Annotated in this window: 94 protein-coding genes, 2 tRNA genes, 1 other RNA gene and 1 pseudogene (1 of these 98 running past the window's edge); 34 read left to right on the forward strand and 64 right to left on the reverse strand. The window is 61.2% G+C overall.

The features are described 5' to 3' along the window. From D886_RS28475 to mrcB, 10 genes are all read right to left on the reverse strand, one after another. Positions 1-270: hypothetical protein (locus D886_RS28475; protein ID WP_218186930.1), on the reverse strand; the 270-nt coding region annotated here is incomplete at its 3' end. 85 nt (positions 271-355) lie between these two features. Next, positions 356-967, reverse strand: coding sequence for a protein-methionine-sulfoxide reductase heme-binding subunit MsrQ (gene msrQ / locus D886_RS0116675; protein WP_027594989.1), 612 nt, complete (start codon positions 965-967; stop codon positions 356-358). Next, positions 967-1,980 (reverse strand): protein-methionine-sulfoxide reductase catalytic subunit MsrP, encoded by a 1,014-nt coding sequence (gene msrP, locus D886_RS0116680; protein WP_027594990.1) that lies wholly within the window; start codon positions 1,978-1,980, stop codon positions 967-969. The genes msrQ and msrP overlap by 1 nt, the downstream gene beginning before the upstream one ends. A 79-nt stretch (positions 1,981-2,059) precedes the next feature. Further along, positions 2,060-2,911, reverse strand: a complete 852-nt coding sequence (pssA, locus tag D886_RS0116685) for a CDP-diacylglycerol--serine O-phosphatidyltransferase (protein ID WP_027594991.1) — start codon at positions 2,909-2,911, stop codon at positions 2,060-2,062. A gap of 149 nt (positions 2,912-3,060) precedes the next feature. After that, positions 3,061-4,077, reverse strand: coding sequence for a ketol-acid reductoisomerase (ilvC, locus tag D886_RS0116690; RefSeq protein WP_027594992.1), 1,017 nt, complete (start codon positions 4,075-4,077; stop codon positions 3,061-3,063). A 55-nt stretch (positions 4,078-4,132) separates the two neighbouring features. Further along, positions 4,133-4,624 carry an acetolactate synthase small subunit gene (ilvN, locus tag D886_RS0116695; RefSeq protein WP_003250040.1) on the reverse strand — a complete coding sequence of 164 codons (492 nt, stop codon included), beginning with the start codon at positions 4,622-4,624 and terminating at the stop codon, positions 4,133-4,135. A gap of 1 nt (position 4,625) precedes the next feature. After that, positions 4,626-6,350 carry an acetolactate synthase 3 large subunit gene (locus tag D886_RS0116700; protein WP_027594993.1) on the reverse strand — a complete coding sequence of 575 codons (1,725 nt, stop codon included), beginning with the start codon at positions 6,348-6,350 and terminating at the stop codon, positions 4,626-4,628. 408 nt (positions 6,351-6,758) lie between these two features. Further along, positions 6,759-7,091, reverse strand: a complete 333-nt coding sequence (locus D886_RS0116705; RefSeq protein ID WP_027594994.1) for a YqcC family protein — start codon at positions 7,089-7,091, stop codon at positions 6,759-6,761. Then, the gene (locus tag D886_RS0116710) at positions 7,091-7,879 is read right to left on the reverse strand and encodes a M48 family metallopeptidase (RefSeq protein WP_033694231.1); all 789 of its coding nucleotides are present in this window, start codon (positions 7,877-7,879) and stop codon (positions 7,091-7,093) included. The genes D886_RS0116705 and D886_RS0116710 overlap by 1 nt, the downstream gene beginning before the upstream one ends. Positions 7,880-7,894: 15 nt before the next feature. Then, entirely contained in the window at positions 7,895-10,216 is a 2,322-nt protein-coding gene (gene mrcB, locus D886_RS0116715) for a penicillin-binding protein 1B (protein ID WP_027594996.1), read from the reverse strand. Positions 10,217-10,332: 116 nt separating this feature from the next. Here mrcB and D886_RS0116720 point away from each other — a divergent pair, with 116 nt between their 5' ends. Both D886_RS0116720 and D886_RS0116725 read left to right on the forward strand, forming a co-directional pair. Beyond that, positions 10,333-11,895 (forward strand): bifunctional aminoglycoside phosphotransferase/ATP-binding protein, encoded by a 1,563-nt coding sequence (locus D886_RS0116720; RefSeq protein WP_027594997.1) that lies wholly within the window; start codon positions 10,333-10,335, stop codon positions 11,893-11,895. Positions 11,896-12,136: 241 nt separating this feature from the next. Then, positions 12,137-12,415, forward strand: a complete 279-nt coding sequence (locus D886_RS0116725; protein WP_027594998.1) for a TfoX/Sxy family protein — start codon at positions 12,137-12,139, stop codon at positions 12,413-12,415. 210 nt (positions 12,416-12,625) lie between these two features. Here D886_RS0116725 and D886_RS0116730 read toward each other — a convergent pair whose 3' ends face one another. Genes D886_RS0116730 through D886_RS0116745 form a run of 4 tightly spaced genes read right to left on the reverse strand, consistent with a single transcriptional unit; the run spans position 12,626 to position 16,211 of the window. Next, positions 12,626-13,513, reverse strand: a complete 888-nt coding sequence (locus D886_RS0116730; protein WP_027594999.1) for a ChaN family lipoprotein — start codon at positions 13,511-13,513, stop codon at positions 12,626-12,628. Positions 13,514-13,525: 12 nt separating this feature from the next. After that, the gene (locus tag D886_RS0116735) at positions 13,526-14,293 is read right to left on the reverse strand and encodes a heme ABC transporter ATP-binding protein (protein ID WP_027595000.1); all 768 of its coding nucleotides are present in this window, start codon (positions 14,291-14,293) and stop codon (positions 13,526-13,528) included. Continuing rightward, on the reverse strand, positions 14,293-15,276 hold the full coding sequence (locus tag D886_RS0116740) for an iron ABC transporter permease (protein ID WP_177323901.1): 984 nt from the start codon (positions 15,274-15,276) through the stop codon (positions 14,293-14,295). The genes D886_RS0116735 and D886_RS0116740 overlap by 1 nt, the downstream gene beginning before the upstream one ends. Before the next feature lie 50 nt (positions 15,277-15,326). After that, positions 15,327-16,211 carry a hemin ABC transporter substrate-binding protein gene (locus tag D886_RS0116745; protein ID WP_027595002.1) on the reverse strand — a complete coding sequence of 295 codons (885 nt, stop codon included), beginning with the start codon at positions 16,209-16,211 and terminating at the stop codon, positions 15,327-15,329. Positions 16,212-16,360: 149 nt separating this feature from the next. On the opposite strand from D886_RS0116745, the gene D886_RS0116750 reads away from it, so the two are divergent. Then, entirely contained in the window at positions 16,361-16,678 is a 318-nt protein-coding gene (locus D886_RS0116750) for a Rieske (2Fe-2S) protein (protein WP_027595003.1), read from the forward strand. On the opposite strand, the gene sfsA is transcribed toward D886_RS0116750, so the two are convergent. Together sfsA and D886_RS0116760 are read right to left on the reverse strand one after the other, a co-directional pair. Continuing rightward, positions 16,668-17,381, reverse strand: coding sequence for a DNA/RNA nuclease SfsA (gene sfsA, locus D886_RS0116755; RefSeq protein ID WP_027595004.1), 714 nt, complete (start codon positions 17,379-17,381; stop codon positions 16,668-16,670). The genes D886_RS0116750 and sfsA overlap by 11 nt on opposite strands. After that, the gene (locus D886_RS0116760) at positions 17,381-18,553 is read right to left on the reverse strand and encodes a pyridoxal phosphate-dependent aminotransferase (RefSeq protein ID WP_027595005.1); all 1,173 of its coding nucleotides are present in this window, start codon (positions 18,551-18,553) and stop codon (positions 17,381-17,383) included. The genes sfsA and D886_RS0116760 overlap by 1 nt, the downstream gene beginning before the upstream one ends. 210 nt (positions 18,554-18,763) lie before the next feature. Here D886_RS0116760 and dksA point away from each other — a divergent pair, with 210 nt between their 5' ends. The 13 genes from dksA (at position 18,764) to D886_RS0116825 (ending at position 37,350) form a co-directional block, all read left to right on the forward strand. Then, positions 18,764-19,210 carry an RNA polymerase-binding protein DksA gene (dksA, locus tag D886_RS0116765; RefSeq protein WP_027595006.1) on the forward strand — a complete coding sequence of 149 codons (447 nt, stop codon included), beginning with the start codon at positions 18,764-18,766 and terminating at the stop codon, positions 19,208-19,210. Between the two features lie 63 nt (positions 19,211-19,273). Further along, the gene (gluQRS, locus tag D886_RS0116770; protein WP_027595007.1) at positions 19,274-20,161 is read left to right on the forward strand and encodes a tRNA glutamyl-Q(34) synthetase GluQRS; all 888 of its coding nucleotides are present in this window, start codon (positions 19,274-19,276) and stop codon (positions 20,159-20,161) included. A 226-nt stretch (positions 20,162-20,387) separates the two neighbouring features. Next, the gene (locus D886_RS28225; RefSeq protein ID WP_003250005.1) at positions 20,388-20,564 is read left to right on the forward strand and encodes a hypothetical protein; all 177 of its coding nucleotides are present in this window, start codon (positions 20,388-20,390) and stop codon (positions 20,562-20,564) included. Continuing rightward, positions 20,548-23,523, forward strand: a complete 2,976-nt coding sequence (locus D886_RS0116780; protein ID WP_027595008.1) for a sensor histidine kinase — start codon at positions 20,548-20,550, stop codon at positions 23,521-23,523. Before D886_RS28225 ends, D886_RS0116780 begins: the two co-directional genes overlap by 17 nt. Positions 23,524-23,527: 4 nt before the next feature. Further along, a complete protein-coding gene (locus D886_RS0116785) occupies positions 23,528-24,967 on the forward strand; it encodes a sigma-54 dependent transcriptional regulator (RefSeq protein WP_027595009.1) in 1,440 nt (479 codons plus the stop codon). Positions 24,968-25,774: 807 nt separating this feature from the next. Next, complete coding sequence (locus tag D886_RS0116790) at positions 25,775-27,163, forward strand: polynucleotide adenylyltransferase PcnB (protein ID WP_027595010.1); 1,389 nt, start codon at positions 25,775-25,777, stop codon at positions 27,161-27,163. Then, the gene (folK, locus tag D886_RS0116795; protein WP_027595011.1) at positions 27,160-27,639 is read left to right on the forward strand and encodes a 2-amino-4-hydroxy-6-hydroxymethyldihydropteridine diphosphokinase; all 480 of its coding nucleotides are present in this window, start codon (positions 27,160-27,162) and stop codon (positions 27,637-27,639) included. The genes D886_RS0116790 and folK overlap by 4 nt, the downstream gene beginning before the upstream one ends. A 250-nt stretch (positions 27,640-27,889) precedes the next feature. Continuing rightward, positions 27,890-28,690, forward strand: coding sequence for a 3-methyl-2-oxobutanoate hydroxymethyltransferase (panB, locus tag D886_RS0116800; RefSeq protein ID WP_027595012.1), 801 nt, complete (start codon positions 27,890-27,892; stop codon positions 28,688-28,690). Then, entirely contained in the window at positions 28,687-29,550 is an 864-nt protein-coding gene (panC, locus tag D886_RS0116805) for a pantoate--beta-alanine ligase (protein ID WP_027595013.1), read from the forward strand. Before panB ends, panC begins: the two co-directional genes overlap by 4 nt. A gap of 143 nt (positions 29,551-29,693) precedes the next feature. Beyond that, positions 29,694-31,358 carry a glucose-6-phosphate isomerase gene (gene pgi, locus D886_RS0116810; RefSeq protein ID WP_027595014.1) on the forward strand — a complete coding sequence of 555 codons (1,665 nt, stop codon included), beginning with the start codon at positions 29,694-29,696 and terminating at the stop codon, positions 31,356-31,358. A gap of 137 nt (positions 31,359-31,495) precedes the next feature. Then, positions 31,496-33,430 (forward strand): acetate--CoA ligase, encoded by a 1,935-nt coding sequence (gene acs, locus D886_RS0116815; RefSeq protein WP_027595015.1) that lies wholly within the window; start codon positions 31,496-31,498, stop codon positions 33,428-33,430. A 41-nt stretch (positions 33,431-33,471) separates the two neighbouring features. Next, positions 33,472-34,341: an oxygenase MpaB family protein gene (locus D886_RS0116820; protein WP_027595016.1), complete on the forward strand. Its 870-nt coding sequence runs from the start codon at positions 33,472-33,474 to the stop codon at positions 34,339-34,341. A 78-nt stretch (positions 34,342-34,419) separates the two neighbouring features. After that, entirely contained in the window at positions 34,420-37,350 is a 2,931-nt protein-coding gene (locus D886_RS0116825; RefSeq protein ID WP_027595017.1) for a DUF748 domain-containing protein, read from the forward strand. Between the two features lie 129 nt (positions 37,351-37,479). Here the strand turns inward: D886_RS0116825 and D886_RS0116830 are convergent, their stop codons facing one another. Further along, positions 37,480-37,893, reverse strand: a complete 414-nt coding sequence (locus D886_RS0116830) for a VOC family protein (RefSeq protein WP_027595018.1) — start codon at positions 37,891-37,893, stop codon at positions 37,480-37,482. A gap of 60 nt (positions 37,894-37,953) precedes the next feature. Between D886_RS0116830 and D886_RS0116835 the strand changes: the two genes are divergently transcribed. Continuing rightward, positions 37,954-38,256, forward strand: coding sequence for a putative quinol monooxygenase (locus D886_RS0116835; protein WP_027595019.1), 303 nt, complete (start codon positions 37,954-37,956; stop codon positions 38,254-38,256). 80 nt (positions 38,257-38,336) lie between these two features. On the opposite strand, the gene D886_RS0116840 is transcribed toward D886_RS0116835, so the two are convergent. From D886_RS0116840 to rlmE, 16 genes are all read right to left on the reverse strand, one after another. Then, a complete protein-coding gene (locus D886_RS0116840) occupies positions 38,337-38,687 on the reverse strand; it encodes a BON domain-containing protein (protein WP_012274238.1) in 351 nt (116 codons plus the stop codon). A gap of 263 nt (positions 38,688-38,950) precedes the next feature. Then, positions 38,951-41,056: a polyribonucleotide nucleotidyltransferase gene (pnp, locus tag D886_RS0116845; protein WP_027595020.1), complete on the reverse strand. Its 2,106-nt coding sequence runs from the start codon at positions 41,054-41,056 to the stop codon at positions 38,951-38,953. A gap of 247 nt (positions 41,057-41,303) precedes the next feature. Continuing rightward, the gene (rpsO, locus tag D886_RS0116850) at positions 41,304-41,573 is read right to left on the reverse strand and encodes a 30S ribosomal protein S15 (RefSeq protein WP_012274241.1); all 270 of its coding nucleotides are present in this window, start codon (positions 41,571-41,573) and stop codon (positions 41,304-41,306) included. A 147-nt stretch (positions 41,574-41,720) separates the two neighbouring features. Continuing rightward, positions 41,721-42,638, reverse strand: coding sequence for a tRNA pseudouridine(55) synthase TruB (gene truB, locus D886_RS0116855; RefSeq protein WP_027595021.1), 918 nt, complete (start codon positions 42,636-42,638; stop codon positions 41,721-41,723). Positions 42,639-42,641: 3 nt separating this feature from the next. Continuing rightward, a complete protein-coding gene (rbfA, locus tag D886_RS0116860; RefSeq protein ID WP_027595022.1) occupies positions 42,642-43,040 on the reverse strand; it encodes a 30S ribosome-binding factor RbfA in 399 nt (132 codons plus the stop codon). Between the two features lie 116 nt (positions 43,041-43,156). Next, entirely contained in the window at positions 43,157-45,685 is a 2,529-nt protein-coding gene (gene infB / locus D886_RS0116865; protein WP_027595023.1) for a translation initiation factor IF-2, read from the reverse strand. Between the two features lie 27 nt (positions 45,686-45,712). Then, positions 45,713-47,194: a transcription termination factor NusA gene (nusA, locus tag D886_RS0116870; protein WP_027595024.1), complete on the reverse strand. Its 1,482-nt coding sequence runs from the start codon at positions 47,192-47,194 to the stop codon at positions 45,713-45,715. Positions 47,195-47,253: 59 nt separating this feature from the next. After that, entirely contained in the window at positions 47,254-47,712 is a 459-nt protein-coding gene (gene rimP, locus D886_RS0116875) for a ribosome maturation factor RimP (RefSeq protein ID WP_033694237.1), read from the reverse strand. A 130-nt stretch (positions 47,713-47,842) separates the two neighbouring features. After that, positions 47,843-47,919: transfer RNA gene (locus D886_RS0116880), tRNA-Met, on the reverse strand. Positions 47,920-48,018: 99 nt separating this feature from the next. Next, a tRNA-Leu gene (locus D886_RS0116885) sits at positions 48,019-48,104 on the reverse strand. A 20-nt stretch (positions 48,105-48,124) separates the two neighbouring features. Beyond that, complete coding sequence (gene secG, locus D886_RS0116890; RefSeq protein ID WP_027595026.1) at positions 48,125-48,520, reverse strand: preprotein translocase subunit SecG; 396 nt, start codon at positions 48,518-48,520, stop codon at positions 48,125-48,127. A gap of 4 nt (positions 48,521-48,524) precedes the next feature. Continuing rightward, on the reverse strand, positions 48,525-49,280 hold the full coding sequence (gene tpiA, locus D886_RS0116895) for a triose-phosphate isomerase (protein ID WP_027595027.1): 756 nt from the start codon (positions 49,278-49,280) through the stop codon (positions 48,525-48,527). 65 nt (positions 49,281-49,345) lie between these two features. After that, on the reverse strand, positions 49,346-50,686 hold the full coding sequence (gene glmM / locus D886_RS0116900; RefSeq protein ID WP_027595028.1) for a phosphoglucosamine mutase: 1,341 nt from the start codon (positions 50,684-50,686) through the stop codon (positions 49,346-49,348). 16 nt (positions 50,687-50,702) lie between these two features. Further along, positions 50,703-51,554: a dihydropteroate synthase gene (folP, locus tag D886_RS0116905; protein WP_027595029.1), complete on the reverse strand. Its 852-nt coding sequence runs from the start codon at positions 51,552-51,554 to the stop codon at positions 50,703-50,705. Positions 51,555-51,562: 8 nt separating this feature from the next. Next, the gene (ftsH, locus tag D886_RS0116910; RefSeq protein WP_027595030.1) at positions 51,563-53,467 is read right to left on the reverse strand and encodes an ATP-dependent zinc metalloprotease FtsH; all 1,905 of its coding nucleotides are present in this window, start codon (positions 53,465-53,467) and stop codon (positions 51,563-51,565) included. 203 nt (positions 53,468-53,670) lie between these two features. Further along, positions 53,671-54,297, reverse strand: a complete 627-nt coding sequence (rlmE, locus tag D886_RS0116915) for a 23S rRNA (uridine(2552)-2'-O)-methyltransferase RlmE (protein ID WP_027595031.1) — start codon at positions 54,295-54,297, stop codon at positions 53,671-53,673. A 102-nt stretch (positions 54,298-54,399) separates the two neighbouring features. Here rlmE and D886_RS0116920 point away from each other — a divergent pair, with 102 nt between their 5' ends. Then, a complete protein-coding gene (locus D886_RS0116920; RefSeq protein WP_027595032.1) occupies positions 54,400-54,708 on the forward strand; it encodes a YhbY family RNA-binding protein in 309 nt (102 codons plus the stop codon). A 12-nt stretch (positions 54,709-54,720) separates the two neighbouring features. On the opposite strand, the gene D886_RS0116925 is transcribed toward D886_RS0116920, so the two are convergent. From D886_RS0116925 to grpE, 8 genes are all read right to left on the reverse strand, one after another. Continuing rightward, a complete protein-coding gene (locus D886_RS0116925) occupies positions 54,721-55,170 on the reverse strand; it encodes an MFS transporter (protein ID WP_081717511.1) in 450 nt (149 codons plus the stop codon). Then, a complete protein-coding gene (gene greA / locus D886_RS0116930) occupies positions 55,148-55,630 on the reverse strand; it encodes a transcription elongation factor GreA (RefSeq protein ID WP_008098898.1) in 483 nt (160 codons plus the stop codon). Before greA ends, D886_RS0116925 begins: the two co-directional genes overlap by 23 nt. Next, positions 55,627-58,848, reverse strand: a complete 3,222-nt coding sequence (gene carB, locus D886_RS0116935; RefSeq protein ID WP_027595035.1) for a carbamoyl-phosphate synthase large subunit — start codon at positions 58,846-58,848, stop codon at positions 55,627-55,629. The genes greA and carB overlap by 4 nt, the downstream gene beginning before the upstream one ends. Positions 58,849-58,954: 106 nt before the next feature. Further along, entirely contained in the window at positions 58,955-60,091 is a 1,137-nt protein-coding gene (carA, locus tag D886_RS0116940) for a glutamine-hydrolyzing carbamoyl-phosphate synthase small subunit (RefSeq protein ID WP_027595036.1), read from the reverse strand. 323 nt (positions 60,092-60,414) lie between these two features. Beyond that, a complete protein-coding gene (gene dapB, locus D886_RS0116945; protein WP_027595037.1) occupies positions 60,415-61,218 on the reverse strand; it encodes a 4-hydroxy-tetrahydrodipicolinate reductase in 804 nt (267 codons plus the stop codon). 13 nt (positions 61,219-61,231) lie between these two features. Next, the gene (dnaJ, locus tag D886_RS0116950) at positions 61,232-62,362 is read right to left on the reverse strand and encodes a molecular chaperone DnaJ (protein WP_027595038.1); all 1,131 of its coding nucleotides are present in this window, start codon (positions 62,360-62,362) and stop codon (positions 61,232-61,234) included. Positions 62,363-62,559: 197 nt separating this feature from the next. Continuing rightward, positions 62,560-64,485, reverse strand: coding sequence for a molecular chaperone DnaK (gene dnaK, locus D886_RS0116955; RefSeq protein ID WP_027595039.1), 1,926 nt, complete (start codon positions 64,483-64,485; stop codon positions 62,560-62,562). 101 nt (positions 64,486-64,586) lie between these two features. Next, positions 64,587-65,141: a nucleotide exchange factor GrpE gene (grpE, locus tag D886_RS0116960; protein ID WP_027595040.1), complete on the reverse strand. Its 555-nt coding sequence runs from the start codon at positions 65,139-65,141 to the stop codon at positions 64,587-64,589. A gap of 192 nt (positions 65,142-65,333) precedes the next feature. On the opposite strand from grpE, the gene recN reads away from it, so the two are divergent. After that, positions 65,334-67,007 carry a DNA repair protein RecN gene (gene recN, locus D886_RS0116965; RefSeq protein ID WP_027595041.1) on the forward strand — a complete coding sequence of 558 codons (1,674 nt, stop codon included), beginning with the start codon at positions 65,334-65,336 and terminating at the stop codon, positions 67,005-67,007. Positions 67,008-67,234: 227 nt separating this feature from the next. Here recN and fur read toward each other — a convergent pair whose 3' ends face one another. Further along, positions 67,235-67,639, reverse strand: a complete 405-nt coding sequence (fur, locus tag D886_RS0116970) for a ferric iron uptake transcriptional regulator (protein WP_027595042.1) — start codon at positions 67,637-67,639, stop codon at positions 67,235-67,237. A gap of 97 nt (positions 67,640-67,736) precedes the next feature. On the opposite strand from fur, the gene bamE reads away from it, so the two are divergent. Continuing rightward, complete coding sequence (bamE, locus tag D886_RS0116975; protein WP_027595043.1) at positions 67,737-68,270, forward strand: outer membrane protein assembly factor BamE; 534 nt, start codon at positions 67,737-67,739, stop codon at positions 68,268-68,270. Between the two features lie 57 nt (positions 68,271-68,327). Here the strand turns inward: bamE and D886_RS0116980 are convergent, their stop codons facing one another. Beyond that, the gene (locus tag D886_RS0116980; protein ID WP_027595044.1) at positions 68,328-68,762 is read right to left on the reverse strand and encodes a type II toxin-antitoxin system RatA family toxin; all 435 of its coding nucleotides are present in this window, start codon (positions 68,760-68,762) and stop codon (positions 68,328-68,330) included. Between the two features lie 163 nt (positions 68,763-68,925). Here D886_RS0116980 and smpB point away from each other — a divergent pair, with 163 nt between their 5' ends. Beyond that, the gene (gene smpB / locus D886_RS0116985) at positions 68,926-69,408 is read left to right on the forward strand and encodes an SsrA-binding protein SmpB (RefSeq protein WP_012312633.1); all 483 of its coding nucleotides are present in this window, start codon (positions 68,926-68,928) and stop codon (positions 69,406-69,408) included. A gap of 116 nt (positions 69,409-69,524) precedes the next feature. On the opposite strand, the gene D886_RS0116990 is transcribed toward smpB, so the two are convergent. Further along, a complete protein-coding gene (locus tag D886_RS0116990) occupies positions 69,525-70,292 on the reverse strand; it encodes an FCD domain-containing protein (protein ID WP_027595045.1) in 768 nt (255 codons plus the stop codon). 254 nt (positions 70,293-70,546) lie between these two features. On the opposite strand from D886_RS0116990, the gene D886_RS0116995 reads away from it, so the two are divergent. From D886_RS0116995 to D886_RS0117005, 3 genes are all read left to right on the forward strand, one after another. Continuing rightward, positions 70,547-72,217: a lactate permease LctP family transporter gene (locus D886_RS0116995; RefSeq protein WP_027595046.1), complete on the forward strand. Its 1,671-nt coding sequence runs from the start codon at positions 70,547-70,549 to the stop codon at positions 72,215-72,217. Between the two features lie 63 nt (positions 72,218-72,280). Next, positions 72,281-73,426, forward strand: a complete 1,146-nt coding sequence (gene lldD / locus D886_RS0117000) for an FMN-dependent L-lactate dehydrogenase LldD (protein WP_027595047.1) — start codon at positions 72,281-72,283, stop codon at positions 73,424-73,426. A 77-nt stretch (positions 73,427-73,503) separates the two neighbouring features. Then, on the forward strand, positions 73,504-76,314 hold the full coding sequence (locus D886_RS0117005) for an FAD-binding and (Fe-S)-binding domain-containing protein (RefSeq protein WP_027595048.1): 2,811 nt from the start codon (positions 73,504-73,506) through the stop codon (positions 76,312-76,314). 416 nt (positions 76,315-76,730) lie between these two features. On the opposite strand, the gene D886_RS0117010 is transcribed toward D886_RS0117005, so the two are convergent. Further along, on the reverse strand, positions 76,731-76,985 hold the full coding sequence (locus D886_RS0117010) for a hypothetical protein (protein WP_027595049.1): 255 nt from the start codon (positions 76,983-76,985) through the stop codon (positions 76,731-76,733). A 421-nt stretch (positions 76,986-77,406) separates the two neighbouring features. On the opposite strand from D886_RS0117010, the gene D886_RS0117015 reads away from it, so the two are divergent. The 7 genes from D886_RS0117015 (at position 77,407) to D886_RS0117040 (ending at position 83,557) form a co-directional block, all read left to right on the forward strand. Then, positions 77,407-77,688 carry a hypothetical protein gene (locus D886_RS0117015; protein ID WP_027595050.1) on the forward strand — a complete coding sequence of 94 codons (282 nt, stop codon included), beginning with the start codon at positions 77,407-77,409 and terminating at the stop codon, positions 77,686-77,688. A 97-nt stretch (positions 77,689-77,785) separates the two neighbouring features. Further along, positions 77,786-78,177, forward strand: a transfer-messenger RNA (tmRNA) gene (gene ssrA / locus D886_RS27910). 188 nt (positions 78,178-78,365) lie between these two features. After that, positions 78,366-79,622, forward strand: coding sequence for an integrase domain-containing protein (locus D886_RS0117020; RefSeq protein WP_027595051.1), 1,257 nt, complete (start codon positions 78,366-78,368; stop codon positions 79,620-79,622). Between the two features lie 964 nt (positions 79,623-80,586). Continuing rightward, positions 80,587-81,984, forward strand: a complete 1,398-nt coding sequence (locus tag D886_RS0117025) for a YfjI family protein (protein ID WP_027595052.1) — start codon at positions 80,587-80,589, stop codon at positions 81,982-81,984. Next, a complete protein-coding gene (locus D886_RS27915) occupies positions 81,968-82,327 on the forward strand; it encodes a hypothetical protein (protein ID WP_081717512.1) in 360 nt (119 codons plus the stop codon). The genes D886_RS0117025 and D886_RS27915 overlap by 17 nt, the downstream gene beginning before the upstream one ends. Continuing rightward, entirely contained in the window at positions 82,305-83,285 is a 981-nt protein-coding gene (locus D886_RS0117035; protein ID WP_027595053.1) for an integrase domain-containing protein, read from the forward strand. The genes D886_RS27915 and D886_RS0117035 overlap by 23 nt, the downstream gene beginning before the upstream one ends. Beyond that, the gene (locus tag D886_RS0117040) at positions 83,282-83,557 is read left to right on the forward strand and encodes a hypothetical protein (protein WP_027595054.1); all 276 of its coding nucleotides are present in this window, start codon (positions 83,282-83,284) and stop codon (positions 83,555-83,557) included. The genes D886_RS0117035 and D886_RS0117040 overlap by 4 nt, the downstream gene beginning before the upstream one ends. Positions 83,558-83,626: 69 nt before the next feature. Here the strand turns inward: D886_RS0117040 and D886_RS0117045 are convergent, their stop codons facing one another. The 9 genes and pseudogenes from D886_RS0117045 to hsdR all read right to left on the reverse strand — a co-directional run bounded on the left by D886_RS0117045 (position 83,627) and on the right by hsdR (position 99,386). Continuing rightward, positions 83,627-86,665 (reverse strand): DEAD/DEAH box helicase, encoded by a 3,039-nt coding sequence (locus tag D886_RS0117045; RefSeq protein WP_027595055.1) that lies wholly within the window; start codon positions 86,663-86,665, stop codon positions 83,627-83,629. Continuing rightward, positions 86,666-88,714 (reverse strand): EH signature domain-containing protein, encoded by a 2,049-nt coding sequence (locus tag D886_RS0117050; RefSeq protein ID WP_027595056.1) that lies wholly within the window; start codon positions 88,712-88,714, stop codon positions 86,666-86,668. Continuing rightward, the gene (locus D886_RS0117055; protein ID WP_003249891.1) at positions 88,711-89,475 is read right to left on the reverse strand and encodes an OmpA family protein; all 765 of its coding nucleotides are present in this window, start codon (positions 89,473-89,475) and stop codon (positions 88,711-88,713) included. The genes D886_RS0117050 and D886_RS0117055 overlap by 4 nt, the downstream gene beginning before the upstream one ends. After that, the gene (gene zorA, locus D886_RS0117060; RefSeq protein ID WP_027595057.1) at positions 89,475-91,820 is read right to left on the reverse strand and encodes an anti-phage ZorAB system protein ZorA; all 2,346 of its coding nucleotides are present in this window, start codon (positions 91,818-91,820) and stop codon (positions 89,475-89,477) included. The genes D886_RS0117055 and zorA overlap by 1 nt, the downstream gene beginning before the upstream one ends. A gap of 57 nt (positions 91,821-91,877) precedes the next feature. Further along, the gene (locus tag D886_RS0117065) at positions 91,878-92,954 is read right to left on the reverse strand and encodes an endonuclease NucS domain-containing protein (RefSeq protein WP_027595058.1); all 1,077 of its coding nucleotides are present in this window, start codon (positions 92,952-92,954) and stop codon (positions 91,878-91,880) included. Positions 92,955-92,971: 17 nt separating this feature from the next. Then, positions 92,972-94,693, reverse strand: coding sequence for a restriction endonuclease subunit S (locus tag D886_RS0117070; protein WP_027595059.1), 1,722 nt, complete (start codon positions 94,691-94,693; stop codon positions 92,972-92,974). Then, on the reverse strand, positions 94,690-96,174 hold the full coding sequence (locus tag D886_RS0117075; RefSeq protein WP_027595060.1) for a class I SAM-dependent DNA methyltransferase: 1,485 nt from the start codon (positions 96,172-96,174) through the stop codon (positions 94,690-94,692). Before D886_RS0117075 ends, D886_RS0117070 begins: the two co-directional genes overlap by 4 nt. 2 nt (positions 96,175-96,176) lie before the next feature. After that, a pseudogene (locus D886_RS28885) lies at positions 96,177-96,578 on the reverse strand (HNH endonuclease); the annotation flags it as partial. Between the two features lie 435 nt (positions 96,579-97,013). Continuing rightward, entirely contained in the window at positions 97,014-99,386 is a 2,373-nt protein-coding gene (hsdR, locus tag D886_RS0117085) for an EcoAI/FtnUII family type I restriction enzme subunit R (protein ID WP_027595062.1), read from the reverse strand. Positions 99,387-100,157: 771 nt separating this feature from the next. Between hsdR and D886_RS0117090 the strand changes: the two genes are divergently transcribed. Continuing rightward, on the forward strand, positions 100,158-100,928 hold the full coding sequence (locus tag D886_RS0117090; protein WP_027595063.1) for a nuclease-related domain-containing protein: 771 nt from the start codon (positions 100,158-100,160) through the stop codon (positions 100,926-100,928). A 61-nt stretch (positions 100,929-100,989) separates the two neighbouring features. On the opposite strand, the gene D886_RS0117095 is transcribed toward D886_RS0117090, so the two are convergent. The 3 genes from D886_RS0117095 to D886_RS0117105 form a co-directional block, all read right to left on the reverse strand. Continuing rightward, on the reverse strand, positions 100,990-103,383 hold the full coding sequence (locus tag D886_RS0117095; protein ID WP_027595064.1) for a TonB-dependent siderophore receptor: 2,394 nt from the start codon (positions 103,381-103,383) through the stop codon (positions 100,990-100,992). 164 nt (positions 103,384-103,547) lie between these two features. Further along, positions 103,548-104,015, reverse strand: a complete 468-nt coding sequence (locus D886_RS0117100) for a hypothetical protein (RefSeq protein ID WP_027595065.1) — start codon at positions 104,013-104,015, stop codon at positions 103,548-103,550. A gap of 107 nt (positions 104,016-104,122) precedes the next feature. Continuing rightward, positions 104,123-105,664, reverse strand: coding sequence for an MFS transporter (locus tag D886_RS0117105; RefSeq protein WP_027595066.1), 1,542 nt, complete (start codon positions 105,662-105,664; stop codon positions 104,123-104,125). A gap of 288 nt (positions 105,665-105,952) precedes the next feature. Between D886_RS0117105 and D886_RS0117110 the strand changes: the two genes are divergently transcribed. After that, entirely contained in the window at positions 105,953-106,813 is an 861-nt protein-coding gene (locus tag D886_RS0117110) for a LysR family transcriptional regulator (RefSeq protein ID WP_027595067.1), read from the forward strand. Positions 106,814-106,862: 49 nt separating this feature from the next. Here D886_RS0117110 and gabP read toward each other — a convergent pair whose 3' ends face one another. The 3 genes from gabP to D886_RS0117125 form a co-directional block, all read right to left on the reverse strand. Beyond that, entirely contained in the window at positions 106,863-108,263 is a 1,401-nt protein-coding gene (gene gabP / locus D886_RS0117115) for a GABA permease (RefSeq protein ID WP_027595068.1), read from the reverse strand. 494 nt (positions 108,264-108,757) lie between these two features. Further along, positions 108,758-110,113 carry a glucarate dehydratase gene (gudD, locus tag D886_RS0117120; protein WP_027595069.1) on the reverse strand — a complete coding sequence of 452 codons (1,356 nt, stop codon included), beginning with the start codon at positions 110,111-110,113 and terminating at the stop codon, positions 108,758-108,760. Between the two features lie 18 nt (positions 110,114-110,131). Continuing rightward, entirely contained in the window at positions 110,132-111,484 is a 1,353-nt protein-coding gene (locus D886_RS0117125; RefSeq protein WP_027595070.1) for an MFS transporter, read from the reverse strand. A gap of 255 nt (positions 111,485-111,739) precedes the next feature. Between D886_RS0117125 and D886_RS0117130 the strand changes: the two genes are divergently transcribed. Continuing rightward, positions 111,740-112,441, forward strand: a complete 702-nt coding sequence (locus D886_RS0117130; protein ID WP_027595071.1) for a FadR/GntR family transcriptional regulator — start codon at positions 111,740-111,742, stop codon at positions 112,439-112,441. A gap of 14 nt (positions 112,442-112,455) precedes the next feature. On the opposite strand, the gene D886_RS0117135 is transcribed toward D886_RS0117130, so the two are convergent. From D886_RS0117135 to D886_RS0117150, 4 genes are all read right to left on the reverse strand, one after another. Beyond that, positions 112,456-113,466: an NAD(P)-dependent alcohol dehydrogenase gene (locus D886_RS0117135; protein ID WP_027595072.1), complete on the reverse strand. Its 1,011-nt coding sequence runs from the start codon at positions 113,464-113,466 to the stop codon at positions 112,456-112,458. Between the two features lie 112 nt (positions 113,467-113,578). Then, entirely contained in the window at positions 113,579-114,169 is a 591-nt protein-coding gene (locus D886_RS0117140) for an HAD family hydrolase (protein ID WP_027595073.1), read from the reverse strand. Next, positions 114,166-115,035 (reverse strand): acyl-CoA thioesterase II, encoded by an 870-nt coding sequence (tesB, locus tag D886_RS0117145; protein WP_027595074.1) that lies wholly within the window; start codon positions 115,033-115,035, stop codon positions 114,166-114,168. Before tesB ends, D886_RS0117140 begins: the two co-directional genes overlap by 4 nt. Before the next feature lie 95 nt (positions 115,036-115,130). Then, on the reverse strand, positions 115,131-115,343 hold the end of the coding sequence (locus tag D886_RS0117150; protein WP_027595075.1) for a GNAT family N-acetyltransferase. It continues 357 nt past the right edge of the window; 213 of the gene's 570 nt are visible here — the last part of the coding sequence; the start codon falls outside the window, past its right edge; it ends in the stop codon at positions 115,131-115,133.

A 115,343-nucleotide genomic window follows, 5' to 3' on the forward strand; every position in this document is an offset into this window, starting at 1 on the left:
CAATTTGTTAAAGAGCGTTTGGTTAAGAGCTTTTCGTCTCAACCGAGGCGCGCATTCTACGCTTTCCTCAGAGCCTGTCAAGCGTTTATTTTGAAGTTTTTCGCGAGAAACTCGTTTAGCTTCAAACACTTGGCTCGCTGCGATCTCTCGTAGCGGGAGGCGAATCATACAGCGTTTAGAAGCGCTGTCAACCACCTTTTCAACCGCCGACGATCTTTCGATCGAAGCCCTTACAACACTACCTGAATCGATTAACTCGTTGATACTCAAGGAGTTTCTCGTTCCAATCACGCTGGAAGTGGGGCGCATTATAAGGGGATTCGAAATCCCGTCAACCCTTTATTTCAACAATGTTTCAAACCACCCTCCCCCGCTTGCTGATCACCCGAGGAACACGCCGTGCAACTGCAGGAATACGCAGCGCCATCAACACGGCACCAATGCCGGCATAGATCGCCCACTCGCGCAGATCTGAGCGCACGATCCACAAGAAATGCAGCAGCCCCAAGCCGAGAATCACATACACCAGCTTATGCAGCTTCTTCCACCGCGCACCCAGCCGGCGCTGGCTATACCGATTCGAGGTTACCGCCAGCGCCAACAACCCGAGGAAGCCAAGCGCCCCCACAATAATGTAGGGCCGCTTACGCAGCTCGACAGCGAACTGCCCCCAGTCCAGCCCCAGAATGAAGAAGAGATAACAAAGGATGTGCAGCACGATGTAGGCAAAACACCACAACCCTAGTTGGCGGCGCACGACGATCCAGCCCGACCACCCTGTCAGCCGCTGCAGCGGCGTCATGCTCAAGGTCACCAGCAGGTACGTCAGCGCGCCCAACCCCAGCCGGTCCATCAGGATCTTCCCTGGGTCTGGCCCCAGCAGGTTCATCGCAGCCTCATACAACCACCAGAGTGGCAGCACACACCCCACTATAAAGATGGCCAGGCGCAACCAGGGATAGCGCATCAATAGTTCTTCCGCAGGTCGAGGCCGGCATACAGCGAAGCCACTTCGTCGGCATAGCCGTTGAACATTTGCGTTGGGCGTACGTTGGGGCTGAACAGGCCACTTGGCAGGCGCCGCTCACGCGCTTGGGTCCAGCGCGGGTGATCGACCTCGGGGTTCACGTTGGCATAGAAGCCATACTCATCTGGCGCCAGCCCCTCCCAGGTTGTTTGCGGGCGCTCGGCCACCAGGCTGATCCGCACGATCGACTTGATGCTCTTGAACCCGTACTTCCATGGCACCACCAAGCGCAACGGCGCGCCATTCTGGTTGGCCAGCTCGCGGCCATACATACCCACCGCCAGAATCGCCAACGGGTGCATGGCCTCATCTAAGCGAAGCCCTTCTCTATAGGGCCAGTCGATCAAGGCGAAGCCTGAGCGTTGCCCTGGCATATGCTGTGGGTCTTTCAATGTTTCGAAGCGCACGTAGCGCGCGTTGGATGTCGGCTCCACTTGCTTGAGTACTTGCGCCAGCGGGAAGCCAAGCCAGGGGATGACCATCGACCACGCCTCGACACAGCGCAGCCGGTAGATGCGCTCTTCGAGCTGATAAGGTTTAACGAAGTCTTCCAGGGCATAGCGCCCGGGTTTGCCGACCTCGCCATCGATCACTACAGACCAAGGCTCAGTCTGCAAGCTGCCGCCATTGGCAGCCGGGTCCCCCTTGTCGGGCCCGAACTCATAGAAGTTGTTGTAGTGGGTCGCGTCCTTGAAGGGCGTAATCGCCTCATCCTTGACCGTAACCGCCTGCCATTGCGTCGCCGCAAGCTTGTCACTGAACCAGGCGGGTGCAGCGCCCGCCTCGACATCGGCGTAGCGGCTGACCTCGGCGGCATGCCCCAGGCTCGGTAGCGCGCCCAGGGCAAGGCCCGCCAGCGAGCCACCGAGCACGGTGCGACGAGAAAGATAGAGACCTTCGGGCGTGATCTCCGACGCCTTGCACTCGGATGACCTGGGAAGCTTGATGAGCATGGACGGCTCCATAGCACTGGATAACGGATGTACCAGTAAGACTATGGAGCCGGAGGGTTATTCCATCATTAAATCATTGTCACGACTTGCGACGGCGAGACCGCAGCAAGAACTGGATCGGCCCCGAAGCCGCGTAGGCAAGGAAGATCAGCAGCAGGATGCGGGGCGGGTCGCTGAATACCACCGCGAACACCAGGACTACCGCCAGGATGGCCACGAACGGCACACGCCCTTTGAGGTCGAGTTCCTTGAAGCTGTTGTACTTGATGTTGCTGACCATCAACATGCCAGCCGCCGCTACCAGCAGCGCCACCAGGAACGACAGCTTGGAGCCCTGGATACCGTAGTCACTGAAGGCCCACACGGTGCCCGCGACCACACCTGCAGCCGCCGGGCTGGCCAGGCCGATGAAGTAACGCTTGTCGGCGGTGCCCACCTGGGTATTGAAACGCGCCAGGCGCAAAGCAGCGCCAGCCACATAGATGAAGGCAACCATCCAGCCGACCTTGCCCATGTCACCCAACGCCCAGCCGAAGGCCAGCAACGCCGGGGCAACACCAAAGGCGACCATGTCCGACAGCGAGTCGTACTCGGCCCCGAAGGCGCTTTGGGTATTGGTCATGCGAGCCACGCGGCCATCCAGGCCATCGAGCACCATGGCGACGAAGATGGCGATGGCGGCAAAGGCGAAGTACTTGCTTGCCTCGCGCGGGTCGCCAGCACTCAACGCGCTCTGCGCGCTCATCGAGTTGATGATGGAGTAGAAGCCGGCGAACAGGTTGGCGGTGGTGAACAGATTAGGAAGCAGATAGATGCCGCGATGCCGGACCTTGCGCCCTTCGGCGTCATGGCCCTCTTCAATGTGCTCATCGACAGGTAGCAGGCTTTCGGCGTCGGAGGGCTTGTTCGGCTCTTCGGGACGTTCGCTCATGTAGGGTACCTTGCAACAGGGTGGAATATGTTCGACACGGGCCTGCGAAACAGGTTCTGACGGCAGGCCACTGGTCTGCTTTATACCAGATGCCGGCTGCCTAAACGAAAAAACGCGGCCGAAGCCGCGTTTTTCATGTTGCAAGAAACTTAGTTCTTGGCTTTGTCGACGATCTTGTTCGCCGAGATCCAAGGCATCATCGAACGCAGTTGCTCGCCGATGATTTCGATGCCGTGGGCAGCGTTGTTACGACGCTTGGCGGTCATCGATGGGTAGTTGGTAGCACCTTCGGAGATGAACATCTTCGCGTACTCGCCGTCCTGGATGCGCTTCAGAGCGTTGCGCATGGCCTTGCGGGATTCTTCGTTGATGACTTCTGGGCCGGTGACGTACTCACCATACTCGGCGTTGTTGGAGATCGAGTAGTTCATGTTGGCGATACCGCCTTCGTACATGAGGTCAACGATCAACTTCAGCTCGTGCAGGCACTCGAAGTAGGCCATTTCTGGCGCGTAGCCCGCTTCAACCAGGGTTTCGAAACCGGCTTTGACCAGCTCGACGGTACCGCCGCACAGAACAGCCTGCTCGCCGAACAGGTCGGTTTCAGTCTCGTCCTTGAAGGTGGTTTCGATGATGCCGGTACGGCCGCCACCCACGCCTGCGGCGTAGGACAGCGCAACGTTCTTGGCGTTGCCCGAAGCGTCCTGGTAGATAGCGATCAGGTCAGGGATGCCGCCGCCTTTGACGAACTCGGAGCGCACGGTGTGGCCCGGGGCTTTCGGCGCGATCATGATCACGTCGAGGTCGGCACGTGGCACGACTTGGTTGTAGTGGATCGAGAAGCCGTGGGAGAAGGCCAGGGTTGCGCCTTTCTTGATGTTCGGCTCGATCTCGTTCTTGTACAGAGCGCCTTGGAACTCGTCCGGAGTCAGGATCATGACCAGGTCGGCAGCAGCGACAGCGGTAGCCACGTCGGCCACTTTCAGGCCGTGGGCTTCTGCCTTGGCAACGGTGGCCGAGCCTTTACGCAGACCGACGGTAACGTCTACACCGGAGTCTTTCAGGTTGCACGCCTGGGCGTGGCCTTGGGAACCGTAACCGATGATGGCGACTTTCTTACCCTGGATGATGGAAAGGTCGCAGTCTTTATCGTAGAAAACTTTCATGAAAATACCCCTGGTTATATCTCGGCCCCTGCGGAGCCATCGCTAATTTTTGAATTTAGATGCTGAGCACTTTGTCGCCACGGGCAATGCCGGTGACGCCACTGCGCACGGTTTCGAGAATCGATGCGGTGCCGATGGCTTGGATGAAGCTGTCCAGTTTGTCGCTGGTGCCGCTCAGTTGCACGGTGTACACACTGGCGGTCACATCGACGATCTGGCCACGGAAAATGTCCGTGGTGCGCTTGATCTCGGCCCGCTGGGCTCCGGTGGCCTTGACCTTGACCAGCATCAGTTCACGCTCGATGTGAGCACTTTCCGACAGGTCGACAAGCTTTACCACTTCGACAAGCTTGTTCAGGTTCTTGGTGATCTGTTCGATCACTTCGTCATGGCCAACGGTGGTCAGCGTCAGACGCGACAAGGTCGGGTCTTCGGTCGGCGCCACGGTCAGGCTTTCAATGTTGTAGTTACGCTGGGAGAACAGGCCAACGACGCGAGACAAGGCACCGGGTTCGTTTTCCAGCAGCAAGGAAATGATGTGCCGCATATCAGGTACGCTCCGTCTTGCTCAGCCACATGTCACGCATCGAGCCATCCTTGATCTGCATCGGATAGACGTGCTCGGTACGGTCAACCGCGATGTCGATGAACACCAGACGGTCTTTCATCGCGAATGCCTCTTCCAGCTTCGGCTTGAGGTCTTTCAGGCTGGTGATGCGGATACCCACATGACCATAGGCCTCGGCCAGCTTGATGAAGTCAGGCAGCGACTCGACATAAGAGTGCGAGTGACGGCCGTTGTACGCCATGTCCTGCCACTGGCGGACCATGCCCAGCACACCGTTGTTCAGGTTGACGATTTTCACCGGCAGGCCGTACTGCATGCAGGTGGACAGTTCCTGGATGTTCATCTGGATACTGCCTTCGCCGGTCACGCACGCCACGTCCTGGTCCGGGAAGTTGAGCTTGACGCCCATCGCCGCCGGGAAACCGAAGCCCATGGTGCCCAGGCCACCGGAGTTGATCCAGCGGTTTGGCTTGTTGAAGCGGTAGTACTGCGCCGCGAACATCTGGTGCTGGCCCACGTCGGAGGTAACAAAGGCATCGCCTTTGGTCACTTCGCACAGGGTTTCGATCACGGTCTGCGGCTTGATGACGCTGCCATCACCCTTGTTGTAAGGGAACAGGTCGCCGTCGCCACGCCATTCATCGATCTGCTTCCACCAGGCTTCTGCGGCGGCCTTGTCAGGCTGCTCGCCGATTTCCTTGAGGATGCCGAGCATCTCGGTCAAGACGCTGTCGACTGGGCCAACGATAGGCACGTCGGCTTTGATCATCTTGGAAATCGACGCCGGGTCGATGTCGATGTGGATGATCTTGGCATTCGGGCAGAACTTGGCCGGGCCGTTGACCACACGGTCATCGAAACGCGCACCGACGGCAAAGATGACGTCAGCGTTGTGCATGGCCATGTTGGCCGTGAAGCTGCCGTGCATGCCGAGCATGCCGAGGAACTGACGGTCAGTACCCGGGAAGCCACCCAGACCCATGAGGGTGTTGGTAACCGGCAGGTTCAGCGACTTGGCGATTTCGGTCAGGGCTTCGGAGCCGCCACCCAGAATCACGCCGCCGCCGGCGTAAACGATCGGGCGCTTGGCAGCCAGCAGCATCTCGGCGGCCTTGCGGATCTGGCCGGAGTGGCCACGGACCGCCGGGCTATAGGAGCGCAGCTTGACCTTCTTCGGGTAGACGTATTCGAACTTCTCGGCCGGGTTGGTCATATCTTTTGGAATGTCGACCACGACCGGGCCAGGACGGCCGGATTGCGCCAGGTAGAAGGCTTTTTTCAGAACTTCTGGGATCTCGGTGGCGTTTTTGATCATGAAGCTGTGCTTCACGATCGGCCGCGAGATGCCAATCATGTCGGTTTCCTGGAAGGCATCGGTACCCACCATGGTGCTAGGCACCTGGCCGGACAGAATGACCATCGGAATCGAATCCATGTAGGCGGTGGCAATGCCGGTAATGGCATTGGTCGCACCCGGGCCGGAGGTTACCAGCACCACACCGGCCTTGCCGGTGGCACGGGCGTAGCCGTCCGCCATATGGGTTGCAGCCTGTTCGTGACGAACCAGGATGTGTTCGACTTCCGGTTCCTTGAACAGGGCATCGTAAACATGAAGGAGAGCACCGCCAGGGTACCCGTAGATGTGCTTAACGCCTTCGTCACGCAAGAAGCGGACGACCATCTCAGCGCCAGATAAAAGCTCCACGTTGTTCACCTCTAAAACGCCAGAATACCGTCCCTAGTGGACGGGTCTTAATAGGTTTACTGCCAAGCAGAGCATGAGCGAACGTCAGCACTGACTGAGCAAGTATTGGGAGCGCCCCAGAGTGTTGCGGGGTTTTCCCACCCAGCGCGAGGTAACGCGTTGCGGGGTGTAACAGGTCGGCGCGGGTGTGCGCCTCATGATCTGCTTAGCGGGTCTGCTTCTGGCAGTCCCTCTACAGCGGAAGTTGGATTCTTGTGATTTGGCGGCTACAAGTCAAGAAAAATTATTGCCAATTTTTCCTCAAGATGAATTCCTGCCACCACTAAAAAGGATAGCAGCAGCAGAATTAAGAAGATTTCCATAAAAAAGGGCCACAATCTGCGGCCCTTGAAGGAAAAAGAGAAGAAATCAGGCTCCAGAAGCGATCAATTGATCGAACTCTGCTAGCAGGCGCCGTAGCTCGCGACTCTGCTCCGGGCGATCGGTGAACACCGTTTCAGCCATCACCAGGATGCCCGAGGCACTGGGCAGCGGGTGGCCGAGTTCGATGATGATCTTCATGCGGGGCAGGAAGATCCATTGCAGCCACTGCTCCAGGGTCATCGTATCGACCGCGAAGGGCACGGTGCTTTCCAGCGCTTCATCGCTGGGCGGCTCATCGTCCCACCAGCCTTGCACCTTCAACTCACGCTCGATCAGCAGCAGGTGGTCGGCGATGTCCAGAATGCGTTGCTCGATCATCAGGAATTCACTCGGGCCTTCTGCCGCGCCAGCGCCGCACCGGCACTGTCACCTTGTTTTTCACGGCACTGGGCAATGGTGTTCCACAGTTCGGCCTGCAGGTCGGGGCGGCCATTGGCGTAGGTCAGGGCGCGGCGAGCCAACTGCTCGGCCTGCGCTGCATCGCCCTGGGACAAACGCACCTGCGCCAGGCGGAACAGCACCTGCGGCTCGCGCGGGGCGATACGCTGGGCACGCTCCAGGCTAGACGAGGCACCGTTGAAATCACCACTGACCTGCTGTTGCTGGGCAGTCGTCAACAGCGCCAGTACAGGCCCATCCAGCTGCTCGTCGGCCGACAGGCCGCCAGATGCACCACCGCTGCGCGGAATGCCGGTCGGCGCACTGCTGGCTTTCGGCGTGCTGTTCATCGAGGCGATATCGAACGGCTCGTCGGCGATCGGGTTCGGGTTGGTGGTCATCGGCCCGGTCGAGATTGGCCCCGGGGTAATCGGCGCGGTGCTGATCGGCACCGCCCCATTACCGGCCGGGAACGTCTGGATGCTCGAGGCACCGGCGCCCTGCGGGATCATCACCGTCACGCCCGAATCCTCAGGCAGCGACTGCGCTTGTGAGGTGCCGCTGTTCATGCCAGCCGCCGAGCGGTTGGCCGTTACGCGTTCACTGTTGGACACGCGGGTGCTCGAATCGACCACCGGGATATTGCCACGCTGGACGCTGGAGCAACCCTGGAGCACAACCAACGCCGTCAAGGCAGGAAACAGCCACTTATTCACTTCACACCTCATCAATGCAGCTCGTGCTTAATTCATCCAGCCTTTGACCCAGTCCATGACCGATTCTGCCGGATTCTGCTCACCGCCACAGGCTGCGCCGGCGGGCGGTTCGCTTCCGCGAATATACGGCATCTGCACGGCTCCCGGACAGCTACCGTCAGAGCCTTGGCCGCTGTACGGGTCGATCCAGGCTTGCACGACGTTGTCCGGTTGCGGCATGTCCAGCGGCAGCGGGTCGGCCTTCTTCATGAAGCTGGTCCAGACCTGCAAGGCGCCGGTGGCACCGGTGAACGGCGTCTTGCCGTTATCGTCGCGGCCCATCCACACCACGGCCAGCAGGTCCTGGCTAAAGCCGGAGAACCAGCTGTCGCGCGAGTCGTTACTGGTACCGGTCTTGCCGGCCAGGGTCAGCGAACGCGGCAACACGTTGTACACCGAACGGCCGGTACCTTCGCGCATCACCCGCTGCATGGCGTTCTGCACCAGGTAGATGGACCCTGGGTCGAAGGTCTGCTGGATCTGGAACGGGTAGCGCTTGAGCGGCTCACCCTCGGCCGTCAACACGCTGCGGATACCGCGCATCGGCGTGTTGAAGCCACCATTGGCAATGGTCTGGTACATGGTCGCGACCTGCATCGGCGACATGCCACCTGCCCCCAGCAGCATCGCCGGGAAGGCTGGCCAGTCGACATTCACCCCCAGCCGACCGATGGTCTTGATCACGTTGGGCACGCCTACTTCCAGGCCGAGCTTGGCGGTCGACAGGTTGTAGGAGTTGGCCAGGCCTTGATACAGGTAAATGGTGCCATGCGGACGACGGTCGTAGTTTTGCGGGCGCCAGATCTGGCCGTTGGCGCCTTTGACCGAGAACGGCTCGTCCTGCACCCAGCTGGTCAGGGTGTACTTGCTCGGCTGTTCCAGCGCGGTCAGGTACACCGCCGGCTTGACCAGCGAGCCAATCGGCCGCACCGCGTCGATGGCGCGGTTGAAGCCGGCAAAGCCCGACTGGCGGCTGCCGATCAGCGCTTGCACCTCGCCGGTTTCCGGGTTGGTCACGACCATCGCCGACTCGACCTCGTCAGCGCCCTTGCGCCCGGCCAGGCGCTTGAACGTCTCGTTCATGGAGGTTTCGGCCTTCATCTGCAGGATCGGGTCGAAACTGGTGAAGATGCGCAGGCCTTCTTCGGTCAAGTCTTCGTCGCGGTAGTCTTGGCGCAACTGGCGTTTGACCAAGTCGAGGAAGGCTGGGAACGAGCTGTCCGCCAGGCTGCCGCGCTTGGTCACACCCAATGGCATCTTCTTCGCCGCCTCGATCACGTCCTTGCTCGCCACGCCCTGCTCGGCCAGCAGGTCGAGCACCAGGTTACGACGGGCCAGGGCGCGGTCAGGATAACGCCGCGGGTTGTAGTAGGACGGCCCCTTGACCATGCCCACCAGCAAGGCGATTTGGTGCAGCTTGAGCTCCGACAGCGGCTGGCTGAAGAAGAACTGGCTGGCCAGGCCGAAGCCATGCACCGCGCGTTGGCCGTCCTGGCCGACGAACACCTCGTTGAGGTAGGCCTCGAGGATTTCACGCTTGTCGTAATGCAGCTCCAGCAACACGGCCATCATGGCCTCGGTCAGCTTGCGGCTGAGGCTGCGTTCGCTGGTGAGGTAGAAGTTTTTCACCAACTGCTGGGTCAGGGTACTGCCGCCTTGGCGCATGGAGCCGGCCGAGGTGTTGACCCACACGGCACGGGCGATGGACTTGGGCGACACGCCAAAGTGGCTATAGAAGTCGCGGTCTTCGGTCGCGACCAGGGTCTCGAGCAGGTACGGTGGCACCTGATCGATCTTGATCAGGATCCGGTCCTCGAGGTTTTTCGGGTAGATACCGCCAATCATCAGCGGCTCCAGGCGCACCACGTCGAGCTTGCCGCCATTGGCACCGGCCAGCCCCGCCACGTAATCGCCAGAGAAGCGCACGCGGACGAACTGCGCGGGTTCCATCCCCTCGTAGAACTGGAAGCCACGGGTATTGAGGTCGACGGTATTACCGTTGACCGCGGCCGCACCCGGGCCATTGGCCGCGCTTTCACGGCGATAGCCCAGGGCATCGAGTTCGGTGAGGAAGTCGTTCTTGCTCAGCTTCTGGCCGACGAACAGCTCCAGTGGCCGGGCGTATACCTTGGCCGGGATGGTCCAACGCTTGCCAGAGAACTTCTCTTGGACGACAGCATCGAGGTAAACCGCGAAGCCGGCGAGGATCACCAGGCCGACCAGGCTGAGCTTCAAAGCCCAGCCCAGCCAGGCGCGAGAGCGGCCGGTCGGGCGTTTCTGAGGGGTACGAGCGTTTCGAGTTCGAGTCATGGCGGCGGATTATACGCACTTTGTAAAGGCTGGGCAGGCGCCCTCGGCGGTATGCAGGGACGGCACCATTGACCATAATGGCGCATTCGAATTCCCTGCCCCCGGAAGGATTTCCCGTGAGCCAAGCTCTTATCACTGCGTTGCAGAACCCAGCCCTCTACCCTCACCCCGTAGATGGGTTCCAACTCATCGAGACGCATATCTCCTGGGTCCTGCTCACTGGCGAGTACGCCTACAAGGTCAAGAAACCGATGAACTTCGGCTTCCTCGACTTCACCCAGCTGGATCAGCGCGAGCATTTCTGTAACGAAGAATTGCGCCTGAACCAGCGCCTGACCGACGGCCTGTACCTCGACGTGTTGCCGATCACCGGTAGCGCCGAAGCGCCGCAAATCGGCGGTGAGGGTGTAGCAATCGAATACGCCCTGAAAATGCGCCAGTTCCCCCAGGGGCAGATGCTCAGCACCCTGCAAGCCAACGGCGAGCTCAACGCCGAGCACATCGACCAGATGGCCCGGCAGATCGCCGAATTCCATCTGCAGACCCCCAAGGTCCCGGCAGCGCAACCTTATGGCTCGCCTGAAAGCGTGATGGCCCCGGTCGAGCAGAACTTCGAGCAGATCCGTCCGTTCCTCAGCGACAAGGCCGACCTGCTGCAACTGGATAACCTCCAGGCATGGGCGCGCAGCAGCTTCGAGCGCCTCAAAGGCCTGTTCGAAGCGCGCAAAGCCAACGGGTTCACCCGCGAATGCCACGGTGACATTCACCTGGGCAACGCCACCCTGATCGACGGCAAGGTGGTGATCTTCGACTGCATCGAGTTCAACGAGCCGTTCCGCATGACCGATGTCTGGGCCGATACCGGCTTCCTGGCTATGGACCTGGAAGACCGCGGCCTCAAGTGCCTGGCGCACCGCTTCGTCAGCCAGTACTTGGAACTGACCGGCGACTACGAGGGCCTGGAAGTGCTCAACTTCTACAAGGCCTACCGCGCCCTGGTGCGCGCCAAGGTCGCCCTGTTCAGCATGCCCGCCAATGCCGATGGCGTGCAGCGCGCCACCACCCTGCGCACCTACCGCAACTATGCCAACCTGGCGGAAAGCTACAGCGCCATCCCTTCGCGCCTGCTGGCCATCACCCACGGCGTCTCGGCGGTGGGCAAGAGCCACGTGGCGATGCGCCTGGTCGAAGCCCTGGGCGCCGTGCGTGTGCGTTCGGACGTGGAGCGCAAGCGCCTGTTCGGCGAGCAGCAGGCAACGCTATCTGGGCAGCAGGATGCCGGCATCTATGACCAGGATGCCAGCGCCGCGACCTATCAGCGCCTGCACGATCTGGCCGGCACCATCCTGCGCGCCGGTTTCCCGGTGGTGCTCGATGCCACCTACCTGAAACATGCTCAACGCCAAGCGGCGGCAGAGGTCGCCAGCGCGACCGGCGTGCCGTTCCTGGTCCTCGACTGCCAAGCCCCGGAGGCGGTGATCGCCAGCTGGCTGGCGCAGCGCCAGGCGGAAAAAACCGACCCGTCGGACGCTACTCTAGAGGTGGTCAAGGCTCAGCAGGCCAGCCGTGAGCCGCTGGATGCCACAGAACTGCAGCACGCCACCCGTGTCGATACGCAGGAAAGCGCCAGCATGGACCAGGTGATCGACCAGATCCGCCAGCGGTTGCCTGGCCTGTAAGGTCAGCATTGCAGCTTATCGCCGGCAAGCCGGCTCCCACAGGAGTTCCACAGGCCTCAAGGGCAGTGGTGTCCCTGTGGGAGCCGGCTTGCCGGCGATAGGGCCGTAAAAGGCGGCTCCTCTCCCCAATCGTCGCACCCGGTGGCAAAAGGCCGCGCATTTTCCAACCCCCGCTACACTCCTCTCTGACCTGCTCGCGATTTATCCCCCAACACCCGTTCAGCCATCGCAAGGAGGCTCGATGAACGATGAATTGCAGCATCTGAAGAATCTTGGCAAGACTTCTGCGCAGTGGTTGCATGCAGCCGGCATCCACAGCGCGTCGGATCTGCGCCGGCTCGGTGCGGTGGGTGCGTACCAAGCTGTGAAAACGCGAGGGTTCCGGGCCTCCAAAGTGCTGTTGTACGCCATTGAAGGTGCCTTGCTCGACATGCATTGGAACGATTTGCCGACCGAACGCAAGGAAGCGCTCAATCAACAGTTGGACGCGAAGAACCCTGCGCAAAAAAACGCGAAATAAACCGACGAAGGGGATTGACTCCGAAATGAGAATCGTTATGATTATCACAACTGGTCGCGAGACTGGTTGGATAAACTGAAAGCCCCTGGTTCGGACTCTCAGATTATCTCCTCATCAGGCTAATCACGGTTATTGACCCGGCTCTTTGCCGGGTCTTTTTTTGCCTGATTTTTACACCGCGTGCGGGTGACAACGCCGATACCCGTAACGTTACTTGCGCAGTTGAGCGCAGTAGTCCTGCTCCGGCATCGCCGCCGTGTACCACACATAATCGGCCATGCCCGCCTCGGCTTCCTCGCCGACCTCGGCCAACAACACGACCACGCTACGGCCCTGCGCGCCCAGGTCAGCCAAGTGCAACGGCACACCCAGGTCCTTGCGTACGTGGTATGCGCCAGCCAATAGCAGGGCTGGCTGCGGCGCCTTCAGCAACTGCTCTGCCATTTGCCGGTCGCGCTGCTGTTGAACGGCAAGCATGGCCGGCAACTGGCTTTCCGGCAGCAAGCCGCAGTGCCCGGCACGCACCTGTTCAAGCAACGCGGCCTTGACCCTAGGCGCATTGGACTGTGCGCCCGGTAACGAAGCCGGGTGCCGGTAGGCGTGGCGCATCTGCCCAGGTGAAAGGTTGGCGGCCAGCAGCGGGATGCCGTGCTGCAAGGCCTGCGTCACCAACGGCCCGTACAACTGCCAGTCCCAGCCTTCTTCCCACGCTAACGCCTTGGGCAAGTCCGCGGGCAACTGTGGCTGTGCTTCAAGTTTGTCGACCAGCGGCTGCTGCTCAGGCTGCAGCATCTCCATCAACAGGCTGCCCTGAGCGCGCCGGCTCTGCAGGGCCTGCAACAACCACAACTGCAGTGCGTGGTGGTCAGGGTTGTCGTGCTTCTCCCCTACCAGCACACGCGGGGCAGCGGCCAACTGCGTGACCAGTTGTTCCGGGCTGATGAGCTGCCCGCTGGCCAGGTCCTTGATTTGCCCCAACTGCGCGTGTTCGCGCCCTTCAGTACTCTGCCAGGCCGGCAACGGCGGCAGGCTGGCCTGGCATCCGCCCAGGGCCAGCACCAGGCACAGCGATAAACCGGACAGCAGTGGATGGCGCATCGGCAATGCCTCCTAGCGGGTGATGATCAGCGGGTGGCCACGCTCCGGGTGAGCCTGTACCAGCACATCGATACCGAACACCGCCTTCAATGCCCCAGGCGTGAGCACTTCGTCGGGGGAGGCCAAGGCATGGCAGCGGCCCTGCTCAAGCAACAAAATACGGTCACAGTAGCGTGCCGCCAGGTTCAGGTCATGCAGGATCACCAGCACCGCAGCGCCTCGGTCGGCAAAGCGCCGCACCGCTTGCAGGGTCGTGTGCTGATGCAGTGGGTCGAGCATCGACGTCGGCTCATCAAGCAACAGCGTAGTCCCCTGCTCACCTGGCCACAGCTGGGCCAGCACGCGCGCCAGGTGTACCCGCTGCCGCTCACCGCCCGACAGCGCCAGGTAGCTGCGCCCCTGCAGGTACCAGGCGTCCGCTGCACGCAAGGCTGCTTCGACGATCTCGGCGTCGCGCACCTGGCCACTGCCATGCGGCATCCGCCCCATGCCCACCACTTCCTCGACCCTGAACGAGAAGCCCAGGCTGGACACTTGCGGCAACACCGCCAGGCGCCTGGCCCGCTCCTGCCCTGCCCAATCGGCCAACGGCCGGCCCTGCAAGGTCACATGCCCCTGGTCGGGCGCCAGCTCGCCGCACAGCACCCCCAGCAAGCTGCTCTTGCCCGCGCCGTTGGGGCCGAGCACGCCCACCACCTGCCCCGGGGCCAATTGCAGGTGGATGTCGTGGAGTACCTCGTTGCTTCCCCGCCGCAGGTGCAGGCCCTCGACTTGCAACATCAGCTGCGCCCTCGAATCAGCAGAAACAGGAAAAACGGCGCACCGATAAACGCAGTGACAATGCCGATCGGCAGTTCGGCTGGCGCCAGCACCAGCCGTGCCGCCAGGTCGGCAAACAGCATCAGTGCGCCGCCCGCCAACAGCGAGGCCGGCAACACCACGCGGTGATCGGGCCCTGCCAGCAAGCGCACCAGGTGCGGCACCACCAGCCCGATGAAGCCGATCAGCCCCGCCGCCGCCACCGCCGCGCCGACACCCAGCGCGGTACAGAACACCAATTCGCGCTTGAGCCGCTCTACCTCGATACCCAGGTGCCGCGCCTCCGACTCCCCCAGCAGCAAGGCATTCAGCGCCCGGGCGCGCCGCGGCAACCACAGCGCTACGCCGGTAGCCACCATCAACAGCGGCCACAGCCGCTCGTAACTGGCACCGTTGAGGCTGCCCAGGTTCCAGAACGTCAGGGTGCGCAAGGTGGCGTCATCGGCCAGGTAGGAGAACAGCCCGACCGCCGCGCCGCCCAGCGCGGTCATGGCCACGCCGGCCAGCAGCATCGTGGCGACATTGGTCTGGCCGTCGCGCCGCCCCAGGCGATAGACCAGCGCGGTCACCCCAAGCCCGCCGATGAAGGCGCACAGTGACAGCAGATAAGGCGCCAGCACCTCCGGCATTCCCCCAAACCAGCTGCCGCCGACAATGGCCACTGCAGCGCCCATTGCCGCCCCGGCGGCGACGCCTACCAGCCCTGGGTCGGCCAACGGGTTGCGGAACAGCCCCTGCATGGCCACGCCGGACAGCGCCAGCACCGCCCCCACCGCCAGCCCCAGCAAGGTGCGCGGCAGGCGAATCTGGCCGAGGATCATTTCCGCCTGCTGCAGGCCATCACCGGCGATCGGCAGCCCCAACAAGCGCAGCCCAGCGCGCAAGGTATCGAACAGCGGCAGGCTGACCGGCCCCAGGGCCAGGGACAGCCACACCGCCAACAGGCACAGCACGCTCAGGCAGATGATCAATGTACGTGGCTGAACGCGTTGTCTCATTGAGCGAAACTGCCCTTGGCTGCCGGGTAGAAGGAGGCAGCCAACGAGCGCAGGGTCGCTGGCAGGCGTGGCCCAAGGCCGCCAACCAGCAGCGTCGGGTCGAGCGACACCAGGCGCTGTTCACGCACGGCGCGGGAGGCCGCCAGCGCTGGGTTTTCCTTCAGCAGCGCTTGCAGCGCCTGCTCGTCGGCCAACGCACGGTCGGAGAACACCACTACATCCGGGTCCAGCGCCGCCAGCGCCTCATTAGAGAAGTTCTTGTAGCCCTGATGCTCGGCCAGGTTGTGCGCCCCGGCCTGGCGTAGCAGCCAATCACCGGCAGTGCCTTGCCCAGCAATCAGCGGCTTGGCACCTGCATGGCCCACCAGCAGCAACACCCCGGGCGCCTTCTGGCCTGCCTGGGCGTGCTTGACCTGAGCCTGCAACGCATCCAACTGCTGGCGATAGCCCGCCGCCAACGCGGTGGCTTGCGGCTCGGCACCCAGCAACTGGCCCAGGTGCTTGAGGTTCTGATCGACCGCATCCAGTTCGGCTTTGCTCGAGAACAACTCCACCCGCACACCCGCCTTGCGAATCTGCGCCAACACCGGCGGCGGGCCCATTTCTTCGGTGCCCACCAGTACGTCTGGGCGCAGGCTGAGAATACCTTCGGCAGACAACTGGCGCTGATAGCCGACGCTCGGCAGCGCCTTCAGCGATGCGGGGTGCTGGCTGGTGGTATCGACGCCGACCAGGCGCGATTCGCCGCCCAGCGCAGTGACCCACTCGCTCAGCGCACCACCGGCGCTGACCCATCGCTGCGGCAGTTCGGCAGCCAAGGCCTGGGTGGACAGCACAAGGCCTGCGCACAGGGCGATCAGGGCAGCGGGACGGCGCATCATCGGATTTCCTTCTGAAGGCGGGCCGCGCGCCTTGTGGCGGACGGCGGAACTGCGCACCATAGACAGCCGGGCGCATCGAATGCGGGCAATTTGATAATTATTCGCATTGAAGCGTCAAGCAATCACGTGTTTCACGAGTCGTCCTTGCCATGCACTTCCTTTGTACCTCCAGCTCATTGGCCGAGGGCCACAGCCGCGCCTTCAGCGTAGACGGCGTCGACCTGTTCGGCGTGCGCCGCCAGGGCCAGGTGTACCTCTATCGCAACCGCTGCCCACACCGCAGCATCCCACTGAACTGGGCTGCAGATGCCTTTCTCGATGACAGCGCCAGCCTGATTCACTGCGCCCATCATGGCGCTTTGTTCCTGATAGAAAGCGGCGAATGCGTGGCCGGGCCGTGCGAGGGCGACAGCCTGCAGGCCCTGGGCTGCCATGAAGACAGCCAGGGCATCTGGCTCAAGAATTGAGCAGTACAGGCAAGGGGCGGTCGATGACGATACGTTCGGCATCCAGATAGGTGCCGTACGCCAGCACCTCCACGCCTTCAGCCACGGCGGCGCGCAAGGCCTGGGCGTAGCCCGCGTCGATTTCCTCGGCCGGGCGCACGGCGTCGACGCCGGTCAGGTTCACGCAGTACAACTGCACCGCACGCACACCTTGGCGAGCCAGCGTCGCCAGTTCACGCAGGTGCTTGGCACCGCGCTGGGTGACGGCGTCGGGGAAGGCCGCGACCGCGGTGTCCGGGTAGCCCAGGGTCACGCTCTTGACTTCGACATAGGCCGGGCCGGTGTCGAACTCCAGGCGAAAATCGATGCGGCTGCCCTCTTCGCCATACGCCACTTCACGCCTGAGTGCGGTGAAACCGGCCAGCTCGCTGATAACCCCGGCACGCAGCGCCTCTTCAACCAACGCGTTGGCGCGCCCAGTGTTCACGCAGGCCAGGCGGCCTTGGGGCGTTTCACTGATCTCCCAGGTGCCTGGCAGCTTGCGCTTGGGGTCGTTGGAGCGGCTGAACCACACCTGCCCGCCTTCGCGCATGCAATTGAGCATGGACCCAGTGTTCGGGCAATGGATGGTCATTTGCTCGCCATTGGCCAGCTCGATGTCCGCCAAAAACCGTTTGTAGCGCCGCAGTAGGCGCCCCTGCTCGAGTGGAGGAAAAAACGCCATCAGCCTTGCCAGCTCCGTAGGCCGCGGGCAATACGCTGCACGGCCTGTTCCAGGCGCGGCAGGCTCTGGGTGTAGGCAAAACGCACATGATGCCCCGCCAGGTGGCGGCCAAAATCCAGGCCGGGGGTAAAGGCCACGTGCTCGGTTTCGAGGAAGTGCCGGCAGAACGCAAAGGCATCGCCGCCGAAGGCGCTGATGTCGGCGTACAAGTAGAAAGCCCCCTCGGGCTCGACGGCAATACCAAAGCCCAGCTCGCGCAGGGCTGGCAACAGGTAGTCGCGGCGACGGGCGAATTCGGCGCGGCGCTCCTCCAGAATCGCCAGGGTTTGCGGCTGGAAGCACGCCAGCGCAGCATGCTGGGCCATGCTGGGGGCGCTGATGTACAGGTTCTGTGCAAGCTTCTCCAGGTCTGCCACCGCGCCGGGCGGCGCGACCAGCCATCCCAGGCGCCAGCCGGTCATGCCGAAATACTTCGAAAAACTATTCAGGACAAACGCCCCATCGTCCACTTCCAGCACGCTGGGCGCGTCCATGCCGTAGGTCAGGCCGTGGTAGATCTCGTCCACCACCAGGTGGCCATGGCGTTCACGGGTAGCGCGCGACAGGCTGGCCAACTCGTCACGGTTCAGTACCGTCCCGGTCGGGTTGGCTGGCGAGGCGACCAGGGCCCCGACCGTGTCTTTGTCCCAATAGCGGTCAACCAGGTCGGCGGTGAGTTGGTAGTTGACCTCAGGCCCCACCGGCACCAGCTGCGCGCCGCCTTCGACCAGGCGCAGGAAGTGGCGATTGCAGGGGTAGCCCGGGTCAGCCAGCAACCAGTGCTTGCCTGGGTCTACCAACAGGCTGCTGGCCAACAACAGTGCGCCAGATCCGCCCGGCGTAATCAGAATGCGCTCAGGATCGACATTGACGCCGTACCGCTGCCCATAGAAGCCGGCGATCGCCTCGCGCAGCGCCGGCAGGCCACGGGCGGCGGTATAGCGGGTGTGGCCCGCGGCCAATGCGGCCTGGCCGGCCTCGACGATCGGCGCGGCTGTGGTGAAGTCCGGTTCGCCGATTTCCAGGTGGATCACATCATGGCCGGCCGCCTGCAGCTCGTTGGCCCGCGCCAGCAACGCCATGACGTGAAAGGGTTCGATGGCGCGGCTGCGCGCACTGTAAGGGTGGGCCATGACCTTCTCTCAATTGGGTCTAAACTGGAGATTCTACCTCTGCACGCTACCGAACGTGTGGCTCGCGCCGCTGTCAATTAGCAGGATCGGGCGGGGTAGCGCACCCCCGATCTATCTGGTAAGTTCGGCGGCTCGCAGTCGCAGGGCCGGCGGGTGCCGGAGATGGAGCATCCTGCGCATTGGATCAGATGAGTGAGAGGCGGTCTATTCATGTCCACCGTAGAAAAGCAAAAAACCAGTCAGTCCATGTACGGTGTAGAGCCCTATAAAGAAAGCAAGGGCGAGGAGTACATGGGGGAGCCCATGCGCAAGCATTTCACCAAACTTCTGGGTGCCTGGAAGCTTGAGTTGATGACGAGCGTGGATCAGACCGTGACCCACATGAAGGACGAAGCGGCCAACTTCCCAGACCCGGCCGACCGTGCCAGCCAGGAAGAAGAGTTCGCCCTGGAGCTGCGTAACCGCGATCGCGAGCGCAAGCTGATCAAGAAGATCGACAAGACCCTGCAGAAGATCCAGGACGAAGAGTACGGCTGGTGTGAGTCCTGCGGCATCGAGATCGGCCTGCGTCGCCTCGAAGCCCGCCCAACCGCCGACCTGTGCTTCGACTGCAAGGAAATCGCGGAGAAAAAGGAAAAAACAGTCGGCAAAGGCTGATCCTTTTCCCACCCAAACGGGGCGCATCTTGCGCCCCGTTTCATTTTCAGACGCACGACCGCCATGAACGACTCCAGTTACATCGGGCGCTTCGCCCCTACCCCCAGCGGCTTTCTGCACTTCGGCTCGCTGGTCGCCGCCCTCGCCTCCTGGCTCGACGCCCGCGCCGTCAACGGCCGCTGGCTGCTGCGCATGGAAGACACCGACCCGCCCCGGGAAATGCCCGGGGCCCGCGACGCTATCTTGCAGACCCTGGAGCGTTACGGCCTGGAGTGGGATGGCGAGGTGGTGTTCCAGAGCCAGCGCCATGAGGCTTATGCAGCAGTGGTCGACCGCCTGTTCAACATGGGCCTGGCCTACGCCTGCACCTGCTCGCGCAAACAGCTGGAAGGGCACAACGGCATTTACCCAGGCTTGTGCCGCAACGCCGGGCATGCACGCGAGGGCGCGGCGATCCGTCTGCGGGTGCCAGAGTTGATCTACCGGTTCACCGACCGGGTCCAGGGTGAGTTTCAGCAACACCTGGGGCGCGAGGTGGGTGATTTCGTCATCCAGCGCCGTGACGGGCTGTATGCGTATCAGCTGGCGGTGGTGCTGGATGATGCCTGGCAAGGGGTTACCGATATCGTGCGCGGGGCCGACCTGCTCGACAACACACCGCGCCAGCTCTACCTGCAAGAGCTGCTGGGGTTCTCACAGCCGCGTTACCTGCATATTCCGCTGATCGTGCAGCCAGATGGGCACAAGCTGGGCAAGTCGTACCGCTCGCCGCCGCTGCAGCCGGAACATGCGACGCCTTTGCTGCTGCGCGCATTGCGGGCATTGGGGCAGGAAACGGAGCCGGAGTTGCTGCTGGCAACGCCGGCTGAAGTACTGGCAGTAGCCCGCAAGCAGTGGCGGCCAGAGGCGATTGCCCGGCAGGCCTCTGTTCCAGAGGCTGATTTGCACTGACGCAGGTCCGGCCTCTTCGCGGGCAAGCCCGCTCCCATAGAAACGGTGCGGAACCTGTGGGAGCGGGCTTGCCCGCGAAGAGGCCGGAACAGGCAACTTCCCCTCAAAATCAAAAGCCCAATAATTTCAAACCCTTGGCTAACCCTACCGATTCCCGCTAGCATCCCCCCACTCTTTTGCGCCAATAATAAGTCCAAGCCCGCAGCGCCCAACCATCGAGGCCAGCATGTACATCTATCGTTTGGTCCTGCTTCTGGTCGTGGGGATCTACCTGTTCTCCCCGGCCATCATGGACTGGTGGATCGAACCGACCGGAGCCTGGTACCGCCCCTACCTGCTCTGGCTGATCCTGATCGTCGTCACCTTCATCCTGCAGAGCCAACGAGATGCCGATGAGCTTTAGCCTGACCCAGATGATCCTGATCAGTGCCGCGTACCTCATGGTGCTGTTCGGCGTGGCCTGGATCAGCGAGCGTGGGCTGATACCCCGCTCAATTATTCGCCACCCGCTGACCTACACCCTGTCGCTGGGCGTGTATGCCAGTGCCTGGGCCTTCTATGGCTCGGTCGGCTTGGCCTACCAGTACGGCTATGGCTTCCTGGCCTGCTACCTGGGGGTCTCCGGGGCCTTCCTGCTGGCGCCGGTGCTGCTTTACCCGATCCTCAAGATCACCCGCACCTATCAGCTGTCGTCGCTGGCCGACCTGCTGGCGTTTCGTTTCCGCAGCACCTGGGCCGGCGCGCTGACCACCCTGATCATGCTGATCGGGGTACTGCCGTTGCTGGCCCTGCAAATCCAGGCGGTGGCCGACTCGATCAGCATCCTGACCGGCGAGCCGGTCAAGGCCAGGGTGGCATTCGCCTTCTGTGCGCTGATCATTCTGTTCACCATCTTCTTCGGCTCGCGGCACATCGCCACGCGCGAGAAGCATGAAGGGTTGGTATTCGCCATTGCCTTCGAATCGGTGATCAAGCTGCTGGCGCTGGGCGGCATCGGCCTGTACGCCTTGTACGGTGTGTTTGGCGGCCCGCATGGGCTGGAAGTGTGGCTGCTGCAGAACCAGACCGCCCTGGCCGCGCTGCACACACCGCTGCAGGAAGGGCCATGGCGCACCCTGCTGCTGGTGTTCTTCGCCTCGGCCATCGTCATGCCGCACATGTACCACATGGCCTTCACCGAAAACCTCAACCCGCGCTCGTTGGTCAGCGCCAGCTGGGGCCTGCCGCTGTTCCTGCTGCTGATGAGCCTGGCCGTACCGCTGGTGCTGTGGGCCGGCCTGCGCCTGGGCGCCAGCACCAACCCCGAATACTTCACGCTGGGGCTGGGCATCGCCGCCAACAACAAAGCGCTGGCGCTGCTGGCCTATATCGGCGGGTTGTCTGCGGCCAGCGGGTTGATCATCGTCACCACCCTGGCGCTGTCGGGCATGGCCCTCAACCACCTGGTGCTGCCGCTGTACCAGCCGCCGGCCGAAGGCAACATCTACCGCTGGCTGAAATGGACCCGCCGCGCGCTGATCGTCGCCATCATCACCGCCGGCTTCATGTTCTACCTGACCCAGAACAACCACCAGAGCCTGGCCAACCTGGGCATCGTCGCCTTCGTCGCCACCTTGCAGTTCCTGCCGGGCGTGTTGTCGGTGCTGTACTGGCCTACCGCCAATCGCCGCGGCTTCATCGCGGGCCTGCTGGCCGGCACCCTGGTGTGGCTGGTGACCATGCTGCTGCCGCTGCTGGGCAACCTGCAGGGCTTCTACATTCCGCTGCTGGACATGATCTACGTCCTCGACGACACCAGCTGGCACATGGCGGCCATCGCCTCGCTGGCGGCAAACGTCTTGCTGTTCACCCTGATTTCGCTGTTCACCAATGCCAGCAGTGAAGAAGCCAGCGCCGCCGAAGCGTGCGCGGTGGACAACGTGCGCCGCCCGCAGCGCCGCGAGCTGCACGCGGCTTCGCCACAGGAATTTGCCACCCAGCTGGCCAAGCCACTGGGCGCCAAGGCTGCGCAGAAAGAAGTCGAGCAGGCCCTGCGCGACCTCTACCTGCCCTTCGACGAGCGCCGCCCCTATGCGTTGCGCCGCCTGCGCGACCGCATCGAGGCCAACCTGTCGGGCCTGATGGGGCCGAGCGTGGCCCAGGACATGGTCGAGACCTTCCTGCCCTACAAATCCGGCAACGAAAACTATGTCACTGAAGATATCCACTTCATTGAAAGCCGCCTGGAAGACTATCACTCGCGCCTGACCGGCCTTGCCGCCGAACTCGACGCCCTGCGCCGCTACCACCGCCAGACCCTGCAGGAACTGCCCATGGGCGTCTGCTCCCTGGCCAAGGACCAAGAGATCCTGATGTGGAACAAGGCCATGGAAGAGCTGACCGGCATCGCCGCCAAGCACGTGGTCGGCTCGCGCCTGGTGACCATCGGCGAACCTTGGCGCGGCCTGCTGCAGGGCTTCATTGACGTGCCCGACGAACACCTGCACAAACAACGCCTGGCCCTCGACGGGCAGCCTCGCTGGCTGAACCTGCACAAGGCCGCCATCGATGAGCCCTTGGCGCCGGGTAACAGTGGCCTGGTGCTGCTGGTCGAGGACCTGACCGAAACCCAGGCCCTGGAAGACAAGCTGGTGCACTCCGAGCGCCTGGCCAGCATTGGCCGCCTGGCGGCCGGCGTGGCCCACGAAATCGGCAACCCGATCACCGGCATCGCCTGCCTGGCGCAGAACCTGCGCGAGGAACGCGAGGGCGATGGCGAGATCACCGAGCTGTCGAGCCAGATTCTTGAACAGACCAAACGGGTGTCGCGCATCGTCCAGTCGTTGATGAGCTTCGCCCATGCCGGTGGCAGCCATCAGAACAGCGAAGAGCCGGTGTGCCTGGCCGAAGTGGCGCAGGATGCCATTGGGCTGCTGGCACTGAACCGGCGCAATTTCGAAGTCCAGTTCTTCAACCTCTGCGACCCGGAACACTGGGCCGAAGGGGACCCGCAGCGCCTGGCCCAGGTGCTGATCAACCTGCTCTCCAACGCCCGCGACGCCTCACCGCCCGGCAGTGCCGTGCGTGTGCGCAGCTCCGTCTTCGAGCACACCGTCGATTTGATTGTCGAAGACGAAGGCAGCGGGATCCCGAAGAGCATCATGGACCGCCTGTTCGAGCCCTTCTTCACCACCAAAGACCCGGGCGAAGGAACCGGACTGGGGCTCGCTCTGGTCTATTCCATCGTGGAAGAGCATTATGGGCAAATCACCATCGACAGCCCTGCCGACATCGAACGGCAACGTGGCACCCGGATCCGCGTGACCCTGCCCCGGCATGTCGTAGCGACGTCCCCTGAAATTCGAGACCGTCGAGAGAATTGAATCAATGCCGCATATTCTGATCGTCGAAGACGAAACCATCATCCGCTCGGCCCTGCGTCGCCTGCTCGAGCGGAACCAGTACCAAGTCAGCGAAGCCGGCTCGGTGCAGGAAGCCCAGGAACGCTTCAGCATTGCCACCTTCGACCTGATCGTCAGCGACCTGCGCCTGCCAGGCGCGCCTGGCACCGAGCTGATCAAGCTTGGCCAGGGCACCCCGGTGCTGATCATGACCAGCTACGCCAGCCTGCGCTCGGCGGTGGACTCGATGAAAATGGGCGCGGTGGACTACATCGCCAAGCCCTTCGACCACGACGAGATGCTCCAGGCCGTGGCGCGCATCCTGCGCGACCGGCAAAACGCGCCTGCTGCCGCACCGGCTGCAGAACCGCGGGGCAACGGCAAGGCGGCCGCGGCCGACAAAGGCAATAGCGCGTCTGCCAATGGCGAGATCGGCATCATCGGCTCGTGCCCGCCCATGCAGGACATGTACAGCAAGATCCGCAAAGTCGCACCGACCGATTCCAATGTCCTGATCCAGGGCGAATCGGGTACCGGTAAAGAGCTGGTCGCCCGTGCCCTGCACAACCTGTCACGCCGGGCCAAGGCACCGATGATCTCAGTGAACTGCGCGGCCATCCCGGAGACGCTGATCGAGTCCGAGTTGTTCGGTCACGAAAAAGGTGCCTTCACCGGCGCCAGCGCAGGGCGCGCCGGGCTGGTCGAAGCGGCGGACGGCGGCACCTTGTTCCTCGACGAAATCGGCGAATTGCCCCTCGAAGCCCAGGCGCGCCTGTTGCGCGTGTTGCAGGAAGGCGAAATCCGCCGGGTGGGCTCGGTGCAATCGCAGAAGGTCGATGTGCGCCTGATTGCGGCCACCCACCGCGACCTGAAAAACCTGGCCAAGGCCGGCCAGTTCCGTGAAGACCTTTATTACCGCCTGCACGTTATCGCCCTGAAGTTGCCTGCCCTGCGCGAGCGCGGCAGCGACGTCAACGAGATCGCCAGTGCCTTCCTGGCCCGCCAGAGCGCACGGATTGGCCGGGATGACCTGCATTTTTCCGCCGATGCCGAGCAAGCGATTCGTCATTACAGCTGGCCGGGTAACGTGCGCGAGCTGGAAAACGCCGTGGAGCGTGCGGTGATTCTGAGCGAGAGCGCAGAAATTTCCGCCGACCTGCTGGGTATCGACATCGAGCTGAGCGACCTGGAAGACGACGACATCCTCGACAACGCCCTGGCCGTGGCCAGTGCGGGCAATGCCAGCCATGAGCCTACCGAGGACTTGTCGCTGGAGGATTACTTCCAGCACTTCGTGCTCGAACACCAGGACCACATGACCGAGACCGAGCTTGCCCGCAAGCTTGGCGTCAGCCGCAAATGCCTGTGGGAACGCCGCCAGCGCCTGGGTATCCCGCGACGCAAGAGCAACGCCACCAGCGAGTAACACGCTTTGGGCCTGACCGGCCCTTTCGCGGGTAAGCCCGCTCCCACAGGTTCTTCACCGCCTTTGAGAACGGTAAAGAACCTGTGGGCGGGCTTGCCCGCGAAAGGGCCGGCAAAAACCACTACGCACACCCTAGGTAACACATCAGTACCCGCGAAAATCTGTTACCCAAGCTTTCAGGCGTAACAGTTCCCGAGGTGTACGGTAACGAAACCCCGCCATTTTCGGCCTGCCAAAAATCTGCGAAATCCTCCAAACCCTTGATTTCATTGGGTTTCGAAAAGTTGGCACGGCACCTGCTATATGCTTAGTACAAAAACAATAACAAGCACTGCAACTCAGAATAAGAACAAGACGAAACGGCTCACGCACAATAAAAACAAGACGGCGGAGGCGCAGCTAACTGATTCTTTTGGAGAGGATGCGTGTTTGGGGCTTGCCCCACGACCAGGCAGAGAACAACAAAAACTGCACTAAAAAGCAGCGCCTGAACTGGTTGGATCGACAGATCAACGTGACATCAGCGGCCAAAGCAATCCGTTTGCTCTTTACCCCTGGATTAGGGGTCGTCCACAAGCTTTGCGATTTGTGGACAGGGCACTCAACAAAAACAAGAAGCCCAGCAAAAAAAATAATAAGAGCACGCAACGACTTCTTGGGGAGCTTAGGCTCCCCTTGTCGTTTCTCCCTTCTGGCAGGCATCCTGCTACCCGCCTACACCACTCCTTGAGTAAATGCTAGAATCCCCGCCCATCATGCGGCCATTCTCCTATTCTTGGCCGAACATTCCTTCAAACAGTGCATCCCATGCTGAAGAAGCTGTTCCAGTCGTTCCGCCCTCCCGTACCGGGCCAGCACCACAGGCGCACCACGCCTGAGGTGATCAACAAGAGCCAACACTCGCTGCAACGCCACCAGTTCAGCCGCCACGCGGTGAACATCGTAGAGCGCCTGCAGAGTGCGGGCTACCAGGCTTACCTGGTCGGTGGCTGTGTCCGCGACCTGATGCTTGGCATCACCCCAAAAGACTTCGACGTCGCCACCAGCGCCACCCCTGAACAGGTCCGTGCCGAGTTCCGCAACGCGCGTATCATTGGTCGCCGCTTCAAGTTGGTCCACGTGCATTTCGGCCGTGAGATCATCGAAGTCGCCACTTTCCGCGCCCACCACTCGGAAGACGATCAAGGTGATACCCACCGTTCGTCGCACAACGCCAGTGGTCGCATCCTGCGTGACAACGTGTACGGCACCTTGGAAGAAGACGCGCAACGCCGCGACTTCACCATCAATGCCCTCTACTACGATCCGGTCAGCGAACGCATCCTCGATTACGCCAACGGCGTGCACGATGTGCGTAACCGCCTGCTGCGCCTGATCGGTGACCCGACCCATCGCTACCAGGAAGACCCGGTGCGCATGCTGCGGGCCGTGCGTTTCGCTGCCAAGCTCGACTTCGGCATCGAAAAGCACACGGTCCAGCCGATCCGTGAACTGGCGCCGATGCTGCGCGAAATCCCCCCGGCACGCCTGTTCGAGGAAAGCCTCAAGCTGTTCCTCTCCGGCCAAGGTGCGATGGCCTTCGAAATGCTGGTCGACCTGCAGCTGTTCGAGCCGTTGTTCCCGGCCAGCGCGCACGCCCTGGACGAGCGCCCTACCTACACCCACACCTTGATCAGCCAGGCGCTGAACAACACCGATCTGCGTGTGAAGCAGGGCAAACCGGTCACCCCAGCCTTCCTCTTCGCTGCGCTGCTCTGGCCCGCCCTGCCGGCCCGTGTGCTGCACCTGCAAAACCAAGGTGTGCCACCGATCCCGGCCATGAACGGCGCAGCTCACGACCTGATCGCCGAACAGTGCGCACGCATTGCCATCCCGAAGCGTTTCACCCTGCCGATCCGCGAAATTTGGGACATGCAGGAACGCCTGCCACGTCGCAGCGGCAAACGTGCCGACCAGTTGCTCGACAACCCGCGCTTCCGTGCCGGTTACGACTTCCTGCTGCTGCGTGAAAGCGCGGGTGAAGAAACCGACGACCTCGGCCAATGGTGGACTGACTACCAGGATGCCAATGACAGCGAGCGCCGCGAGATGATTCGCGAGCTGGGCAGCCGTGACGAAGGCACCGGCGCTGGCCCACGCAAGCGCAAACGTAGCGCCAGCAAGCGTAAGCGTGGTGGCGAAGAGGCGTTCGAGTGACCACGCGCGCTTACATCGGCCTGGGCAGCAACCTGGACGAGCCTGCAGAACAACTGCAGAACGCTTTCCAGGCGCTCGACCAGGCCACCGGCACCCGCCTGGTGGCCACTTCGAGCCTGTTCACCAGTGACTCGCTGCTGCCTGGCCAGCCGCGCTACACCAATGCCGTGGCTGCGCTCGACACCTCGCTCGAGCCGCTGGCGCTGCTCGATGCCCTGCAGGCCATCGAAAATGACCAGGGCCGTGTGCGCAAAGAGCGTTGGGGCCCGCGCACGCTCGACCTGGATATCCTGCTGTTCGGCGACCACCTGATCGACGTGCCGCGCTTGCAGGTGCCGCACTACCACATGCACGCCCGCGCCTTCGTGCTCTACCCATTGGCCGAACTGGTGCCCGCAGGCTTCTGCCTGCCCGATGGCCGCGACCTCGCCCAACTCATCAGTGCCTGCCCGTTCGTCGGCCTCGAGCGCCTGTAATTCGGGCGCTGCAGGCGGCGGTAACGCCAGTAACACCCTGATCGTAACAATGCGGTAACAGGGTGATTGACTTCCCCCACCTCGCTCACGACTATAGGCGTCCCGTGTGGCACCCAAGTGCCGCATACCCGTATTTAGGCCCGGACGGACCTGTGCCCGAACATCACGCGCGATGATGTGCCGCTCCGGAAGATGACTACACGCGTTGTATGCAGTCGTTTTAACAGCGCCTGAACGAGGATTTTCCTACATGCCTGAAGTAACCCTGACCACCCTGCATGGCCTGAAGGCCAAGGGTGAAAAAATCACCATGCTGACCTGCTACGACGCGACCTTCGCCAAGGTTGCCAGCCAGGCCGGTGTCGAAGTGTTGCTGGTGGGCGACTCGCTGGGGATGGTCCTGCAGGGCCATGACAGCACGCTGCCTGTCACCACCCAGGAAATGGCCTACCACACTGCCTGCGTCAAACGTGGCAACGATGGCGCGCTGATTCTGGCCGACCTGCCGTTCATGGCCCACGCCACCCCCGAACAGGCCTTTGCCAACTGCGCCACGCTGATGCAGGCCGGCGCCCACATGATCAAGCTCGAAGGCGCTGCCTGGCTGGCCGAGACCATTCGCCTGCTGGCTGAACGTGGCGTGCCGGTGTGCGCGCACATGGGCCTGACCCCACAAACCGTCAATGTGCTGGGCGGTTACAAGGTGCAGGGCCGTCAGGAAGCCCAGGCGCGGCAGATGCGTGCCGACGCCATTGCCTTGGAACAGGCCGGCGCGGCCATGCTGCTGCTGGAGTGCGTACCAAGCGAACTGGCGGCAGAAATCACCCAGGCCGTGAGCATTCCGGTCATCGGCATTGGCGCCGGTAGCGCGACCGACGGCCAGGTGCTGGTCCTGCACGACATGCTTGGCCTGTCGCTGAGCGGCCGGGTGCCGAAGTTCGTGAAAAACTTCATGGCCGGCCAGCCGGACATCGAAAGCGCCCTCGCCGCCTACGTGACGGCGGTCAAGGACGTAAGCTTCCCTGCCAGCGAACACGGGTTCAGCGCATGAACACAGTCAAGACTGTCCGTGAACTGCGCGCCGCCGTTGGCCGCGCGCGTGGCGAAGGCAAGCGCATCGCGTTCGTGCCGACCATGGGCAACCTGCACAGCGGCCATGCCGCGCTGGTGACCAAGGCCGCCCAGCGGGCCGACTTTGTCGTTGCCAGTATCTTCGTCAACCCGCTGCAGTTCGGCGCCAACGAAGACCTCGCCACCTATCCACGTACCCTTGCAGCCGACCAGGAGCGCTTGCTCCAGGCCGGCTGCAACCTGCTGTTCGCACCAACCGTCGAAGAGATGTACCCCGACGGCATGAGCGTGCAAACCCGGGTCAGCGTCCCCCACCTTTCCGAAGGCCTGTGCGGCGCCAGCCGGCCAGGGCATTTCGAGGGTGTGGCAACAGTGGTCAGCAAGCTGTTCAACATGGTCCAGCCAGACCTAGCCGTGTTCGGCGAAAAAGACTTCCAGCAGCTGGCAGTGATCCGCGCCATGGTACGCGACCTGAACATGCCCATCCAGATCATCGGTGAGCCGACCGTGCGCGCTGACGATGGCCTGGCGCTGTCGTCACGCAATGGTTACCTCACCCCCGAGCAGCGTGTTACCGCACCTGCACTGTACCGCACCCTGCAGCACATCGGGGCGGCCATTGGCCGTGGCCAGCGTGATTTTGCCGCGCTGGTGGCCGACGGCCAGGCGCAACTGACCGCCGCCGGGTTCCGCCCGGACTACCTGGAAGTGCGCCATGCCGTGAGCCTGCGCCCGGCCATGATCGATGATCGCGACCTGGTGGTGATTGCCGCCGCTTACCTGGGTAACACCCGGTTGATCGACAACCTGTACCTGCACGTGGAAGACAAGACCGCGTAAACCTTCGGGGGCTGCCTCGCGGCCCCTTCATAACCCCTCACGCCCCCATTCCCCCCGCGCCGCCAATGCCTATAATGACTGCCTGCAACTGACAGCCGTGGCCAATGTCCAAGGCCTCACAACGCACCAAGGAACCCTGAGCAATGGCGTATTACCGTACTCCCCATGATGTGACGGCCCTGCCCGCCTGGCAGGCGCTTCAGCAACACCGCGACGCCATGCAAGACTTCAGCATGCGTGAAGCCTTCGCCGCCGATGCCAAGCGTTTTGATCAGTTCTCCCTGAGCAGCTGCGGCCTGTTCCTCGACTACTCGAAAAACCTGATCACCGAGCAAAGCCGCGACCTGCTGGTGAACCTGGCCAACGAAGTCGGCCTGCAGGATGCGATCAAGTCGATGTTCAGCGGCGAGATCATCAACGCCTCCGAAGGCCGTCCGGTGCTGCACACCGCCCTGCGCCGCCCGGTGGGCGACAAGCTCAGCGTCAACGGCGTCAACGTGATGCCAGAAGTGCACAAGGTGCTCAACCAGATCACCGAGCTGGTCGGGCGCATTCACGATGGCCTGTGGCGCGGTTACAGCGAAAAGCCGATCACCGACGTGGTCAACATCGGCATCGGCGGCTCGTTCCTCGGCCCGGAACTGGTCTCCGAAGCACTGCTGCCCTACGCACAACGCGGCGTACGCTGCCATTACCTGGCGAACATCGACGGCAGTGAGTTCCACGAACTGTCGGCCAACCTGCGCGCCGAAACCACCCTGTTCATTGTTTCGTCGAAATCGTTCAACACCCTCGAAACACTGAAGAACGCCATGGCCGCGCGCACCTGGTACCTGGCCCAGGGCGGCTCGGAAGCAGAGCTGTATCGCCACTTCATCGCCGTTTCCAGCAACAAGGCCGCCGCCGTCGCCTTCGGTATCCGTGAAGAGAACATCTTCCCGATGTGGGACTGGGTGGGTGGGCGTTATTCGCTGTGGTCAGCCATCGGCCTGCCGATCGCCCTGGCCATCGGCACCGCCAACTTCAAGGAGCTGCTGTCGGGTGCCTACACCATGGACCAGCACTTCCAGACCGCGCCGTTCGACAAGAACATGCCGGTGCTGCTGGCCCTGCTGGGCGTCTGGTATGGCAACTTCTGGGGCGCCCGCAGCCACGCGATCCTGCCGTACGACCACTACCTGCGCAACATCACCAAGCACTTGCAACAGCTGGACATGGAGTCCAACGGCAAGAGCGTGCTGCAAGACGGCACGCCGGTGCATACCGAAACCGGCCCGGTGATCTGGGGTGGCGTGGGCTGTAACGGCCAGCACGCCTACCACCAGTTGCTGCACCAGGGTACCCACCTTATTCCTGCTGACTTCATCGTGCCGGTGGTGAGCTTCAACCCGGTGGCCGACCACCATCAGTGGCTGTACGCCAACTGCCTGTCGCAGAGCCAGGCGCTGATGCTCGGCAAAACCCGCGATGAAGCCGAGACCGAGTTGCGCGCCAAAGGCCTGAACGAAGCCGACATCGAGAAGCTGGCCCCGCACAAGGTGATCCCGGGCAACCGCCCGAGCAACACCCTGGTGGTCGAACGCATCAGCCCACGCCGCTTGGGCGCACTGGTGGCGATGTATGAGCACAAGGTCTTCGTGCAGAGCGTGATCTGGGGCATCAACGCCTTTGACCAATGGGGCGTGGAACTGGGCAAAGAGCTGGGCAAAGGTGTCTACCAGCGCCTTGTCGGCAGCCAGGAAGACAGCGCCGAAGATGGCTCTACCCAGGGCCTGATCAACTACTTCCGCGGCCGTCACCGCGGTTGATCTGAAGCCTTTGCCGGCTTCTTCGCGGGCATGCCCGCGAAGCGGCCAGCACAGGTTGAACACCTCTCCCAGCTACACTGTCCAATCGAATAGCCGTTGCAGTCCATCGCCCCCGACAAGCGCAAGGACCACCCGCCATGTTCGATATCCGCGACTACCCCCAGGCCCTGGCCGTCAGCCAGTCCGCCGCCCTCACTGACGACGATTACCGCCGCCTCTACCGCCAATCGGTGGAAGACCCCGACACCTTCTGGGCCGAACAGGCCAAACGCCTGGACTGGATCAAACCCTGGTCGAGCGTGCAACAGTGCGACCTGAAAACCGGCCAGGCACGCTGGTTCGACGGTGGCCAGTTGAACGTGAGCTACAACTGCATCGACCGCCATCTGGCCACACGCGGTGAACAGACTGCCCTGCTCTGGGAGGGCGACGACCCGCAAGACGCCAAAGCCATCACCTACCGCGAACTGCACCGCCAGGTCTGCCGCTTGGCCAACGCCCTGAAGGCACGCGGCGTGAAGAAAGGCGACCGGGTGTGTATCTACATGCCGATGATTCCCGAGGCCGCCTTCGCCATGCTCGCCTGCACCCGGCTGGGCGCCGTGCACTCGGTGGTGTTCGGCGGCTTCTCGCCCGATGCCCTGCGTGACCGCATCCTTGATGCCGACTGCCGTACCGTGATCACCGCCGATGAAGGCATCCGCGGTGGCAAGCGCATTCCACTGAAGCTGAACGTCGACAAGGCCCTGGCCAGTTGCCCGAATGTCAGCAGCGTATTCGTTGTCCGGCGGACCGGGGGTGATGTGGCCTGGAGCGAGGGCCGCGACCTCTGGTATCACCAGGTGACGGAACATGCTGGCGACGACTGCCCACCTGAACCGATGGCAGCCGAAGACCCACTGTTCATCCTCTACACCTCCGGCAGCACCGGCAAACCCAAGGGCGTCCTGCACACCACTGCCGGCTACCTGCTGCAGGCCACCATGACCTTCAAGGTGGTGTTCGATTACCGCGAGGGCGAAGTGTTCTGGTGCACCGCCGATGTAGGCTGGGTCACCGGCCACAGCTACATCGTCTATGGCCCGCTGGCCAATGGCGCGATTTCGCTGATGTTCGAAGGGGTACCCAACTACCCCGACACCTCGCGCTTCTGGCAGGTGGTCGACAAGCATCAGGTCAACATCTTCTACACCGCGCCAACGGCCTTGCGCGCCCTGATGCGCGAAGGCTCCGGGCCACTCCGGAGCACCTCACGCAAAAGCCTGCGCCTGCTCGGCAGCGTCGGCGAACCGATCAATCCGGAAGCGTGGGAATGGTACTTCGAAGAAGTCGGCCAAAAGCGCTGCCCGATCGTCGATACCTGGTGGCAGACCGAAACCGGCGGCATCATGCTCACGCCCCTGCCCAGCACGCAACGGCTCAAACCAGGCTGCGCGACCCAACCCATGTTCGGCGTACAGCCGGTGCTGCTGGATGAAAAAGGCACCCCCATTGAAGGCCCTGGCGCTGGCGTGCTGGCCATCAAGGCCAGCTGGCCCGGGCAGATTCGCAGCGTCTATGGTGACCACCAGCGCATGGTCGAAACCTATTTCAAACCCATGCCCGGCTACTATTTCACCGGCGACGGTGCACGCCGCGATGCCGACGGCGACTACTGGATCACCGGGCGCATCGACGACGTGATCAACGTCTCCGGCCACCGCATCGGCACCGCCGAAGTGGAAAGTGCACTGGTGTTGCACGACAGCGTCGCCGAGGCCGCGGTGGTGGGCTACCCCCATGACCTCAAGGGCCAGGGTGTGTATGCCTTCGTCACCCCCATGAACGGCGTCGACCCCAGCGACGCGCTCAAGGCCGAACTGCTGGCCTTGGTCAGCAAGGAAATCGGCAGCTTCGCCAAACCGGAACTGATCCAGTGGGCACCGGCGCTGCCCAAAACCCGCTCGGGCAAGATCATGCGGCGTATACTGCGCAAAATCGCCTGCAACGAGCTGGAAAACCTGGGCGATACCTCGACCCTGGCCGACCCGAGTGTGGTTCAGGGCTTGATCGACACACGTCTCAACCACTAGCTGGCGGCCCCTTTCATGGCCGCCCTGAACGACAGGTCGCCATGGAAGCCCTTCGCCGCCGCATCGAAACCCAGGTCATGAGCCTTACCGGGCTGGCCCTCGGCCAGCTCGACCTGGAATCGCCCAAGGGCGACCCTGGGCTGTTTGGCCCGCAGAGCATCAGCTGGCAAGTGCACGGCGATTTCCCAAGCATGCTGGTCGGCGGTATCAGTGCCCTCATGCTGCAACTGCTGCACCCGCTGGCGTTGGCCGGCGTGTGGGACCATTCGAACTTTCGCCAAGACCTGCTCGGCCGCTTGCGTCGCACCAGCCAGTTCATCTCCGGCACCACCTTTGGCTCGACCCGCGACGCCGAATGGCTGATCGAAAAAGTCCGCACCATCCACCTGCAAGTCACCGGCACCGCCGCCGATGGCCGCCAATATGCCGCCAGCGACCCGGGGTTGCTGACCTGGGTGCATGTGGCCGAAGTCAGCAGCTTCCTCGCGGCCCACCTGCGTTACCGCAACCCGCACCTGCCCCGCGCCGAGCAGGATGCCTACTACAACGAGATTGCCCTGATCGCCGAACGCCTGGGCGCGCGCGATGTGCCGCGCTCCTGCCAGCAGGTCGAGGACTACCTCAGGCACATGCGCCCGCAGCTGCAGTGCGATGCCCGCAGCCATGAGGTGGTCGACATCCTGCTTGCCGCCCCGGCGCCCAGCCGCCTGGCACAACCTGTCGGTAAGCTCATGCTGAACGCCGGCATCGACCTGCTGCCCGACTGGGCCCAAGCCATGCTCGGGCTGCAGCACGGGCCATTGCAGCGGCGCCTGATCCGCCTCGGCCTGCAACGCACTGCGCCGGTTTTGCGCTGGGCCATGCGCGATGGCTCGGCGCACCGGGCGAAACGGCGCATGGGTATCGAATGAGGCGAATCGGTCGCCTCAGCGGAACTGATTTAACCTGCCATACTCCAAGCACTCCTGCTTAGACAGACGAAGCGACACATGTACAAAGGATTGATTCGCGCCCTCGGCGCCATGGTGGCTCTCGTAGCCCTCTACAGCCTGCTCGGCTTCCTCATTCTCCCCGGTGTCGCACTGCGCATTGCCAATCAGCAATTGGCGCAATATGCCACCGTGCCTGCTCACCTGCAGCGCATCGAGCTCAACCCCTTCAGCCTCGAACTGACGCTGTGGGGCCTGCAAATTGGCGAACCTGGCAAGGAACAGGTCGGCTTCGAGCGGCTCTATGCCAACCTTGCGCTCGACAGCGTGTGGAAGGGTGCGGTGCACCTGACGGCGGTGGAGCTCGACAAACCGCGCAGCGAAGTGCTGTTCGCCAAGGGCGGGCAGCTCAACCTGACCCAGTTGTTCAAGCTGCCGCCCAGCGAAGCCAAGCCCGAGCAGCCGCCCAGCGACCCATTCCCGCTGCGCATCGGCAGCATCAAGCTCAAGGAAGGTTACCTGCACTTCCAGGACGAGCGCCCGAGCGAGCCGATCGAGTTTCTGTACGACAACATGAACCTGGAGCTGAAAAACCTCAGCACGCTCCCGGACGACAATGCCGACATGACCCTGGTAGCGAAGGGCCCGTACGGCGGGCAGATCGACTGGAGTGGCACCCTCAGCCTGTCGCCCATTGCTTCCGAAGGCACCCTGAAGGTCACCGACGGCAAGATGAAGGCGTTCTGGCCGTATGTGCGTGACGCCGTGCCACTGGTGCTGGAAGAAGGCGTCATCAGCCTCGACACTCATTACACCTTCAACCTGTCCAAAGAGACCGAGCTGCTGCTGAACAACACCTCGGTAAAAGTGGCGCCGTTCGCCATCAAGGCTCCGGATGGCCGCCAACTGGTACGCCTGGCCAACCTGGAGGTCAGTGACACCTCTATCGACCTGGCCAAGCAAAAAGTCATCGTCGGCAAGATTCGCAGCGACAAGCTCGAAACCTGGGCCGCGTTGGAAAAAGACGGCCAGCTCGACTGGCAGAAGCTGTTCGCCAGCCAACCGGCCAAGGCCACGCCGAAAGAAAAGGCCGAGCCCGCCGCCGCCGAACCTACGCCTGCAGAAAAAGCCGCCCAAGCGCCGAGCAAGCCGTGGCAAGTGCTGCTCAAGGACGTCCAGCTGCGCAACTACAACGTGCACCTGGCAGACCGTAGCCAGAAAGAACCGGTGGCACTGGATGTCGGCCCGCTCAATGTCGACCTGCAAGGCTTCGACAGCCTCAACCAGTCGCCTTTCACGCTCAAACTCGACACCGGTGTGGGCAAACAAGGCAAATTGCAGGCTGCCGGCCAAGTGAATCTGGCGCCTGTCTGGGCCAAGCTGGATGTCAGCACACGCGACATCGACCTGCGTGTGGCCCAGGCCTACATCAGCCCGTTCATTCTGCTGGAGCTGCGCAGCGGCATGCTTGCCAGCGACCTCAAGGTCGACCTGAAAAGCACCGAGCCACTGGCCTTCAACGTCACCGGCAAGGCCCAGGTCAACCAGTTGCATACCCTCGACACGATCAAGAGCCGCGACTTCGTGAAATGGCAGCAGGTAAACGTCGATGGCCTGTCCTATGTGCACGGTGATGCCCTGTCAATCGACAAGGTGACCTTGCTGCAGCCCTATGCCCGCTTCATCATCAACGAAGACCGCACCACCAACGTCAACGACCTGCTAATCCCGCAGCCGGCCGATGCGCCGGCAGCCAAAGCCGCGAAACCGGCCAGCAGCGACAAGCCATTGGGCATCCATATTGGCCAGATCGATATCAATGACGGCTCGGCCAACTTCGCCGACCTGTCCCTTACGCCCAACTTCGCCACCGCCGTGCAGCAGCTCAACGGCCAGATCGGCACCATCGACAACCGCAAGCCGAACCCGGCCAAGGTGGACATCAAGGGCAAGGTCGACCGCTATGCGCCGGTCACCATCAAAGGCGCGCTCAACCCGTTCAACCCGCTGGCCAGCCTGGATATCGCCACCAGCTTCAAGCGGGTCGAACTGACCACGCTGACGCCCTACTCCGGCAAGTTCGCGGGCTTCCGTATCCGCAAGGGGCGGCTCAACCTCGACCTGCATTACTTGATCACCAACGGCCAGCTCAAGGCCGAGAACAAAGTGGTGGTTGAGCAACTGCAGTTGGGCGAGAAGGTCGACAGCCCAGATGCCGTGGACCTGCCGATCCGCCTGGCGGTCGCGCTGCTCAAGGACACCGAGGGCAAGATTTCCATCGAGTTGCCGGTGACCGGTGACCTCAACAACCCGCAGTTCAGCGTCATGCCGATCGTCTGGCAAACCCTGCGCAACCTGGTGCTGCGCGCGGCCCAGGCACCCTTCAAGTTTATCGGCGGGCTGATTGCTGGCGGAGGCTCCGAAGACCTTGGCACTGTCGCGTTCGCCCCGGGCTCGAGTGAGCTCACGGGCGATGCCCAGTCCTCCCTGGACAAACTGGCCTCGGCGCTCAAAGAGCGTCCGGAACTGCGTCTGGAAATCGAAGGCACCAGTGCGCAGAGCAGCGACGGCCCGCTGATCGCCCAGCAGCGCCTGGACCGCGAATACCAGGCCACCTGGTACAAGATCCTGCAACGTCGTGGCGACAAGGTGCCTGCCAATGCTTCGATGCTGGTGGTCGACGACAGCGACAAGCCGGCGATGCTCGAAGGCATCTACCGCACCCGCCTGAAGCAGCAACCACCGGCCGAGTGGGAACAGCTTGGCCGCGACGAGCGCACTGCCAAGTTGCGCGAGGCGGTGATCAAGTCCTGGGCCGAAAGTGCCGCGTTGCTACGCACGCTGGGCCAGGAGCGGGCCAGCAGCATCAAGGACTACCTGGTGGACAAAGGCAAGCTGGAAGATGACCGGGTGTACTTCATCGACACGACCTTGGGCAAGGCCGAGAGTGATGGCCGGGTAATTACACCGATGCACCTGGATGCCGAATGAGCCAGTGCTCGCCCCTTCGCGGGTAAACCCGCTCCCACAGGTGCAGCGCTAGATTTGGAGGCTACACAGTTCGGGTGGGAGCGGGTTTACCCGCGAAGAGGCCAGTACAGTCAACCCAAGGCCATGCATTCAAACCAGCCGCTGCCCCGACACTGCCGGGTGATACAGCGGTTGCACCTTGTTCCCCGCCGGGTCCAGCAAATGGAAGCTGCGCGCCCCGTCACCGTGGTTGAACGGGCGGTCCAGCAGGGTCACCCCGTGCGCCTTGAAGTACTGGTACCAAGCCTCCAGCTCCTCCACGCTGTCGACGATGAAGCCGTAGTGATCGAGCGTCTGCAAGCCATTAGCGGCCCCGGCGCCGCGCCCCAATGACAGGTTGTCGTTACCGCAGGTCAGGTAGACCAGGTCTTCATTGGCGCGGTTGAGCACCTCCATGCCCAGCACGTCGACGTAAAAGCGCTCGCACTCCTCAAGGTTGGGTACCAACAAGGCAATGTGGCGCAAGCCGTTCAAGCGACCAGGGCGTTCAGGCAATTCAGACATTGGCGCGACTCCTTTTTTGTATACAATTCAAAACGGAATGTAAAACAAAAGGAGTGCCATGTGTATAGCCTGTTTATCAAGACACGCGTGAAGCCCGGTTGCGCCGAGGCTTTTCTGACGGCCATCAAGGTCAATGCCGCTGCATCAGTGGCCAACGAGCCAGGGTGCCTGGTATTCGACGTCTCCCAGGACCGCCTAGACCCCGAGGTCATCTACCTCTACGAGATCTACCAGGACGACGCCGCCTATGAAGCACACACCCAGACGGCACACTTTCGCGACAGCCGCCCACTGGTTGAGCCCTTGATCGCCGAGCAGGACTGCTTCGAAAGCGATGTAATCGCCCGCAACCCGGGCTTTTGAAGCAGCCAAAGAAAAGCCCCGGCACGTTGCCGAGGCTTTTTGTGTTGGTGGCCAAATCCTTTTGGCCGACGGGACGTCCCTTATTCGGACTTCAGGCCATCAGCCGAAACGGCCTGAACACCTTTGATCTTCTTGGCGATGGCAACTGCCATCTCTTTCTGCGCGTCAGTCACTGCCACATCAGAGGACAGCGAAACGACACCTTTGTTGGTTTCAACCTTGATGTCGCTGCCAGGTACACCTTTCTCGGTCATCAGGTCAGCCTTCACCTTGGTGGTGATCCAAGTATCGGAAGTAGCTTCCTTGGCTTTGGTCACCTCACCGGCCGCCAGCGTCATAGGGGCCTGGGTGGACTGTTGGGCAAATGCCGCATTAGCCATGGTCAGGGTCAGAGCGGTAGCAGTAGCGGCAGCAATGGCGAACTTCTTCATGTGAGTCACTCCTGTTTTTCGAAAGGTCTGCGCCGTTGTTCCTGGCTGCAGGTATGAAGGTAGTTGCATGTGCTGTGCCAGCTTTTCCTTTTCGCTTAAACACTTATAAATCAATGACTTAGCATTTTAATCCAGTTGCATGAGTCGTGCATTTTGCAACCTGCGAGGTAAACCTGCGTGCAAGATGCAACTGTACAAAAGGTTCCCGTCAGGCGAAAAAAAAGAGCCCCGAAGGGCTCTTTTTTCTATTGCGCGTCAGTCGCTTAGACGCCGGAGGCCTTGGCCGCGGCAACGTCTTTGATCGACAGCTTGATACGGCCGCGGTTGTCCACGTCCAGTACCAGCACTTCGACTTCCTGACCTTCTTTCAGAATGTCGGTGACTTTCTCGACGCGAGCATCGCTCAGCATGGAGATGTGCACCAGGCCATCTTTGCCAGGCAGGATGTTGACGAAGGCACCGAAGTCAACGATGCGCTCGACCTTACCCACATAGATCTTGCCGATTTCGGCTTCTGCAGTGATGCCCAGGATGCGCTGACGGGCTGCTTCAGCTGCTTCCTTGGTTTCGCCGAAGATCTTGATTGAGCCGTCGTCTTCGATGTCGATCGAAGCCTTGGTCTCTTCGCAGATGGCGCGAATGGTGGCGCCGCCTTTGCCGATGACGTCACGGATCTTGTCGGTGTCGATCTTCATCGCGATCATGGTCGGAGCGTTGGCCGACAGCTCGGTACGCGACTGGCCGATGATCTGGTTCATCTGACCGAGGATGTTCAGGCGCGCTTCCAGGGCTTGGCCCAGGGCGATTTCCATGATCTCTTCGGTGATGCCGTTGATCTTGATGTCCATCTGCAGTGCAGTAACGCCTTTGGCGGTACCGGCAACCTTGAAGTCCATGTCGCCCAGGTGGTCTTCGTCACCGAGGATGTCGGTCAGGACCGCGAATTTCTCGCCTTCCTTGACCAGGCCCATGGCGATACCGGCAACCGGCGCCTTCATCGGCACACCTGCGTCCATCAGTGCCAGGGAAGCACCGCAGACCGAAGCCATCGAGCTGGAACCGTTGGACTCGGTGATTTCCGAAACCACACGGATGGTGTACGGGAACACGTCAGCGGCAGGCAGCATGGCCTGGACCGAGCGACGGGCCAGACGGCCGTGGCCGATTTCGCGACGGCCAGCACCGCCCATACGACCACACTCGCCAACCGAGAACGGCGGGAAGTTGTAGTGCAGCATGAAGGGGTCTTTCTTCTCGCCTTCGAGGGTGTCCAGCAGCTGGGCGTCGCGGGCAGTACCCAGGGTCGCAACAACCAGGGCCTGGGTTTCGCCACGGGTGAACAGCGCCGAACCGTGAGTCTTCGGCAGGACGCCGACTTCGATGTTCAGCGGGCGAACGGTCTTGGTGTCACGGCCATCGATACGCGGCTTGCCGTTGACGATGTTCTCGCGAACGGTGCGGTATTCGATTTCGCCGAAGATTTCTTTGACTTCGGAAGCCGATGGCTGGCCTTCTTCACCGGAGAACTTGGCGATCGCCTGATCGCGCAGCTCGCCCAGGCGCGCGTAGCGGTCGGCCTTGACGGTGATGGTGTAGCCCTGCGAAACAGCCTCGCCGAATTCAGCGCGGATGGCGTTGAACAGCTCGGTGTTGGCAACGGCAGGTTTCCAGTCCCAGGTCGGCTTGGCAGCTTCGGCGGCCAGCTCTTTGACAGCCTGGATAACAGCCTGGAATTCGTCGTGGGCGAACAGAACAGCGCCCAACATCTGGTCTTCGGTCAGCTCTTGGGCTTCCGATTCAACCATCAGAACGGCGTCGGAGGTACCGGCAACGACCATGTCCAGGCTCGAGGCAGCCAGCTGCTCGTAGGTCGGGTTCAGCAGGTAGCCGGTGCTTTCGTGGAAAGCAACGCGGGCGGCGCCGATCGGGCCTTCGAACGGAATGCCGGAGATTGCCAGGGCAGCCGAGGTACCGATCATCGCAGCGATGTCCGGATCGGTCTTCTTGCTGGTGGAAACCACGGTGCAGACGACCTGGACTTCGTTCATGAAGCCTTCAGGGAACAGCGGACGGATCGGACGGTCGATCAGGCGCGAGGTCAGGGTCTCTTTCTCGGAAGGACGGCCTTCACGCTTGAAGAAACCACCTGGGATCTTGCCGGCGGCGTAGGTCTTTTCCTGGTAGTGGACCGACAGAGGGAAGAAACCCTTGCCTGGATCGGCTTGCTTGGCACCGACCACGGTCACCAGCACGGTGACGTCGTTGTCTACAGTGACCAGCACTGCGCCGGTGGCCTGACGGGCAATACGGCCCGTTTCGAGAGTAACGGTCGATTGACCGAACTGGAATGTCTTGATTACCGGGTTCACGGTTTCCTACCTTTTCAGTGGCTCTTGGGGGAACTGGTTTCTTGCGAATTCTTGGGCAGAACGGGGAATCGGCCCCATTGACCGTCCAGATACAACACGAGGCTGGGAGCCTGGCCGAAGCGCGGAAAACCGCACAACGTAACCAGGCTGCCAGCCTCGGAGATACGCATGGCGCGCCCAAAGACAACGCTGCCAGGCAGCGTTGCCAATGCATGAGACGCCATGCACACCACTGACCAGGCCGCTATTAGCGACGCAGGCCCAGGCGACCGATCAGGGCGCTGTAACGAGTGGTGTCTTTGCCCTTCAGGTAGTCCAGCAGCTTACGACGCTGGTTAACCATACGGATCAGGCCACGACGCGAGTGGTGGTCTTTACCGTTGGCCTTGAAGTGGCCTTGCAGCTTGTTGATGTTCGCGGTCAGCAGAGCAACCTGAACTTCCGGGCTACCAGTGTCGCCAGCTGCTTGCTGGAAGTCGGTAACGATTTGAGCTTTTTCTTCAACGCTGAGGGCCATTTGGCTTCTCCTGATAACGGATCCCGCGAACGGGGTCCAATAGGCCAGGGACAAATCCCTGTATTAATAAGAAAGGTGTGACCGTGCCTACTGACAGCCACCCTTGATTCCGTAGGGTTCAGCCGAAGCCTCGCCCTGCGGTTTCGGTCATTCCGACCGAATCAACCGACGTGGCGCAATGCGCCCGTCTTCACTCACTTCACCGATACCGATGAAGCGCGCGTTGTGATCTTGTACCCGGACCATGCCAAACTGCGGCGCATCCGGCGCGCGTACTGCCTGCCCATGCAGCCAGTAGAACGCACTGTGTTCAGACAGGCTGACCATTGGCCAGTCCTGCAACCCGCTGTCGGAAGGCATCAGGAAGCGATCAAGCGCTTCGTTGCCGCCTTCGGCATGGGCCTGTTCGAGTGCTTCGAGGGTCACCGTCTGTGCCAGTGCGAAGGGCCCGGCCTGGGTCCTGCGCAACTCTGCGACATAGGCGCCACAGCCCAGGGCTTCGCCGATATCCTCCACCAGGGTGCGGATATAGGTGCCTTTGCTGCATCCTACACTGAGCCGTGCACGGGTGCCTTCGCACTCGAGCAACTCCAAGCGGTTAATAGTAACAGAACGCGCCTCGCGCTCCACTACCTCTCCAGCACGTGCCAGTTTGTACAGCGGCTGGCCATCGCGCTTGAGTGCCGAGTACATCGGCGGTATCTGGCTGATTGGGCCGCGAAAACGTGGCAGCAGGGCCTCGATGTCGGCACGACCAACGGTCACCTCACGGGTCTGCAAAACCTCGCCTTCAGCATCGGCAGTATTGGTAGTCTGCCCCATCTGCATGACGGTTTCGTAGCCCTTGTCGGAATCGAGCAAGTACTGCGAAAACTTGGTCGCTTCGCCGAAGCACAGTGGCAGCACGCCGGTGGCCAGCGGATCGAGGCTGCCAGTGTGGCCAGCCTTCTCCGCATTGAGCAACCAGCGGACCTTCTGCAGTGCCGCGTTGGAGGTAAAGCCGAGCGGCTTGTCGAGCAGGATGATGCCGCTGACGTTGCGGCGAATACGTTTGACCTGGGCCACCGCTTACTCCTTGGTGTCCAGCTCGTCGGTATCCTTGTGCAAGCGGTCTTCGGCCACTGCACGCTCGATCAGCGCCGACAGGTGTACACCGCGGCTGACGCTTTCATCGAAGTGGAAATGCAGCTGGGGGACGCTGCGCAGTTGCATCGAACGCCCCAGGTGCAGACGCAGGAAGCTGGCAGCGCTGTTCAGCGCCTTCAGCGACTGCTTCACGGCGTCTGGCGTTTCCTCGCCCATGACGGTGATGTACACCTTGGCATGGCCCAGGTCGCGGCTGACGTCCACGGCAGTGATGGTCACCAGACCCACACGTGGGTCCTTGACTTCGCGGCGGATCAGTTCAGCCAGCTCGCGCTGCATCTGATCACCGATACGTTGGGTACGGCTATATTCTTTGGCCATTCTTGCTACCTGTAACTTAAAGCGGCAAACGCCCGGTCAGGCTGATGCCTGACCGGGCGCTACCTATAAAGGCGCCGCCAACCGCCCTGTAGCGGGGGCTTGCGGCAAGCTCGCCCTTAGAGGGTACGAGCCACCTGGACTTTCTCGAAGACTTCGATCTTGTCGCCGACCTTGACGTCGTTGTAGCTCTTGACGCCAATACCGCACTCCATGCCCGAACGTACTTCGGCAGCGTCGTCCTTGAAGCGACGCAGCGATTCCAGCTCGCCTTCGAAGATCACAACGTCTTCGCGCAGTACGCGGATCGGACGGTTGCGGTACACGGTACCTTCGATGACCATACAGCCAGCGATGGCGCCGAACTTCGGCGAACGGAACACGTCACGTACTTCGGCGACACCCAGGATGTTCTCGCGAACATCGCTGCCGAGCATGCCGGTCAGGGCTTTCTTGACGTCTTCGATGATGTCGTAGATCACGTTGTAGTAACGCATATCCAGACCTTCCTGCTCGACGATCTTGCGCGCACCGGCATCGGCACGCACGTTGAAGCCGAACAGCACCGCGTTGGACGCCAGCGCCAGGTTGGCGTCGCTCTCGGTGATACCACCTACGCCGCCACCGATCACGCGAACCTGAACTTCGTCGTTGCCCAGGCCGCCGAGCGAACCCTGCAGTGCTTCCAGGGAACCACGTACGTCGGTCTTGAGGACGATGTTGAGGGTCTTCTTCTCTTCTTGACCCATGGTCTCGAAGATGTTTTCCAGCTTGCCAGCGTGAGCACGGGCCAGCTTGACCTCGCGGTACTTGCCTTGACGGAACAGGGCAACTTCGCGGGCTTTCTTCTCGTCAGCCACCACCGACAGCTCGTCACCGGCTTCCGGGGTACCGTCCAGGCCAAGGATCTCGACCGGGATCGACGGGCCAGCTTCCTTCACAGGCTTGCCGTTCTCGTCGAGCATGGCACGTACGCGGCCATAGTTGGAGCCGCACAGGACCATGTCGCCCTGACGCAGCGTACCGTCCTGAACCAGGATGGTCGCCACTGGGCCGCGGCCCTTGTCCAGGCGCGATTCGACGACGACACCACGACCTGGAGCGGTCGGGGTAGCGGTCAGTTCGAGGATCTCGGCCTGCAGCAGAACGGCTTCGAGCAGTTCGTCAACACCGGTACCCATCTTGGCCGAAACCTTGACGAACGGCGTGTCACCACCCCAGTCCTCGGAGGTAACGCCTTCGACGGACAGCTCGTTGCGAATGCGGTCGAGGTCAGCACCTGGCTTGTCGATCTTGTTCACTGCGACAACCAGTGGGACGCCAGCAGCCTTGGCATGCTGAACGGCTTCACGGGTTTGCGGCATCACGCCGTCGTCCGCCGCCACCACCAGGATGACGATGTCGGTCGCCTTGGCACCACGAGCACGCATCTGAGTGAACGCAGCGTGGCCCGGGGTATCGAGGAAGGTGACCATGCCGCGGTCGGTTTCCACGTGGTAGGCGCCGATGTGCTGGGTGATACCGCCGGCTTCGCCAGCAGCAACCTTGGCACGACGGATGTAGTCGAGCAGCGAGGTCTTACCGTGGTCAACGTGGCCCATGACGGTAACGACCGGGGCACGCGATTCGGTTTGGCCTTCGAACTTCAGCGATTCGGCCAGGGAGTCTTCCAGGGCGGTATCGCTGACCAGGGTCACCTTGTGGCCCAGCTCTTCTGCGATCAGCTGAGCGGTTTCCTGGTCGAGCACCTGGTTGATGGTAACCGGGGTGCCCATCTTGAACATGAACTTGACCACTTCAGCGCCCTTGACGGACATCTGGTTGGCCAGTTCCGAGACCGTGATGGTCTCGCCGATGGTCACGTCACGGATGACGGGGCCGGTCGGGTTCTGGAAGCCGTGAGCATTACGCTTCTTCAGCTTGCCCTTGCCACCACGACCACGACGAGCGCCATCGCTCTCTTCGTCGGTGGTACGCGGAGCAGCACGCGGAGTCGGCGCCTTTTCCTTTTCCTTGACCTTGACCTTGATCGACACACGAGGCGCTTCGCCACGACGACGGTCGTCATCGCGAGTGCGGCTTTCGTTGCGACGGGTCTCGTCTTTTTTGCGTTCGGCGGCACGTGCGGCGGCATCTTCCGATGCAGGCGCGTCAGCGACTACAGGTGCCGGGGCAGGTGCAGCAGCGCTAGCAGCGGCAGCCGGTTTGGCAGCTGGGGCCGCAGGGGCGGCATCAGCGTGACGACGGGCCTGCTCTTCGTTGCGCTGGCGAACTTCGGCGTCAACCTTGTCGCGCGCAGCGTTTTCGGCCGCACGGCGCTCTTCTTGCTCGCGTTTTTGCTCAGCCTGGATTTCTTCCGGGCTGCGCTGAACGAATACTTTCTTCTTGCGTACTTCTACGCTGATGCTTTTGCTACCGGCGACACGCAGCGTGCTGGTGGTCTTGCGCTGCAAGGTAATCTTGCGCGGCTCTTCCGCCTTGCTCTTGTGGCTGCTTTTCAAATGAGTCAGCAGGGTCTGCTTCTCATTGTCGGTCACTACCTGACCGGCGTCGGTGTGCGGCAGACCTGCCTCACGCATCTGCTGCAGCAGGCGCTCTACCGGTGCCTCGACCTCTTGGGCCAGTTCTTTCACCGTGACTTGCGTCATGCACTTCTCTCCTCAGGCCGCGCCTAATTACTCGAACCAGTGGGCTCGGGCGGCCATGATCAACTTGCCGGCACGCTCTTCGTCGATGCCGTCGATGTCGAGCAGGTCGTCAATCGACTGCTCGGCCAGGTCTTCGCGGTTAACCACGCCGCGCACCGCCAGTTCCGCCGCCAGGTCCTTGTCCATGCCCTCAAGGGAGAGCAGGTCTTCGGCCGGATGGGCGTCTGCCAGTTTTTCTTCGGTAGCGATGGCCTTGGTCAACAAACGGTCCTTGGCTCGAGCGCGGAGCTCATTGACGATATCTTCGTCAAAGCCATCGATGTTGAGCATTTCTTCCAACGGTACGTAGGCAATTTCTTCGAGGCTGGTAAAGCCTTCGTCGACCAGCACTTGGGCCAGCTCCTCGTCGACTTCCAGTTCATCGATGAAATTGCGCAGGATGTCACCGGTTTCTGCTTGCTGCTTGGCCTGGATGTCCTTTTCGGTCATCACGTTCAAGGTCCAGCCGGTCAACTGACTGGCCAAACGAACGTTCTGACCGCCACGACCAATGGCCTGGGCAAGGTTGTCTTCGGCGACGGCGATGTCCATGGCATGGGCATCCTCGTCAACGATAATCGCCGCGACTTCAGCCGGCGACATAGCGTTGATGACGAACTGCGCCGGGTTATCGTCCCAGAGGACGATATCCACACGCTCACCACCCAACTCTCCGGATACGGCTTGGACGCGCGAACCGCGCATGCCGATACAGGCACCTTGCGGGTCGATACGCTTGTCCTTGGAGCGGACGGCGATCTTGGCTCGCGACCCCGGATCACGGGATGCAGCCATGACTTCAATGAGACCCTCGGCAATTTCCGGCACTTCGATGCGGAACAGCTCGATCAGCATCTGTGGCGCAGTGCGCGACAGGATCAGCTGAGGGCCACGGTTTTCAGTGCGGATTTCCTTGAGCAGTGCACGCAGGCGCACACCCACACGGAAAGTCTCGCGGGGAATGATGTCTTCGCGAGCCAACAAGGCCTCGGCGTTGTTGCCCAGGTCAACGATGACGTTGTCGCGGGTAACTTTTTTGACGGTACCGGAGATGATCTCACCCACGCGTTCGCGGTAGGCATCGACCACCTGGGCGCGCTCGGCCTCACGGACCTTCTGCACGATGACCTGCTTGGCGGTCTGGGCGGCGATACGACCGAACTCGATAGACTCGATCTTCTCCTCGATCACGTCACCGACCTTGGCTTCAGGGTGGGTTTCGTGGATCTTGCTCAACCAGGTCTCGATCGCCGGATCATCAAGATCGGCTTCATCGACCACGGTCCAGCGACGGAAGGTCTCGTAGCTACCGGTGTGGCGGTTGATTTCCACACGCAGGTCGACTTCGTCCTCAAAACGTTTTTTGGTTGCAGTGGCCAGGGCCACTTCCAGCGCTTCGAAAATGACGCCGGGCGGTACACCTTTTTCGTTGGATACCGATTCAACAACCAGCAGTACTTCTTTGCTCATCGTACGCCTCGCCTTGCGCAAGCCATTGGGCCCGGATAGTCCGCCGGGCCCGGCACGTCTCAGTCAAAACTGGGAATAATATTGGCCTTGTCGATCGAGTCGATCGGCAACAGGAACTCTTGATTGTCCACCTGGACCACCACATCCTGCTCCTCCACACCGCGGAGAAGGCCCTGGAAGTTACGACGACCCTCGAAGGGTGAGCGCAGCTTGATCTTCACTTGTTCGCCGGCATGCGAGGCAAACTGTTCCAGAGTGAACAGCGGGCGATCCATGCCTGGAGACGACACTTCAAGGGTATATTCACTGCTGATCGGATCTTCCACATCAAGAATGGCGCTGGCCTGACGGCTGACCGCTTCGCAGTCGTCAACCAGGATCCCGTCTTCCTTATCGATGTAGATGCGCAGTACCGAATGCTTACCCTGGGAAACGTACTCGATCCCCCAGCACTGATAGCCCAGACCCTCGACAACCGGGGCCAACAAGGCCTGCAACTGTTCTAGCTTGCTCGACACCTGAACCCCCTCGTGCATGCTGTGCAAATAAAAAATGGGCGAAGCGCCCATCCCTGAAAGCGCCGTTGGACAACGACGCCGAAAACTGTTCGGCTAGCAAAAAGCCCCTGAAAAGGGGCTCCGCTGAAGCTGGTTGCGGGGGCTGGATTTGAACCAACGACCTTCGGGTTATGAGCCCGACGAGCTACCAAGCTGCTCCACCCCGCGACAAAGCTGGGGCGAAAGTATAAGACTGAACCCAGTGCTGGGTCAATCCGACCTCCACCTACAAGAAAGCCCGCATAAAGCGGGCTCTCTTGCTTCAATTGGTACCGAGAAGGGGACTCGAACCCCTACACCCTATGGGCACAACCACCTCAAGGTTGCGTGTCTACCAATTCCACCACCTCGGCAATACTACATTTGAAACCCGTTACTTCTGCTCTTCTGCCGGAGGAGGTACATCACCCGTTGTAGGGGCGGTTTCGCTCTTCTGCTGTTGGAGCACCGGTACATCATCATTTACTGCCGGCTTCTGCTCTTTCACTTCCAATACTGCTGGATCTGGAAGGCCCGCCTGGGTCAGCTTGTGAGCTTGTTCCTTGGCGAAGTATCCTAACCCAAGTGCTGTCAAAAAGAAAGTGGCAGCGAGTATTGCAGTGAATTTACTTAGGAAGGTTGCAGAACCTTGGCTTCCGAACACAGTGTTTGAGGCCCCTGCGCCGAAAGATGCACCTGCTTCCGCACCTTTACCCTGTTGTAACAGTACCAGCACTACTAGCGACAGCGCTGCCAACAGATGAAAAACAACGATGACTGTTTCCAGCATTTGTTCAGTTTCCTGCGGCGCGACAAATTGCACCGAATTCGTCTGCGTTCAGGGACGCTCCACCAATGAGCCCCCCATCGATATCCGGCATGCCGAACAGTTCGGCCGCATTGGCCGCCTTCACGCTGCCGCCGTAGAGCAGCTGCACCTTCGCAGCCACTTCAGCATCTTCTGCCGCCAACTGACTACGAATGGCGGCGTGCACATCCTGAGCCTGCTGTGGCGTGGCCGTTAAGCCAGTGCCGATGGCCCATACAGGCTCATAAGCAATTACTGCATTGGCAAAAGCCTTAACACCGAACGCTTCGATGATACTGCTTAGTTGACGCCCGACAACTTCGAGTGTCTTGCCAGCCTCGCGCTCTTCAAGGGTTTCCCCTATGCACAGCACCGGCTTCAAACCTTTAGCCTGTGCGGCTGCAAACTTGCGGTTAAGCACTTCGTCGGTTTCACCAATGATCTGGCGACGCTCCGAATGCCCAACCAACACCAACTTGCAGCCCACTTCGGCCAGCTGTTCCGGACAAACTTCGCCGGTCAGCGCACCCTGTTCGGGTTGTACAGCAGAATTCTGTGCGCCGACAGTTATTTCTTTACCTGCCAGGCCATCAATCACTTGATTGATGAACAAGGCCGGCGGAAACACCGCGACTTCCACTCCGCTCGGCAGGGCGAGATTGCTCAAGCCCTCGGTCAGCTCAGCGACGCTGGCGCGGGTACCGTGCATCTTCCAGTTACCAGCTACCATAGGGCGACGCATGCTTTACCTCGTCGGTCAAAGTGGGCGCAGATCTTACCCAACCAGATCTGCGCTGGCAAGCGCCTTCAGACACAAACTTCGCCGACCAGTTTCGCCAGCGCTTCGGCATGGGCGCGAACCTGACTTTCGTCATCGCCTTCGACCATGACGCGCACCAACGGCTCGGTCCCGGACTTGCGCAGCAACACACGCCCGCGACCGGCCATCGCCTCGGTCACCTTCGCACTGGCTTCCTTGACTGCAGGGTGCTCCAGCGGGTCGACCTTGCTTGCCCCGTAGCGCACGTTGATCAACACCTGAGGGCACTTGCGCAGGGCCTGACGGGCCTGGGCCAGGGTCTCGCCGCGACGCTTGAGCGCCATCAGCACCTGCAGCGCGGCAATGATCGCATCACCGGTGGTGGTGTGGTTGCAGCACACGACATGCCCGGAGTTTTCGCCACCGATCAGCCACTCGCGCTCGAGCAGTTCGGCCATGACGTAACGGTCGCCGACCTTGGCCCGCACAAACGGGATATCCAGATCCTTGAGCGCGAGCTCAAGGCCCAGGTTGCTCATCAGCGTACCCACTACCCCGCCCTGCAGCTTGCCGCGGTCGTGCAGATCACGGGCGATGATGAACAGCAGTTCGTCACCGTCGATGATGGCACCGGTGTGGTCGACCATCAGCACCCGATCGCCGTCGCCGTCAAAGGCGATGCCCAGGTCAGCATGACCGACCAGCACGGCCGCCTGCAGCGACTCGATATGGGTCGAACCGCACCCTTCGTTGATGTTCAGGCCATCTGGCTGAGCATGCAGAATGGTCACGTCAGCACCCAGCTCGCGGAACACGCTCGGCGCGACCTTGTAGGTGGCACCATGGGCACAATCGACCACCAGCTTGAGGCCTTCGAAGCTGGTGCTCGAGGGCACGCTGCTCTTGCAGAACTCGATGTAGCGGCCGGCGGCGTCGTTGATGCGCGAAACCTTGCCCAGCTTGCTCGACTCGACCACCGTCATGGGCTGATCGAGCAATTCCTCGATCATCAACTCGACTTCGTCAGGCAGCTTGGTGCCTTGCCCGGAGAAGAACTTGATGCCGTTGTCGTCGTGCGGGTTGTGCGAGGCACTGATGACGATACCGGCTTCAGCGTGGAACGTACGCGTAAGGTAGGCGATGGCCGGTGTCGGCATCGGCCCGAGCAGCATCACGTCGGCACCGGCTGCAGACAACCCCGCCTCAAGTGCGGACTCGAACATGTAACCGGAAATACGCGTGTCCTTGCCCACCAGCACACGGCAGTGGCCCTGTTTGCGGAAGGCCATGCCGGCGGCCCAGCCGAGTTTCAGCATGAAGTCCGGCGTGATCGGGTATTCGCCGACGCGGCCACGAATGCCGTCGGTACCAAAGTATTTTCTGCTCATAGCGGCTCCAATGTTCTTATTCGGCGTTTTGTACCGCAGCGATCATGCGCACTACATCGACAGTTTCGGCCACATCATGAACGCGAAGGATGCTCGCGCCCTTGGTCATGGCCAACGCTGCCAGCGCCAGGCTGCCGTACAGACGCTCGCCGACCGGACGATCCAGCGTCAGGCCGATCATGCTCTTTCGTGAAACGCCCACCAGCAGTGGGCGCCCAAGGCGATAGAGCGCTTCCATGTGTTTGAACAGGCTTAGGTTATGCGCCAATGTCTTGGCGAAACCGAAGCCCGGGTCAAGAATGATTTTGTCTGCAGGGATGCCCGCCGCAGCACAGGCGGCCATCCGCTGTTCAAGATATCGCGTTACGTCGGCCGTCACATCATCGTAGTGCGGGTCGTCCTGCATATTGCCCGGCTCACCGCGCATATGCATCAGGCACACCGGCAGGCCGGTGTCCGCCGCCGCATCAAGCGCGCCATCGCGCTCCAGGGCACGAACGTCGTTGATCAGGCCAGCCCCCAGCCGTGCGGATTCACGAATGACCGCAGGCGTGGAGGTATCGACCGAAATGACCACGTCCAGACGACTGTTGATCGCCTCGACCATCGGTGCCACGCGTTCGATTTCTTCGATCACGGACACCGCGCGCGCGCCAGGGCGCGTCGATTCGCCACCGATGTCGATCAGCGTGGCGCCCGCGGCAACCATGGCTTCGGCATGGCGCAGCGCAGCATCGCGCTGGCTGAAGCGCCCGCCATCGGAGAATGAGTCGGGGGTGATATTGAGAATACCCATGACATGGGTACGCGACAAATCAAGAACCCGGTTGCCGCAAGGCAACCGGGTTGGGTACTGCACTGAACTCATAGATGCCCTTAGTGTTGAGCCGCTGGGCCGCCGATTGGCGATTCCGGGCGGTCACCCTGAGCTGCAGGGTTGCCCGAAGCCGAGTCACCATCCCAGTCCCGCGGTTCGCGAGGGGTACGACCCGACATGATGTCGTCGATCTGGTCGGCGTCAATGGTCTCGTACTTCATCAGCGCTTCGGCCATGGCATCGAGCTTGTCGCGGTTGTCGGTGAGCAGCTGCTTGGCCGTGGCGTAGCACTGGTCGATGATGCTGCGCACTTCCGAGTCGATCAGCTTGGCGGTTTCACCCGAGACGCTGGCGTGCTGGCTGCCGGCGCTACGGCCGAGGAACACCTCGCCCTCTTCTTCGGCATACATCAGCGGGCCGAGTTTCTCGGAGAGGCCCCACTTGGTGACCATGTTCCGGGCAATCTGGCTGGCGCGCATGATGTCGTTGGAGGCACCGGTGGTGACGCCATCGAAGCCCAAGGTCATTTCTTCGGCGATACGGCCGCCGTACAACGAGCAGATCTGGCTGATCAGCGCGCGCTTGGACAGGCTGTAACGGTCTTCCTCAGGCAGGAACATGGTGACACCCAGGGCACGACCACGGGGGATGATCGACACCTTGTAGACCGGGTCATGCTCAGGCACCAGACGACCGACGATGGCATGACCGGCTTCGTGGTAGGCGGTGTTCTGTTTTTCTTTCTCGGACATGACCATGGTCTTGCGCTCGGCGCCCATCATGATCTTGTCTTTGGCCAGCTCGAACTCTTTCATTTCGACCAGGCGCTTGTTGGAGCGCGCGGCAAACAGCGAAGCTTCGTTGACCAGGTTGGCCAGGTCTGCACCGGAGAAGCCTGGGGTACCACGGGCAATGACCGCCGGGTTGACGTTCTCGCCAATCGGCACCTTGCGCATGTGCACTTTAAGAATCTGCTCACGGCCACGGATGTCTGGCAGGCCCACAACGACCTGACGGTCGAAGCGACCAGGACGCAGCAGCGCAGGGTCCAGCACGTCCGGACGGTTGGTGGCGGCAATGACGATGATGCCATCGTTCATTTCGAAGCCGTCCATCTCTACCAGCAACTGGTTGAGGGTTTGCTCACGCTCATCGTGACCACCGCCCATGCCGGCGCCACGGTGGCGACCAACGGCGTCGATTTCGTCGATGAAGATGATGCACGGGGCGTGCTTCTTGGCCTGCTCGAACATGTCACGCACACGGCTGGCACCGACACCGACGAACATTTCGACGAAGTCCGAACCGGAAATGGTGAAGAACGGCACTTTCGCCTCACCTGCAATGGCCTTGGCCAACAGGGTCTTACCGGTACCGGGTGGGCCAACCATCAGCACGCCGCGCGGAATACGACCGCCGAGGCGCTGGAACTTGCCCGGGTCGCGCAGGAATTCGACCAGCTCGCCGACTTCTTCCTTGGCTTCGTCGCAACCGGCGACGTCAGCCAAGGTAGTCTTGACCTGGTCTTCGGACAGCAGGCGCGCCTTGCTCTTGCCGAAACTCATCGGCCCGCCCTTGCCGCCCGCGCCACCTTGCATCTGGCGCATGAAGAACATGAACACGGCAATGATCACCAGGATCGGGAAGCTGGCGACCAGCAACTGCGTCCAGATGCTCTGCTGCTCAGGCTGCTTGCCTTCGACGACCACGTGGTTGTCGACCAGGTCGCCGATCAGGCCGTTGTCGGTAATGGCCGGGCGCACGGTCTTGAAGTTGTCGCCGTCGGCACGCTTGCCGGTAATGATGTAGCCGTCGACGGTCACGCGCTCGACTTTCCCGTCTTTAACCTGCTGGATGAAGTCGGAGTAGTTGAGGGTCTGCGGCTCGTTAGGGCTGGAGAAGTTGTTCATCACTGTCACCAGGACAGCTGCGATGATCAACCACAGGATCAGATTCTTTGCCATGTCGTTCAATTCGCTACCCTCTGAGGCCGGCGCACGACGCAGCCGTGCCTCGCATGATATTCATCGCCCTAACTTACTACATTACCTACGCATCCGCAGGCACCGTCTGTAACCCTTTGTGAAACCTAGACTACACGAAGTTCGGACGATACAGACGGGGCGGCCGATTGGAATTAACTATCGACCACCCCGTGGCACGCCTTTCACACGCCTTTGAAACCTTTGCCCAGCAGGTACTGCTCACGCGAACGATCCCGCGAAGACGACGGCTTACGCATCTGTACCTTGTCGAACTTGGTGCGCACGTCCTTCAGGTACATGTCGAAGCCTTCGCCCTGGAAAATCTTGATGAGGAAGTCACCACCAGGCTTGAGCACGCGGGTTGCCAGGTCCAGTGCCAATTCGCACAGGAACATGGCGCGCGGCATATCCACTTCAGGCGTACCACTCATATTGGGGGCCATGTCGGAAATCACAAGGTCTACGTGAGAATCACCGACTGCGTCGAGAATCTGCTGCAGGACTGCATCCTGGGTGAAGTCGCCTTGAATGAAGGTAACGTCAGGAATCGAGTCCATTTCAAGGATGTCGGAGGCGATCAGGCGCCCTTGGCCACCAATCAGACGACTGGTCACCTGCGACCAGCCACCCGGGGCTGCGCCGAGGTCGATCACACTCATGCCAGGACGGATCAAACGGTCCTTTTCCTGGATCTCAAGCAGTTTGTAGCTCGCACGCGAGCGGTAGCCATCCTTCTGCGCTTGCTTCACAAAAGGGTCGTTAAAATGCTCTCGCAGCCAGTTAGCGCTGCTTTTGGAACGTTGTACCACGGGGCACCTCGATGATATGCGTCGTGATTGACTGGGCGGAGCCAGGGGCCCTCGGGTAAAATGCCTGTCAATTTTACAGAATCAGACGGAAAGGGTCAGATTATGCCGCTCAATAACGAGCAGAAGAAGCAATACAAGTCCATTGGTCATGACCTGAAGCCGGTCCTGATCGTTGCTGGCAACGGTGTTAACGAAGGCGTTGCCGCCGAACTGGAACGCGCACTCGCCGATCATGAACTGATCAAAGTCGAGATTCGCTCCGAAGATCGTGAAGAACGTGCCGCCGCCATTGCCGAATTGTGCAAGGTTGGCCGCGCCGAACTGGTGCAGACCATCGGCAAGAAAGCGCTGATCTACCGGAAGAACCCACAGCCGAACAAACAGCTGTCCAACATCCACCGCTTCAAATAATAGCGGCTCCGATCAGTGGCGCGCCTGGCGCGCCCTGACCGGTACGGGTTGGGCCACCAGCACGATGCCGGAAAAGCCCAGTACCAGGAAACAAAACATCTGCCAGCGCTCGCCCACTGAAATGCCGTAGCGCAAGGTGTAATACCCCACGCAAGCACCGAAGCCGAGCAACAGCATCTGGCCACGGAACTGCCGCCACCAGGCAGACAGCCCCTCTACCCTCGCCAATACCGCCAGCTGGGTCAACAAGCCTAGCAAGGCCACGCCAATCAACCAGCGGTCGATCTGCCCAGCGACATCCTGCACCAGCAGGGGCGCTAGGCCAGTGACCTTGAGCGCGGGCACCAGCCCCACATGAAACACCCACAAGCCGCCAACCCAGAATACCTGGGCCAGCTGCCAGAGGATCCCTTCAAGGGATGGCGCCCGCAGGCGCCGATCAGATGTGTTTGACTTCGACAATCTCGTACTCGACCGTGCCACTTGGCGTCTTGACGACGACGGTATCACCTTCTTCCTTGCCGATGATGGCACGGGCAATGGGTGCGCCGCTCGAAAGCTTGCCCTGTTTCACGTCGGCTTCATCCTCGCCGACGATCTGGTAGGTCACTTCATCATCGGTTTCGGTGTTGGCCAGCACCACGGTGGTGCCGAAAATCACCTTGCCGGTGTGAGGGATCGTGGTCACGTCGATCACGACCGAGTTCTGCAGGCGGCCTTCGATGTCGCGGATACGCGCCTCGACCATGCCCTGCTCCTCACGGGCGGCATGGTATTCGGCGTTTTCCTTGAGATCGCCCAGCTCGCGCGCCTCACCAATCGCCTGGCTCAGGCGCGGGCGCTCGGTCTTGCTCAGGAACAGGTGCTCTTCTTCCAGGGCGCGAGCGCCCTGGACGGTCATCGGGTACTTGGTAATGCTCATGCTTTAAGTCCTGCATGCAGATCTTGCAAGCGACGAACGGTCTTCTCAGGACCAAACTTCAACGCTTCGCAGATGGCTTCACCGGCCGCAATGGTGGTGGTGCAGTAAATCTTGTGCTGCAGCGCATTGCGACGAATCGAGTAGGAATCAGCGATCGACTGACGGCCTTCGGTGGTGTTGATGATCAGCGACACTTCGTCGTTCTTGATCATGTCGACCACGTGCGGGCGACCTTCGGTCACTTTGTTCACACGGCGCACTTTCAGGCCAGCCGCCTCGATAACCTTGGCGGTGCCGGCAGTGGCAACCACTTCGAAGCCCAGGGCGATCAGGTCGCGGGCAACGCCAGCCACTTGTGGCTTGTCGTCGTCACGCACGCTGATAAACGCAGTACCGCCGGTCGGCAGCACTTCGCTGGCACCCATCTGGGCCTTGGCGAAGGCTTCACCGAAGCTGTCACCGACGCCCATGACTTCACCGGTCGATTTCATCTCAGGGCCGAGGATCGGGTCAACCCCTGGGAACTTGGCGAACGGGAAGACGGCTTCCTTGACGCTGTAGAAGTTCGGGATGATTTCTTTGGTGAAACCGATCTCTTTCAGGGTTTTGCCAGCCATGACGCGGGCCGCGATCATCGCCAGCGAAGTGCCGATGCACTTGGAGACGAACGGTACGGTACGCGAGGCGCGCGGGTTGACTTCGATCACGTAGATCTTGTCGCCCTGCAGGGCCAGCTGCACGTTCATCAGGCCGACCACGCCCAGCTCCAGGGCCATTTTCTTGACCTGTTCGCGGACTTCGTCCTGCACGTGAGCCGGCAGCGAGTACGGTGGCAGCGAGCACGCCGAGTCACCGGAGTGAACACCCGCCTGCTCGATGTGCTGCATGATCGCGCCGATCACCACGTCGGTGCCGTCGCAGACCGCATCCACATCCATCTCGATGGCGCAGTTGAGGAAGTGGTCGAGCAGCACCGGGCTGTCATTGGACACTTGTACCGCTTCACGCAGGTAGCGCTTGAGCTCGTCCAGTTCGTAGACGATTTCCATGGCGCGCCCACCCAGTACGTACGACGGGCGCACGACCAGTGGGTAACCGATACCGCCCGCAGCGCGGATCGCTTCTTCTTCGCTGCGCACGGTAGCGTTTGGCGGCTGCAGCAGGTTCAGGCGCTGAACCATCTGCTGGAAACGCTCACGGTCTTCGGCACGGTCGATGGCGTCCGGGCTGGTACCGATGATCGGTACGCCGGCTTCTTCCAGGGCGCGGGCCAGTTTCAGCGGGGTTTGGCCGCCGTAGTGCACGATGACGCCTTTCGGCTTCTCGACGCGGCAGACTTCCAGCACGTCTTCCAGGGTCAGCGGCTCGAAGTACAGGCGGTCGGAGGTGTCGTAGTCGGTGGAGACGGTTTCTGGGTTGCAGTTGACCATGATGGTCTCGTAACCGTCTTCACGCAGGGCCAGTGCCGCGTGTACGCAGCAGTAGTCGAACTCGATGCCTTGGCCGATACGGTTAGGGCCGCCACCCAGGATCATGATCTTGTCGCGGGTCGACGGGTTGGCCTCGCACTCTTCCTCGTAGGTCGAATACAGGTAGGCGGTGTCGGTGGCGAACTCGGCAGCGCAGGTGTCGACGCGCTTGTAGACCGGGAACACTTCCAGCTTGTGACGGTGGCGACGCAGGTTCTTGTCGGTGATACCGAGCAGTACGGCCAGGCGCTGGTCCGAGAAGCCTTTGCGCTTGAGGCGCAGCATCAGGTTCTTGTCGATGGCCGACAGGGCCAGGGTCTTGACCTTCTCTTCTTCCTTGATCAGGTCTTCCATCTGAACCAGGAACCACATGTCGATGCCGGTCAGGGCAAAGATTTCTTCGCAGGTCATGCCCGAACGCATGGCGTCAGCGACATACCAGATACGCTCGGCACCCGGCACGGTCAGTTCGCGCTTGAGGATGCTGGCAGCTTCTGGGCTGGCCAGGTCGACTTTCGGGTCCAGGCCGCAGGCACCGACTTCCAGGCCGCGCAGGGCTTTCTGCAGGGATTCCTGGAAGGTACGACCGATGGCCATGACTTCACCCACAGATTTCATCTGGGTGGTCAGGCGGGCGTCGGCTTTCGGGAATTTCTCGAAGGCGAAGCGTGGCAGCTTGGTGACGACGTAGTCGATCGACGGCTCGAACGACGCCGGGGTGCGGCCACCGGTGATGTCGTTTTGCAGTTCGTCGAGGGTGTAGCCGACGGCCAGCTTGGCGGCGATCTTGGCGATCGGGAAGCCGGTAGCCTTGGAAGCCAGGGCCGACGAACGCGATACGCGCGGGTTCATCTCGATCACGACCATGCGGCCGGTGTTCGGGCAGATACCGAACTGCACGTTGGAACCGCCGGTTTCGACACCGATTTCACGCAGCACCGCCAGCGAGGCGTTGCGCATGATCTGGTATTCCTTGTCGGTCAGGGTCTGCGCTGGCGCAACGGTGATCGAGTCACCGGTGTGCACACCCATCGGGTCGAAGTTTTCGATCGAGCAGACGATGATGCAGTTGTCCTTCTTGTCACGGACCACCTCCATCTCGTATTCCTTCCAGCCGATCAGCGATTCGTCGATCAGCAGCTCTTTGGTCGGCGACAGGTCCAGACCACGGGCGCAGATTTCTTCGAATTCTTCACGGTTGTAGGCGATACCACCACCGGTGCCGCCCATGGTGAACGACGGGCGGATGATGCACGGGAAGCCGAGCTTCTCGAGGACCGCATTGGCCTCTTCCATGCTATGGGCGATACCGGAGCGCGGGCACTCCAGGCCGATGTCCTTCATCGCCTTGTCAAAGCGCGAGCGGTCTTCTGCCTTGTCGATGGTGTCGGCGTTGGCGCCGATCATCTCTACGCCGAACTTTTCCAGAACGCCATGGCGCTCCAGGTCCAGGGCGCAGTTCAGCGCGGTCTGGCCACCCATGGTCGGCAGCACCGCGTCTGGGCGCTCTTTTTCGATGATCTTGGCCACCGACTGCCATTTGATCGGCTCGATGTAGGTGGCGTCGGCCATGTCCGGGTCGGTCATGATGGTGGCCGGGTTGGAGTTCACCAGGATGACGCGGAAACCTTCCTCGCGCAGGGCTTTGCAAGCCTGGGCGCCGGAGTAGTCGAATTCGCAGGCCTGGCCGATCACGATCGGGCCAGCGCCGAGAATCAGGATGCTTTTGATGTCTGTACGTTTTGGCATGGTTGTCACTCAAATCCGCGGGTCAGTCGGCAAGCCGTCTTGAACAATCTGGGTCAGGCGCTTCCGGGCGCGGCGCAAGCCGGCCCGGGGCCTTGATGCAGGATGCTCAGCGGCGCTTGGCCATGGCATCGGTGAAACGATCGAACAGTGGCGCGACGTCAGTCGGGCCTGGGCTCGCTTCAGGGTGGCCCTGGAAGCTGAACGCGCTCTTGTCGGTGCGCTCGATGCCCTGCAGGGTACCGTCGAACAGCGACTTGTGGATGGCGCGGACGTTGCCCGGCAGGGTGGCTTCGTCGACGGCGAAACCGTGGTTCTGGCTGGTGATCATGACCACGCCGGTGTCCAGGTCCTGGACCGGGTGGTTGGCACCGTGGTGGCCGTGGCCCATCTTGACGGTCTTGGCGCCGGAGGCCAGGGCCAGCAGCTGGTGGCCGAGGCAGATGCCGAACACCGGGATCTCGGTTTCAAGGATTTCCTTGATTGCCTGGATCGCGTAGTCGCAAGGCTCCGGATCGCCAGGGCCGTTGGACAGGAACACGCCATCGGGGTTGAGCGCGAGCACTTCGCTGGCCGGGGTCTGGGCAGGCACCACGGTCACGCGGCAGCCACGGGCCACCAGCATGCGCAGGATGTTCAGCTTGACGCCGTAGTCGAAGGCGACCACGTGGTACGGCAGCTCGGAGGCTTCGATGGTTGGGTGGCTGTCGGTTTTCAGTTCCCACACGCTGGAGCGCCACTCGTAGCGCTCTTTGGTGGAGACGACCTTGGCCAGGTCCATGCCCTTGAGGCCTGGGAAGCCGCGGGCGGCGGCGATGGCGGCTTCTTCGCTGATGTTGTCACCGGCGAGGATGCAGCCATTCTGAGCGCCCTTTTCACGCAGGATACGGGTCAGGCGACGGGTGTCGATGCCAGCGATGGCGACGACGTTGTTGGCCTTGAGGTAGTCCGGCAGCGACTGGGTGTTACGCCAGTTGCTGGCCAGCAGCGGCAGGTCACGGATGACCAGGCCGGCAGACCAGACACGGTTCGACTCGGCGTCTTCCGGGGTAGTACCGGTGTTGCCGATGTGCGGATAGGTCAGGGTAACGATTTGCTGGGCGTAGGAAGGGTCTGTAAGGATTTCCTGGTAGCCGGTCATAGCGGTGTTGAACACCACCTCACCAACGGTCTGACCGTCGGCACCGATGGCTTCACCGCGAAAAATACTGCCGTCGGCAAGGGCGAGTATGGCTGGCTTTGTCAAGAAGACCTCCCGTAAATCAAGCATGAAAGGGCGATCGCAGGTTGCAAAAAAGCGGAGTGACGTATGGACACGTCACCCCGCTTTCATGTGCTGAATTCAATTCGCTGCGCGCTTTTAGTGGACACACTAAAGCTGTAGCTTACAGAAAAGTGCTTTTTGGGTCTACCGTATATGTGCCTCTAAAACACATGATTGCGACAGGGGGTGCCTTGCACCCCATCGCCGGCAAGCCGGCTCCCACCAGTCAGCACCAACCCGAAGGCTTGCACTCCCCTGTGGGAGCCGGCTTGCCGGCGATTGGGCCATCAGCAACACAGCAAGGATCAGTGCAGCCCCAGAACGTCCTGCATGTCGTACAGGCCCGGCTCGCGCCCATCCAGCCACAGCGCGGCACGTACCGCACCCTTGGCGAACGTCATGCGGCTCGACGCTTTGTGGGTGATCTCCAGGCGCTCGCCTTCAGCGGCGAACAGCACGGTGTGGTCACCCACCACATCACCGGCACGCACGGTGGCGAAGCCAATAGTCTTGCGATCACGCGCGCCGGTCTGGCCTTCACGGCCATACACTGCCACTTCCTGCAGGTTACGGCCCAACGCATTGGCAACCACTTCGCCCATGCGCAGCGCAGTACCCGACGGCGCATCGACCTTGTGACGGTGGTGCGCTTCGATGATCTCGATGTCGACATCATCACCCAGCACCCGCGCCGCCATGTCCAGCAGCTTGAGGCTGAGGTTGACGCCCACACTGAAGTTGGCGGCGAACACGATCGGGATTTCCTTGCCCGCGTCAGCCAGCAATTGCTTCTCTTCGACGCTGAAACCGGTGGTGCCGATAATCATCGCCTTACCGTGCTTGCGGCAGAAGGCCAGGTTCTTCAGGGTTACCGAAGGGTGGGTGAAGTCGATCAGCACGTCGAATTCGTCGGCAACCTTGGCCAGGTCATCGGACAGCAGCACGCCGATCCGACCGAGGGCCGCCAGCTCACCTGCATCAGCCCCGACCAGCGAGCTGTCAGGGCGATCGATCGCCGCCGTCAACCCGGCTCCTGGCGTTTGCTGCACGGCCTCGATGAGGGTTTTGCCCATCCGCCCTGCTGCACCCATCACTGCAATACGTCGCATCGCTATTTCCTTGTCAGAGATCGCCGAAGAAGCGCTTTACACCGTCGAACCAGCCACTGGCCTTGGGCGAATGGGAGCTGTCGCCTTCCAGCGAATCACGCAGCTCTTCGAGCAGCTCGCGCTGACGACGGCTGAGGTTGACCGGGGTTTCCACCGCCACACGGCACAGCAGGTCACCGGCACCGCCACCGCGCACCGGCGCAACACCCTTGCCACGCAAGCGGAACTGCTTGCCGGTCTGGGTACCTTCCGGAATCTTCAGCTTCACGCGGCCATCGAGGGTTGGCACTTCCAGCTCGCCACCCAGCGCTGCATCGGTATAGCTGATCGGCACTTCGCAGTACAGGTGCTTGCCATCACGCTGGAAGATCTCGTGCTCACGCACATTGATCACCACGTACAGGTCGCCAGTCGGGCCACCGTGGGTACCGGCCTCGCCTTCGCCCGACAGGCGAATGCGGTCGCCGGTATCGACACCTGCAGGCACCTTGACCGACAGCGTCTTGTATTCCTCGACACGGCCTTCGCCATGGCACGAATTGCAAGGGTCGGTAATGATCTTGCCCTGGCCATGGCAACGCGGGCAGGTCTGCTGCACCGAGAAGAAGCCTTGCTGCATACGCACTTGGCCAATACCGCCGCACGTCGGGCAGGTCGACGGGGTCGAGCCCTTCTTCGCGCCAGAACCGTCGCAAGGCGTGCAATTGACCAGCGTCGGCACGCGGATACTGACCGTGGTGCCACGCACCGCTTCTTCCAGGTTCAGCTCCAGGGTGTAGCGCAGGTCGCTGCCACGCTGGGCACCACCACGACCACCGCCGCGGCCGCCGCCGCCACCGAAGAAGTCACTGAACACATCACCAAAGATGTCAGAGAAGTTGGCGCCGCCGAAGCCTGCACCACCGCCGCCCATGCTTGGGTCGACGCCGGCGTGGCCGTACTGGTCGAACGCCGCGCGCTTGCTGGCGTCAGACAGCACTTCGTAGGCCTCGTTGGCCTCCTTGAACTTGTCTTCCGACTCTTTGTCGCCTGGGTTGCGGTCCGGGTGGAACTTCATCGCCAGGCGGCGATAGGCCTTTTTCAGGTCAGCTTCACTGGCGCCGCGCTCGACACCCAGGACCTCATAATAATCACGCTTGGACATAGGTCATTTGCACCTTGTTGGGCGTTCGGCATCTGCGCCGCGCCATCAGCACCCGCCCAAACACCACGAATGGCCCTGACAGATGCTGTAAAAATTCTCGAATTCCAGATACGCCAACGCGGGAGCAAGCCCCCGCGCGGCGACATCCTACCAGCTCACCGACAACCGCCGGTGAGCTGGCCGACAACATGCAACGATTACTTCTTGTCGTCGCCTTTTACTTCTTCGAACTCGGCGTCAACCACGTCATCGTGCTTGGCTTCCGGCTCGGCCTGCTGCGCGCCGCCCTGAGGCTGTTCGGCCGACTGCTCGGCGTACATCTTCTGGGCAACCGGTGCCGACACCTTGGACAGCTCTTCGACCTTGGCGTCGATCGCGGCCTTGTCGTCGCCTTTTACAGCGGCTTCCAGGGCAACGACGGCAGCTTCGATGGCAGTTTTTTCTTCAGCGGTGACCTTGTCACCTGCATCTGCGACCATCTTGCGGGTCGAGTGAACCAGCGCATCACCCTGGTTACGGGCACCGGCCAGCTCTTCGAACTTGCGGTCTTCCTCGGCGTTGGCCTCGGCATCACGCACCATTTTCTCGATTTCATCGTCGGACAGGCCGGAGTTGGCCTTGATCACGATCGACTGGGTCTTGCCGGTGGCCTTGTCTTTCGCGCCGACGTGCAGGATGCCGTTGGCGTCGATGTCGAAGGTCACTTCGATCTGCGGAACACCACGCGGTGCTGGCGGGATGTCAGCCAGGTCGAACTTGCCCAGCGACTTGTTCTGCGAAGCTTGCTTACGCTCACCCTGCAGCACGTGAATGGTCACTGCGCCCTGGTTGTCGTCGGCAGTCGAGAACACCTGCGACTTCTTGGTCGGGATGGTGGTGTTTTTCTCGATCAGCGCGGTCATCACGCCACCCATGGTTTCGATACCCAGGGTCAGCGGGCTGACGTCCAGCAGCAGAACGTCTTTGACGTCACCGGCCAGAACGGCACCCTGGATAGCGGCGCCCATGGCGACGGCTTCGTCCGGGTTGACGTCCTTGCGTGCTTCCTTGCCGAAGAAGTCAGCAACGGTTTTCTGTACCAGCGGCATACGGGTCTGGCCACCGACCAGGATCACGTCGTCGATCTTGCTGGCTTCGATGCCAGCGTCTTTCAGCGCGATGCGGCAAGGCTCGATGGTGCGCTGCACCAGCCCTTCTACCAGCGACTCCAGCTTGGCGCGGGAGATCTTCACGTTCAGGTGCTTAGGACCGGTGGCGTCTGCAGTGATGTACGGCAGGTTGACGTCGGTCGACTGAGCGGAAGACAGCTCGATCTTGGCCTTTTCCGCGGCTTCTTTCAGACGCTGCATGGCCAGAGGGTCGCCCTTCAGGTTCATGCCGGACTCTTTCTTGAACTCCTCGACCAGGTAGTCGATCAGCAGCATGTCGAAGTCTTCGCCACCCAGGAAGGTGTCACCGTTGGTCGCCAGTACTTCGAACTGGTGCTCACCGTCGACTTCGGCGATTTCGATGACCGAAACGTCGAAGGTACCGCCACCCAGGTCATAAACGATGACAGTGTGGTCGCCCTTGGCCTTGTCCATGCCGTACGCCAGTGCAGCAGCGGTCGGCTCGTTGATGATGCGCTTGACGTCCAGACCGGCGATGCGGCCGGCGTCTTTGGTAGCCTGGCGCTGGCTGTCGTTGAAGTAGGCCGGAACGGTGATGACCGCTTCGGTGACAGGCTCGCCGAGGTAGTCTTCGGCGGTCTTCTTCATTTTCTTCAGCACTTCGGCGCTGATTTGCGGCGGTGCCATTTTCTGGCCGTTGACTTCAACCCAGGCGTCACCGTTGTCGGCCTTGGCGATCTTGTACGGAACCAGCTGAATGTCTTTTTGCACGACATCCTCTTCGAAGCGGCGGCCAATCAGGCGCTTCACTGCGAACAGGGTGTTGTGCGGGTTGGTGACAGCCTGGCGCTTGGCCGACTGACCCACCAGGATTTCGCCATCGTTGGCGTAGGCCACGATCGAAGGGGTAGTACGCGCACCCTCGGCGTTTTCGATGACTTTGACGTTACCGTTTTCCAGGATGGAGACGCACGAGTTGGTGGTCCCCAGGTCGATACCGATGATTTTACCCATGTTAACTCTCCCGAAACTTGAATTTGGTAGCAGCGACTACTTTGGCCAACTGCGGTAATACTTGAAGGCTTGACACCTAGATGGGGTTGCCCCGGAGGATTTCAAGCCTGTTCATTGATCGAAGGCTGAGCTGCGCTTGGCGCCTTGCTGACCACCACCATGGCGGGGCGCAGCAGGCGGCCGTTGAGCAGGTAGCCTTTCTGGAACACCTTGAGCACGCTGTTGGGCTCTACGTCGGCGCTTTCCTGCATGGCCATGGCCTGATGGTGCTCAGCGTTGAACGGTTCGCCGTGCGGGTCGACAGGCTCAAGGTTGTAGCGCTTGAGGGTGTCGTGGAACATTTTCAGGGTCAGCTCGATGCCTTCACGCATCGGCTTGATACTTTCGTCGTCGGCATTGGACAGTTCCAGGCCGCGCTCCAGGCTGTCGATTACTGGCAGCAGGTCACCCGCGAACTTCTCCAGGGCGAACTTGTGGGCCTTCTCGACATCCTGCTCGGCGCGACGGCGCACGTTCTGCAAATCGGCAACAGCGCGCAGCGACTGATCCTTGGCGGCGGCCAGCTGTTCCTCGAGCTCCAGAACACGGGCGCCGACAGTATCTGCACCGGTTTCTTCGACGTTAAGGTCTTTCTCATTCAGCTGTTCGTCAGCCATTGGGTCTCTCCTGCGCAAATTTCTGGATTACGAGCCAGGCTCGCCTTTGTTGTCGGCTATATGGGGCCGGAAAAACCAGCTTCAAGGGGCAGCGTGGTTTTCCGCGCCACATGAGAATCTGTGAGCGGGCATTGTCAGGGCGGAAAAAAGTACTGTATAAATAACCAGACCTGAACCTTCGGGAGCCGCCCCATGCTGGTGCACCTGTCCATTCACAACTACGCCATCGTCGAACACCTTGACCTCGAACTTGCCCGCGGCATGTCCGTCATCACCGGCGAGACCGGCGCAGGCAAATCGATCATGCTCGACGCCCTCGGCCTGGCCCTCGGCGACCGCGCAGACAGCGGCGTGGTGCGCCCCGGGGCAGACAAGGCGGACATCCTCGCCACCTTCGACCTGGCAGACATCCCCGAAGCCAGCACCTGGCTGGCCGAGCGTGACCTGGACAACGACGGCCCGTGCATCCTGCGCCGAGTGATCACCGCCGAAGGCCGCAGCCGTGGCTACATCAATGGCACGCCTTGCCCGCTCAGCGACCTCAAATCGCTTGGCGAACTGCTGATCGACATCCACAGCCAGCACGAGCACCAGTCGCTGCTCAAAACCGACACCCATCGGCGCCTGCTGGACGAATACGCCGGCGCCATCGACCTGGCCCGCCAGGTGCAACTGGCCGCCAAGCGCTGGAACCAGACCCGCCTGGAGCTGGAGCGCCTGTCCAATTCCGGTGACGAGCAACGCGCCCGCCACCAGCTGTTGAGCTATCAGCTCGAGGAGCTGGACAACCTCGGCCTGGGCGAAAACGAGCTGGTGCAGTTGGAGCAGGAACACAAAAACCTGACCAACGCCGAAGCCCTGTTCGGCATCTGCCGCCAGGTCATCGACCAGTGCAGCGAGAGCGACTCGGGCAACGTGCTCAGCGCCCTCACCTCCAGCCTCAATCGGCTGGGTGCCGCCACCAATTCACCCAAGGCACTGGGCGAAGCCGCCAACCTGATTGCCAGCGCGCAGATTCAGGTCGAAGAAGCCGTGGGCGAGCTCAACCGCTTCCTGGATCACTTCGACGCCGACCCCATGCGCCTGCAGGCCCTGGAAGAGCGCCTCGACACTATCTACACCCTGGCCCGCAAACACCGCGTGCACCCCACCGAACTGCCGCATCTGCAGCAGCGCTTGATGGAAGAGCTGGAAGGCTTGAACGCCAGCGACGAATCGATCGAGCGCCTGGGCGAAGAGCTGGCCGCCTATGCCCAGCACTATAAAGAGCGGGCTCGCGAGCTGAGCGCCTTGCGCCAGCAGGCCGCGCAACAGTTGGCGGTCGCCGTCGAGCAAGAAGTCCAACGCCTGGGTATGCCGGGTGGTCGCTTCTGCATCGAGCTTACCCCCAACGAAGGCAACGACCTGTCGCCCCACGGCCTCGAGCAAATCGAACTGCTGGTGAGCGCCAACCCCGGCCAGCCACTCAAAGGCCTGGCCAAGGTCGCGTCGGGTGGCGAGCTGTCACGCATCAGCCTGGCGATCCAGGTGATCACTGCACAGACCTCGCGTATCCCCACCCTGGTGTTTGACGAAGTCGACGTCGGCATCGGCGGCCCTACTGCGGAGATCGTCGGCCAACTGCTGCGCCGGCTGGGTGACCGCGGCCAGGTACTGACCGTAACCCACCTGCCGCAGGTCGCGGCACAAGGGCATCACCACCTGTTCGTGCACAAGGTGCGCCACAGCGACACCACCCACACAGCGGTGGCCAGCCTGGGTAAACGCGAACGGGTCGAAGAAGTGGCGCGCATGCTGGGCGGCATCGACCTGACCAAGGAATCCCTGGCACATGCACGCAAGATGGTAGTCAGCGGCAAGGCTTAGTGACCGGACTATGCATTAGCTGCTTAATGACTGACCTATGCGTTACCTGCTTAATGACTGGCCTACGCATTACCTGTAGGAGCAGCCTTGTGCTGCGAAAAGGCCAATGGCAGCAGCACAGTCCTACTGTGTTTTCACCGGCCTCTTCGCAGCACAAGGCTGCTCCTACCCCAAAAGCACAAAGGCGACCCGAAGGTCGCCTTTGCTATTTATAACGATCGAAATCGTTACTTTTTCTTACGCACATAGAGGACCAGGTTGTGGTCCACCAGCTCGTAGCCATGCTCGGCCACGATCTCGCGCTGACGCCGCTCGATTTCAGCATCCATGAACTCGATGACTTCACCGTTCTCCACGTTGACCATGTGGTCGTGGTGACCGCCATCCGCCAGTTCGAAGACCGCATGACCGCCGTCGAAGTTGTGGCGAACCACCAGACCCGCCGCTTCGAACTGGGTCAGCACGCGGTAGACGGTGGCCAGGCCGACGTCCTCACCAGCTTCCATCAAGGCCTTGTAGACATCCTCGGCACTCATGTGACGCTGCTCGGTAGAATCGAGCATCTGAAGGATCTTTACTCGAGGCAGGGTAACCTTGAGACCGGCTTTGCGTAATTCGCTATTTTCAACCATGGTCAGCTTTCTCGCCGATGCTGCTTCGCAGCTTCTCTTAATACGGGTATGATCGGGGTTTACGTTGTCCAGCCAAGATAGTGGAAGTCGCCCACCGATGCAAAACACCAAGCTCTTGCTAACCAGCCTCACCCTAGTGGGACTGCTCGCACTCGCCGGTTGCTCGTTTCCCGGGGTTTACAAAATCGACATCCAGCAGGGCAATGTCGTCACGCAGGACATGATAGACCAATTACGCCCGGGAATGACCCGACGGCAAGTAAGGTTTATCATGGGCAACCCCCTGATTCAGGACACGTTCAACACCAACCGTTGGGATTACCTGTACAGCCTGCAGCCTGGTGGCGGAAAACGCCAGCAAGAGCGCATGAGCATTTTCTTCAACGAAAGCGACCAGTTGGTCAGCCTGTCTGGCGACTTCATGCCAGGTGTGAGCCGCGACCAGGAAATCCTCGGTGGCAGCAGCGACACCACGGTCAGCCCGGCAACCCAGCCAGAGCAGGCCACGCCGCAGCCTGAAGAGAAACCGGCCAAACCCGGTTCGGTGGAAGAATCCATCCAGCGCGAGATCGACACCATCGAGACCACCCCGGTCCCGACGCCGGCACCGCTGGAAACCTCCCCGCAGTAAGCGCGGCGGTCATCAAAAAGCCCGGGCCTTGGCCCGGGCTTTTTTGTGCGCCACTACTCAGCTATTGAGCTGCTTGGCGCGCTGGCAGAAGGCATCTACCAAGGTGTTGGCGGCCTGATTGAACAGCGGCCCCAACGTCGCCCGTACCAGCGGCCCAGCATAATCGAAGGACAAGTCCAGGCTGATCTTGCAGGCCTTCTCGCCCAGTGGCTTGAACACCCACACACCGTGCAGCTGGGAGAACGGCCCCTCTTCCAGGTTCATTTCGATGGACTGCCCAGGCACCAGCACATTGCGCGTGACGAAATGCTGGCTCATGCCACCTTTGGCAACCTCCAGCTTAGCGCGCATGTGCGTGTCACTGGCCTCGATGACCGTCGATGCCGAGCACCACGGCAGAAATTGCGGGTAGCTCGCCACGTCATTGACCAGATCGTAAAGCGCCTGGGCGGGATACGGTAGCAGGGCGGAGCGTTGAATATGGGTAGTCATCCAGGCGTCACTTCCAAGGCTGGGTGGCGGCGCTTCGCAGCGTGCCAAAAGCAGGTTCTGTACCTACGACAGGGCCTGTATTGTCCGGTATTCATTGCGGTGGCTCAAGCACACCGAAATCCCATAGCCGACCACGCATCGAGTTGCCTATAATGCCGCCCCTATGGCTAAACAAAAGAAACATCCGACCGGGACCATCGCGCAAAACAAGAAAGCGCGACACGATTACTTCATCGAACACAAGTTCGAGGCCGGGCTGGTCCTGTCCGGTTGGGAAGTAAAGAGCCTGCGGGCCGGCAAGGCGCACCTGACCGACAGCTACGTGCTGCTCAAGGATGGCGAAGCCTGGCTGTTCGGCAGCCACATCACCCCGCTGACCACGGCCAGCACCCACGTCATCGCCGACCCTATCCGCTCACGCAAGCTGCTGCTGAACAAGCGCGAGCTCGAGCGGGTGGAAGCGGCCGTGGCGCAGAAAGGCTACACCTGTGTGGCTTTGGCGCTGTACTGGAGCAAGCACCTGATCAAGTGCGAGATCGCGCTTGGCAAGGGCAAGAAGGAATTCGACAAGCGCGACACCGTGCGCGAACGCGATTCCAACCGCGAGCTGCAGCGTGCCGTGCGTAACAAGGGCAAGGAAGACTAGATCTTCTTTAGCCTGTGAGGGCCTCTTCGCGGGCAAGCCCGCTCCCACAAGGTTCTGCACATAGCCTGTGGGAGCGGGCTTGCCCCGCGAAGAGGCCCGTGCTGCAAACGCAAACCTCAGCGCCCGCTGCGCCGCTCCGCCCGCGCCACGCGCTGGGCCTCTTCGTGCGCCTCCTCCAGCACCTCCTGCACATACAAAATGTGCCGGCTGGAAACCTCCCGCGCCTCCTCCGCCCTGCCCTCGACAATCGCCAGGTACAGCTCCCGGTGCTGACTGATCAGCATGTCCCGCGTTTCAGTCCTCTGCTGATACATCCCACCGATATTGGTCACCACGTTCCGCTTTAGCAGGTCGAACAAACCGCGGATGGTATGCAGCAAGACCGCGTTATGGCTGGCCTCGGCTATCGCCAGGTGGAAACGCGCGTCAGCGGCGCCCTCCTCTGCCCGGGTCACTTCGTCAACGCGGGTGTAACAGTCCTGCAGCGTGTCAAAAGCCTCTTTCAGCCGTGCACGGTCAGGCTCGGTGGCGCGCTGGGCCGCGTAATACGCGCAGGACGCCTCGAGGGTATGGCGAAATTCGAGCAGGTCGCGCTGCGCTTCAGGGCTGTGCTCAAGCAGCTGCAACAGCGGGTCGCTGAACGTCGACCCCAGCGATTCGGCAACAAAGTTGCCACCGCCCTGGCGGCTGATCAGCAGCCCCTTGGCCACCAGCTTCTGAATCGCCTCACGCAGTGACGGGCGCGACACACCGAACTGTTCGGCCAGAACGCGCTCAGCCGGCAAGCGCTGGCCCGAGGTCAGCGTGCCTTCGAGAATCATCCCTTCCAACCGATCGACGATGTCGTCGGACAGGCGCCGTTGGCGGACCTGATCAAAAACCATCACATGCTCTCCACAAACCCCCGGCAAATTTCAGGGGGCCCTATTCTCGCCGATCCGCGCCGCGCACACACCCATCACCCTGGGTTTTTCCAAGGCCATCAGACGCCCACTCATCGGCACGCGACCAAAGTTTTGTGTCGGACAAATTGACACACCCACGACAGCGCTTTTAACCTAGCGCCCAGACATTGTAAATTGGTCTTACCAATTATCCAATGCCAGTGCTGACCAACAACAATTAGGGGTCACCCCATATGCAAACCTGGCAACAACTCTATAGCCCGCTTGGTAGTCTTGGCCTGTCCGCACTGGCGGCGGTCATCCCTATCGTGTTCTTCTTCCTCGCCCTCGCCGTGTTCCGCCTCAAAGGCCACGTCGCCGGCAGCATCACCCTCGCGCTGTCGATCCTGGTGGCGATCTTCGCCTTCCAGATGCCTGTCGACATGGCCTTCGCCGCCGCGGGTTATGGCTTCCTCTACGGCCTCTGGCCGATTGCCTGGATCATCGTTGCCGCGGTGTTCCTGTACAAACTCACGGTCAAGAGCGGCCAGTTCGAAGTGATCCGCAGCTCGGTGCTGTCGATCACCGACGACCAGCGCCTGCAAGTGCTGCTGATCGGCTTCTGCTTTGGTGCCTTCCTCGAAGGCGCGGCCGGCTTCGGCGCCCCGGTGGCCATCACTGCCGCACTGCTGGTGGGCCTGGGCTTCAACCCGCTGTACGCCGCCGGCCTGTGCCTGATCGCCAACACCGCGCCGGTCGCCTTCGGCGCGCTGGGCATCCCGATCATCGTGGCCGGCCAGGTCACCGGCATCGACGCCTTCCACATTGGCGCCATGACCGGCCGCCAACTGCCGCTGCTGTCGCTGTTCGTGCCGTTCTGGCTGGTGTTCATGATGGACGGCCTGCGCGGCGTGAAAGAAACCTGGCCCGCCGCCCTGGTCGCCGGCCTGAGCTTCGCCGTTACCCAGTACTTCACCTCGAACTTCATCGGCCCAGAGCTGCCGGACATCACCTCGGCCCTGGCCAGCCTGATCTGCCTGACCCTGTTCCTCAAAGTCTGGCAGCCCAAGCGCTCGTTCGCACAAGCCAAAGGCAGCGTCGGCGCGGCCGTCGTGCAATCCGGCGGCAGCCAGCCAAGCCCTTACAGCTTCGGCGAGATCTTCAAGGCCTGGTCGCCGTTCCTGATCCTCACCGTGCTGGTCACCATCTGGACCTTGAAGCCATTCAAGGCCGCATTCGCGCCAGGCGGTGCGATGTACAACTTCGTGTTCAACTTCGCCATCCCGCACCTTGACCAACTGGTGATCAAGACCGCGCCGATCGTTGCCGCGCCGACCGCCATGCCAGCGGTGTTCAAGCTCGACCCGATCTCCGCCACCGGCACCGCGATCTTCCTCTCGGCGCTGATCTCCATGGCAGTGCTCAAGATCAACTTCAAAACTGGTCTGACCACTTTCAAAGAGACGTTCTGGGAACTGCGTTGGCCCATCCTGTCGATCGGCATGGTGCTGGCCTTCGCCTTCGTCACCAACTACTCGGGCATGTCCTCGACCATGGCCCTGGTCCTGGCCGGCACCGGCGCCGCGTTCCCGTTCTTCTCGCCGTTCCTCGGCTGGCTGGGCGTGTTCCTGACAGGCTCGGACACCTCGTCCAACGCCCTGTTCAGCTCGCTGCAAGCCACCACCGCACACCAGATCGGGGTCAACGACACCCTGCTGGTGGCCGCCAACACCAGCGGCGGCGTGACCGGCAAGATGATCTCGCCACAATCCATCGCCGTGGCCTGCGCCGCCACCGGCCTGGTGGGCAAGGAATCCGACCTGTTCCGCTTCACCGTCAAGCACAGCCTGTTCTTCGCCACCATCGTGGGCCTGATCACCCTGATCCAGGCTTACTGGCTGACCGGCATGCTGGTTCATCACTAAAGTGAAAGGGGCCGGGCGCCACGCTGCGCCCGGCATTCCCCTCAAGCAACGCTGCGAGAATCCATGATCATTTCCGCCTCTACCGACTATCGCGCCGCGGCCCAACGCAAGCTGCCCCCCTTCCTCTTCCACTACGCCGACGGCGGCGCTTACGCCGAGCACACGTTGCGCCACAACGTCTCGGACCTGGCCAGCATCGCCCTGCGCCAGCGCGTGTTGAAGAACATGTCCGAGCTCAGCCTGGAAACCCAGCTGTTCGACGAAACCCTGAGCATGCCCGTGGCCCTGGCCCCGGTCGGCCTGACCGGCATGTACGCCCGCCGTGGCGAAGTCCAGGCCGCGCGCGCCGCCGCGGCCCACGGCATTCCGTTCACCATGTCGACGGTGTCGGTGTGCCCGATCGAGGAAGTCGCCCCGGCCATCAACCGGCCGATGTGGTTCCAGCTGTACGTGCTCAAGGACCGCGGCTTCATGCGCAATGCGCTGGAGCGGGCCAAGGCGGCCGGGGTCAAGACCCTGGTGTTCACCGTCGACATGCCCGTACCCGGCGCCCGCTACCGCGACGCCCACTCCGGCATGAGCGGCAAAAACGGGCCGATGCGCCGCGTGCTGCAAGCCATGACCCACCCTGAATGGGCGTGGGACGTCGGCGTGATGGGCCGCCCGCACGACCTCGGCAACATCTCCAAATACCGTGGCAACCCCACGGGCCTTGCCGACTACATCGGCTGGCTGGGCAACAACTTCGACCCGTCGATCTCCTGGAAAGACCTGGAGTGGATCCGCGACTTCTGGGAAGGCCCGATGATCATCAAGGGCATCCTGGATGCCGACGATGCCCGCGACGCGGTCAAGTTCGGTGCCGACGGCATCGTCGTGTCCAACCACGGCGGCCGCCAGCTCGACGGCGTGTTGTCCAGCGCCCGCGCCCTGCCGGCGATTGCCGACGCGGTGAAAGGCGACCTGAAGATTCTCGCCGACTCCGGCATCCGCAGCGGCCTCGACGTGGTGCGCATGATCGCCATGGGCGCCGACACCGTGCTGATCGGCCGCGCCTTCCTCTGGGCCCTCGCCGTGCATGGCGAAGCCGGGGTGAAGAACCTGCTCGAACTGTTCGAGAAAGAAATGCGCGTGGCCATGGTGCTGACCGGCGCCAAGTCGATCAGCGAGATCACCCGCGACTCGCTGGTCCGCGAACTGGGCGCCTGAACGCGCCCCCACGAAACACCGCCTGATTGACCGGGGCATGCGGCGCACCAGACGCCGTGGCCCCGCGAGGAGATTGCATGAGCCTGCCCGCTGCGTTCCTGCGTGATGTCGAGCGCCTGATACCTGCCGAACGCCGTTTCGATGACCCGACCTCCACCCTGGCCTTTGGCACCGATGCCAGCTTCTATCGGCTGATCCCCAAGCTGGTGGTGCGCGTCGAGTCTGAAGACGAAGTGGTCGGCCTGCTGCAGCTGGCCCAGCGCGAGCGCGTGCCGGTGACCTTCCGCGCCGCCGGCACCAGCCTGTCTGGGCAGGCCATCAGCGACTCGGTACTGATTGTGCTCGGCGACAACTGGAACGGCCGCGAGATCCGCGGCCAGGGTGAGCAAATCCGCTTGCAGCCCGGCGTCATCGGCGCCCAGGCCAACGCCTGGCTGGCCCCCTACGGCCGCAAGATCGGCCCAGACCCCGCCTCGATCAACGCCTGCAAAATCGGCGGCATCGTCGCCAACAACGCCAGCGGCATGTGCTGCGGCACTGCGCAAAACACCTATCACACCCTGGCCGGCCTGCGCCTGGTACTGGCCGACGGCACCCGCCTGGACAGCGAAGACCCGGCCAGCGTCGCGGCCTTCGAGCACAGCCATGCCGACCTGCTGGAAGCCCTGGCCCGCCTGGGCCGCGAAACCCGCGCCAACACCGAACTGGCAGACCGCATCCGCCACAAGTACCGGCTGAAGAACACCACCGGCCTGTCGCTCAATGCGCTGGTGGACTACGACCAGCCACTCGATATCCTGCAGCACTTGCTGGTTGGGTCTGAAGGCACGCTGGGCTTCATCAGCGCCGTCACCTACGACACCGTGCCAGACCACCCACACAAGGCCAGCGCCTTGCTGGTGTTCCCCAGCGTCGAGAGCTGCTGCCGCGCGGTAACCGTGCTCAAGCGCCAGCCCGTTTCCGCCGTCGAACTGCTCGACCGCCGCAGCCTGCGCTCGGTGCAAAACATGCCCGGCATGCCCCTGTGGGTAAAAGGCCTGTCAGACAATGCCTGCGCGCTGCTGATCGAATCCCGCGCCGCCAGCCAGACGCTGCTGCACGAACAACTGCACCACGTAATGGCGTCGATTGCCGATTACCCCCTGGAGCAAAAGGTCGAGTTCAGCGAAGACCCAGCGGTGTACAACCAGCTGTGGAAAATCCGCAAAGACACCTTCCCCGCCGTCGGCGCCGTGCGCCAGACCGGCACCACAGTGATCATCGAAGACGTCACCTTCCCCGTCGAGCAACTGGCCGAGGGCGTCAACCGCCTGATCCAGCTGTTCGACAAGCACCACTACGACGAGGCGATCATTTTCGGCCATGCCCTTGAGGGCAACCTGCACTTCGTCTTCACCCAGGGCTTCAACAGCGCCGAAGAAGTCGCGCGTTACCAAGCCTTCATGGACGACGTGGCCCAACTGGTGGCCGTGGAGTTCGGTGGCTCGCTGAAGGCCGAGCACGGCACCGGGCGCAACATGGCGCCGTTCGTGGAACTGGAGTGGGGCCATGACGCCTACCAGTTGATGTGGGCACTCAAACGCCTGCTCGACCCCAATGGCATCCTCAACCCCGACGTGGTGTTGAGCATCGATCCAGACATCCACCTGAAACACCTCAAGCCCCTGCCGGCTGCCGACGAAATCGTCGACAAGTGCATCGAGTGCGGCTTCTGCGAACCCGTGTGCCCCTCCAAAGGCCTGACCCTCAGCCCGCGCCAGCGCATCGTCATGTGGCGTGATATCCAGGCCAAAAAACGCGCCGGCGTCGACACCCGTGAACTGCTCAAAACCTACCAATACCAAGGCCTCGACACCTGCGCCGCCACCGGTTTGTGCGCCCAGCGCTGCCCAGTCGGCATCAACACCGGCGAGCTGGTGAAGAAGCTGCGCAGCCAGGCCGCCGAGCACGAAAAAACCGCCGACTGGCTGGCCGACCATTTCCACACGGCCTTGAGTGGCGCCCGCCTCACCCTCACCGCCGCCAACACCGCCCGCAAGCTGCTCGGCGCCCCACGCCTAAGCCGCCTGACCGCATCGCTGAGCAACGCCAGCAACGGCCGACTGCCCCAGTGGACGCCCGCCATGCCCCAGCCGCTGCGCGCCATCGACTTCGGCCCAGCGAGCAACGACGCCCGCCCCCGCGTCGTGTACCTGGCCGCCTGCGTCTCGCGCGTGATGGGCCCCGCCTATGCCGACCGCGAACAAAGCTCGCTGCTGGACAAAACCCGCGCCCTGCTGGAAAAAGCCGGTTACCAAGTCGTGTTCCCCGACAATGCCGACAGCCTCTGCTGCGGCCAACCGTTCGCCTCCAAAGGTTACCCAGAGCAGGCCGAGCACAAGCGCCAGGAACTGATCAACGCCCTGCTGCACGCCAGCCGCGGCGGCCTCGACCCGATCTACTGCGACACCAGCCCGTGCACCCTGCGCCTGGTGCAAGACCTGGGCGACACCCGCCTGGACCTGTACGACCCCGTGCGCTTCATCCGCACCCACCTGCTGGACAAACTGGAGTTCACCCCCCAGGACGAGCCGGTGGCCGTGCACGTGACCTGCAGCACCCAGCACCTAGGCGAAAGCCAAGCGCTGATCGACCTGGCGCGGCGTTGCAGCAACCAGGTGGTGATCCCGGAAGGTATTCACTGCTGCGGGTTTGCCGGTGATAAAGGCTTCACCACGCCCGAGCTCAATGCCCACGCGCTGCGCAGCCTGAAGGATGCGGTGCAGTATTGCAGCGAAGGCATTTCCACCAGCCGCACCTGCGAAATCGGGTTGTCGAGCCACAGCGGCATCGACTACCACGGCCTGGTGTACCTGGTAGACCGCGTCACCCGCCCGCGTGTTATCTGATGCCTAGCATCGGCTAGGGGTGGTGTGTGGTGTGTTCGCCAAGGCGTTTTCAGCGCCTATGAGATCGAGCGCCGCCCGCGCGGCGCATCGCGAGCAACGCTCGCTACGTTTGTTTCGGGCCAATTATTCCTGGGGCATATGCGCGCGACCGCCTTTGGTGCATGGCGCGATATCGCGTCGAATAAACAAGGCGGTCGCGCGGGCAGGCACAGGCGTGACTGGCCCGAAACAGACGTAGGAGCGAGCGTTGCTCGCGATGCGCCGCGCGGGCGGCGCTCGATCGCACAGGCGCCAAAAATGCCCTGCTAACCCACTCCTACCTCAGAGCTAACACTGCCCTTGAAAGCTGCACGCCCCCCTGTAGGAGCTGGCTTGCCTGCGATGGGTCGCACAGCGACCCCACTGGCCTCAACTGACTAACATAATGGCTCGCGCCCCAACACCAGCTCAGCCAACGCCCTACTCATCTGCACGTTATGCACCGAATTCACCAGCATGCCGATCCCCGGCTCACCGGCATTGCCGCAAATGTATTCGTCCAACGTGTCTTCAATCCCGCGCATCAGCTGAATGGCGTACAGCAACGCCTCCGGTGAAGGGACCTTGTTGTCGATGGTATAGAACGGACGTGGCGACGTTTGGCTGGGTGGATCAGGAACAATCTTCTTCATATTTCTCTCTCGTTTGATTGCATGAGGCCCCACCCATTCCCTCTCACAGGAATAGGTGGCAGCTGTACGCGGGGTGAGAGACCGGCCAAACAAGGAGGAAAACCGGCCAGGCACAAGGCCTGCCCGCGCACAGCTACCATGACGGTAAAACTCTTGAATGGAGCGGGCTCTCACACCCGATCGCCAAACCTCAGCGACCCAGGGAAACTAGCCCCAACGCCCATCATCGACAACAGAGAAACCGCTGCAGCGCCAGTAGGATAATTCCCAAACCCATCCACCACGAAGCATTTAGTTTCAAGTTCAGAATCCCCCTACAGCCGCATCATATCGCCCTGCCAGCATCCCGATTGAACCCACGCCAAACCTGCGCAGTCCACTTAACAGGCCCACCTTCCAGAGGCCTTAGAAGGAGACACCCATGAAAGGTACCGCGCTATCGGCCCTGTTCGCGGCCGCCACCTTGTTGGCATCGCCGGTGTTTGCCGCCGACGACCTCTGCACCACCAACCTGCAAAAGATCGATGACAGCATGGCCACCGCCGGCGCCACCTCCGAAGGCCTGGACAAAGCCCTGACCGAGCACGTCGACAAAGCCAAGGCCGCGCAGGCCTCGGGCGACACCAAAGAATGCATCGCCATCACCAGCAAAGTGCTGGAGCGCCTGGAAAAAACCGAGAAAGGCAGCGGCAGCGGTACATGACCCCCTGTGCGGGCGACCGGACCAGTAGTCGACGTCGCCCGCTCAATGGCGTATACTCGCCTCACGTACCGTAAGGTGCGTTAGCTAGAGCTAGTGTGGGGCCGATTAGGATTCGACGCCGGTAGCGAAACTCTAGGTGCATGCCGAGTTGGTAACAGAACTCGTAAATCCACTGTTGCAACTTTCTATAGTTGCCAATGACGAAAACTACGAGGGTTACGCTCTCGCTGCGTAAGCAGCTGAGCCCGCTCTCCTGGTAGCTTCGGCTCCAGCAATCATCAGGGGATGCCTGTAAACCCGAAATGATTGTCATACAGAACAGGATCGTCGTGTAGCACGTTGGGGGCAAAGCGACTAAAACTTACCCAACTCATCCAAAGCACCCTGCCCGTCGGGCGGCTGCGGATTAAATCAGTAGACACGGCTAAGCATGTAGTACCGACAGCGGAGTACTGGCGGACGGGGGTTCAAATCCCCCCGGCTCCACCAAATGATCAATCAAAGACGTCCACGGACGTCTTTTTTTGTGCCTGGAAGTCAGTTAAATCAAGGGTTTACTGCTATTTTGAGGGCCACAACGGTTTTTTGAGTTCCAGCCACCCCGGTATTCCCGGTGGTATTCCCGGCTACCCAGGGCTAATCTTGGGAATACCAAAAGGTGTCATGGAGCTCGTCCCATGTGCGCTCAAACAGCTCGTCTCTCCGACCGCCAGCTCAAGGCGGTCAAGCCCAAAGACAAGGACTACGTCCTCACGGATGGCGACGGCCTCCAGCTCCGAGTCCGGGTCAACCGCTCGATGCAGTGGAATTTCAACTACAGGCATCCGGTCACCAAAAATCGAATCAACATGGCGCTCGGCTCCTACCCTGAGGTCTCTCTGGCGCAAGCTCGGCGAAAAGCGGTTGAGGCTAGGGAAGTACTTGCGCAGGGGATCGACCCAAAAGCTCAGCGCAATGATGTCGCGCAGGCCAAGCTAGCCGAGACGGAACATACGTTCGAGAAAGTAGCTACCGCCTGGTTCGAGCTGAAAAAGGACTCGGTCACGCCGGCCTATGCCGAGGACATCTGGCGCTCACTCACGCTGCACGTTTTCCCAAGCATGAAATCGACTCCGATCTCGGAAGTGAGCGCACCGATGGTGATAAAGATCCTTCGCCCTATCGAAGCCAAAGGCAGCTTGGAAACGGTGAAGCGGCTTAGCCAGCGCCTCAACGAGATCATGACCTACGGGGTCAATTCGGGAATGATTTTCGCGAACCCACTCAGCGGGATTCGGGCGGTATTCAAGAAGCCGAAGAAAGAAAACATGGCGGCGCTTCCACCCGAGGAGCTTCCTGAACTCATGCTGGAAATAGCGAACGCCAGTATCAAGCGCACGACCCGTTGTCTGATCGAATGGCAGTTGCACACCATGACTCGCCCCGCCGAGGCGGCGACTACTCGCTGGGCAGACATCGACTTTGAAAGGCGTGTCTGGACCATCCCGCCAGAGCGGATGAAGAAGCGCCGACCGCACAGCATCCCGTTGAGCGATCAAGCTATGTCATTGCTGGAGATACTGAAGTCCCACAGTGGTCATCGAGAATACGTCTTCCCGGCAGACCGAAACCCTCGTACTCATGCCAATAGCCAGACCGCCAACATGGCGTTGAAACGCATGGGCTTCCAGGACCGCTTGGTCAGCCACGGCATGCGCTCGATGGCCAGCACCATATTGAATGAACATGGGTGGGACCCGGAGCTCATCGAAGTGGCGCTGGCGCACGTCGACAAGGATGAGGTGCGCAGTGCCTACAACCGAGCCGACTACATCGAGCGGCGGCGGCCGATGATGGCTTGGTGGAGCGAGTACATTCTGAAGGCGTCGACGGGCAATCTCTCGGCCAGCGCGATGAATGTGGCTAGGGATCGGAACGTAGTACCCATCCGATAGGGCGGCGACAACGGCGACACTGGCGACAGACCGCGTGCAATCTACATCCTTGCCGTCTGAGCGGATGGCGACAGTCGCCAACTCGCCTCGATTTTGGCCTCTCCGGCTAAGCCCGTGAGCATGGGGAGGCTTCGCATCCCCATGCTCACGGGCTAACACTAGAAAAGCGACAAACGGCCACTTTGCCACTGACACCCACCGACTTCCAAAGCACGCCAGAGGAGGAATCTGGCGCATTTCTATGTGCCCTTCTCCAATTGACCCGTGCCGCGGTGACCGATAGAACGAAGATTCAAAGCGCTGCCTTAGGCAGCACCCCAGATGACCAGAGCCTTCAAGGTCATGCCGCTAACCCGGTGGTTCATCCCAAAGTGCGATTCGTGCCCGGAGGCTCGCACGGTCATTCGCCAGAATGATGGACGCCCTCTAAACAATCCGCCTAGTGCGGCTGCCCGCTAACCCTTTAGCCCTGCAGCAACGAACCTGCTCGGCCAACGTTTTGCGCCAACCGTTCGCCCGTCTCTTTTTCCAGAAAAGAGACGGGCGCTCCTACCACTGCTGCAGCCCTCATCGCACAGGGCTTTGCGGCAATTCCCCTCGTGACAATCGGCGTGACAAACGCCGATGTCACCAGCAACAGCGCTGTAGATGATGGTGCCGCAGCCCAAGGAATGGACTGCACCTGACTGACAGTCAGGCATGTCCCGGTCATCGCATTGCTGCTTGCTTGTGGCTCAGGATCTCGCGGCGCTGGTCTCGTCAGCCAGTGCAGCCTCCACCCGCCCACCGGTAACGGTGCTCAGGAGGCCAGATCATGAGATGCCCTTGCTCCTGGTCGTAAAGAGCCGCCAGTCCCACGTTAGTGGACACCCTCACAGGTCGCAGGGGCCTTGATCCCTGATAACACTCAACATTCTTGGCGGGATGACGTGAGGGAGAGATCGGTAATTTATGGAGGACGGCTATGCAACTGCGCGAAGTCCAAGGGCCACCACGCCCCTTGTTGGAACAGCAGATTACGCCCCTACCCTACCCGGTCGCGGCGCTGGGCGATCTATTGGGGCCTGCCGTGGAACGCATGGCCGATGTGATCGGCGTGCCCTGCGCCATGGCCGCGCAATCTGTTCTAGCCACGGCAGCTTTGGCGAGCCAGGCGCACGCCAATGTTCACCTCGACGGCCGAATTTATCCGTTGTCGCTGTACTTGCTGACGGTGGCTTGCTCGGGTGATCGCAAAAGCGCGGTGGACCATATTGCGCTGCAGGCCGTACACGACTGGGAAAGACAGCAGTGGAACGCCTATGGCGAACAGCTCAAGGCGCACCGCGCTGCAATGAGCCTCACCGCGAAGTCACCGACCTCGAAAAAGTCAGCACAACTAACGCTGGACGCCCAACCTGAACCCGTCCAACCGAGACTCCTCAGTGCTGAGCCGACCATTGAGGGCCTGGTCAAAAGCCTGTGCCACGGCTTGCCCAGCATGGGTCTGTTCAGCGATGAAGGCGGCCAGTTTTTGGGCGGCAGCACCATGAGCAAGGACAACATGATCAAGGCCATCACTCACTTGTCGACGCTGTGGGACGGCAGCCCGATTGATCGGTCGCGCGCGATGGCAGGGGAAAGTCTGCGTGCCTATGACCGCCGTCTCAGCATGCACTTGATGCTGCAACCCCGCCTGGCCGACCGCTTGCTTCAGGACGCAGATATCAAAGACCAGGGCATCCTGGGGCGCTGCCTGATCAGTTGGCCCGAGCGTCTGGTTGGACAACGGCTGTACAAAGCCATCGACCTGACCCGAGATCCAAAGGTGCACCTGTACCAGCAACGCATTGCCGCGCTGATGCAGAAGCCTTGGTCACGCCATAAAGACGGCGGCCTCAACCCTGTAACCCTGGAGTTGAGCCCCCGCGCCCGTGAGGCCTGGATTGCCATTCACGACACCATTGAATGCGAGTCCGGGGAATTCGGCGAGCTGGTCAACGTGCAAGCTGCCGCGGGCAAAGCCGCCGCGAACGTATTACGCATGGCGGGTCTGATGGCGGTGATTGAGGAATCGACTTTATTGGAAGACATGCACATTCAGCGCGCCTCCACGCTGATGGACTACTACCTGGCCGAGAACCAACGGCTGACTGAACAGGAACCACTGAATAAGCTTCGCGCAGAGGCTGATTGCCTTCTGCGCTGGTTGATAAAGAAGAACTGGCCACCGTTTCGCCTCCGCGATATCACGCGCAACGGCCCCCGCTTTGCCCGTAAAAGCACGCGGCACACCTTCGAGTTATTGCTGCAACTGGTTGCCCATAACTGGCTGAACAATGACGGGGACATATTCGAGGTGCGCCATGTTCCGACTCAATGACGCCGTGCGCCGCTATCGGGCGCAACATTGCTCGCCGACCGAGTTACGGAGTGTCGCCGCCACTGCCACCACTTTGTCGCCACGTGCCAATCCAGATGCGGCGGGGGTTGTCGCCAGTGTCGCCGCTGTCGCCGCTCCAACATCTGAGTCAATCGACCTCGCTCGGCTTATCGAACAGTTGCAAGAAGAAGGGACTCTGCTGCAACACAGCGAAAACGCCCTTCTCGTCCGCCCAGCACACTGGGGACAGTTGGCCTGCATCGGTCCCCACTGGAAAGCCCTGCTGCTGCACCTACAAACCAACGATCAAGGTGAAAGTAATGGCGCTGGTCGGTCGGCGTGACGGTCGCAACTTTGGCTATGGTCGCCAACTGAGCTATGCCGGGCGGCAGGCACTCGAGGATATGTTCGCAGGCGGCCACTTCGCCACCGTGAAAGCACACAGCGATCGCTGGCAAGCCTTCGTGCGCTGGTGCCGGTCAGAGAACGGCCCCGGTTACAACGATGCGCGCCAGATTGATCGACATACGCTGGAGGATTACGTCGCATACCTGCGCCAGCAGATCCAGCAAGGCGAGCTGTGTATCGCCACCGCGCAAAACCGCCTGAGCAGCGTTAACCGCACCCTTGCTGCGCTGCGCGGTGATCAGGATGTGAGGATCGCCAGCCCGAGTCAGGCGTTGGGACAGCAGCGCTCGAGCGTACGCACTCGCGCGCCGGATGGCCAAGATCACCAACAGGTGCGGCGACTGGCTGAGGTGCTTGGAGAACAGCAACACGATCGGGTGGCCGCCATAGTCCTTTTAGCTCGAGCAACCGGCATGCGCCTGCGCGAAGCGATCCTGGCTGACCTGCCACGCTTACACCGCGAAGCCGAACGCTTAGGCCGCATCAACATCCAAGACGGCACCAAAGGAGGCCGTTCAGGCTCATCAGCGCCGCGATGGGTGGTGGCCAATGAAGCGGTGAAAGCGGCCCTACAGTTGGTTCGTCAGGCATCGCCGACCGGCAGCCGCAACTTGCTGGCCCGAGACGAAAGCTACGCCATATTTCTGCACCAAAAAGTGCTCTCCGCCCGCAAAACGCTGCATGCACACGGGCTGAAGGGTTTTCATGAACTGCGCGCAGCCTATGCCTGCGAACGGTACGAGCAGCTCACGGGCCACGCCGCACCGGTCAATGGCGGCCACTGCTATCGCATTGACCGCGGCCTTGATCAACTGGCGCGCCAACAGATCAGCCTTGAGCTTGGGCATAACCGGATCGATGTGGTATCGGCCTACATTGGCGGGAGAACATGAGCAAACCCTTCGATATGACGCTGTTCCTGAGCGGCGTACTGACCGGCTCAAAGGCCACGGAGCAACGTCACCTACGCCAAGCACGAGTCATGCAAGCAGCCATTCAACAGCGATGGCAACGCGATAATCCCTGGACCTGGCAGCTCAAGCATGTGCGCTGGTTTCTCACTCAGCACCTGAAAGACCATTCCGACGCCACCCGGTATTACTATCGACTCACCGCCCTATTGATCTGGAAGCGATTAGGGAGCGGCCGAGGATTGCTGATCTGACGCTCGAATCGAGGGTAGGCAGTCCATCAATAAATCTATCCCCCCTTTCACCTCGCCCGTACAGATTCTTTAAAGGCCCATCGACTGAATCATCTCACCTTCACTGACCGACTCCGGCGTCACAACAGCATCCTTGAGCATCAGTTTTCCGCGCAACAAGCGGTCAAGGTGCACATCGAATGAATCAAACTGGGGATGAGTGACAGCAGGCAGGTGAATGAATACCGGTTTGGTCTGGCCGATCCGGTAAATCCGGTCAGATGCCTGTGCCTCTTTGGCCGGGTTCCAGTGGCGCTCCAGATGCACCACATGATTGGCCCCAATCACGGTCAGACCGACCCCCGCAGCGACTGGCGACATGATCAGTACATTGAAACCGCTGTGGGCTTCAAATTCGGCAATCAGCCGCTTGCGCGTCATGTCTTCCGCACGTGTCGCGACCGCTTTGGTATCGCCATTGATCACAGATACATTCAAGCCATAGATCTGGTCCAGCCAGAGCTTGAGGACTCGCTGCAGACGCTTGGTCATCATGAATAAAATGACCTTTTCACCCATGCTACGGATCTCATCGAGCAACTGCAGCATCACCGCCAGCTTGCCGGACTCCATCATCAGTTGCCGCGCTTGCTTGCCGTCCTCGCTGTACAGCGCCGGCTCATTCTCCAGGCGTGGGTGCAGGGAAATCGAGCGCAGCTGAGTCAATGCCGCCAGTGCGGTACCCCGCATATCCTCAGCACTCGCACGTCGCGCCCGGTAGCTGTTGAGGACTTCATCGTAGATCTGTAACTGGTTGCCTTTCATCACCACACCCAACTGCGTCGCATGCCGTTGCAGGCCTTGATCAGCTTGCTCGACACCACTGAGAATGGTCTTGGTTGGCAGGCCCTTGAGCTGATCCTCTTTCCCCCGCCGCAGCATGAATATGCCAACCGCACGCCGCAGCTGCTCGCCTAAATACGCCCGGACCTCATCTCGCTCATCATCGCTGGCAGCCAGGATCGGCTTGATCCAGGTATCGCGGAAGTTTTCCCAGCCCCCCAGTAAACCGGGCTGCACCGTATGCATCAGGCACCAGAAGTCGCCCAGGCTGTTTTCTACCGGCGTGCCGGTTGCCAGCAGTTTGAAATCCGCCTTGAGCCCTTTGGCCGCAATAGTCTGTAGCGCATTGGGGTTCTTGATGTTCTGCGCCTCGTCGAAGATGACCATGCCCCAGTCGATACGGCACAGAGAGAACTGATAATCGCGCAGGGTCTGGTAGGTCGTCAGTACCAAGCGGCGATCCATATCCAGACGATGCACACCAGCTTCCGGCCCTACATGCAGCGCATAGCGAATGCTCTGCTCATCCATCATGCCACTGCTGTCATCGATCATAGACGCCAACTGCACCGATTCGCGCTCAGCACCGTTGACGCGATAGTCGCGCAGACTCCGCCCCGACTGCAGCACCACCACATCGCGGAACGGAATGCCGGCGAAAGTCTTGCCGACTTCATCCTCCCAGTTTTCCAGAAGGCTCAGCGGCGCCACCACCAGAACTGGTTTCTGTGGCTTGTCAGCCGCGCGCTGACTGGCCAGATATTCCCCGACCGTAACCAGCGACATGTAGGTCTTGCCGAGGCCCATGTCATCAGCCAACAGACCACCCTGCAGGCGATACAGGTCATCCGCTTCATCCTGCAACGCAGCGCCCATCAGTTTCAACATCCACTCGATCCCCTCACGCTGATGAGGGAACGGCTGCCGGGCATAAACCGACCAGTCGGGCACAGTCAACGGCGTTGCAGCAGCCGCCTTGTGCAACAGTGCAGAATTTATCTCGTCGGCATCCTTGAGAATGACCCCGACCTTTTCCTTGCCTTCCGGGGGCTCGTACTCCTCGTCACGCGATTCGATATCGCTGACCGGGTGCATGTTCTGGCGAGCCTTGGCCAGCTCCTGCTGAACGGCCGGGGCATCAGAGATATCGATCACCTCGCCAGCAAACGCCACACTCGTCGCGTCCTGCTCATTAGCCGCCTGCAGTACCGCTTCGAAGCGCTGCAAATCCTCGGGAGACTGAATCAGCTTGCCCAGAATTGCGGCAGGTGCCGGGCGCTTGTCCAGTGCAAACCAGTCATTCTTGGTTGCATCCAGTGCGCCGAAATCCATGTGCTGAAGCTTGCCGATACCCGCAACCCGGGCGGAGAAACCCACCTCCAGATTGACCAGCGCAGCATCAAGAAACGCCGTTGGCGTCGCAATAAACTCATTAACCTGATCAGCGGGGATACGCTTGTTCGCCAGCACATTGCGGATGCCGTCCATACGCGCCTGATCCAGCAACAGCACGCGATTGTCGATGCGCAGCACGCCACCATCGGCCGACATGTCCAGCTGCGACCAGCGCTTCTCCAACTGGTCAGGCCCCGAGCCATCCCCCAGGCTCGGGCAGAGCTGAAGGCTGCCATCCGGCAGACGCGTAGCGATAACCCCGACGTTCTCCGGCACCACCACGTCAAGCCGCTCGAAGTGGCTCAGATCAATGCGCATGCCGCTGCGTGCAGCGGTCTGCAACTCCGCCATCAGGCGCAGATTCGCCGCCTCGCCGCGCTGCTCAGGAGCTAACGCCTCATGCCGCTCCCAAGCCTGCAAACCCATCATTTCAGCAGGCGTCAGCCAGTAGCACTCACTGCTGGTCAGGTACAGATAGGGGCCTTTGCGTGTAAAGCTGGCAGCGCCATCCGGCATTTCCAGGGTGATCGCCACACGAAAACCACTGTTGCCTGTGCGTCCACTGATCGAGGTCAGAAAGCGCCCCGGCAAGCGCCTTGGCAAGCGCAGGATTTCCGCCTGCTCAAGGTCCATCCCCGAAACATCTTCGGCACCGATGTGGAAACCGTTAGCGGTGGTTTCAGCAATGCCCTGCTCAGTCAGCATGTTGAACACGATCAACTGTACTTTTGCCAGCGCACTACCCTGCCCAGTTTGCAACGCCTGGAAGGCCGGCATGGGCATGAAGAAGTTCAAGCCATTGGAGTCCGGTTGCGACTGAAAACCCTGCTGGGTACTCAACGCGCCATCCCGCTCACCGATGAGCGAGCGGAAAATATCCATCAACCTCATCTATTCGGCCCCTTCATGTTCATCCAACGCCTCAAGCGCGAGACGTGCTGCCTCATTCACCGTCCAGCCGTACTGCTCATCACGCACGCACATGTCCTTCAATGGGCCATACAAGATCTGATTGATTTCTCGCGTATCGACATCGAAAACATTCGCGGCATAGCGGACTTTATCGCCCGGGTTGTCCACGAAGTAGCGCAGTATTTTCAGAGCCGAGGGTTTCAACCCTGCCAGCAGCCCTTCGTTTACCACCATCTGAGGAGCCGCAGCAGCATTCACTTCTCCAGAACTTACAGAGCGCGACACTACGGGATCATGCTGTTGAGTACCTTGCCCTACCGAAGAAGATGGAGCAGAAGTTACAGCACGTGGAGCCACTGGATCTTGTGCAGGAGTAGATCTGGAATCTCTCGTTGCCTGTGAGACAGGCGAAGGCCCCTGAGGCTCTGACATCGTTTGAATTGCCTGACCAGTAGCTGAGCCCCGTGGCTCACTTAGTAGAAAATCCGGAGCTTCTGCTAACTTGGACTTCGGTACTACGGTGCGAGTAGAGTTAACTACAGGCATGCCATAACGCCGTAGATATGCTTGATAATCAGAACGACTTAGCAATCTTTCGAGATCGAGAGAAATACCGTTTTCCGCCAAGAAAGTGAAAACCTTGTTCTGCCATACCATAGGATGATGTGAGTATGAGACATAAGGCAGACCAGGATAACTACGCTCATACTCCAACGGAACAACCTTAGTAAGATCGGCATCACTAAATACATTTTTATCAAAAGACCTCAACAACTCACTCGGCAGAGCAAGGTAAACCCATATCTTAAAACTATGAGAGCCTTGAACAAGGTGAAATGCACCGCAATCCATATAAATAACGGCTTTATCGTGCATCCGCCCTTCCATTCGAGCAAAGCTTGTTTTTACCTCAGACCCAAGAATTTTCCTGACGGTATCCTGCGCCTTATTACCCAACATCAAACGCGCATTAACAATAAGCTTCTGCTCAAACAACCCTTCAATAAATCTTTTACGAGCAGGAAACATACGCTGCAATTCTAAATTCTGAGTTTCAATCCCGTATTCCTCAACTGCACTCAGGAATAGTCGCAAATCCTCCTTGACCAACCAGCCCCGAACCTTCTGCACCCGCTCCTCACCGAGGAACTGCCACCACTCACGGTAATTGGGCGAATTGCGGGCAATCCGCGGATCCCCCGCCAGATTAAGGATGAAGTTCAACCAGGCATCGCCCGGTTCCTGCCCAACGCGGTCGATCAAAATCTCCAGCGCGATATGGCCGATTCGCCGCTCGCCCTCGTAGGGCGCCTTGGCCACAGAGGGTTTCTGCAGTTCGTCCAGCACCGGGTCATACTCACCGGGCGAAAGCCCTCGCAGGGTCTCCAGGTAGAAGTGCGCCCGGCAGATATCGCCATAGCGCCCATCGTCAAAGCCCTGAAGACCCAGAGCCTCAAAGGTTGCACTCAGCTCATGGCCGCTGTCGCGAACCTGCTCGACCAGTTGTACCGGACCGTAAAGCGGCAACAACCAATGTCCATCACGCTTGAGGGTTAACAGCGGATCGGCTTGCGGCCCGCTGCCTCTGGGTTCAGGCAACAATTGCAGTTGCTGCTGCAAAACCTGCTCAAGCTTCTCACGCAGCCCCTCGTGCTCGTCCAGCTTGTCGAAGCGACGGAAGTAGAACTGCGCCAGTTGCTGCAGAGTAATGCGCGTCAGCCTCGGCTGCTGCGCCTCCACCAGCACAGTGAGCAAGCGGACACTGAACAGGCGCCTGCCGATAATCTCGTCGTTCAACCACAACCAGGTCAGCGCTCGCGCAGTAAGCCGGCGTTTGAGCAACGCCGGCAAGCCATCAAAACGCCCGGTGCTGGCCATATCGCGCAAACGCGCCAGCATTGCCTCGAACGCATCACCCTGCCCTGTCGCTGCCGCCATCCTGGCCCCCTTTTCGATCAGAGTCTGCCAGACTTCAATTGTCCTGGCAGGCCACTCGACCACGGGCATATGCAGCGGGGGCAACTTCACGGCTGCACCTCTTCCAGGCGCTCACGCACCTGCTCGTACTGAGCGCTGTCCGGGCGGCGAATGGTGAAGCGGATGTCAATACGGCGGTTACGCTTGAAGTCTTCTTCCGCCTGCTGGTCTACCACCACCGGCCGGGTTTCACCGTAACCACTGACCGAGAACAGCGGCTTGCCATCCTTGTTGTTCAGGCTGGCCAGTTGCTCATCACCCGGCAGGGCAGCGCCCCAGAACTGCCACAAAGAGATGGCGCGGAAGGTTGAGAGCCCCCAGTTGCCTTTGCCCATAAACCCCGGGAAGGGTCGATTGTCGGTATGGCCCTCGATGAAGATGGTATCGAGATACTCAATCCTGTCATCACGGGCGATCACCTCATGGATCACCTTGCCAATCTCCAGCGCACGTTCCTGGTAAGCGGCATGAATGTCATAGGCGCCGCTGTCGAACCCGAGCAGATCGTTGGGGATACTCAGCACCGTATGATTTTCGCTGACCTCGACCTTGATGCCGCGACGGCGCAGGGCCTCAACCGCTTCATCAAGAATGGTGCGGCGCACCTGCTCGGCCTTTTTGAGTTCAACGATTTCTTCCTCGAACTGAACCTGCCGCTCCTTCAGCTCCTGCTGAATCTCCATCAACTGCAGGATCAGAATCACCGAGGCCAGAATGAAGATCACCAGCAGCGCCGACATGATGTCCGAGAAGGACATCCAGTACGGATTCTCCTCGTCGACGCTGACCTCTTTGGCTTTGCCCAGACGCATCAGCGTGCCTCCAGCTCATCCAGAATGCTGCTCATGTTCTGCACGATGCGGTGCATCTGATCCGCATAGTTCTGCGAGACCTCATTCCACTTGTTCATGCGGTCATCCGTCTGCACGCGCACCTCACCGGCATAGCTACGCAGCCATTCCTCAGCCTGCTTCTCAACCGCCTCGACCTGCTCACGCAGCGCCACGCCCAGTGACGTAAATTCATGGCGCACCCCGGCGAGAAATTCCTGCTGGATCGTTTTCATCTCGCCAAAGCCGTTACGCGCCTCGCTGGCAGCCTGCTCGAAGCGCTGCGCACCTTCCAGCAGGGAGCCCTGCAACTGCGCCAAGGTCGTCGCCTGCTGCTGCAGCTGGCCGGCCAGTTCGGCGTTCTGTCCACCCGCCTGCTCGATGCGTGCCGTCACCTGCTCCAGGCGCTGGCCCAACAGCTCGGCGGCCGAGCGCACGTTGGCCGATAGCAAGCCAAGCTGGTTAGCACTGCTGTCCATATGCTTGCTACTCTGCGCTGCCGCCTCGGTGGCCTGCTTGAGCTGGCCGAGCAACTGCTGGTGCTGCTCCGCCATCAGCCGGCTCTGCTGCTGAGTGGCCTGCACGGCAATGGCCAAACCGGCCAGCAGCTCCTGCTGCTGCAGGGTAACCTGCTCCAACTGCTGCTGGAAGCGCTGCTGCCGCGCCTGCTCGCGGGCCTCGGCTTGCTCGCCCTGGGTGCTGAACTGCGTGGTCAGGCCACCCAGCAGCTTGTCCACGGTGCTCTGTAATTCACGTTGTTGCTGCGCCGCCGCCTCGTTGAGTGCGCTGATCTGCTGCTGACTGCTCTGCCCCAGGCTACCCAGCATCTGCTGCTGGCGTTCGAGCAGCTCGGCCTGTTGCTGCTCATGCCGCTGGCTACGCGCCTGCTCACGCTGCTCGGCCGCGCCCATCTGCGTATCGAGTTGAGTGTTGAGGCTCATCATCAAACGGGAGAACACCTTCTCCAGATTGTTGTGACGCTCGTTGCCGGCCTCGGCCATCGCCTGCATCTGCTCACGGGTCGAATGGGAGAATTGCTCCAGCATCGCCGTCTGGCTGCTGCTGGCCTGGCCCAGTACCCGCTCGAACAGCGCCTGGCGCTCCTCGTCGCGCTGCTGCGCCACACCCAGCTGATTCTGTAGCTGACCACTCAGGCCCGCCATCAACTCGCTGAAGCGCTGCTCCATCTGCGCCTGACGATCATCAGCAGAACCGCTAATGCGCTGCAATTGCGCCTCGAAGGCCGAGCTTTGCTGCTGCGCCACCGACATCTGCTGGCTCTGCTGCTCGCTGAGGGTGCTGAACAACTGATTCAGCTGCTCGCTCATGCCACTCACGGCGGCATTCACATTAGCCGCTGCCTGCTGCATCTGCTGGCCCTGCTCACGGCCAACCGAGGTCATGCCTTCCATAAAGTTGCCTACCAGGCTTTCCAGCACCTGAGTGGACTGCTGGCTGGTGGTGCTGACCAAGGTCTGAATGGCCGGCGCCATGATGTTGTTCAGGGCATCAGTGAGTGCGGTCTGCATCGCCTCGTTCATGCCGGTCAGGGTTTCCTGCAGGCGCTCGCCGATGCGCTCGTGCAGCTCCTGCAGCGCCTCCTTGCTCTCCTTGCCGTATTCGGCGATGTGCACCAACGACTGCTCGGCGGGAATGCGCGGATACAGCGCATCCACATCGTGCTGCAGCGCTTGAATCCCCTGCAGCGCCGCACGCTCGAACATCTTCTCGATGAAGTTGAGCAACAGGCTGAACAGCACACCCCAGACCGACGTCATAAAGGCCACGGCAGCACCGGAGATCAGCTTGTTGATCCCGCCCTTGAGCGCTTCGATCTCGCCCGTACTGCCAACCAGCCCTTCCAGACCAACGGTCAGACCGACGAAGGTGCCCAGCACGCCGATGGCCACCAGAAAGCTTGGCGCTGCCGCCAGCAAACGGCTGGCCGTCAAACCACCAGCCAGCGTACGCGGGTTGAAGAAGTGCTCGGCATCCAGCGTGTTGAACAGCTGCTTCTGATCCGAGGACAGCACTAGGCTTTCGTCGAATTCACGCCAGAGCATGCCTACATTCGGCGCCTTGAGCTCACCCGCCCTCTGGAGGGTTTCCCGGCGGTTCTGCGCTAGCGTCTCCTTGCTCTGCCCTTCCAGCAGCGAGTGCAGAGCCTGCATCCGCGCGCTGAAGCGGCGGTAATGCACCACCAGCGCCCAAAAGGAAAAAACAAAGACAAGCGCAGTGGCCGACCAGAACCAGGCACTGATGCCATTGGGGTTGGCGCTGAACATATGGGCGAAATCGGGGATCAGGTGTTGCAGCAGATCCAGCATGGTGGTGTATCCAGTGAAGACTAACGGTTAAGAAGAAATGCCTGGCAGGGCATCGCGCTACTGGGCGAAGCGCTCCTTGAGCCGCTCCACCGTCCAGCGCCATTTCGGCGTGGTCGGGCGGCAGATAGTGTTCTGGTTGCCGAACAGGCCGACTTCCCGCACGGCCTCATTGAGCGGCAGGCTGTACAGCCACTCGACGGGCACGAAGTATTCGCAGCGCTGCGGGTCATCGACATAGGCGCGGTGGTAGTCGGCTTGCAGCAGCTCCAGTGCCGGGCGCTCGACGCCACCCTCGCTGAGGCAGAAGTCCTTGGCCGCCGTGGCGTGGCCGGTTACGCGGGCGACGCCGACATAGCCAGCGCCGGGTACGTTGACCCACAGGCGGTCGCCCGGGCCGACCAGTTTCAGGCTGTTGCTGTACCAACTGCCGCCGCCACCGCAGACAAAACCGTAACGCCGAGCCTCGGCCCAGTCGCGCGTGCTGCTATGGCCGAACGAGGCGTAGAACTCGCCATTCCAGGGTTCGGCCGGCATGCCGGGCTTGCTGACGCTGCTGGCCTGCGGCGCTTCGCTGGGGTCGAGCAGCCAGGCGCGGCTGATCAGTTGCTGCTCACCCAGTTGGAACACCTGGAAGCACAGCACGTTTATAGCGATATCGCGCTCGCTCAGGTAGCCGATGATGCGCTCGCTGCTGGCATCCAGCTCGGCGGCGACGATGACAATCTGATGGCTCTGGTTCAGTGCCTCAGCCTCCAACGGCGCGCCGAAGCGCGCCTGAAAGTCCACCGCCAGGTCGGCGCCGGGTTTGAAGCGTTGGTAAATGGCCTCGATCTCGTTGGCCTGCAAGCGCTCCACCCACACCGCATAGTCCAGCGCCTGCGCCACCACCTCACGCGGGGTGCGCTCGCGCTTGAGCTCGATCAGCACCAGCGAAGCATCTGGCGCCAGCGCCAGCAGGTCGATACGCCCGCCCTGGCCTGTGCTTTCCTGCCGACCGATCAGCAGCCAGTCCTCGGAGAGCAGCGTCGGGGCGCTGACGATCATGTCTTCCAGAAACTGCTCGCTGGCCAGCACGGCATTTTTCAGCGGCGCGGGCTGTGCGCCGACGGTCCAGATCTGAGTGCGAATGGGCATCCGTGCGCTCCTGTTACCTAGGCCACGGCCTGCTCGACCAGCGCACTGGCCAGATGCTCGTGCACCTGCCGGGCCTGGTTAAGGCGGGCTTTGAGTTGGTCGCAGAGGGCCATCAGTTGATCGACTTTAGCGACAATGCGGTGTTGTTCGGCAAGTGGCGGCAGAGCAAAGAGCATGCTTGCGACTTGGGTTGTTGAGATATGTGGGACTCCGTTGCTGCGTCCCGGATCAATAGCTCCAACAAAGAAACTCGATTTCAACCATGTCGTCAGGTAACCGACAGTTACCGATGCTGCGTAGGGGGAAATTTTGGCGACCCGTTGCAACAGTAGGCACGGAAGGTCATTGCGACGAACTACTGCATATTTCAGTCCCGTGGAAATAATTGGACGATCAAGAGTAAGAACAACATCATCTTCCTCAAGTGAGAAAGACTGATAATCGGCGGCCTGTTCTTCTGTAATGCAAGCGGATTCTTCCCAGTCGACTTCGCCATGCGCGACATTAATGTTGCGCAGCAGCCGAATGCCTTTCTGCTGGAACCATTCGCTTTTGAAGGCATAGCCATTCAGAAAGTTAAAAACATCTGCCTTTCTCACCCATTGCCATCCCCTAGGAAGACTGAAGGCCATCTCCTCTTCAGAAATTTCTAGGCGGGCCTTTGGCTTCCTGAGTTTTCCTTCCGTCACCAAGCGCGCCTTTTCCTCCGCAATCCGCTTAAGCAACTCACTCGCCGGCTCATCACTAGGATTTTGCGGCACCAGTTTGCCCATCACCGCCAGTTGCAGCAGGGTTTGCTTGAGGGCGTCGATGCTGGATTCGGTGGTGAACAGGGTGTGGAAGTGCTCGGCCAGACGCTGCCAGCTTTGCGCAAAGTCTTCGGCATCGCTGGCTTGGATCAGGCTGCTCAACAGCGCCTGCGCCAGTTGGGCATGGGCGCTGTCGGCATCGGCCTGCCGGGCTTCCAGCCGGTCGCACAGGGCCATTAGCTCATCGACTTTGGCGACGATGCGGAGTTGTTCAGCGATTGGAGGCAAAGGCACTGAGAGTGATCCTATATGCCCCTGATTCACTGTTTTTTGTCCAGCGGTACTCACGAACAATCCTGCGATTGCGCTCCGTGCGAGCTTGCTGTCTCCGACAAGCTTGAGATATGCCGAATCAACGACACCTGTTGGAAATCTCAGTCGAATAAAATGATCACAGGGGATAGCTTGGAGAGTTGCTCGGCATACAACAAAGCGACCCACCAAATCAGCACTGCCGTTAACTCTGATGAGAAGAATGTCACCATCTTCGAGTGCGTATTTTCGTACTGTCGTTGCTGATAGCACTAAGGTTCGGGTGTCATCGAGAGATATTTCTCCCGCTCTGATATCCGCAAGTCGGAGAACAGTAACCGGTATTCCGTCGGAGTCCCCACGGCTTGAAGCTCCGTTCTGGAACTCTGGCAGCAGATCTGAAATCCGGCGCCATTCCCAACTCTGCGGCAATTCGAACGGTTTTTCATCATCGCCAAGTTCTACCAACGGCTTCTGCTTCTTGACCTTCTCCTCCGCCACCAGCCGCGCCTTTTCCTCAGCAATCCGCTTCAGCAGCTCACTGGCCGGCTCTTCACTTGGGTCTTGCGGCACCAGCTTGCCGCGCACCGCCAACTCCAGAATCAGTTCGCGCAGCTTCTTGATGCCATTGGGCGCGTCGGCCAGCAGCGGCAGGTTGTCGGTCAACACTGCGCTCATGCTTGACGCTCCGCAACCTGATCGGCAAAGGCCTCGGCCAGTGCGGCCTTGAGCTGGTCGCGCAGTTCGCCAATCTCGTCTTGCAGCGCGGCGTAGTCGCGCAGCAGCTCGTCCGGGTCGTGGCTGATCTGCTCGCCCACATGCGGGTTCTTGAAGTCGAGGTTCCAGTTGCGGTTTTGCAGCTCGTCGAAGCTGACCTTCCAGGCGAACTCGTTCTCCTGCCTCGCGGCAAAGCCATCGGCCTCGCTGCCCCACCAGGCCTCCTCGACGGCGAATTCCTCGACGCGCATGGGCTTGGTCTTGGAGTAGCTTTTGTAACCGGCCGGATACTGGTGCTCGTAGAACCATACGTCCTTGGTGGGCGTGCCTTTGGTGAAGAACAGCAGGTTGGTCTTGATGCCGGTGTAAGGGTTGAACACGCCGTTGGGCAGGCGAACAATGGTGTGCAGGTTGCACTCGGTCAGCAGCTTTTCCTTGATGCGGCTCTTGATGCCTTCACCAAAGAGGAAGCCGTCGGGCAGCACCACGGCGGCGCGGCCACCGTCCTTGAGCAGGTGCATGATCAGCACCAGGAACAGGTCGGCGGTTTCACGGGTTCGGAAAGCCGTGGGGAAGTTGGTTTCGATGCCGTCTTCTTCCATGCCACCGAACGGCGGGTTGGCGACTATGCAATCGACCCGCTCAGCCGGCCCCCAGCTGATAAGCGGGCGCCCCAGGGTGTTGTCGTGCTTGATCTGGTTGGGTACTTCGATGCCGTGCAGGATCATGTTGGTGGTGGCCAGCAGGTGCGGCAGTGGCTTTTTCTCCACGCCGAAGATGCTCGCCTGCAGGGCGCGCTCGTCCTCGGCGGTTTGCACATAGCGCTTGCGCTTGTGCTCGATGCTGCAGGTGAGGAAGCCGCCAGTGCCGCAGGCCGGGTCCATGACCTTTTCGTCCAGCTTGGGGTCGACCATGCGCACCATGAATTCGGTGACCGGGCGCGGGGTGTAGAACTCACCGGCATTGCCGGCGTTCTGCAGGTCGCGCAGCAGTTGCTCGTACATGTCGCCAAAGGCGTGGCGCTCCTGCGCCTTGTTAAAGTCCACCCCTTCCTGAATCTTGTTGATCACCTGGCGGATCAACTGGCCGGACTTCATGTAGTTGTAGGCATCCTCGAACACGCCACGCACCACATAGGTGGCCGGCGTGGTGCTGTATTCGTGGAGGTTCTGCAACTGCGGGAACAGGTTGTTGTCGATGAAGTCCTTCAGGGCATCACCGGTGATGCCCTCCGGGTTGGCCGCCCAGGTACGCCAGCGGCAACTCTCCGGAATCGGCGAACGGTAGTCGTCATCGAGCAGCTCCCACTCCTGCTCGCGGTCGTCGAATATTTTCAGGAACAGCATCCACACAAGCTGGCCAATACGCTGCGCATCACCGTCGACGCCGACGTCCTTGCGCATGATGTCTTGGATGGATTTGATGGTGCTGCTGATGGACATGCTTACTTCCTGAAAAGGTGTTCACGGTGCCAGGCCAGATAGTCGCGATGCTGCGGCTTGATCTGGCGCAAGCGCAGACAAGGGGTGATGTTGAGCGCACGGGCGCTGTCGGGGTCGAGATCCTCGCCAAGGAGAATCTGCCCCTGATCGTCAAAGCTGATCAGGCCACGGTCGAAGGCCAGATCAAGATTGGGGGTGAGCAACAGCCCGTTGAACGGATCAAGCCGCTCGGCAGGGCTGGCAGCACGCCAGGGTTTGATATGCGAGGCCCGCAACAACTCCGGTACGCAGCAGTCGGTAATCGCACAGCCGCCCCAGTAGGCCAGCAGGTCGTCGCGGTAGCTGCTCTGGCCGATGCGCGCTTTGATCAGGGCATCGCGTTCGGTGTCGGTGAGGTTGGGATCGTTTAGAAATTCCTCTGTTGAGACCGAAGATTTAGGAGTCGCGGACTGGAGGGCAGAAACAGAGGATTTATAACCGAGTAGATCAAGGAGTTGATGAAGGTCGGCCTCTGTAGCGATATCCAATGCAATTGCTAATTTACTGTCAGTGCCAGCTACGGTGGGATAACCCGTCATGTTGGTGTTTCGATACCCGGTATTTGGCAACGAAGGGGAAAGTACCTTGATGGAGTTCCATTTACCTGCGGTGGCATGTTCTGGATGAATGAGGAAGGGCTGCTTGGCAACAGGAGCACCCGTTTTGCTCATTTTGACGAATACACGACCGTTAAAACCAGGTTGCTCATACCCGTTAGCATGTTGATTTTTTACGGTCAGAACAAAGCCCTTACGGATGAGTGCAGCTGCGATTTCAAATGAATTAAGTTTGGGCATCGGTTATCCGTAGAGCTGTCGCTCAAGCTCCTGAATGGCCTGCTGATAGCCCGGTTTGCCGCCAAAGGCCTTGACCAGCTCAATCGGCGCACCGATCTGGCTGAATGGCGCCAGCTGAAGAATCTTGATGTCTTCGATGTGCTCGACGCCGGTGTCGGCGTATTTGTCGAGCAGGGCTTCCAGTACCTGGCGGGCGGCGCCGGAGTATTTGGCGAAGTAGTTGCGTTTTTTCACCTGCTCGGCGCGCTCCTTGCGGGTGAGCGGCGGCTGGTCGAAGGCGATATGGCAGATCAGGTCGAACGGATCGAGCGGCTGGCCGCGCTTGGCTGAGACTTCGTCGTCCAGGGCTTCCCACATCACGCCTTGAGCGGCCAATTCATCGATGATGACTTTCTTCTGTTCGGCATCGCTCCAGCGGCGCAGGAAGTCATCCAGCGAGGCAAACTGTTTCTTAACGCAGGTGCGGGTGTAGTCGCGTAGCGATTCGGTGATCAGCTTGCCGTCCGGGCCATAGTACTGCACGCGCTCGGCAATGACGTGCACGGCGACGTTGTTGATCACGTATTTGACGCGCTTCTTGCCGCCATCGTCGTCTGCGCCGGCGGTGGTTTCGTCACCTTCGGTTGGCCCAGCGCCACCGTCGATCACGTCACCCTCATCGCCCTCGGTTTCTTCCGGCGGCACCGGTGAGGAGTCGCCCTCGGGATTGTAGATTACCACCGGCTCCCCGTCGAAGGCCGGGTCGGCAAACAGTTCGGTGGCTTTCTTGAAGTCCATGATAGTGAACCAGTATTTGCCGTAATCTTCGTTGATACGGGTGCCACGACCGATGATCTGCTTGAACTCGGTCATGGATTTGATGTGCTGGTCGAGCACCACCAGTTTGCAGGTCTGGGCATCAACGCCGGTGGTCATGAGTTTGCTGGTGGTGGCGATCACCGGGTAGCGCGACTCGGGGTTGATGAAATTGTCCAGCTCGGCCTTGCCTTCCTTGTCGTCGCCGGTAATGCGCATCACGTATTTGCGGTTTTCCTCAACGCGCTTGGGGTTGAAGTTGACCAGGGCCTGGCGCATGCGCTCGGCGTGGTCAATGTCGTCGCAGAAGACGATGGTTTTCTGGAAGGGGTCGGTAGCGGTCAGGTATTCGGTGACCTTGCGGGCGACCAACTGGGTGCGCGCTTCGATCACAAGGTCGCGGTCCATGTCCTTGAGGTCATAGACGCGGTCTTCGATCAGCTCACCGTTCTTGTCGCGCGTGCCCTTGGGCGGGCGCCAGCCTTGCAGGTCTTTGTCGAAGTCGATGCGCACCACTTTGTACGGGGCGAGGAAGCCATCTTCGATGCCTTGCTTGAGGGTGTAACTGTACACCGGCTCACCGAAGTAGGTGATGCTGGAAACCTCTTTGGTCTCCTTCGGTGTAGCAGTCAGGCCGATGTGGGTGGCACCGGAGAAGTAGTCGAGAATCTCGCGCCAGGCCGAGTCTTCGGAGGCGCTGCCTCGGTGGCATTCGTCGATCACCACGAGGTCGAAGAAGTCGCGGGAAAACTGCTTGTAGATATTCTTCTCTTCTTCGTTGCCGGTCACGGCCTGATACAGCGACAGGTAGATTTCGTAGGACTTTTCGATCTGCCGTTTGGCAATCTTGGTCATCGCCTGGCCGAAGGGCTTGAAGTCGTTGTTCTTGGTCTGGTCGGCGAGGATGTTGCGGTCGGCGAGGAAGAGGATGCGTTTCTTCTGCCCGGACTTCCACAAGCGCCAGATGATCTGGAAGGCGGTGTAGGTCTTGCCGGTGCCGGTGGCCATGACCAGCAGGATGCGATCCTGCCCGCGCGCCACGGCCTCGACGGTGCGGTTGATGGCGTTCATCTGGTAGTAGCGCGGCATGCGCCCGGAACCGTCGTCGTAATACGGGGCTTCGGCTTTCTGCTGGCTTTCGCCATTCAGGCCCTTCCACTGGCAATAGCGCTGCCAGAGCTCATCGGGGCTGGGGAACTGCTCCAGGCTCAGCTCGGTTTCCTTTTGCGCGCCGGTGCCACTGCGATCATGGAAGAGGAAGCCGTCGCCGTTGCTGGAGAATACGAACGGCACATCCAGCGCCTCGGCATAACCGAGCGCCTGCTGCATACCGGCGCCGAGCGCGTGCTTGTTGTCCTTGGCCTCGATAACCGCCAGCGGCAGGTTGGCCTGGTGATACAGGATGTAGTCGGCGCGGCGCGATTCGCCCCGGCTGTGCAGCTTGCCACGGACGATGATGCGGCCCTTGGTAAAGCTGACTTCCTCACGGACCTGCTTGTGCAAATCCCAACCCGCTGCGGTGATGGCAGGCGTGATGTATTTGCTGCAGATGTCGCGCTCAGTCAGTGAATTCTTGTCCATGTATCCGTCCCGTTGAGCTGCCTTGGCCTCGCATATCTGGTTAGCGAGGAGATTATTGGGACGGCGTCTCCACGCTAGAGCCCTTGATTACGTCCCTGATGGCTCTTTGACCTAACTGTGTGCGAACGACGTCACAATATCTATCCAGCCAGCATGGGTAAAGCTCGCGCCCCATCAAAACGCGGCTTTTTTTGCACAGAGGTAAAACCAGTATTCCACTCAAGCTACTCGCGCGGCGTTGTGATGCCAGCGCATGGCGAAATGCACATTCCCCCGTGCGATTGGATCACGCCGCTGGATCATCCCAATCTTCCGTCCGTCCTGAAGCTGCCGGAGGCTGCCCACGGTGAGAAAGCAAAGGCAGTTGGGCTCACAGAACAGCGGATGCGAGTAATCCAATAGGCCATCGATACCGCCGTCACGAAGCATACGATGCTGAGTCCGAGGTCGATCTGAGCAAATTGCGATCTTAAGTCTAAGCGCGAGCTCTCGTGCCCCCTCAATGCTCAGGAATCCCAAATTCAAATTCCGTGACGCGGTATTCCAAAAGGTATTCCACATAAAAAACAAACAGAGTTTATATGTTGCTTTTCAATAAGATAAACAATCATTTCAGATTCCCCCGGCCAGCAAATCATCAACCAAGAAAGCCCAAAGACACCCCTCCTAAATCCCGAGATAAATCAGCATTTCGCGACGCAGTCCAATCAAGCCCTCACACCAATTTCGGTATGATCCCGCGTTACCAAGGATCTCCAAAAGGCTTAAGAAATGGACTTCACCACAATCATCACCCAGTACTGGACGACGTTCAGCTGGTTCCTCCCCGTCATAATCCTGCTTTCCATCCTCAAAACCCCAGCAGCCAAGGGCTATCTCGGCGAGCTTCTTGTACGCCTCTTAGCAAGGCTACAACTGGACGAGCACACCTATCGCCGTCTGCACAACGTCACCCTGGACACACCCGACGGCACCACGCAAATCGATCACGTTTTCATCTCGGTCTACGGCATTTTCGTGCTGGAAACAAAAAACATGAGCGGCTGGATTTTCGGCGGCGAGAAGCAAGCACAGTGGACGCAGAAACTCTACAAACGCACCTTCAAATTCCAAAATCCACTGCGCCAGAACTACAAGCACCTCAAAGCACTGGAGGCAACATTAGGCGTTAGCACCGAGCACCTTCATTCAGTGATCACCTTTGTCGGTGGCAGCACGTTCAAAACCGAAATGCCGGCGAACGTCACGCAAGGCAGCCAATTCATTCGCTACATGAAGTCCTTCCAGCAGCCGGTTTTCAGCGAGGACGATGTTGATGAGATGGTACAAACCCTACAGAGCGGTCGCCGTGCGCCCACCCTCGCCACTCACCGCGAGCATGTGCAAAACCTTGAACGTCGTAGCGATCCAACAGCCGAACGGCAATGCCCGAAATGTGGCAGCATCCTGCTGGTTCGGACTGTGAAATCAGGTGCCAAGGCGGGGCAACAGTTCTGGGGCTGCTCGGCATTTCCGAAATGCCGCACGATGCAAAGCTTCTAAAACCTCTGAAGAAACGTAAGTGCCCGCCATACGGCGGGCACCTCACAACCCAGCCCCCGCCTTACCAGCTATAACTCAACTTAGCCGTAACCTCCCGCCCCGGGTTGTAATAGTTCGCCGTCCCCGCCCCCACCACATGCTGCTCATCAAACAGATTGCTCACATTCAGTGCAAGGTCGGTCCCCTTGGCAATCTTGTAATTCAAAGCCGCATCAAACAGCGTGGTCCCATCGCTTTTCTTAGTATTGGCCGCATCCATGTAATAGGCCCCCACATACCGCGCCCCCAGCCCAACGCTCACGTCAGTATCAGGAATGCTGTAGTAGCTCCACAGCGAGGCAGAATGCTTCGGCGCCGTGGTGAACTCTTTACCCTTCAGCGACGAGCCGTCATACAACGACCCACGCAGCACTTCAGACTCCATATACGAGTAAGCCCCGATCACGCTGATGTCTTGCGTCACCTGCGCCTTGGCTTCCAGGTCCAGGCCGCGCACGCGAGACTCACCCACCGTCTGCTGCTCGATGATGCCGCTCGGCAACACCACGGCAATGGTGACGTTCTCCTGCGTCAGGTCATAAATGGCTGCAGAGAACAACGCATCCATGCCCATGGGCGAATACTTCACGCCCACTTCGTACTGCCGGCCCGTTTGCGGGGTAACGCCAACCTGTGGCGGCGAAACGGATTCCACCATGCTCACGTAGGTCGACACTTCATCGTTGACGATGTAGGTCAACGCACCGCGGTAGGAGGTTTCGGAGAAGCTGTCGTTTTCACTCGTGGCGCCGCCGATGTACTCCTTGCTGGACAGGTCCATGGAATCGTTACGCACACCCGCGGTAGCGATGACGCGGTCGTAGAACGACAGGTTCTGCTGCAAGAAAACAGCCTTGGTCGTGGCGTCGTTCTTTTTACGGGTATACGGCGAGATATCGCCCGGCACGCCGGTGAAGATTGGGTTGGCGATATCGATGGAAGGCGCCAGGCCGTAGACGGAGCTTTGCTTGGTGGTGGAGTCGAGGTACTCCACGCCCACCAGGGTGCTGCTGTCGATGTGCTCGAACTGGGCATCGTATTGCAGCATCAGGTTGCCGTTGAGTTGGTCGGCATCGCTGTCGGTACCAAACACGTAGCGTGGGATCGTGGTGCCAACACGCGTAGGGCTGTCGCTCAGGTAGGCGTAGCCGAAGTCATCGCTCAGCTCGCTGTAACGCAGGTTGCTGCGCAGCACGAAGCCGTTGTCGAAGTCGTGGGTGATGTTGCCGCTGAGGCTGGTGCGTTCGACGTTGTGGAAGTTGTAGCTGGGCTCACCGTAAAAATCGCTGCGGTCGTATTCCTTGTCCAGCGGGTAGCCACCGCTGTTGGGCGAGCTGTCGGTTTTCAGGTAGTCCAGGATCACGGTGGCCGAGGTGTAGTCGGTCGGCGCCCAGGTCAGGCCACCCATCACGAAGCGGTTGTCGTCTTGCGAGTGGTCGTACTCGCGGTCGCTGTTCTGCATCTTGGCGGTGAAGCGGCCGGCGACGGTTTTTTCGTCGTTCAGCGCATCGCCAACATCGATGCCGGTCTCGGCATGGTCGTAGGAGCCGTAAGTGACGTAGCCCTGGCCGAACTGCTCGAAGCGGGGCTGTTTGGTCACGAAGTTGACCGAGCCACCGGGGTCGGCCGGGCCGAACAGGGTGGAGTTGGCGCCGCGCAGAATTTCGATGCGCTCGTAGGCGTAGGGGTCTTCGCGCACACCGCGCATCGAGCTTAAGGTCAGGCCGTCGCGGTAGGTGGTGGCCTGGAAGCCGCGGATCTGGAAGTAGTCGTTGCGGTCGTCCGAGCCGTAGAAGTCGCTGATGACGCCTGGGGTGTAGAGCAGGGCCTCTTCGGTGGTGCTGACGCTGCGCTGCTCCATTTCCTTGCGGGTAACCACCGACACCGACGCGGGCGTGTTGAGGATGCTGGTCGCGACTTTGCCACCCACCCACAGCTCTTTGGCGACCACCGAGTCGGCGTCGTCGTCAGCATTGGCTTTGACCTTGGCATTGATGATGACGGGCGCCAGGCGATAGTCCTCGGTCGCGCCAAGTTCGAGCGGGCCGGCAGGCTTGGTTTGCGCAATGATCAGGTAGGCATTCGGGCCTTGCTGCTCTGGCTGCAACTCGGTCCCCTGCAACAATGACGACAGTGCTGCCGACGTCTCGAGCGTGCCTTTGACGCCTGGGGTCGTGCGGTTGCCGATGCTCTGCGCATCGTAGGACAGGCTGATGCCCGCCTGGCGCGCAAAGCGGTCGAGCGCCGGCGCCAGCGGCCCCCCCGGGATGTTCCACTGCTGCAGTTGGTTGTTGTGATCAGTGGCCAAGGGTTGCGCAAGCGACGGCAAGGTATAGCTGCTGACAACCAGGCCCAAGAAGGCGCCGTGCAGGGCACGATTCAAGGGGTGGCGCTGTGGAACCGGGGTCGAACTCATTTTCTCGCTCCGTGGAGTGCTGGCAGACTGGCCTGTATTCCGGCCTTCTCTACAGGCCGAACGAGAATGAGAAAACACCTCATTTATTTTCAGGTTTCTGCGCAGCACACGTCACACGCGCGCTATTGAGCCTCCCACACCGCCGTCCAGGCTTACCGTGCGCCCTATTCCTGCGTTGAATGTGCCCCGTCGTCGCGGTCATTCAACTTCAGAATGTGCGCTTTGATGGAAGTACCCGCCAGGCTGACGAACGTCATATAAAAGTCCTTACCCAGATGCAGCAATGGCGAGCCTTTCAATGAGTCGGCGGCAGCCCTTAATGTAAATACCCCGAATTGTTCCGCGATGCTTTCGATGCTGCGCGTACGCTTGGAGGGCTCGTCATAGGGCTTCTGATACCAAGTGGCGATTTGGTAGTCGACATCTTCTCGTTCAAACACCACATACACATGGCTGACCAGGGCTATGCTGGTTTCGCGAATCAAGCCAGGGTCGACATTGTGTTGTTCAAGCAGCGCTTCGATGGGCTGGTTCATGACAAACAGCAGGTCTGCATTCGTATAACCGGGCATCGGAGGGAACACGCCGGGAGGCAGTTCGAGGGTTGGGGCAGGTACGTCGTCATCGTGCATGTGAAGCTCCTTCTTCAGCCTGAATTGGCGCGCAGTCAATGACATTTGCCAATTGAATTAGTTGCGCGTCAAGAAGAAACAATCGCATTGCGCCCGCGGCCTCATCACTAGCCTTCGGTTAAACGTGCATCCTGCAGGGCCGGCAAGGGTCGGCTCAGTAACACGCCGACCAGCACCGCGAACAGCAGCGCCGCCACGCCCGCCACGTGCAACACGGCTTCAAACCCTCCGATGAAGGCCTGGCGGGCCAAGGGCGCCACGGCCTCACGCAGGCCAGGGTCCAGCACGGCTAAAGCCGCCTGCAGGTCGCCCGCGGCAACGCGCGTGGCCATCGTGGCAACCTCGCCCAACTGTGCGGGTGCCACGGCGGCCATGGCCTCGTGCAGCAATTGGCCGCTGCGGGCCGCCAGCACGCCGCCGAGCACACCGATGGCCAACACGATCGCGCCGAAGCGCGTGGTGGTGCTCAGCCCTGAGGCCATGCCGGTACGCTCACGGGGCACGCAGGCCATGATGTTTTTCTGCGTATCGCCATTGAGCAGCCCTGCCCCCGCGCCCAGCACCACGCTGGCCAGGGCAAAAGCGCTGTAGCCGCCGTAGCCAGCGGCCCAGGCACACAGCAGGTTGCCCGCGCCCACCAGCAGCAGGCCAAGGGCGAACACCTGGGCCGGGCTCAGGTGAGTGGCCAGGCGCATGCCCAGGCGGGGTGTCAGCAGCATGGCCACGGCGAACGGCAGCATCCCCGCCCCCGCCGCCAGGGCCGACAGTTGCAGGCCGTTTTGCAGGTAGAGCGGCAGCAAGGTCATCATCACCTGGGCACAGGCCGCATAGCCAAACATACCCAACAGGGCACCCACGAAACGCCCGCTGTGCATCAGCCGCAGGTCGATCATCGGCCGTGTCTGGCTGCGTTCGACCATGATGAACAGGCCGAACAGGAATGCGCTGATCACCAGCCGCGCCAGGGTCTGGGCGCTGCCCCAACCGACTTGGTTGGCGTCGATCATTGCCCAGATCAGGTAGCCCAGGCTGCCAGCGAAGGTCAGGCTACCCCAAGGGTCGAGGCGTGCTGCAGCGCTGTCGCGGGACGGCTCGACGCTGCGCAGTACCATCACGGCCAGCACCGCCACCAATGGCAGGTTGATGTAGAAGATCCAGCGCCAGCCCAGCGTGCTGGCGATCACCCCGCCGAGCAGCGGCGCGAAGGTGATGGTGGCGCCCATGCAGGCACCCCAGAAGGCCCAGGCGCGCAGGCGTTCCTGGGGTTCGTGGAAGCGGTGGCCGATGGCGGCGAGTGCCGAGGTCAGCAGCATGGCGGCGCCGATGCCCTTGGCCGCTCTGGCCAGGTTGAGGAACATTAAGCTGGGGGCTGCGCCGCAGGCCAGCGAGGCGATGCCGAACACGGCCAGGCCGATCAGCAGCAGGCGGCGTCGGCCAAAGCGGTCGGCCAGGCTGCCCGCTGGCAGCAGGCAGGCGGCGAAGGCTAGCAGGTAGGCGCTGACCACCCATTCGATATCGGCGAACGCGCCGGACAGGTCGCGCGCGATGCTGGGCAGGCTGACGGCGACGATGTTGGTGTCGAGGATGATCAGGGCGCAGACCAGTGAGGCGGTGAGCAGGGTGAAGCGCGGGGAAGCAGGCGTGGGCATCGCAAGGCTCCGAAGGCGGGCTGGTTGTCATGGGGCCTGGTGTCATTCAGTGGCATTGCACGGACTTGTGGGAGCGGGTTTACCCGCGAACACCGGCAAAGCCGGTGCCATACACCGCGTCACCTTCTTCGCGGGTAAACCCGCTCCCACAGGGTCTATATCACGGGTACCAACGATACCTTTGCCGCCATGGCACCAGCCTTGTAGTGTTGTCTTCACCCTAACGCCATCAGCCCCACGGCTTGTTAGCCACAGTGGCCCGCGTCATTAGCTTGCAGGTAACACCGCATGGAAATCCGCCATTTCCGCTACTTCCTCTGCGTCGCCCAGCACGGCCATTTCACCCGTGCCGCAGAACAGCTGGGCATCGCTCCGCCTACCCTCAGCCGGCAGATCCAGGACATGGAACGCGAGCTGGGCGTGCGCCTGTTCGAGCGCAGCCAACGCGAGGTGAACCTCACCGCTGCAGGCCAGGCATTGCTGATCGAAGCCGAACAGGCCGTACGCCAGTTCGATGCCGCACAACTGGGCGCGCAGCGTGCAGGGCGCGGCGAAAGCGGGCGTATCGAAATGGGCTATGTGGCCTCTGCCGCGTATTCGGGCATGCTGCAGCGGCAGGTGACCGGCTTTAGCGAAAGCCACCCGGACGTACGCCTGAACATCCGCGAGCTGCCCATGCTGGAGTTGCCTGGACAGGTGCGCGATGGCCTGCTCGACCTCGCCTACGTGCGCTCGCCGATGGAACTGCCGGAAGAACTGGAAGCCATCGCCCTGCACCAGGAAGGTTTCGTTCTCGCCCTGCCTGCCAACTCGCGGATCAATGAGTTGCCACAGATCCCGGCATCCCGCCTGGCCAATGAGACCTTCATCCTCCCCGAGCAGATTTCCGGCACGCTCGAAGTCTCGGCACAAGGTGGTTTCGTGCCACGGCTCGGCCCGCAACCTGGGAGCCTGGTCGCGGTCATCACCTTGGTTTCGTTGGGCCAGGGCATCGCCGTGGTACCGGAGTCGGTCGTGCAGCGCATCAGCCTGGCGCAGGTGAATTACCGGCGTATCGCCGATTGCCAGGCCAGCTCATGGCTGAGCCTGGTTCATCGGCGTTTCGAAAAGGCACCTGCGGTGATCAGGTACATCGAGATGATGCGCTGATCCCCCGCAGTAAACGTCTCACCAGGGGTGAGACTTTTGGCTTGGACGATTAAGCCGATCCCCTCACCGACCGCGCCGCCACTGCCTGCGTATGCCCACGCGATGTGACTATCCCCAGGAAGGAAATCACGATCGCCAGGCCCAGTGTCGAGCTCACTTCCACCCGGTGCTCAGGCGTATACATCATCACCGCCAGCGCCGCGGCGATGAAGATGATCACCGCCCAGGTCAGCCATGGGAACAGCCACATGCGGAACTTCAGTTCGGCGTTCTCGCGCTCCAGGCGGCGGCGCATGCGCAGCTGGGAGATGGCGATGACCATGTACACCAGCAGGGCGATGGCGCCCGAGCTGGCCAACAGGAACTCGAACACGCCTTTGGGCGCGAAGTAGTTCAGGATGGCGATGGCCGCACCGATCAGGGTGCTGCCAAATACCGCCGAGCGCGGCACGCCGACCTTGGAGGTCTTGTTGAGGAAGGCCGGTGCGTCACCGCGCTTGGCCAGCGAATACATCATGCGCGAGGCAATGTAGATCGACGAGTTCATGCAGCTGGTAACAGCCACCAGCACCACCAGGTCGACCATGAAGGCTGCGTTGGGGATGTTCATGATCTCCAGCGCACGCTGGTAAGAGCCCACCACCGCCAATTGCGGATCGTTCCACGGCACCACCGAGATGATCACGAAGATCGACAGGATGTAGAAGGTGCTGATCCGCCAGATTACCGAGCGGGTGGCCTTGGCGATATTGCGGGACGGGTCGCTGGACTCGGAGGCGGCGATGGTCACGGCCTCGGTACCGATGAAGCTGAACATCACGGTGATGAAGGCACCGATGACGGCAGACCAGCCCTTGGGCGCGAAACCGCCGTGCTCGGCGACCAACGTGCTCAAACCGCTGACTTCTCGGTTTGGCAGCCAACCCATCAAGGCCGCGAAGCCCAGGCCGATGAAGCCAAGGATGGCGGTGACCTTGAGAATCGCGAACCAGAACTCGAACTCGCCGTACTTGGCCACGCTGAACAGGTTGGTACCTGCCAACAGCAGCACCGAGGCCAGTGCGAAGATCCAGCTGTCCACCTGCGGGAACCAGGCGTTCAGTACATGCCCCGCCGCCAGTGCCTCGATGGGGATGACCAACACCCAGAACCACCAGTACAACCAGCCAATGGTGTAGCCAGCCCAGCGGCCAATGGCCTGGTCGGCGTAGGTGGAGAAGGACCCGGTATCAGGGTGCGCGACGGCCATTTCGCCGAGCATGCGCATGACCAGCACCACCAGGGTGCCGGCCACGAAGTAAGAAATCAGGGTGGCTGGCCCGGCCGCGGCAATCGCGTGCCCGGAGCCTACGAATAGTCCTGCACCGATAATGCCCGCGATGGACAGCATCGTTACATGACGTGGCTTGAAACCTTGTGCAAGGTTGCCATCAGATCCCACGGTGTTCATTGATCTTGTTCTCTTTTTGCTGACACAAGGAAGGACGGGGGCAGGCGTAGGCGAACATTATCTCCTAGAGAGTCCATCGGAATGACACATCACTCACGCGCTGTTGTTGGCCTTTTGCACGCATTCAGAGCAACGCACCAGCAGAATTCGAGGTCCATTTAAGCCCCGTAAGGCGTAGGAAAATTACACGAGAACGTCCCGCAGGTGTGCGATCACGACAACGCTTTTCCATTCCCGCCAGATGTCGCGATTGGCATGTCCAAACGCGCCATCGGCCGTCTGAAGCTATCGTTTTTCATTTGGGTGTGCATCGCCCTGCAACGCTTGCTGCATGGTCAGGGCTCGGATTCTTGCCCTGTAGGAGCAGCCTTGTGCTGCGAAGAGGCCGGTGAACACAGCAGAGATTCACTGTGTGTTCACCGGCCTCTTCGCAGCACAAGGCTGCTCCTACAGAGAGGGTGTGTTGGGCGCTTGGGTAGCGCGCTAGAAAGGGCTCAGCGCACCAGGCAAGGGCGCTTGTTGTCGAACTGCCAGCCCGGTATCAGAAACTGCATCGCCACGCTGTCATCCCGCGCGCCGAGGCCCATGTTGCGGTAGCACTCATGCGCCTTGGCCAGCTGGTCTTCATCGATCTCCACACCCAACCCAGGCCGCGCCGGCACGTGCACATGGCCGTCGACGATACGCAGCGGCTCACGTGTCAGGCGCTGGCCGTCCTGCCAGATCCAGTGGGTGTCGATGGCGGTGATTTCACCCGGCGCGGCGGCAGCCACCTGGGTGAACATGGCCAGGGAGATGTCGAAGTGGTTGTTGGAATGCGAGCCCCAGGTCAGCCCCCAGTCGTTGCACATCTGCGCCACCCGCACTGAGCCCTGCAAGGTCCAGAAGTGCGGGTCGGCCAGCGGGATGTCCACCGATTGCAGTTGGATCGCATGGCCCATCTGGCGCCAGTCGGTGGCGATCATGTTGGTGGCGGTGGGCAGCCCCGTAGCCCGACGGAACTCGGCCATCACCTCGCGGCCCGAGTAGCCGTTTTCGGCACCGCAGGGGTCTTCGGCATAGGCCAGCACGTCGTGCTTGTCACGGCACAGGGCGATGGCCTCTTTAAGCGACCAGGCGCCGTTCGGGTCGAGGGTGATGCGCGCATCGGGGAAGCGTTCGGCCAGGGCGGTCACTGCCTCCATCTCTTCCTCACCGCGCAGTACGCCACCCTTGAGCTTGAAGTCACTGAAGCCATAGCGCTGCCTGGCAGCTTCGGCCAGGCGCACGACCGCTTCCGGGGTCAGGGCCTTCTCGTGGCGCAGGCGGAACCAGTCATCGTCCGCCTCCGCTTCGCTGCGGTAGGCCAAGTCGGTCTGCTGGCGGTCGCCGATGTAGAACAGGTAACCGAGCATCTTCACCGCCTCGCGCTGCTGCCCTTCGCCGAGCAGTGCGGCCATGGGCACGTTCAGGTGCTGGCCAAGCAGGTCGAGCAATGCAGATTCGATGGCTGTCACAGCGTGCACGGTGATGCGCAGGTCGAAGGTCTGCAGGCCGCGGCCGCCGGCATCGCGGTTGGCGAAGGCCTGGCGCATGGCGTTGAGCACGCGCTGGTAATGGCCGATGGGCTGGCCTACGACCAGGCTGCGGGCATCTTCCAAGGTCTGGCGAATTTTCTCGCCACCCGGCACCTCGCCCAGGCCAGTGTTGCCAGCGCTGTCGCGCAGCACTACCACGTTGCGGGTGAAGTACGGGCCATGGGCGCCACTGAGGTTGAGCAGCATGCTGTCGTGGCCAGCCACCGGGATCACGCGCAAATCGGTGACCACGGGGGTGGCGGTGTGAACGGCGGGAGTCGTCTGCATGTTCATGGTTTTATCTCGCAGTCATCAGTGGGTCTGGCCCAGGGCCGAAGGCGCCTTGAGCTCATCGGAAGGAGCGCCCTTTGGGCGAGTGCGTACGAAGAACACGGCGATGGCCGCCAGCACCGACGTCACCGCCAGGCCATACAAGCCGCCTTGGATCGAGCCGGTCTGCTGCTCGAGCAGGCCGAAGGTGGTGGGGGCCACGAAACCGCCGAGGTTGCCGACCGAGTTGATCAGGGCAATCACTGCCGCCGCGATGCGGGCGTCCAGGTAGCCCTGAGGGATCGGCCAGAACAGCGAAGAGGCCGACTTGAAACCGATGGCGGCAAAACAGATGGCGACAAAGGCGAACACCGGCCCACCGGTGGTGGACATGAACATGCCGATGGCGGCGATCACCAGCGCGGCGGCTACCCAGGCCTGCTGGAACTTCCAGCGTGCCGAGCCGGACGCGAAGGCGTACATCGCCAGGATCGAGATCAGCCAGGGGATCGAGTTGAAAAAGCCAACCTGCAGGTCGCTTAGGTCGCCCATGCGCTTGATGATGCTCGGCAGCCAGAAGGTCGCGGCATAAATGGTCAGCTGGATGCAGAAGTAGATCAGGCAGAACAGCACGATCTGGCGGTCTTTGAGCAGGCTCCAGGCCGAGGTCTTGACGCTACCGACGGCCTCCCGCTCACGCTGCTCGCGGTCGATGGTGTGCACCAGTGCATCCTGCTCGGCCTGGCTCAGCCACTTGGCATCCTGCGGCTTGGAGTCGAGCCAGAAGAACACGAAGAAGCACAGCGTTACCGAGGCCATGCCTTCGATGAACAGCATCCACTGCCAGCCATGCAGGCCAAGGCCCTGGATTTGCATCAAGGCCCCGGCCAGCGGGCCGGAGATCAGCGACGCCAGTGCCGAACCGCTGAGAAAAATCGCAATCGCCTTGCCGCGCTCGGCGCCGGGCAGCCAACGGGTGAAGTAGTAGATCACCCCAGGGAAGAACCCGGCCTCGGCGACGCCCAACAAAAACCGCAGCACATAGAACTGGGTTTCGGTCTGGACAAAGGCCATGGCCGTGGCCACCAGCCCCCAGGTGAACATGATGCGGGTCAGCCACAGCCGAGCGCCGACACGCTGCAGGAGCATGTTCGAGGGCACTTCGAACAATGCGTAGCCGATGAAGAACAGCCCGGCGCCAAACCCATAGGCAGCAGCACTGATGCCCAGGTCGCTTTCCAGGTGCGGGCGGACGAAGCCGATGTTGACGCGGTCGAGGTAGTTGACGATGAACATGATGACGAACAGCGGCAGGACGTGGCGCTTGACCTTGGCCACGGCACTGGCCAAAGCGTCGCCTTCATTCCCGGCAGACGGAGCGAGGGTGTCGTTCACTTGCGGATCTCCCACTAGTTGTTTTTATGCGGGTTGTCTGACATGACAGTGGGGTGGAGCATATGCCCCGCGCAGTTGTACGACAAGATCGATAACGTCGACAAAAGTACAAAATACAAGCTTTAAAAATGAGGATTTGCTGCGAACGTTCAAAAACAACCGCGCACGAGGCAGGCTTCTCGATCAGAAAAATAGGCGGAAAATATTTTTGTGTTTTAACTTGTCGTACAAGCTATCGATATCACGGAGCACACCATGGACTCAGCACACCCCCGCGTGCGCGGCCACAGCCGCGCCCACGACCTGGTCTCCAGCCTGACGCAGCAGATTTTGCTGGGCACCTTCAAGCCAGGCGACAAATTGCCCTCGGAAAACACCCTGGTGCGTGAACATGGGGTCAGCCGCACCGTGGTGCGCGAAGCCTTGTCGAAGCTTCAGGCTTCAGGGCTGGTGGAGCCACGCCACGGGATCGGGACCTTCGTGATAGAGCGCCAGCCCCAGGCGGGGCTGCGCGTTGGCGCCGAAAACGCCGCCAGCGTGCGCGACCTGCTGGAATTGCGCATCGGCCTGGAAGGCCAGGCCGCCGCCCTCGCCGCAGTGCGCCGCGACGACGGGCACGTGGCACGCATGCGCCAGGCGCTGGACGACTATCAAGATTTGGCGGCCGCTGGCGACAGCTGCATAGAGGCCGACCGGCGCTTTCACCTGCTGATCGCCGAGGCCACCGGCAACCTGTACTTCAGCGAAATGATGGCCCAGCTCGGCAGTGGCCTGATCCCCCGCAACCGCATGGCCCTGGCCGAACGCACCGGCGCCAAGCTGGCCAGGCATGCGTACCTGGCCAACCTGGAACATGAGGCGATACTCAATGCCATCCGCCGCCAGGACCCGGATGCGGCACGGGCGGCGATGTGCCTGCACCTGTCCAACAGCCGCGACAGATTACTGCCTGAGTGAGCCTGTAACGGCGATTACCAGGTCAGGCAGATCTTGCCGAAATGCCGGTTGCTCTCCTGGTAGCGGAACGCGTCGACGATCTGCTCCAGTTCGAAGTGCTTGTCCACCACCGGCCGCAGGCCATTGGCATTGATCGCCCGCACCATCGCCTGCTGCTGTGCACGGCTACCGACCAGCACGCCCTGCAGGCGGATTTGCCGCACCAGTGCCTGAACCAACGGCAACTGCCCCGCTACCCCGGTGAGAATGCCGATCAACGACACATGCCCGCCGATACGCGTGGCAATCATCGACTGCTCCAGGGTCGCCGGCCCGCCCACTTCGATCACATGGTCGACCCCGCGGTTGTGGGTGAGCTCACGCACCTTCTCACCCCAGGCCGGGGTGCTTTTGTAGTTGATCAGGTGGTCGGCGCCGAGGGCCTTGAGGCGCTCGAGCTTGGCATCGCTGGACGAGGTCGCGATCACCGTGGCACCCGCCAGCTTGGCAAACTGCAAGGCGAAGATCGATACCCCGCCCGTGCCCTGCACCAGCACGGTATCGCCGGGCTTGAGGTGGTCATCGCTCATCAAGGCACGCCAGGCCGTCAGCCCTGCGGTGGTCAGCGTGGCTGCCTCGGCGTGGCTGTAACCCTTGGGCGCCAGGGTGAAGGCCGTGGCGCGGGCAGTGACCTGTTCACGGGCGTAGCCGTCGAGGCCATCGCCGGGCACCCGGGCAAACCCTTCGACATTGGCCTGGCCGTCGAGCCAGTCTGGGAAAAAGGTACTGACGACGTTGTCGCCGACCTGGAACTCACTGACACCCGGCCCCACTGCCGTGACTTCGCCAGCACCGTCGGCCATGGGGATACGCCGCTCGCTCGGCCCCCACATGCCGCTGACCACGGCGAAGTCGTGGTAGTTGAGGGAACTGGCGTGCAGACGCACAGTGATTTCGCCGGCCTGTGGCGCAGGCGCCTCGCAGGTGCCGACCTGGACGTTGTCGTAGCCGCCGCCAGGTTGGACGTAGATGGCCTTGCTGCTCATGGCTGGGTCTCCATTCAGGGAAAAACTGCGGTTCAGCATAGCCACTGCAGGCTGCCTCCTCCCGTGTGGGAGCGGGTTTACCCGCGAAGAGGCCCGCACGGCCAACAAAAAATCAGCCAAGCATCGCGCGCAACGCTCGGCAATCCGCCGCATGCCAATCCACCAGATGCGGCCATGGGTTATCCGGCAAGTTGACCAATACGGTACGCGCCCCGGCCGCACGCCCACAATCCAGGTCAAAGCGATAGTCACCCACCATCACCAATTCGCTCGGCGCCACACCCCACGCCTCTGCAATCTTCAGCAGGCCATCCGGGCTAGGCTTGGGTTCGGCCTCATCACGGCCAAGCACATGTTCCACCGGGAAGCAGTCGGCCAGGCCGATGGCCTCCAGGGTGACATGCGCCAACTCCCGGGCATTGCGGGTCAGGATCGCCAGCCGGCAGCCACGCCCGGCCAGTTCGCGCACCAGCTCCACCGCCCCCGTCGCGGCCGTCGAAGCCAGCGCCAGGTCGCGTTCATGCTCCAGCAGCCAGGCGTGCTTGGCCGCCGCTTGCGCCGCCGGCAAGGCCGCCAGGTGGGTCAGGATGTCGTCTTCAGGCGGTATCTCCAGCGCTTCGCGAATCGCCGCAAAGTCATGCACCGCCACGGTCAGGGTGCCGTCCATGTCGAACACCCAGTTGCGTACCTCGCCCAGGCTCATGCCCAGTCCTTGCGGTGGCGAATCAGGCCTTCCTGGCTCGACGACGCCACCAGTTGCCCGGCCTGGTTGAAGATGCTGCCACGGCAGAAGCCGCGGGCATTGCCGGCCCACGGGCTGTCGGTGGCGTACAGCAACCACTCGTCGGCGCGCAGGTTGCCATGGAACCACAGCGAATGATCGAGGCTGGCGATCTGCATGTCGCGCTGCCACACCGATTTGCCATGGGGCAGCAAGGCGGTGGTCAGCAGGCCGAAGTCCGAGGCGTAAGCCAGCAGGTACTTGTGCAGCGCAGGCACGTCCGGCAGGTTGCCGTCGGCACGGAACCATGCGTACTTCACCGGGTCGCCGGGCTTGGGGTTGAACGGGTCACGCTCGGTCACCGGGCGGATCTCGATCGGCTTGGCGCACAGCACTTTGTCGCGGATGCGCTCTGGCAGGTGCTCAGCCATGGCACTGGCCAGTTCGACTTCGCTGGGCAGGTTTTCCGGGCCGACCACATCGGGCATCTGCGCCTGGTGCTCGAAGCCCTCTTCGTCGTACTGGAACGACGCGCTGCAGGTGAAGATGGTGTGGCCCTTCTGGATTGCCGTCACCCGCCGGGTGCTGAAGCTGCCGCCGTCACGCACGCGGTCCACCGAATAGACCACCGGCAAACTGGCATCGCCAGGGCGCAGAAAGTAACCGTGCAGCGAATGCACATGGCGCGCATCTTCGACCGTCTGGCTCGCCGCCGACAATGACTGGCCCAGCACTTGCCCGCCGTACAACTGGCGGAAGCCCAGGTCCTGGCTGCGTCCACGGAACAGGTTCTCCTCGATGGACTCGAGGCTCAACAGGTCGACCAGGTCGTCCAACACATGACTCATCGGGGGTTCTCCTAGCAAGGCAACACGGCTCTACAGCGCTTTCATGAAGGCGAATGATACAGGGTTTGTCATTCGCACCGCGCATGCCCATCCATTCAGCCGCGCTGGGTCTGCTCCCAGCGTGCGCGGTCGATGCGGTACAGCACATGCGGGCGCAACTTGTGGCCGGCAGGCAGGCGCGGGTGTTCGAAACTGCCGCTCGGGTCCTGCTGCATGCCGATGGCCTGCATCACTTTCTGCGAGGGCAAGTTGCTCTCACTAGTGAACGACACCACCTCGTCCAGGCGCAATTGGGCGAAGGCACAACG

The sequence above is a fragment of the Pseudomonas sp. LAIL14HWK12:I7 genome, from assembly GCF_000483465.1.
Lineage (GTDB): Bacteria > Pseudomonadota > Gammaproteobacteria > Pseudomonadales > Pseudomonadaceae > Aquipseudomonas > Aquipseudomonas kermanshahensis.

What these genes read in the sequence shown, in the direction of transcription:
- D886_RS28225 (WP_003250005.1), top strand. Translation starts at nt 20,388, where the DNA reads ATGTACATCTATCGTTTGGTCCTGCTTCTGGTCGTGGGGATCTACCTG.
- dapB (WP_027595037.1), bottom strand. Translation starts at nt 61,218, where the DNA reads ATGCGACGTATTGCAGTGATGGGTGCAGCAGGGCGGATGGGCAAAACC.
- nusA (WP_027595024.1), bottom strand. Translation starts at nt 47,194, where the DNA reads ATGAGCAAAGAAGTACTGCTGGTTGTTGAATCGGTATCCAACGAAAAA.
- D886_RS0116790 (WP_027595010.1), top strand. Translation starts at nt 25,775, where the DNA reads ATGCTGAAGAAGCTGTTCCAGTCGTTCCGCCCTCCCGTACCGGGCCAG.
- D886_RS0117090 (WP_027595063.1), top strand. Translation starts at nt 100,158, where the DNA reads ATGGACTTCACCACAATCATCACCCAGTACTGGACGACGTTCAGCTGG.
- folP (WP_027595029.1), bottom strand. Translation starts at nt 51,554, where the DNA reads ATGAGTTCAGTGCAGTACCCAACCCGGTTGCCTTGCGGCAACCGGGTT.
- tesB (WP_027595074.1), bottom strand. Translation starts at nt 115,035, where the DNA reads ATGAGTCATGTGTTGGACGACCTGGTCGACCTGTTGAGCCTCGAGTCC.
- mrcB (WP_027594996.1), bottom strand. Translation starts at nt 10,216, where the DNA reads ATGACTCGAACTCGAAACGCTCGTACCCCTCAGAAACGCCCGACCGGC.
- D886_RS0116920 (WP_027595032.1), top strand. Translation starts at nt 54,400, where the DNA reads ATGCCGCTCAATAACGAGCAGAAGAAGCAATACAAGTCCATTGGTCAT.
- gabP (WP_027595068.1), bottom strand. Translation starts at nt 108,263, where the DNA reads ATGAACACCGTGGGATCTGATGGCAACCTTGCACAAGGTTTCAAGCCA.
- D886_RS0116750 (WP_027595003.1), top strand. Translation starts at nt 16,361, where the DNA reads ATGCACTTCCTTTGTACCTCCAGCTCATTGGCCGAGGGCCACAGCCGC.
- D886_RS0117015 (WP_027595050.1), top strand. Translation starts at nt 77,407, where the DNA reads ATGAAAGGTACCGCGCTATCGGCCCTGTTCGCGGCCGCCACCTTGTTG.
- D886_RS0116725 (WP_027594998.1), top strand. Translation starts at nt 12,137, where the DNA reads ATGAACGATGAATTGCAGCATCTGAAGAATCTTGGCAAGACTTCTGCG.
- gudD (WP_027595069.1), bottom strand. Translation starts at nt 110,113, where the DNA reads ATGAACATGCAGACGACTCCCGCCGTTCACACCGCCACCCCCGTGGTC.
- D886_RS0117105 (WP_027595066.1), bottom strand. Translation starts at nt 105,664, where the DNA reads ATGCCCACGCCTGCTTCCCCGCGCTTCACCCTGCTCACCGCCTCACTG.
- carB (WP_027595035.1), bottom strand. Translation starts at nt 58,848, where the DNA reads ATGCCAAAACGTACAGACATCAAAAGCATCCTGATTCTCGGCGCTGGC.
- D886_RS0116995 (WP_027595046.1), top strand. Translation starts at nt 70,547, where the DNA reads ATGCAAACCTGGCAACAACTCTATAGCCCGCTTGGTAGTCTTGGCCTG.
- D886_RS0116710 (WP_033694231.1), bottom strand. Translation starts at nt 7,879, where the DNA reads ATGAGGTGTGAAGTGAATAAGTGGCTGTTTCCTGCCTTGACGGCGTTG.
- recN (WP_027595041.1), top strand. Translation starts at nt 65,334, where the DNA reads ATGCTGGTGCACCTGTCCATTCACAACTACGCCATCGTCGAACACCTT.
- D886_RS0116780 (WP_027595008.1), top strand. Translation starts at nt 20,548, where the DNA reads ATGCCGATGAGCTTTAGCCTGACCCAGATGATCCTGATCAGTGCCGCG.
- pgi (WP_027595014.1), top strand. Translation starts at nt 29,694, where the DNA reads ATGGCGTATTACCGTACTCCCCATGATGTGACGGCCCTGCCCGCCTGG.
- D886_RS0116830 (WP_027595018.1), bottom strand. Translation starts at nt 37,893, where the DNA reads ATGTCTGAATTGCCTGAACGCCCTGGTCGCTTGAACGGCTTGCGCCAC.
- D886_RS0117110 (WP_027595067.1), top strand. Translation starts at nt 105,953, where the DNA reads ATGGAAATCCGCCATTTCCGCTACTTCCTCTGCGTCGCCCAGCACGGC.
- D886_RS0117020 (WP_027595051.1), top strand. Translation starts at nt 78,366, where the DNA reads ATGTGCGCTCAAACAGCTCGTCTCTCCGACCGCCAGCTCAAGGCGGTC.
- D886_RS0117025 (WP_027595052.1), top strand. Translation starts at nt 80,587, where the DNA reads ATGCAACTGCGCGAAGTCCAAGGGCCACCACGCCCCTTGTTGGAACAG.
- D886_RS0117140 (WP_027595073.1), bottom strand. Translation starts at nt 114,169, where the DNA reads ATGAGCCTGGGCGAGGTACGCAACTGGGTGTTCGACATGGACGGCACC.
- D886_RS0117100 (WP_027595065.1), bottom strand. Translation starts at nt 104,015, where the DNA reads ATGCACGATGACGACGTACCTGCCCCAACCCTCGAACTGCCTCCCGGC.
- ftsH (WP_027595030.1), bottom strand. Translation starts at nt 53,467, where the DNA reads ATGGCAAAGAATCTGATCCTGTGGTTGATCATCGCAGCTGTCCTGGTG.
- D886_RS0116730 (WP_027594999.1), bottom strand. Translation starts at nt 13,513, where the DNA reads ATGCGCCATCCACTGCTGTCCGGTTTATCGCTGTGCCTGGTGCTGGCC.
- D886_RS0117070 (WP_027595059.1), bottom strand. Translation starts at nt 94,693, where the DNA reads ATGAGCGCAGTGTTGACCGACAACCTGCCGCTGCTGGCCGACGCGCCC.
- msrQ (WP_027594989.1), bottom strand. Translation starts at nt 967, where the DNA reads ATGCGCTATCCCTGGTTGCGCCTGGCCATCTTTATAGTGGGGTGTGTG.
- lldD (WP_027595047.1), top strand. Translation starts at nt 72,281, where the DNA reads ATGATCATTTCCGCCTCTACCGACTATCGCGCCGCGGCCCAACGCAAG.
- fur (WP_027595042.1), bottom strand. Translation starts at nt 67,639, where the DNA reads ATGGTTGAAAATAGCGAATTACGCAAAGCCGGTCTCAAGGTTACCCTG.
- glmM (WP_027595028.1), bottom strand. Translation starts at nt 50,686, where the DNA reads ATGAGCAGAAAATACTTTGGTACCGACGGCATTCGTGGCCGCGTCGGC.
- dnaJ (WP_027595038.1), bottom strand. Translation starts at nt 62,362, where the DNA reads ATGTCCAAGCGTGATTATTATGAGGTCCTGGGTGTCGAGCGCGGCGCC.
- infB (WP_027595023.1), bottom strand. Translation starts at nt 45,685, where the DNA reads ATGACGCAAGTCACGGTGAAAGAACTGGCCCAAGAGGTCGAGGCACCG.
- D886_RS0116705 (WP_027594994.1), bottom strand. Translation starts at nt 7,091, where the DNA reads ATGATCGAGCAACGCATTCTGGACATCGCCGACCACCTGCTGCTGATC.
- D886_RS0117035 (WP_027595053.1), top strand. Translation starts at nt 82,305, where the DNA reads ATGGCGCTGGTCGGTCGGCGTGACGGTCGCAACTTTGGCTATGGTCGC.
- secG (WP_027595026.1), bottom strand. Translation starts at nt 48,520, where the DNA reads ATGCTGGAAACAGTCATCGTTGTTTTTCATCTGTTGGCAGCGCTGTCG.
- D886_RS0117005 (WP_027595048.1), top strand. Translation starts at nt 73,504, where the DNA reads ATGAGCCTGCCCGCTGCGTTCCTGCGTGATGTCGAGCGCCTGATACCT.
- D886_RS0117075 (WP_027595060.1), bottom strand. Translation starts at nt 96,174, where the DNA reads ATGTCCATCAGCAGCACCATCAAATCCATCCAAGACATCATGCGCAAG.
- dnaK (WP_027595039.1), bottom strand. Translation starts at nt 64,485, where the DNA reads ATGGGTAAAATCATCGGTATCGACCTGGGGACCACCAACTCGTGCGTC.
- acs (WP_027595015.1), top strand. Translation starts at nt 31,496, where the DNA reads ATGTTCGATATCCGCGACTACCCCCAGGCCCTGGCCGTCAGCCAGTCC.
- pssA (WP_027594991.1), bottom strand. Translation starts at nt 2,911, where the DNA reads ATGAGCGAACGTCCCGAAGAGCCGAACAAGCCCTCCGACGCCGAAAGC.
- sfsA (WP_027595004.1), bottom strand. Translation starts at nt 17,381, where the DNA reads ATGGCGTTTTTTCCTCCACTCGAGCAGGGGCGCCTACTGCGGCGCTAC.
- ilvN (WP_003250040.1), bottom strand. Translation starts at nt 4,624, where the DNA reads ATGCGGCACATCATTTCCTTGCTGCTGGAAAACGAACCCGGTGCCTTG.
- D886_RS0116825 (WP_027595017.1), top strand. Translation starts at nt 34,420, where the DNA reads ATGTACAAAGGATTGATTCGCGCCCTCGGCGCCATGGTGGCTCTCGTA.
- ilvC (WP_027594992.1), bottom strand. Translation starts at nt 4,077, where the DNA reads ATGAAAGTTTTCTACGATAAAGACTGCGACCTTTCCATCATCCAGGGT.
- D886_RS0117065 (WP_027595058.1), bottom strand. Translation starts at nt 92,954, where the DNA reads ATGCCCATTCGCACTCAGATCTGGACCGTCGGCGCACAGCCCGCGCCG.
- gluQRS (WP_027595007.1), top strand. Translation starts at nt 19,274, where the DNA reads ATGAACGACTCCAGTTACATCGGGCGCTTCGCCCCTACCCCCAGCGGC.
- D886_RS0117095 (WP_027595064.1), bottom strand. Translation starts at nt 103,383, where the DNA reads ATGAGTTCGACCCCGGTTCCACAGCGCCACCCCTTGAATCGTGCCCTG.
- panC (WP_027595013.1), top strand. Translation starts at nt 28,687, where the DNA reads ATGAACACAGTCAAGACTGTCCGTGAACTGCGCGCCGCCGTTGGCCGC.
- bamE (WP_027595043.1), top strand. Translation starts at nt 67,737, where the DNA reads ATGCAAAACACCAAGCTCTTGCTAACCAGCCTCACCCTAGTGGGACTG.
- D886_RS0116990 (WP_027595045.1), bottom strand. Translation starts at nt 70,292, where the DNA reads ATGGTTTTTGATCAGGTCCGCCAACGGCGCCTGTCCGACGACATCGTC.
- D886_RS0116785 (WP_027595009.1), top strand. Translation starts at nt 23,528, where the DNA reads ATGCCGCATATTCTGATCGTCGAAGACGAAACCATCATCCGCTCGGCC.
- D886_RS0116840 (WP_012274238.1), bottom strand. Translation starts at nt 38,687, where the DNA reads ATGAAGAAGTTCGCCATTGCTGCCGCTACTGCTACCGCTCTGACCCTG.
- dksA (WP_027595006.1), top strand. Translation starts at nt 18,764, where the DNA reads ATGTCCACCGTAGAAAAGCAAAAAACCAGTCAGTCCATGTACGGTGTA.
- D886_RS0117010 (WP_027595049.1), bottom strand. Translation starts at nt 76,985, where the DNA reads ATGAAGAAGATTGTTCCTGATCCACCCAGCCAAACGTCGCCACGTCCG.
- hsdR (WP_027595062.1), bottom strand. Translation starts at nt 99,386, where the DNA reads ATGGACAAGAATTCACTGACTGAGCGCGACATCTGCAGCAAATACATC.
- D886_RS0116760 (WP_027595005.1), bottom strand. Translation starts at nt 18,553, where the DNA reads ATGGCCCACCCTTACAGTGCGCGCAGCCGCGCCATCGAACCCTTTCAC.
- D886_RS0117055 (WP_003249891.1), bottom strand. Translation starts at nt 89,475, where the DNA reads ATGCGTCTGGGCAAAGCCAAAGAGGTCAGCGTCGACGAGGAGAATCCG.
- D886_RS0117130 (WP_027595071.1), top strand. Translation starts at nt 111,740, where the DNA reads ATGGACTCAGCACACCCCCGCGTGCGCGGCCACAGCCGCGCCCACGAC.
- D886_RS0117040 (WP_027595054.1), top strand. Translation starts at nt 83,282, where the DNA reads ATGAGCAAACCCTTCGATATGACGCTGTTCCTGAGCGGCGTACTGACC.
- smpB (WP_012312633.1), top strand. Translation starts at nt 68,926, where the DNA reads ATGGCTAAACAAAAGAAACATCCGACCGGGACCATCGCGCAAAACAAG.
- greA (WP_008098898.1), bottom strand. Translation starts at nt 55,630, where the DNA reads ATGAGCATTACCAAGTACCCGATGACCGTCCAGGGCGCTCGCGCCCTG.
- D886_RS0117135 (WP_027595072.1), bottom strand. Translation starts at nt 113,466, where the DNA reads ATGAGCAGCAAGGCCATCTACGTCCAACCTGGCGGCGGCTACGACAAC.
- D886_RS0116745 (WP_027595002.1), bottom strand. Translation starts at nt 16,211, where the DNA reads ATGATGCGCCGTCCCGCTGCCCTGATCGCCCTGTGCGCAGGCCTTGTG.
- rpsO (WP_012274241.1), bottom strand. Translation starts at nt 41,573, where the DNA reads ATGGCCCTCAGCGTTGAAGAAAAAGCTCAAATCGTTACCGACTTCCAG.
- D886_RS0116820 (WP_027595016.1), top strand. Translation starts at nt 33,472, where the DNA reads ATGGAAGCCCTTCGCCGCCGCATCGAAACCCAGGTCATGAGCCTTACC.
- tpiA (WP_027595027.1), bottom strand. Translation starts at nt 49,280, where the DNA reads ATGCGTCGCCCTATGGTAGCTGGTAACTGGAAGATGCACGGTACCCGC.
- zorA (WP_027595057.1), bottom strand. Translation starts at nt 91,820, where the DNA reads ATGCTGGATCTGCTGCAACACCTGATCCCCGATTTCGCCCATATGTTC.
- D886_RS0116980 (WP_027595044.1), bottom strand. Translation starts at nt 68,762, where the DNA reads ATGACTACCCATATTCAACGCTCCGCCCTGCTACCGTATCCCGCCCAG.
- grpE (WP_027595040.1), bottom strand. Translation starts at nt 65,141, where the DNA reads ATGGCTGACGAACAGCTGAATGAGAAAGACCTTAACGTCGAAGAAACC.
- D886_RS0117045 (WP_027595055.1), bottom strand. Translation starts at nt 86,665, where the DNA reads ATGAGGTTGATGGATATTTTCCGCTCGCTCATCGGTGAGCGGGATGGC.
- msrP (WP_027594990.1), bottom strand. Translation starts at nt 1,980, where the DNA reads ATGCTCATCAAGCTTCCCAGGTCATCCGAGTGCAAGGCGTCGGAGATC.
- D886_RS0116735 (WP_027595000.1), bottom strand. Translation starts at nt 14,293, where the DNA reads ATGTTGCAAGTCGAGGGCCTGCACCTGCGGCGGGGAAGCAACGAGGTA.
- D886_RS27915 (WP_081717512.1), top strand. Translation starts at nt 81,968, where the DNA reads ATGTTCCGACTCAATGACGCCGTGCGCCGCTATCGGGCGCAACATTGC.
- panB (WP_027595012.1), top strand. Translation starts at nt 27,890, where the DNA reads ATGCCTGAAGTAACCCTGACCACCCTGCATGGCCTGAAGGCCAAGGGT.
- rbfA (WP_027595022.1), bottom strand. Translation starts at nt 43,040, where the DNA reads ATGGCCAAAGAATATAGCCGTACCCAACGTATCGGTGATCAGATGCAG.